At 42.8% G+C, this 113,920-nt stretch carries 117 protein-coding genes, 1 tRNA gene, 1 other RNA gene and 1 pseudogene; 93 read left to right on the top strand and 27 right to left on the bottom strand.

The annotated features are described in order from the left end of the window. Nucleotides 1-66 precede the first annotated feature (66 nt). From ACIQXV_RS19435 to cydS, 9 genes are all read left to right on the top strand, one after another. Complete coding sequence (locus ACIQXV_RS19435; protein ID WP_402961250.1) at nucleotides 67-1,353, top strand: right-handed parallel beta-helix repeat-containing protein; 1,287 nt, start codon at nucleotides 67-69, stop codon at nucleotides 1,351-1,353. Further along, a complete protein-coding gene (locus ACIQXV_RS19440) occupies nucleotides 1,350-1,895 on the top strand; it encodes a nitrous oxide reductase accessory protein NosL (RefSeq protein ID WP_402961252.1) in 546 nt (181 codons plus the stop codon). The genes ACIQXV_RS19435 and ACIQXV_RS19440 overlap by 4 nt, the downstream gene beginning before the upstream one ends. A gap of 69 nt (nucleotides 1,896-1,964) precedes the next feature. Then, nucleotides 1,965-2,777 carry an ABC transporter permease gene (locus ACIQXV_RS19445; protein ID WP_402961254.1) on the top strand — a complete coding sequence of 271 codons (813 nt, stop codon included), beginning with the start codon at nucleotides 1,965-1,967 and terminating at the stop codon, nucleotides 2,775-2,777. Then, a complete protein-coding gene (locus tag ACIQXV_RS19450; RefSeq protein WP_402961469.1) occupies nucleotides 2,768-3,475 on the top strand; it encodes an ABC transporter ATP-binding protein in 708 nt (235 codons plus the stop codon). The genes ACIQXV_RS19445 and ACIQXV_RS19450 overlap by 10 nt, the downstream gene beginning before the upstream one ends. Before the next feature lie 42 nt (nucleotides 3,476-3,517). Beyond that, nucleotides 3,518-4,315, top strand: coding sequence for a sensor histidine kinase (locus tag ACIQXV_RS19455; protein WP_402961256.1), 798 nt, complete (start codon nucleotides 3,518-3,520; stop codon nucleotides 4,313-4,315). Next, a complete protein-coding gene (locus tag ACIQXV_RS19460; protein WP_402961471.1) occupies nucleotides 4,315-4,956 on the top strand; it encodes a response regulator in 642 nt (213 codons plus the stop codon). Before ACIQXV_RS19455 ends, ACIQXV_RS19460 begins: the two co-directional genes overlap by 1 nt. Nucleotides 4,957-5,125: 169 nt before the next feature. After that, complete coding sequence (locus ACIQXV_RS19465; protein WP_402961258.1) at nucleotides 5,126-6,472, top strand: cytochrome ubiquinol oxidase subunit I; 1,347 nt, start codon at nucleotides 5,126-5,128, stop codon at nucleotides 6,470-6,472. Then, the gene (locus ACIQXV_RS19470) at nucleotides 6,469-7,494 is read left to right on the top strand and encodes a cytochrome d ubiquinol oxidase subunit II (protein WP_402961260.1); all 1,026 of its coding nucleotides are present in this window, start codon (nucleotides 6,469-6,471) and stop codon (nucleotides 7,492-7,494) included. The genes ACIQXV_RS19465 and ACIQXV_RS19470 overlap by 4 nt, the downstream gene beginning before the upstream one ends. 17 nt (nucleotides 7,495-7,511) lie before the next feature. Continuing rightward, nucleotides 7,512-7,613: a cytochrome bd oxidase small subunit CydS family protein gene (cydS, locus tag ACIQXV_RS19475; protein ID WP_483874209.1), complete on the top strand. Its 102-nt coding sequence runs from the start codon at nucleotides 7,512-7,514 to the stop codon at nucleotides 7,611-7,613. A gap of 178 nt (nucleotides 7,614-7,791) precedes the next feature. Here the strand turns inward: cydS and nikR are convergent, their stop codons facing one another. Continuing rightward, the gene (gene nikR, locus ACIQXV_RS19480; RefSeq protein WP_402961264.1) at nucleotides 7,792-8,211 is read right to left on the bottom strand and encodes a nickel-responsive transcriptional regulator NikR; all 420 of its coding nucleotides are present in this window, start codon (nucleotides 8,209-8,211) and stop codon (nucleotides 7,792-7,794) included. A 75-nt stretch (nucleotides 8,212-8,286) separates the two neighbouring features. On the opposite strand from nikR, the gene ACIQXV_RS19485 reads away from it, so the two are divergent. The 12 genes from ACIQXV_RS19485 to uvrA all read left to right on the top strand — a co-directional run bounded on the left by ACIQXV_RS19485 (nucleotide 8,287) and on the right by uvrA (nucleotide 21,640). After that, entirely contained in the window at nucleotides 8,287-8,919 is a 633-nt protein-coding gene (locus ACIQXV_RS19485; protein WP_402961266.1) for an energy-coupling factor ABC transporter permease, read from the top strand. Then, on the top strand, nucleotides 8,919-9,194 hold the full coding sequence (locus ACIQXV_RS19490; protein ID WP_402961268.1) for a PDGLE domain-containing protein: 276 nt from the start codon (nucleotides 8,919-8,921) through the stop codon (nucleotides 9,192-9,194). Before ACIQXV_RS19485 ends, ACIQXV_RS19490 begins: the two co-directional genes overlap by 1 nt. Then, complete coding sequence (locus ACIQXV_RS19495; protein WP_402961270.1) at nucleotides 9,191-9,877, top strand: energy-coupling factor transporter transmembrane component T family protein; 687 nt, start codon at nucleotides 9,191-9,193, stop codon at nucleotides 9,875-9,877. The genes ACIQXV_RS19490 and ACIQXV_RS19495 overlap by 4 nt, the downstream gene beginning before the upstream one ends. After that, entirely contained in the window at nucleotides 9,877-10,692 is an 816-nt protein-coding gene (locus ACIQXV_RS19500; protein WP_402961272.1) for an energy-coupling factor ABC transporter ATP-binding protein, read from the top strand. The genes ACIQXV_RS19495 and ACIQXV_RS19500 overlap by 1 nt, the downstream gene beginning before the upstream one ends. Before the next feature lie 119 nt (nucleotides 10,693-10,811). Further along, nucleotides 10,812-10,973 carry a hypothetical protein gene (locus ACIQXV_RS19505; RefSeq protein ID WP_402961274.1) on the top strand — a complete coding sequence of 54 codons (162 nt, stop codon included), beginning with the start codon at nucleotides 10,812-10,814 and terminating at the stop codon, nucleotides 10,971-10,973. A gap of 409 nt (nucleotides 10,974-11,382) precedes the next feature. Beyond that, a complete protein-coding gene (locus tag ACIQXV_RS19510) occupies nucleotides 11,383-12,318 on the top strand; it encodes a cation diffusion facilitator family transporter (RefSeq protein WP_402961276.1) in 936 nt (311 codons plus the stop codon). Nucleotides 12,319-12,523: 205 nt separating this feature from the next. Next, the gene (locus ACIQXV_RS19515; protein WP_402961278.1) at nucleotides 12,524-14,260 is read left to right on the top strand and encodes a polysaccharide deacetylase family protein; all 1,737 of its coding nucleotides are present in this window, start codon (nucleotides 12,524-12,526) and stop codon (nucleotides 14,258-14,260) included. A gap of 254 nt (nucleotides 14,261-14,514) precedes the next feature. Then, a complete protein-coding gene (locus ACIQXV_RS19520) occupies nucleotides 14,515-14,799 on the top strand; it encodes a YhdT family protein (RefSeq protein ID WP_402961279.1) in 285 nt (94 codons plus the stop codon). After that, the gene (panF, locus tag ACIQXV_RS19525; protein WP_402961281.1) at nucleotides 14,796-16,247 is read left to right on the top strand and encodes a sodium/pantothenate symporter; all 1,452 of its coding nucleotides are present in this window, start codon (nucleotides 14,796-14,798) and stop codon (nucleotides 16,245-16,247) included. The genes ACIQXV_RS19520 and panF overlap by 4 nt, the downstream gene beginning before the upstream one ends. 77 nt (nucleotides 16,248-16,324) lie before the next feature. Next, the gene (locus tag ACIQXV_RS19530) at nucleotides 16,325-16,564 is read left to right on the top strand and encodes a CsbA family protein (RefSeq protein ID WP_402961282.1); all 240 of its coding nucleotides are present in this window, start codon (nucleotides 16,325-16,327) and stop codon (nucleotides 16,562-16,564) included. 213 nt (nucleotides 16,565-16,777) lie between these two features. Next, nucleotides 16,778-18,757 carry an excinuclease ABC subunit UvrB gene (uvrB, locus tag ACIQXV_RS19535; RefSeq protein WP_402961284.1) on the top strand — a complete coding sequence of 660 codons (1,980 nt, stop codon included), beginning with the start codon at nucleotides 16,778-16,780 and terminating at the stop codon, nucleotides 18,755-18,757. Nucleotides 18,758-18,766: 9 nt separating this feature from the next. Continuing rightward, nucleotides 18,767-21,640, top strand: coding sequence for an excinuclease ABC subunit UvrA (uvrA, locus tag ACIQXV_RS19540; protein WP_402961286.1), 2,874 nt, complete (start codon nucleotides 18,767-18,769; stop codon nucleotides 21,638-21,640). A 1-nt stretch (nucleotide 21,641) separates the two neighbouring features. Here uvrA and ACIQXV_RS19545 read toward each other — a convergent pair whose 3' ends face one another. Continuing rightward, complete coding sequence (locus tag ACIQXV_RS19545; RefSeq protein WP_402961288.1) at nucleotides 21,642-21,953, bottom strand: hypothetical protein; 312 nt, start codon at nucleotides 21,951-21,953, stop codon at nucleotides 21,642-21,644. 106 nt (nucleotides 21,954-22,059) lie between these two features. Here ACIQXV_RS19545 and ACIQXV_RS19550 point away from each other — a divergent pair, with 106 nt between their 5' ends. The 23 genes from ACIQXV_RS19550 to ACIQXV_RS19660 all read left to right on the top strand — a co-directional run bounded on the left by ACIQXV_RS19550 (nucleotide 22,060) and on the right by ACIQXV_RS19660 (nucleotide 41,876). Next, on the top strand, nucleotides 22,060-22,374 hold the full coding sequence (locus ACIQXV_RS19550; protein ID WP_402961290.1) for a magnetosome magnetite crystal formation protein family: 315 nt from the start codon (nucleotides 22,060-22,062) through the stop codon (nucleotides 22,372-22,374). A gap of 39 nt (nucleotides 22,375-22,413) precedes the next feature. Further along, nucleotides 22,414-23,523 carry a DUF4097 family beta strand repeat-containing protein gene (locus ACIQXV_RS19555; protein WP_402961292.1) on the top strand — a complete coding sequence of 370 codons (1,110 nt, stop codon included), beginning with the start codon at nucleotides 22,414-22,416 and terminating at the stop codon, nucleotides 23,521-23,523. A gap of 16 nt (nucleotides 23,524-23,539) precedes the next feature. Beyond that, nucleotides 23,540-23,905, top strand: coding sequence for a phage holin family protein (locus tag ACIQXV_RS19560; RefSeq protein ID WP_402961294.1), 366 nt, complete (start codon nucleotides 23,540-23,542; stop codon nucleotides 23,903-23,905). Between the two features lie 258 nt (nucleotides 23,906-24,163). Beyond that, nucleotides 24,164-25,099: an HPr(Ser) kinase/phosphatase gene (hprK, locus tag ACIQXV_RS19565; RefSeq protein WP_402961296.1), complete on the top strand. Its 936-nt coding sequence runs from the start codon at nucleotides 24,164-24,166 to the stop codon at nucleotides 25,097-25,099. A gap of 14 nt (nucleotides 25,100-25,113) precedes the next feature. Beyond that, nucleotides 25,114-25,929, top strand: coding sequence for a prolipoprotein diacylglyceryl transferase (gene lgt, locus ACIQXV_RS19570; protein ID WP_402961298.1), 816 nt, complete (start codon nucleotides 25,114-25,116; stop codon nucleotides 25,927-25,929). 16 nt (nucleotides 25,930-25,945) lie between these two features. Then, nucleotides 25,946-26,914 (top strand): nucleoside recognition domain-containing protein, encoded by a 969-nt coding sequence (locus ACIQXV_RS19575; RefSeq protein ID WP_402961300.1) that lies wholly within the window; start codon nucleotides 25,946-25,948, stop codon nucleotides 26,912-26,914. Beyond that, nucleotides 26,883-27,527 carry a pyrophosphatase PpaX gene (gene ppaX, locus ACIQXV_RS19580; RefSeq protein WP_402961302.1) on the top strand — a complete coding sequence of 215 codons (645 nt, stop codon included), beginning with the start codon at nucleotides 26,883-26,885 and terminating at the stop codon, nucleotides 27,525-27,527. Before ACIQXV_RS19575 ends, ppaX begins: the two co-directional genes overlap by 32 nt. A 4-nt stretch (nucleotides 27,528-27,531) precedes the next feature. Continuing rightward, the gene (locus tag ACIQXV_RS19585; RefSeq protein WP_402961304.1) at nucleotides 27,532-28,065 is read left to right on the top strand and encodes an acyltransferase; all 534 of its coding nucleotides are present in this window, start codon (nucleotides 27,532-27,534) and stop codon (nucleotides 28,063-28,065) included. Nucleotides 28,066-28,583: 518 nt separating this feature from the next. Then, nucleotides 28,584-29,756: an ATP phosphoribosyltransferase regulatory subunit gene (locus ACIQXV_RS19590; RefSeq protein WP_402961306.1), complete on the top strand. Its 1,173-nt coding sequence runs from the start codon at nucleotides 28,584-28,586 to the stop codon at nucleotides 29,754-29,756. Next, nucleotides 29,749-30,372, top strand: a complete 624-nt coding sequence (gene hisG, locus ACIQXV_RS19595) for an ATP phosphoribosyltransferase (RefSeq protein WP_402961308.1) — start codon at nucleotides 29,749-29,751, stop codon at nucleotides 30,370-30,372. Before ACIQXV_RS19590 ends, hisG begins: the two co-directional genes overlap by 8 nt. A 15-nt stretch (nucleotides 30,373-30,387) precedes the next feature. After that, nucleotides 30,388-31,662, top strand: a complete 1,275-nt coding sequence (gene hisD, locus ACIQXV_RS19600) for a histidinol dehydrogenase (RefSeq protein ID WP_402961310.1) — start codon at nucleotides 30,388-30,390, stop codon at nucleotides 31,660-31,662. Between the two features lie 12 nt (nucleotides 31,663-31,674). Beyond that, nucleotides 31,675-32,262 (top strand): imidazoleglycerol-phosphate dehydratase HisB, encoded by a 588-nt coding sequence (gene hisB, locus ACIQXV_RS19605; RefSeq protein ID WP_402961312.1) that lies wholly within the window; start codon nucleotides 31,675-31,677, stop codon nucleotides 32,260-32,262. Nucleotides 32,263-32,368: 106 nt separating this feature from the next. Beyond that, complete coding sequence (gene hisH / locus ACIQXV_RS19610) at nucleotides 32,369-32,998, top strand: imidazole glycerol phosphate synthase subunit HisH (RefSeq protein WP_402961314.1); 630 nt, start codon at nucleotides 32,369-32,371, stop codon at nucleotides 32,996-32,998. Then, complete coding sequence (gene hisA / locus ACIQXV_RS19615) at nucleotides 32,995-33,726, top strand: 1-(5-phosphoribosyl)-5-[(5-phosphoribosylamino)methylideneamino]imidazole-4-carboxamide isomerase (RefSeq protein ID WP_402961316.1); 732 nt, start codon at nucleotides 32,995-32,997, stop codon at nucleotides 33,724-33,726. The genes hisH and hisA overlap by 4 nt, the downstream gene beginning before the upstream one ends. Further along, nucleotides 33,723-34,484, top strand: a complete 762-nt coding sequence (gene hisF / locus ACIQXV_RS19620; protein ID WP_402961318.1) for an imidazole glycerol phosphate synthase subunit HisF — start codon at nucleotides 33,723-33,725, stop codon at nucleotides 34,482-34,484. The genes hisA and hisF overlap by 4 nt, the downstream gene beginning before the upstream one ends. Continuing rightward, nucleotides 34,481-35,098: a bifunctional phosphoribosyl-AMP cyclohydrolase/phosphoribosyl-ATP diphosphatase HisIE gene (hisIE, locus tag ACIQXV_RS19625; RefSeq protein WP_402961320.1), complete on the top strand. Its 618-nt coding sequence runs from the start codon at nucleotides 34,481-34,483 to the stop codon at nucleotides 35,096-35,098. Before hisF ends, hisIE begins: the two co-directional genes overlap by 4 nt. A 98-nt stretch (nucleotides 35,099-35,196) precedes the next feature. Further along, the gene (locus tag ACIQXV_RS19630) at nucleotides 35,197-36,690 is read left to right on the top strand and encodes a tetratricopeptide repeat protein (RefSeq protein WP_402961322.1); all 1,494 of its coding nucleotides are present in this window, start codon (nucleotides 35,197-35,199) and stop codon (nucleotides 36,688-36,690) included. A 139-nt stretch (nucleotides 36,691-36,829) separates the two neighbouring features. Then, nucleotides 36,830-37,780 carry a thioredoxin-disulfide reductase gene (gene trxB / locus ACIQXV_RS19635; protein ID WP_402961324.1) on the top strand — a complete coding sequence of 317 codons (951 nt, stop codon included), beginning with the start codon at nucleotides 36,830-36,832 and terminating at the stop codon, nucleotides 37,778-37,780. Between the two features lie 341 nt (nucleotides 37,781-38,121). Beyond that, a complete protein-coding gene (locus ACIQXV_RS19640) occupies nucleotides 38,122-38,580 on the top strand; it encodes an NUDIX hydrolase (protein WP_402961326.1) in 459 nt (152 codons plus the stop codon). Nucleotides 38,581-38,682: 102 nt separating this feature from the next. After that, nucleotides 38,683-39,576, top strand: a complete 894-nt coding sequence (gene rapZ, locus ACIQXV_RS19645) for an RNase adapter RapZ (protein WP_402961328.1) — start codon at nucleotides 38,683-38,685, stop codon at nucleotides 39,574-39,576. Next, complete coding sequence (locus ACIQXV_RS19650; RefSeq protein ID WP_402961330.1) at nucleotides 39,573-40,559, top strand: gluconeogenesis factor YvcK family protein; 987 nt, start codon at nucleotides 39,573-39,575, stop codon at nucleotides 40,557-40,559. The genes rapZ and ACIQXV_RS19650 overlap by 4 nt, the downstream gene beginning before the upstream one ends. 48 nt (nucleotides 40,560-40,607) lie before the next feature. Beyond that, complete coding sequence (gene whiA, locus ACIQXV_RS19655) at nucleotides 40,608-41,567, top strand: DNA-binding protein WhiA (RefSeq protein WP_402961332.1); 960 nt, start codon at nucleotides 40,608-40,610, stop codon at nucleotides 41,565-41,567. Nucleotides 41,568-41,618: 51 nt separating this feature from the next. Then, entirely contained in the window at nucleotides 41,619-41,876 is a 258-nt protein-coding gene (locus tag ACIQXV_RS19660) for an HPr family phosphocarrier protein (protein WP_402961333.1), read from the top strand. A gap of 136 nt (nucleotides 41,877-42,012) precedes the next feature. On the opposite strand, the gene clpP is transcribed toward ACIQXV_RS19660, so the two are convergent. Continuing rightward, nucleotides 42,013-42,618 carry an ATP-dependent Clp endopeptidase proteolytic subunit ClpP gene (clpP, locus tag ACIQXV_RS19665; RefSeq protein ID WP_402961335.1) on the bottom strand — a complete coding sequence of 202 codons (606 nt, stop codon included), beginning with the start codon at nucleotides 42,616-42,618 and terminating at the stop codon, nucleotides 42,013-42,015. A 205-nt stretch (nucleotides 42,619-42,823) separates the two neighbouring features. Between clpP and ACIQXV_RS19670 the strand changes: the two genes are divergently transcribed. The 17 genes from ACIQXV_RS19670 (at nucleotide 42,824) to ssrA (ending at nucleotide 59,970) form a co-directional block, all read left to right on the top strand. After that, nucleotides 42,824-42,895: transfer RNA gene (locus ACIQXV_RS19670), tRNA-Arg, on the top strand. A 148-nt stretch (nucleotides 42,896-43,043) separates the two neighbouring features. Beyond that, the gene (locus ACIQXV_RS19675; protein WP_402961337.1) at nucleotides 43,044-44,075 is read left to right on the top strand and encodes an acyltransferase; all 1,032 of its coding nucleotides are present in this window, start codon (nucleotides 43,044-43,046) and stop codon (nucleotides 44,073-44,075) included. A 218-nt stretch (nucleotides 44,076-44,293) separates the two neighbouring features. Beyond that, nucleotides 44,294-45,616 (top strand): RNA polymerase factor sigma-54, encoded by a 1,323-nt coding sequence (gene rpoN / locus ACIQXV_RS19680; protein WP_402961339.1) that lies wholly within the window; start codon nucleotides 44,294-44,296, stop codon nucleotides 45,614-45,616. A gap of 15 nt (nucleotides 45,617-45,631) precedes the next feature. Continuing rightward, nucleotides 45,632-45,889 carry a glutaredoxin family protein gene (locus ACIQXV_RS19685; protein WP_402961341.1) on the top strand — a complete coding sequence of 86 codons (258 nt, stop codon included), beginning with the start codon at nucleotides 45,632-45,634 and terminating at the stop codon, nucleotides 45,887-45,889. Between the two features lie 133 nt (nucleotides 45,890-46,022). After that, on the top strand, nucleotides 46,023-47,045 hold the full coding sequence (locus ACIQXV_RS19690; protein WP_402961343.1) for a sugar-binding transcriptional regulator: 1,023 nt from the start codon (nucleotides 46,023-46,025) through the stop codon (nucleotides 47,043-47,045). 53 nt (nucleotides 47,046-47,098) lie between these two features. Then, entirely contained in the window at nucleotides 47,099-48,106 is a 1,008-nt protein-coding gene (gene gap, locus ACIQXV_RS19695; RefSeq protein ID WP_402961345.1) for a type I glyceraldehyde-3-phosphate dehydrogenase, read from the top strand. Between the two features lie 127 nt (nucleotides 48,107-48,233). Beyond that, nucleotides 48,234-49,418 (top strand): phosphoglycerate kinase, encoded by a 1,185-nt coding sequence (locus tag ACIQXV_RS19700; RefSeq protein ID WP_402961347.1) that lies wholly within the window; start codon nucleotides 48,234-48,236, stop codon nucleotides 49,416-49,418. A gap of 146 nt (nucleotides 49,419-49,564) precedes the next feature. After that, on the top strand, nucleotides 49,565-50,326 hold the full coding sequence (tpiA, locus tag ACIQXV_RS19705) for a triose-phosphate isomerase (protein ID WP_402961348.1): 762 nt from the start codon (nucleotides 49,565-49,567) through the stop codon (nucleotides 50,324-50,326). Beyond that, nucleotides 50,319-51,851 carry a 2,3-bisphosphoglycerate-independent phosphoglycerate mutase gene (gene gpmI, locus ACIQXV_RS19710; RefSeq protein ID WP_402961350.1) on the top strand — a complete coding sequence of 511 codons (1,533 nt, stop codon included), beginning with the start codon at nucleotides 50,319-50,321 and terminating at the stop codon, nucleotides 51,849-51,851. The genes tpiA and gpmI overlap by 8 nt, the downstream gene beginning before the upstream one ends. A 19-nt stretch (nucleotides 51,852-51,870) precedes the next feature. After that, nucleotides 51,871-53,169 carry a phosphopyruvate hydratase gene (gene eno, locus ACIQXV_RS19715; RefSeq protein ID WP_402961352.1) on the top strand — a complete coding sequence of 433 codons (1,299 nt, stop codon included), beginning with the start codon at nucleotides 51,871-51,873 and terminating at the stop codon, nucleotides 53,167-53,169. A 136-nt stretch (nucleotides 53,170-53,305) separates the two neighbouring features. Further along, entirely contained in the window at nucleotides 53,306-53,851 is a 546-nt protein-coding gene (locus tag ACIQXV_RS19720; RefSeq protein ID WP_402961354.1) for a DUF6241 domain-containing protein, read from the top strand. Nucleotides 53,852-53,865: 14 nt separating this feature from the next. Next, nucleotides 53,866-54,783 (top strand): DUF7916 family protein, encoded by a 918-nt coding sequence (locus ACIQXV_RS19725; protein WP_402961356.1) that lies wholly within the window; start codon nucleotides 53,866-53,868, stop codon nucleotides 54,781-54,783. A gap of 158 nt (nucleotides 54,784-54,941) precedes the next feature. After that, nucleotides 54,942-55,175, top strand: coding sequence for a preprotein translocase subunit SecG (gene secG, locus ACIQXV_RS19730; RefSeq protein ID WP_402961358.1), 234 nt, complete (start codon nucleotides 54,942-54,944; stop codon nucleotides 55,173-55,175). A 607-nt stretch (nucleotides 55,176-55,782) separates the two neighbouring features. After that, the gene (locus tag ACIQXV_RS19735; RefSeq protein ID WP_402961360.1) at nucleotides 55,783-56,529 is read left to right on the top strand and encodes an alpha/beta hydrolase; all 747 of its coding nucleotides are present in this window, start codon (nucleotides 55,783-55,785) and stop codon (nucleotides 56,527-56,529) included. A 26-nt stretch (nucleotides 56,530-56,555) separates the two neighbouring features. After that, the gene (gene rnr, locus ACIQXV_RS19740; RefSeq protein ID WP_402961362.1) at nucleotides 56,556-58,940 is read left to right on the top strand and encodes a ribonuclease R; all 2,385 of its coding nucleotides are present in this window, start codon (nucleotides 56,556-56,558) and stop codon (nucleotides 58,938-58,940) included. Nucleotides 58,941-59,034: 94 nt separating this feature from the next. Then, nucleotides 59,035-59,502: an SsrA-binding protein SmpB gene (gene smpB / locus ACIQXV_RS19745; RefSeq protein ID WP_007088059.1), complete on the top strand. Its 468-nt coding sequence runs from the start codon at nucleotides 59,035-59,037 to the stop codon at nucleotides 59,500-59,502. Nucleotides 59,503-59,635: 133 nt separating this feature from the next. Continuing rightward, nucleotides 59,636-59,970: a transfer-messenger RNA gene (gene ssrA / locus ACIQXV_RS19750) on the top strand. A gap of 530 nt (nucleotides 59,971-60,500) precedes the next feature. On the opposite strand, the gene ACIQXV_RS19755 is transcribed toward ssrA, so the two are convergent. Both ACIQXV_RS19755 and ACIQXV_RS19760 read right to left on the bottom strand, forming a co-directional pair. Then, nucleotides 60,501-60,689 carry a hypothetical protein gene (locus ACIQXV_RS19755; RefSeq protein WP_402961365.1) on the bottom strand — a complete coding sequence of 63 codons (189 nt, stop codon included), beginning with the start codon at nucleotides 60,687-60,689 and terminating at the stop codon, nucleotides 60,501-60,503. A 164-nt stretch (nucleotides 60,690-60,853) separates the two neighbouring features. Next, nucleotides 60,854-61,510, bottom strand: a complete 657-nt coding sequence (locus ACIQXV_RS19760; RefSeq protein WP_402961473.1) for a spore coat protein — start codon at nucleotides 61,508-61,510, stop codon at nucleotides 60,854-60,856. 143 nt (nucleotides 61,511-61,653) lie between these two features. Here ACIQXV_RS19760 and ACIQXV_RS19765 point away from each other — a divergent pair, with 143 nt between their 5' ends. The 3 genes from ACIQXV_RS19765 to ACIQXV_RS19775 all read left to right on the top strand — a co-directional run bounded on the left by ACIQXV_RS19765 (nucleotide 61,654) and on the right by ACIQXV_RS19775 (nucleotide 63,826). Continuing rightward, nucleotides 61,654-62,226: an IMEF encapsulin system ferritin-like cargo protein gene (locus ACIQXV_RS19765; protein WP_402961367.1), complete on the top strand. Its 573-nt coding sequence runs from the start codon at nucleotides 61,654-61,656 to the stop codon at nucleotides 62,224-62,226. A gap of 370 nt (nucleotides 62,227-62,596) precedes the next feature. Beyond that, the gene (locus ACIQXV_RS19770; RefSeq protein WP_402961369.1) at nucleotides 62,597-63,445 is read left to right on the top strand and encodes a family 1 encapsulin nanocompartment shell protein; all 849 of its coding nucleotides are present in this window, start codon (nucleotides 62,597-62,599) and stop codon (nucleotides 63,443-63,445) included. A gap of 3 nt (nucleotides 63,446-63,448) precedes the next feature. Next, nucleotides 63,449-63,826, top strand: a complete 378-nt coding sequence (locus ACIQXV_RS19775) for a 2Fe-2S iron-sulfur cluster-binding protein (RefSeq protein WP_402961371.1) — start codon at nucleotides 63,449-63,451, stop codon at nucleotides 63,824-63,826. On the opposite strand, the gene ACIQXV_RS19780 is transcribed toward ACIQXV_RS19775, so the two are convergent. After that, a complete protein-coding gene (locus ACIQXV_RS19780) occupies nucleotides 63,823-64,290 on the bottom strand; it encodes a hypothetical protein (RefSeq protein ID WP_402961373.1) in 468 nt (155 codons plus the stop codon). The two genes, ACIQXV_RS19775 and ACIQXV_RS19780, sit on opposite strands and share 4 nt — an antisense overlap. A gap of 395 nt (nucleotides 64,291-64,685) precedes the next feature. Between ACIQXV_RS19780 and ACIQXV_RS19785 the strand changes: the two genes are divergently transcribed. Together ACIQXV_RS19785 and ACIQXV_RS19790 are read left to right on the top strand one after the other, a co-directional pair. Continuing rightward, the gene (locus ACIQXV_RS19785) at nucleotides 64,686-65,933 is read left to right on the top strand and encodes an MFS transporter (protein ID WP_402961375.1); all 1,248 of its coding nucleotides are present in this window, start codon (nucleotides 64,686-64,688) and stop codon (nucleotides 65,931-65,933) included. A 290-nt stretch (nucleotides 65,934-66,223) separates the two neighbouring features. Then, on the top strand, nucleotides 66,224-66,835 hold the full coding sequence (locus ACIQXV_RS19790) for an undecaprenyl-diphosphatase (protein ID WP_402961377.1): 612 nt from the start codon (nucleotides 66,224-66,226) through the stop codon (nucleotides 66,833-66,835). Between the two features lie 170 nt (nucleotides 66,836-67,005). On the opposite strand, the gene arcC is transcribed toward ACIQXV_RS19790, so the two are convergent. The 9 genes from arcC to ACIQXV_RS19835 all read right to left on the bottom strand — a co-directional run bounded on the left by arcC (nucleotide 67,006) and on the right by ACIQXV_RS19835 (nucleotide 76,386). Beyond that, complete coding sequence (arcC, locus tag ACIQXV_RS19795; protein ID WP_402961379.1) at nucleotides 67,006-67,968, bottom strand: carbamate kinase; 963 nt, start codon at nucleotides 67,966-67,968, stop codon at nucleotides 67,006-67,008. Nucleotides 67,969-68,057: 89 nt separating this feature from the next. Then, nucleotides 68,058-69,548, bottom strand: coding sequence for a YfcC family protein (locus ACIQXV_RS19800; protein WP_402961381.1), 1,491 nt, complete (start codon nucleotides 69,546-69,548; stop codon nucleotides 68,058-68,060). A gap of 24 nt (nucleotides 69,549-69,572) precedes the next feature. Beyond that, nucleotides 69,573-70,928, bottom strand: a complete 1,356-nt coding sequence (locus tag ACIQXV_RS19805; RefSeq protein WP_402961383.1) for a M20 family metallopeptidase — start codon at nucleotides 70,926-70,928, stop codon at nucleotides 69,573-69,575. 371 nt (nucleotides 70,929-71,299) lie between these two features. Continuing rightward, entirely contained in the window at nucleotides 71,300-72,310 is a 1,011-nt protein-coding gene (argF, locus tag ACIQXV_RS19810; RefSeq protein WP_402961385.1) for an ornithine carbamoyltransferase, read from the bottom strand. A gap of 25 nt (nucleotides 72,311-72,335) precedes the next feature. Next, the gene (gene arcA / locus ACIQXV_RS19815) at nucleotides 72,336-73,622 is read right to left on the bottom strand and encodes an arginine deiminase (protein ID WP_402961387.1); all 1,287 of its coding nucleotides are present in this window, start codon (nucleotides 73,620-73,622) and stop codon (nucleotides 72,336-72,338) included. A gap of 290 nt (nucleotides 73,623-73,912) precedes the next feature. Further along, the gene (locus tag ACIQXV_RS19820; protein WP_402961389.1) at nucleotides 73,913-74,611 is read right to left on the bottom strand and encodes a Crp/Fnr family transcriptional regulator; all 699 of its coding nucleotides are present in this window, start codon (nucleotides 74,609-74,611) and stop codon (nucleotides 73,913-73,915) included. 23 nt (nucleotides 74,612-74,634) lie between these two features. Then, nucleotides 74,635-75,087, bottom strand: coding sequence for an arginine repressor (gene argR / locus ACIQXV_RS19825; RefSeq protein ID WP_402961391.1), 453 nt, complete (start codon nucleotides 75,085-75,087; stop codon nucleotides 74,635-74,637). A 366-nt stretch (nucleotides 75,088-75,453) separates the two neighbouring features. Then, on the bottom strand, nucleotides 75,454-76,089 hold the full coding sequence (locus ACIQXV_RS19830; protein ID WP_402961393.1) for a DUF2085 domain-containing protein: 636 nt from the start codon (nucleotides 76,087-76,089) through the stop codon (nucleotides 75,454-75,456). A 75-nt stretch (nucleotides 76,090-76,164) separates the two neighbouring features. Further along, a complete protein-coding gene (locus ACIQXV_RS19835; protein WP_402961395.1) occupies nucleotides 76,165-76,386 on the bottom strand; it encodes a hypothetical protein in 222 nt (73 codons plus the stop codon). Between the two features lie 330 nt (nucleotides 76,387-76,716). Here ACIQXV_RS19835 and ACIQXV_RS19840 point away from each other — a divergent pair, with 330 nt between their 5' ends. From ACIQXV_RS19840 to ACIQXV_RS19855, 4 genes are all read left to right on the top strand, one after another. Beyond that, on the top strand, nucleotides 76,717-77,727 hold the full coding sequence (locus ACIQXV_RS19840; protein ID WP_402961397.1) for a polysaccharide deacetylase family protein: 1,011 nt from the start codon (nucleotides 76,717-76,719) through the stop codon (nucleotides 77,725-77,727). Between the two features lie 78 nt (nucleotides 77,728-77,805). Continuing rightward, nucleotides 77,806-78,816, top strand: a complete 1,011-nt coding sequence (locus ACIQXV_RS19845) for an AI-2E family transporter (protein WP_402961399.1) — start codon at nucleotides 77,806-77,808, stop codon at nucleotides 78,814-78,816. A 73-nt stretch (nucleotides 78,817-78,889) separates the two neighbouring features. Further along, nucleotides 78,890-79,123, top strand: a complete 234-nt coding sequence (locus ACIQXV_RS19850) for a hypothetical protein (RefSeq protein ID WP_402961401.1) — start codon at nucleotides 78,890-78,892, stop codon at nucleotides 79,121-79,123. Nucleotides 79,124-79,252: 129 nt separating this feature from the next. After that, nucleotides 79,253-80,227, top strand: coding sequence for a cation diffusion facilitator family transporter (locus ACIQXV_RS19855; protein WP_402961403.1), 975 nt, complete (start codon nucleotides 79,253-79,255; stop codon nucleotides 80,225-80,227). Between the two features lie 173 nt (nucleotides 80,228-80,400). Here the strand turns inward: ACIQXV_RS19855 and ACIQXV_RS19860 are convergent, their stop codons facing one another. Further along, nucleotides 80,401-80,913 (bottom strand): acyl-CoA thioesterase, encoded by a 513-nt coding sequence (locus ACIQXV_RS19860; protein WP_402961405.1) that lies wholly within the window; start codon nucleotides 80,911-80,913, stop codon nucleotides 80,401-80,403. 393 nt (nucleotides 80,914-81,306) lie between these two features. Between ACIQXV_RS19860 and ACIQXV_RS19865 the strand changes: the two genes are divergently transcribed. The 10 genes and pseudogenes from ACIQXV_RS19865 to ACIQXV_RS19910 all read left to right on the top strand — a co-directional run bounded on the left by ACIQXV_RS19865 (nucleotide 81,307) and on the right by ACIQXV_RS19910 (nucleotide 92,135). Beyond that, nucleotides 81,307-82,368, top strand: coding sequence for a serine hydrolase domain-containing protein (locus ACIQXV_RS19865; RefSeq protein ID WP_402961407.1), 1,062 nt, complete (start codon nucleotides 81,307-81,309; stop codon nucleotides 82,366-82,368). Between the two features lie 43 nt (nucleotides 82,369-82,411). Continuing rightward, entirely contained in the window at nucleotides 82,412-83,233 is an 822-nt protein-coding gene (gene nadE / locus ACIQXV_RS19870; protein WP_402961409.1) for an ammonia-dependent NAD(+) synthetase, read from the top strand. A 329-nt stretch (nucleotides 83,234-83,562) separates the two neighbouring features. Continuing rightward, nucleotides 83,563-84,986, top strand: a pseudogene (locus ACIQXV_RS19875) (amino acid permease). 154 nt (nucleotides 84,987-85,140) lie between these two features. Continuing rightward, nucleotides 85,141-85,971 (top strand): amino acid ABC transporter substrate-binding protein, encoded by an 831-nt coding sequence (locus ACIQXV_RS19880; protein WP_402961411.1) that lies wholly within the window; start codon nucleotides 85,141-85,143, stop codon nucleotides 85,969-85,971. Further along, nucleotides 85,958-86,656 (top strand): amino acid ABC transporter permease, encoded by a 699-nt coding sequence (locus ACIQXV_RS19885; protein WP_402961413.1) that lies wholly within the window; start codon nucleotides 85,958-85,960, stop codon nucleotides 86,654-86,656. The genes ACIQXV_RS19880 and ACIQXV_RS19885 overlap by 14 nt, the downstream gene beginning before the upstream one ends. Before the next feature lie 15 nt (nucleotides 86,657-86,671). After that, nucleotides 86,672-87,406 (top strand): amino acid ABC transporter ATP-binding protein, encoded by a 735-nt coding sequence (locus ACIQXV_RS19890; RefSeq protein ID WP_402961415.1) that lies wholly within the window; start codon nucleotides 86,672-86,674, stop codon nucleotides 87,404-87,406. Between the two features lie 291 nt (nucleotides 87,407-87,697). Beyond that, nucleotides 87,698-88,243, top strand: a complete 546-nt coding sequence (locus ACIQXV_RS19895; RefSeq protein ID WP_402961417.1) for an NfeD family protein — start codon at nucleotides 87,698-87,700, stop codon at nucleotides 88,241-88,243. A gap of 14 nt (nucleotides 88,244-88,257) precedes the next feature. Further along, nucleotides 88,258-89,778, top strand: coding sequence for a flotillin lipid rafts scaffold protein FloT (locus ACIQXV_RS19900; RefSeq protein ID WP_402961419.1), 1,521 nt, complete (start codon nucleotides 88,258-88,260; stop codon nucleotides 89,776-89,778). A gap of 295 nt (nucleotides 89,779-90,073) precedes the next feature. Then, nucleotides 90,074-90,784, top strand: a complete 711-nt coding sequence (locus ACIQXV_RS19905) for a response regulator transcription factor (protein ID WP_402961421.1) — start codon at nucleotides 90,074-90,076, stop codon at nucleotides 90,782-90,784. Next, entirely contained in the window at nucleotides 90,762-92,135 is a 1,374-nt protein-coding gene (locus ACIQXV_RS19910; RefSeq protein WP_402961423.1) for an ATP-binding protein, read from the top strand. The genes ACIQXV_RS19905 and ACIQXV_RS19910 overlap by 23 nt, the downstream gene beginning before the upstream one ends. A 33-nt stretch (nucleotides 92,136-92,168) precedes the next feature. On the opposite strand, the gene ACIQXV_RS19915 is transcribed toward ACIQXV_RS19910, so the two are convergent. From ACIQXV_RS19915 to ACIQXV_RS19935, 5 genes are all read right to left on the bottom strand, one after another. Beyond that, entirely contained in the window at nucleotides 92,169-92,927 is a 759-nt protein-coding gene (locus ACIQXV_RS19915; RefSeq protein ID WP_402961425.1) for a (S)-benzoin forming benzil reductase, read from the bottom strand. Between the two features lie 100 nt (nucleotides 92,928-93,027). Next, nucleotides 93,028-93,771, bottom strand: a complete 744-nt coding sequence (locus ACIQXV_RS19920) for an ABC transporter ATP-binding protein (RefSeq protein ID WP_402961427.1) — start codon at nucleotides 93,769-93,771, stop codon at nucleotides 93,028-93,030. Further along, on the bottom strand, nucleotides 93,768-94,466 hold the full coding sequence (locus ACIQXV_RS19925) for an ABC transporter permease (protein ID WP_402961429.1): 699 nt from the start codon (nucleotides 94,464-94,466) through the stop codon (nucleotides 93,768-93,770). The genes ACIQXV_RS19920 and ACIQXV_RS19925 overlap by 4 nt, the downstream gene beginning before the upstream one ends. A gap of 32 nt (nucleotides 94,467-94,498) precedes the next feature. Further along, nucleotides 94,499-95,365 carry an ABC transporter substrate-binding protein gene (locus ACIQXV_RS19930; protein ID WP_402961431.1) on the bottom strand — a complete coding sequence of 289 codons (867 nt, stop codon included), beginning with the start codon at nucleotides 95,363-95,365 and terminating at the stop codon, nucleotides 94,499-94,501. Beyond that, complete coding sequence (locus ACIQXV_RS19935) at nucleotides 95,362-96,294, bottom strand: substrate-binding domain-containing protein (RefSeq protein ID WP_402961433.1); 933 nt, start codon at nucleotides 96,292-96,294, stop codon at nucleotides 95,362-95,364. The genes ACIQXV_RS19930 and ACIQXV_RS19935 overlap by 4 nt, the downstream gene beginning before the upstream one ends. Nucleotides 96,295-96,521: 227 nt before the next feature. Between ACIQXV_RS19935 and ACIQXV_RS19940 the strand changes: the two genes are divergently transcribed. Further along, a complete protein-coding gene (locus ACIQXV_RS19940; protein ID WP_402961435.1) occupies nucleotides 96,522-97,184 on the top strand; it encodes an FMN-dependent NADH-azoreductase in 663 nt (220 codons plus the stop codon). Between the two features lie 192 nt (nucleotides 97,185-97,376). On the opposite strand, the gene ACIQXV_RS19945 is transcribed toward ACIQXV_RS19940, so the two are convergent. Continuing rightward, nucleotides 97,377-98,159 carry an undecaprenyl-diphosphate phosphatase gene (locus tag ACIQXV_RS19945; RefSeq protein ID WP_402961437.1) on the bottom strand — a complete coding sequence of 261 codons (783 nt, stop codon included), beginning with the start codon at nucleotides 98,157-98,159 and terminating at the stop codon, nucleotides 97,377-97,379. 183 nt (nucleotides 98,160-98,342) lie between these two features. On the opposite strand from ACIQXV_RS19945, the gene ACIQXV_RS19950 reads away from it, so the two are divergent. Next, nucleotides 98,343-99,101 carry a DUF4931 domain-containing protein gene (locus ACIQXV_RS19950; RefSeq protein ID WP_402961439.1) on the top strand — a complete coding sequence of 253 codons (759 nt, stop codon included), beginning with the start codon at nucleotides 98,343-98,345 and terminating at the stop codon, nucleotides 99,099-99,101. 141 nt (nucleotides 99,102-99,242) lie between these two features. Continuing rightward, nucleotides 99,243-100,412 (top strand): FtsW/RodA/SpoVE family cell cycle protein, encoded by a 1,170-nt coding sequence (locus tag ACIQXV_RS19955; protein ID WP_402961441.1) that lies wholly within the window; start codon nucleotides 99,243-99,245, stop codon nucleotides 100,410-100,412. Between the two features lie 236 nt (nucleotides 100,413-100,648). Here ACIQXV_RS19955 and ACIQXV_RS19960 read toward each other — a convergent pair whose 3' ends face one another. After that, nucleotides 100,649-101,608 (bottom strand): ABC transporter substrate-binding protein, encoded by a 960-nt coding sequence (locus tag ACIQXV_RS19960; RefSeq protein ID WP_402961443.1) that lies wholly within the window; start codon nucleotides 101,606-101,608, stop codon nucleotides 100,649-100,651. Between the two features lie 300 nt (nucleotides 101,609-101,908). Here ACIQXV_RS19960 and ACIQXV_RS19965 point away from each other — a divergent pair, with 300 nt between their 5' ends. From ACIQXV_RS19965 to ACIQXV_RS19985, 5 genes are all read left to right on the top strand, one after another. After that, a complete protein-coding gene (locus ACIQXV_RS19965; RefSeq protein ID WP_402961445.1) occupies nucleotides 101,909-102,913 on the top strand; it encodes a FecCD family ABC transporter permease in 1,005 nt (334 codons plus the stop codon). Further along, on the top strand, nucleotides 102,910-103,965 hold the full coding sequence (locus ACIQXV_RS19970; RefSeq protein ID WP_402961447.1) for a FecCD family ABC transporter permease: 1,056 nt from the start codon (nucleotides 102,910-102,912) through the stop codon (nucleotides 103,963-103,965). The genes ACIQXV_RS19965 and ACIQXV_RS19970 overlap by 4 nt, the downstream gene beginning before the upstream one ends. 104 nt (nucleotides 103,966-104,069) lie before the next feature. Next, on the top strand, nucleotides 104,070-104,888 hold the full coding sequence (locus tag ACIQXV_RS19975) for an ABC transporter ATP-binding protein (protein ID WP_402961475.1): 819 nt from the start codon (nucleotides 104,070-104,072) through the stop codon (nucleotides 104,886-104,888). Further along, a complete protein-coding gene (gene fhuF, locus ACIQXV_RS19980) occupies nucleotides 104,881-105,678 on the top strand; it encodes a siderophore-iron reductase FhuF (protein WP_402961449.1) in 798 nt (265 codons plus the stop codon). Before ACIQXV_RS19975 ends, fhuF begins: the two co-directional genes overlap by 8 nt. Next, nucleotides 105,638-105,889 (top strand): DUF2573 family protein, encoded by a 252-nt coding sequence (locus tag ACIQXV_RS19985; protein ID WP_402961451.1) that lies wholly within the window; start codon nucleotides 105,638-105,640, stop codon nucleotides 105,887-105,889. The genes fhuF and ACIQXV_RS19985 overlap by 41 nt, the downstream gene beginning before the upstream one ends. 36 nt (nucleotides 105,890-105,925) lie before the next feature. On the opposite strand, the gene ACIQXV_RS19990 is transcribed toward ACIQXV_RS19985, so the two are convergent. Genes ACIQXV_RS19990 through ACIQXV_RS20000 form a run of 3 tightly spaced genes read right to left on the bottom strand, consistent with a single transcriptional unit; the run spans nucleotide 105,926 to nucleotide 106,726 of the window. After that, nucleotides 105,926-106,264, bottom strand: a complete 339-nt coding sequence (locus tag ACIQXV_RS19990; RefSeq protein WP_402961453.1) for a spore coat protein — start codon at nucleotides 106,262-106,264, stop codon at nucleotides 105,926-105,928. A gap of 17 nt (nucleotides 106,265-106,281) precedes the next feature. Continuing rightward, nucleotides 106,282-106,575, bottom strand: a complete 294-nt coding sequence (locus ACIQXV_RS19995) for a hypothetical protein (protein ID WP_402961477.1) — start codon at nucleotides 106,573-106,575, stop codon at nucleotides 106,282-106,284. A 19-nt stretch (nucleotides 106,576-106,594) separates the two neighbouring features. After that, complete coding sequence (locus tag ACIQXV_RS20000) at nucleotides 106,595-106,726, bottom strand: YuzL family protein (protein ID WP_149871499.1); 132 nt, start codon at nucleotides 106,724-106,726, stop codon at nucleotides 106,595-106,597. A 208-nt stretch (nucleotides 106,727-106,934) separates the two neighbouring features. Here ACIQXV_RS20000 and ACIQXV_RS20005 point away from each other — a divergent pair, with 208 nt between their 5' ends. From ACIQXV_RS20005 to gcvH, 5 genes are all read left to right on the top strand, one after another. Further along, nucleotides 106,935-109,322, top strand: a complete 2,388-nt coding sequence (locus ACIQXV_RS20005) for a 3-hydroxyacyl-CoA dehydrogenase/enoyl-CoA hydratase family protein (protein ID WP_402961455.1) — start codon at nucleotides 106,935-106,937, stop codon at nucleotides 109,320-109,322. Nucleotides 109,323-109,425: 103 nt separating this feature from the next. Beyond that, a complete protein-coding gene (locus tag ACIQXV_RS20010) occupies nucleotides 109,426-110,601 on the top strand; it encodes an acetyl-CoA C-acetyltransferase (protein WP_402961457.1) in 1,176 nt (391 codons plus the stop codon). 57 nt (nucleotides 110,602-110,658) lie between these two features. Further along, nucleotides 110,659-112,440 carry an acyl-CoA dehydrogenase family protein gene (locus ACIQXV_RS20015; protein WP_402961459.1) on the top strand — a complete coding sequence of 594 codons (1,782 nt, stop codon included), beginning with the start codon at nucleotides 110,659-110,661 and terminating at the stop codon, nucleotides 112,438-112,440. Nucleotides 112,441-112,636: 196 nt separating this feature from the next. Beyond that, on the top strand, nucleotides 112,637-112,993 hold the full coding sequence (locus tag ACIQXV_RS20020; protein WP_402961461.1) for an arsenate reductase family protein: 357 nt from the start codon (nucleotides 112,637-112,639) through the stop codon (nucleotides 112,991-112,993). 75 nt (nucleotides 112,994-113,068) lie between these two features. Continuing rightward, complete coding sequence (gene gcvH, locus ACIQXV_RS20025) at nucleotides 113,069-113,452, top strand: glycine cleavage system protein GcvH (RefSeq protein WP_402961463.1); 384 nt, start codon at nucleotides 113,069-113,071, stop codon at nucleotides 113,450-113,452. A 60-nt stretch (nucleotides 113,453-113,512) separates the two neighbouring features. On the opposite strand, the gene ACIQXV_RS20030 is transcribed toward gcvH, so the two are convergent. Further along, a partial coding sequence (locus ACIQXV_RS20030; protein WP_402961465.1) for an IS3 family transposase occupies nucleotides 113,513-113,920 on the bottom strand: 408 nt, incomplete at its 5' end.

Genomic DNA, 113,920 nt, shown 5'->3' on the forward strand with positions numbered 1-113,920 from the left:
GATTTCAATCCCTTTAAAAAGTTAGCTTGACTATGTAGTAATCTTTAAGGCTCTCAGGAAGGAATTATGAATATGAAAGTTTTACTGAAACTGATTTTATTTGTGGGGATGATTAGTTTAGTTGGAGGAAAGGAGACATCTGCAAATGGGTCGCTTCAAGCACAAATCAATGCTGTACCAGCAGGCGGAACACTAAAAATAGTGGCTGGTACCTATCAGGAACAGATAGTTTTAAATAAGCCGATAGTATTAGAGGCTGAAAATGGGACCGTTCTCAAAGCTTGTACCTCTAAACCAGCCATTACCATCAAGGGGAAAAGTGTGACCGTAAAAGGGATCCAGATTTCAAGCTGTAAAAAAGATAAAAGTACAGCAGTGATTAAAATGAGTGGGAAGAATCATCACCTTGAAGATGTAACCCTGAAAATGTGGAAATCCGGAATAAACCTCGACAAGGTTGAAAAAACAAGTTTTCGAAATCTTAGACTAACAGGAAACGGCAAGGGTAATGGGTTTGATCTGTGGGACTCCCACCATAATACGTTTGAAGGAATCAAGATTGAGCATGTCCAAGACGGATTTTATTTGGAGAACAGCCATAATAACACCTTTACAGGCAACACCATTAGCGATTCACGGTACGGGCTGCACGTGATGTTTTCCGACAATATTACTGCAATCAAGAATGTATCAAAACGGAATTATACCGGTGCGATGGTAATGGGTACCAACCATTCCGTCATTGCTGAAAATCAGCTGCTGGAAAATAACCAAAATGTGAACGCCCAAGGTCTGCTTCTCTACGATGTCCACAATTCAACGGTTCATCACAATCGCATAACCGATAATCGGGTCGGGATGTTTATCGAAGATTCAAGCGGGAATGAAATCACGGACAACGAAATAACCGCTAATTTTGTTGGGGCGCAAATTAATCGGATTGAGAACAATGTGATTACTGGCAATGCCTTTATCAGTAATGTAAACGACTTTCAAGCGACGGATGGAACAGATAATACGATTCAACATAATTATTGGGATGCCGCCATGAAGCTTGATATCGACGGCGATGGAAAAAGTAATTTGCCTCACAGTGCTGATCCGTTTTTTCTTAATCTAGCAAGAGAAACACCGCCATACCAGCTATTCTTTCAACACCCGGGGATGATGTTATTGCAAAAAATGCTAAAAAGCCCCGCGAACATGCTTGTAACCGACCAGGAACCATTAATGAAGAATGAGTTAAACAGCCAGCGACAATCCGAACAGCCGGAGACTATCTTCTGGGGCATCTGTCTGTCAATGATTTTCGTTAGTTTGCTAGTAATCTATTTTGGGAGGAAAAGAACATGAATCAAAAACAAATAAAAACATGCTTGATGGCTATTCTAGCCTTATTCATTATCGTCGGCTGTGGTAAAAAGGAAGTGAAACCAGTAGCCATCAATGAAGAAACGGATAAATGTGAAATCTGCCATATGGCCGTAAAAGATAACGAGTTTGCTACTGAAATTATGCTTGAAAATGGAAAATCAATGGTATTTGATGATATTGGCTGCATGTACAAATGGATGCAGGAAAATTCCGATAAAAAAATCGCCCATTCCTTTGTGAAAGACTATGACACAAAGGAATGGATTGAAGCAGATACCGCTTCATATGTGTATGACAAACCAATCAAAACCCCAATGGCCTATAATGTCATCTCGTTTACTGATAAAAAAGGTGCCCAAAGTTTTATCAATCAACATGGCGGCAGTCTATTAACCTATGAAAAGCTGGAGCACCATTCCTGGGAAAAGAATGAAGAAATGGTCAAAGAAATGAAGGAAAAGATGAAAATGCATGACAGTCAGGATAGCATGGAGATGGAACATTCAGAGGAAAGCCACTAATGGATGAATAACAAAATGAGCAAAAGGACAGTCTGCCATGATTGTCCTTTACATGAAAGGAAATGACGAATGACAAACTTATGGCTTTCTGAATGGAAGACAATGACGAGGCAGCGTTCCTACTATTTATTTCTAATCCTTTGGGTGCTGGTGTTTTCCTTGTTGTTTTTACTGGAACGAAATAATGCCGGGCTTTCCAGCTTTACGAATGTCACGGGAACGATTGTCAATATCTTGCTCTATTTACTCCCGCTATTCATGTTGATTATCGGATCTTTTTCGATTACCAATGAAATGGAAAGCGGGCAGTGGCAGCTACTCTGTACATATCCTGTCAGTATTCCCGCCTACCTTTTTGGGAAATTTGCCGGGCTGATGACGGCACAGTCGGCTGTGTTCACGCTGAGTTTTGGGATAAGCATGGTGGTAGGAAATCTTTCAGGCATCAAGCTCTCACTGCCATGGCTGCTGGGAATCTATCTCTTTTCACTACTCTTGATCTATGTGTTTCTAATACTTGGACTATTTCTTGGAACAGCAGCGAAAACAAGATGGAAGGCATTAATGGCGTCAGTTGCCGCCTGGTTCTTCCTCATTATGATTTGGCCAACCGCTTTGATTGCCATTTTAGGGCTCTTTCCTTACCCAATGATTGATCCGTTAATGAAAGTAGCGATGCTCCTCAATCCTGCTGAGTTTTTGCGTTTCTTTTTAATCATTCAATGGGATAGCGGCGCAATTTTTGGTGCGTCGTATGATGCGGTTGTTCATCTATTCCAATCAGGTGCCGGCTGGATCATTTTGATTGGCTACATGATGGTCTACCTATTGATTTTGTTTTCCCTCTCGATCCTGTTCCTAAAAAGAAGGAGATTTCTATGATTGATATCAAAAATGTTTCCAAGGTTTTTAAACAGAAAACAGCCCTTTACCCATTGTCATTAACAGCAGCAGATGGTGAGTGCATCGTCCTCTGTGGTGGAAATGGCGCCGGGAAAAGCACACTACTGCATATCATTGCCGGAATTTCTGCACCAAACGACGGCACTGTCCTGATCAATCAGGTTGATATCAAACAAAATCGTATGCAATATGTTTCGTTAATCGGTTATATGCCGGATGAATTTTTTGCCCAAGAAACACTGACGGTCAAGGAGTTTTTAACTTTTTATGGAACATTCCGTAAGACTTCGCAATCCCGGGTGGAGGATGTGATCCACCTTCTTGGGTTAGCGGCTAAAAAAGATGTGATGATGAAACACCTATCAAAGGGGATGCGCCAACGGCTGTTATTTGGTCAGGCATGGCTGGCAAACCCCTCGGTGCTAATTCTTGATGAACCGACAAACGGCCTCGATCCGTATTGGATTGATGTATTTATTGGAATGCTGAAAAAAATAAAACAAAGCGGCACGACGATTATTTTTTCGACCCATATGATGGATGTGGCCGCCGAAGTGGCTGACCGGATCATCTTTATGGAAAATGGAAGGATGATTGAAGCAATTCAAAATGATCACAGTAATCCAAAACAATTTATGATGGAACTGCTAGGCCGCTACCGTCAAAAGGAGGAATAATCCGGACCGATATGTTTTAATGAAGTGAAAGAGGTGGTGTGGATGTCGTATCGTACATTAAAATTAATCGCAATTTTAATCCCTCCCCTGCTTATAGGGGGATTTGAACTCATCCGTCATAATACTTTATTACTGCAAAATTTGTCGATGGAGACAGGTAACTACTTGATAATTCTTTTAACATTGGTTGTTTCTTATGGGTTTTCCACTTGGATGTTTAAGATGATTGAGGAAAAAAATCACCGCCTTACAACAGAGCGGGAAATGCGTGCCGTTTATGAAGAAAGAGAACGACTGGCAAAAGAATTACACGATAACATTGCCCAGACTTTATTTTTGTTAAAGGTGAATTTAAAAAAGGGAAAAATAAATGAAGCGAGCGGACTCGTCAATTCCATCGATGCAAATCTCAGGCAAGCGATTTATAATTTGCGCGTGAACCCGCTTGAGATTATTTCCTTTCCGAAACGGGTGGAGAATTGGCTGAATGACTGGAGTACAGTTTCCGGGATTGAAACAAATGCGACCATTCAGATACCGGAAGGCTATTTTAGCCCTGCGGAAGAGGTTCAGCTTTTCGGTATTATCCAGGAGGCATTTACAAATATCAGAAAACACTCCGGGGCACATTCGGCCGTTTTACTACTGCAGCTGATCCCCAATGGTTGGGAAATGAACATTTCAGACGATGGGAACGGGTTTACGAAAAACGAACGGAGTCTGAATCAATATGGTCTCATCATGTTAAAGGAACGAGCTGAAAAAATGGGGGCGGTGCTTGACATCACCTCAGAAAAAAATCACGGGACAAAAATAACGGTAAAAGGGAGCGATACATGATGGTTCCTTATCGAGTTTTGATTGCTGACGATCACCCCCATGCAAGGCAGGCCATTATGGCAATCCTGGAAGAAGAACCGCTGTTTACCATTGTAGGTCAAGCGAGGAATGGCAAGGAAGCGATCGAACTGTGCAGCGAACATCTTCCCGACATTTTATTAATTGATATTGAAATGCCGATTTTAGATGGGTTGGAGGCAACGAAAATCATCAAGGAGAAATATCCGTTTATCAAAGTGATTATCTTAAGTGTCTCCGACAATGTCGGGGATTTATTTACCAGCATTCAGTACGGCGCCCAGGGCTATTTATTAAAAAATATGGACCCCGATGATTGGCTTCAGTATCTTCATTCCATTGTTGACGGGTCAAACGCAACAACAAGGGATATGGCTGGAAAACTGCTCTATCAATTTCGTGAACGCGATTTGCAAAACACGCCGGCAATCAGTTCATTGACCCCGAGGGAAAAGGAAATTCTCCTTCTAGTATCAGAAGGCCGAACCAATAAACAGATTGCCGAACACCTGTTTATTGCTGAAAATACGGTAAAAAATCACATCAAAAATCTGCTCGAAAAGCTTGGTCTTGAAAATAGGGTACAGCTTGCCTCGTATGCAGTTAAATATATTACAAAATAAAATGGGGTATATTACTAGTGGAGTGTTTAGAATTTTAAACATCAGGGGGCGATTTCCATTTATAAAAAACAGGAACGGAAGCTCATTTGGCTGTCCTTTATTGTTGCTTCGATTCTAGGACTAGCGATTATTGGACGGATCGTATCGGGCTAAGGTAGGGAGGCCGCAAATGGGAAATGAAGAAACAGTATTTTTAAGCCGTGTATTAACAGAAATGACCTTATCCTTTCACATCATTTATGCAACCATTGGTGTCGGTATACCACTGATGATCATGATTGCCCAATGGGTTGGGATTCGGAAAAATGACGAGCATTATATTTTACTGGCAAGACGGTGGACACGGGGATTCGTGATTACCGTCGCGGTTGGGGTTGTGACCGGGACAGCAATCGGCCTGCAGCTCTCACTGTTATGGCCGAATTTTATGGAGCTTGCGGGGAACACGATTGCCCTGCCATTATTTATGGAAACCTTCGCCTTCTTTTTTGAGGCAATATTTTTAGGCATCTACCTATATACATGGGATCGATTTGAGAATCAGAGAAAGCATCTGCTGCTGCTGATTCCCGTTGCGTTGGGGGCCTCTTTTTCCGCCGTGTTTATCACAATTGTGAATGCGTTTATGAATGCACCGCAAGGCTTTGACCTCGTTAACGGGCAACTGGTAAATGTTAGCCCGCTCTTGGCAATGTTTAACCCGGCGATGCCGTCAAAAGTGGCCCACGTCGTGATAACAGCTTATATGACTTCGGCTTTTGTACTGGCTTCCATCGGCGCTTTTCGGCTGCTGAAGGGGTCCAACCAGGTGTACCATCAAAAGGCAGTATTTTTAACAATGAAGCTCGGGCTCATTTTTTCGATTGCTACAGCGGTTCTCGGCGATTTTTCCGGAAAGTATTTAGCGGAATATCAGCCGGAAAAATTAGCTGCAGCGGAGTGGCATTTTGAAACAGAAAAAGGAGCACCACTGATTTTGTACGGTGTCCTTGATGACGGAGAAATAAAGTATGCCATTAAAATTCCATTTGGACTGAGCATCTTAGCCCACAGCAGCCCAAATGCCGAAGTCATCGGATTAGACCAATTTAAGGAGGCCGACCAGCCGCCGCTTTATATCCATTATATGTTTGACTTAATGGTGACCATTGGGATGTGGATGGTGCTTTTATCATTGGTGTATGTCGTCGGGACATGGCGTAAATGGCGGTTTATTTTAACAAAATGGTTTAGATGGCTGATGGTGCTCGGCGGTCCCCTGTCGATTATCGCGATTGAAGCGGGTTGGTGGCTCGACGAGGTTGGGCGCCAGCCGTGGGTTTTGCGCGGAATTATGCGGACAAAGGATGCGGCTACCTCAAGCGGACAAGTGGATACGATGCTATGGCTGTTTGCCGGATTATATCTTATCCTCGGCATTGGCAGTGTGTTCGTATTATGGCGGATGTTCCGCAGTAATCCTGTGGAACAGGAATTAGCTGACAGGGCAGCAGATAGGGCTGGTGACATGAAATGACACTTGAAATCCTCGGCATTACCGTATTGGGCATCTTTCTATTTGGGTATATTATTGTCGCCTCGATTGACTTTGGCGCTGGGTTTTTTAATGCCTTCAGTACAATTACAGGCAAAGAGCATATTTTAACGAAGGTGATTCAACGGTATTTATCACCTGTTTGGGAAGTCACGAACGTCTTTCTCGTCTTTTTCTTCGTCGGGATTGTCGGTTTTTTTCCGAAAACCGCATATTATTTTGGCTCAACCTTACTTGTCCCGGCGAGCATCGCGATTATTCTTCTGGCGATTCGCGGTGCCTATTATGCGTTTACCACCTATGGAGGATTGAAGCATAAACGTTACACCATCTTGTACGGTCTGACAGGATTATTTATCCCAGCCTCCTTATCAATTGTTTTGACGATTTCCGAGGGTGGCTTTGTAACCCTGAAGGATTCGGGACCGGTACTCGATTATTGGGCTTTGTTTACGAGTCCATTAACTTGGAGTATTGTTGTTCTCAGTCTGACATCCGTCTTATATATTTCCGCCGCGTTTTTAACATGGTATGCCCAAAAAGCAAAAGACAGGCAGGCGGCGAATCTGCTGCGGAAATATGCGCTTGTGTGGGCGGGACCGGCGATCATCACCGCTGCCGGCATTATTGTGGAAATGAAGAATCATAATCCGGAGCATTATGAACGATTAGTCGATCTTTGGTGGCTTTTTGGATTATCCTTGATTTTCTTCTTGGGAACCGTTTATTTACTTTGGCAGCGGATTGCCTATGGTTTTGCGTTTTGGCTGCTGATCGGACAATTCACGCTCGCCTTTTTAGCTTATGGGATTTCTCATTATCCTTATTTAATGTATCCGTACTTAACGCTTTATGACAGCTTTACGAATCAGGCAATGGCGACCGCGCTGGTGATTGCGTTTATTGCCGGGCTATGCCTGCTCCTGCCGTCGCTGTATTTGTTGCTCAGGCTGTTCTTGTTTAACAAGGCATATGTACAAGGTGATCGAAATGATCATGCGTAAAGGGGGCTAGCAGCGTGTTGGACGAGTTTTTGATGTTTTATGCACCATTTCTAGTGCTGATTGCATCCATCCTAGCCGCGTTTTGGATCGCCCCGAAAGATGATGCAGTGGAAAAATAACATAAATACAGAAATGACGTGTGCCAATTCACACGTCATTTTTAATGTTATTTTTAATACAATTAATCGGGACCTTTTCTACCTTAAAGGTCCTCCTTTTATAATTAAAAAAATTGACACATATAACTTTATCCAATAACATATATTGGTGTTACGATTTAATAGAAAAGTAACACGATTAAGGTGCATCTACAGGGGAAACGGACAGCGAACCATACTTTACCCCTTTTAAACTAAGTAATTTATCACGTAAAGTACGGATATTTTGGGCATTCCCGCGAACGACAATCATCTCGAGGCAATTATGATGATCTAGGTGAAAATGGGTCGTCGCTAGAATAGTATCATGATAGTCATGCTGAATTGTGGTTAGTTCTCCCATAAGATGGCGTTGATGATGGTCGTAAAAGATTAGGAGACATCCTGCAACCTCATGATCATCTTGTTCCCATTTATGTTTGACCAACTTTTCACGGACTAAATCACGAACAGCCTCGGAGCGGGTTTTATATCCTTTTTCCTCGATTAATTGATCGAAGCTTTCGAGTAGGCCCTCTTCCATGGATACGCCAAACCGGCTTAAATTATTTGAAGTCAAAGTAGCGTGCCTCCTTCCTAATAAAGTAACCATATCATAAATATTTTTATAGAAAAAGTGAAAAGGAGAATCATTATGCACATTCCTGATGGAATATTAAGTCCAACTATTTTAGCGGCAGGTGCAGCTGTGTCGGTTGTCGTCCTTGCCAAGAGTGTTCAAAAATCGAAAAAAAATCTTGAGCAAACGGCTGTTCCGATTATGGGAGTGATGGCTGCCTTTATCTTTGCGGCACAAATGGTAAATTTCCCGCTATTAGGTGCGGCAGCATCCGGCCATTTGATTGGGGGGGCGCTGGCTGCCTATCTGTTTGGATTCTGGCCGACGACGCTCATTATGACAACGGTGGTTACGATCCAAGCGGTTGTGTTCCAGGATGGTGGAATCAGCGTGCTGGGTGTCAATATCCTAAATATGGCAATCCTTGCGCCGCTAGCCGCTTCGCTTGTTTATAAACTTTTACGAAAAAGTAAAGTACCTGTCTCGGTAATGGTCTTTATCGCCGGCTGGGTGTCGGTTGTCGTTACATCCGCTTTTGCCGCCCTTCAGCTCGGTGCGTCACACGTTGTTTCCTATCAATTGGCATTGCAAACACTTATTTTGTGGCATGCGATAATTGGGATAGGGGAAGGCTTGATTACAGCAGCGGTCGTTCCATTTGCCCGACGGTCGTCCTTTTTCCTTAGAAGCAGAGAGGAGCATTCATAATGAAGAAACGAATCTATCTGTGGATCGCGGTATCGCTAGTAATTGCCGGTGCTGTATCTTTACTTGCATCCGAGCATCCGGATGGCTATGAAAAAGCAGGTGAACAGTTGGGGTTTATTGACAGGGCAACATCGATTCTCCATTCTCCGCTACCTGATTACACTATTCCAGGTGTACATTCATGGTTGTCGTCAAGTCTTGCCGGACTCATAGGCGTTGCAATTACATTTTTCATCTTTTTGTTGCTTGGAAAAATGGCTGGAAAACGCAGATGATTGTACTGCCAAAGCCAAGAGTAAAAGTGGTGATGTCCCTTTTCCTGATCATTCTAGGTGTTTTACCGAAGGATCTGGTGATGATTGGGGGAAATCTCGTCATCGGTACACTGCTTCTGCTTATTTATCGTATTCCGCTTCGGGCGTTTGTCAAACAGCTAAAGCCCATCGCCTTCTTTATGCTGTTTACGTTTCTATTTTTTCCAATCTATGAAGGCGGCCATGGCTGGATAAAAGCACTCCAATACAGCGGCCGCTTGCTGTTTGTCGCCCAGGTGCTCACCTTTTTGTTTTATCGCATGGGGATCATCCCTTTTTTACAAGTGTTAGCTGAACTCCGGCTTCCATCGATTTTTATAGAGCTCATCATGTTTACATTGCGATTTATGGACGTGTTTCGCGGAGAGGTGCGGCAAATGCTATTAAGCCTGCGGAGCAGAGGCTTTTATACAGGAAATTGGTTTCAGGTTAAGAAGTACCGGGTGTTAGGCGGACTGTTGGGAAGCTTGCTGCTTCGCTCCTTTCAACGCTCGGAACGGATTTATTTAGGGATGTTAAGCAAGGGCTATAAAGGAGAACGCAAGCCATTGAAAACAGAAATTGTGCCTAAATATGAATGGCTGCATTGTGCAGTGTGGGTCGTCGGCGTTCTTTGCTTGTTTTTTGTAGGAGGTAAGCGATAGTGGATATATTTCGATTTAATAGTGTGTCGTATGGCTATACGAAGGACAAGCCGATATTACGCGATATCTCTTTCTCGATTCTTGAAGGGAGGAAGACAGCGATTGTCGGCGCAAATGGAGCGGGAAAGTCGACGATTTTGTTTCATTTGAATGGGCTGTATACCCAGCAGCAAGGGGATATTTTTTTCCGCGATCAGAAGCTTGATAAGAAGGTACGGAAAGAATTATTTAGGCATGTTGGCATCGTTTTTCAAGACCCTGACGACCAGCTTATTTCGTTAACGGTGTCCGATGATATTGCGTTTGGACCTTTGCAAATGGATGTAACGGCTGAAGAGACCCAGGAAAGAGTGGAAAAATATATCAAGCTATTAGGAATTGAGCATTTACTGACGGACAATCCATCCGAACTAAGCTATGGGCAAAAAAAGCATGTCACCGTTGCCGGGGTGCTGGCGATGGAGTCAGATGTGTTTATTTTAGATGAGCCGATGGCGTTTCTTGATCCCTATGGAAAAGAACGGATGGCATCGATTTTACAATTGCTGCAGGATCAAGGCAAAACGGTGATTGTGACCACACATGATATGCAATTTGTTGCGGAGTGGGCGGACGATGTGATTGTCATTCATCAGGGTCAGTGCCTAGGGACATTTCAAGCAAGAGAGCTTTTCGGGCGCCATGATATTATGAAACAGGCGAATTTGACGCTGCCGCCGATTGTCGAATTAATGACCGCCATTTGGAATGGCAATAAAGAAGATATGCCGATTCGAGTCGAAGAGGCAAAGAACTGGTTAACTAAGAAAATATAATGTAAGTATGGGGGGACTAATGTTGTCGCCCTTTTTTTTTGTAAAAAAACATTGACATTCAAACCATCATTTGAATATTATGTAATCAAATGAACATTTGAATGAAGGATGTGACCCATATGAAAGAGCGTGATGTTTACGAGATTACATGTGTGGATAGCGAAAAAACGATCCGAGTGCAGCAGCATCTTGAAAAAGGCAGCCATATCCTTGAAGTGTCAAAGCTTTTTAAAGCATTGTTGCCGGTGCCATTTTCAAAAAAGCAGCATACCTTAACATAGACATCCGGGTTGAGGAATTTGCGGGTAAAAGAATATCGGTTAGTTTGTTAAATCGCTGATCAATCATGAATTTTCGCTGATAAATTAGGTGAATTCTCAGATAAAACGTAATTTTTCGCCGATAAATGGGCTGTTATGATGTTCGTTAAAATCAATCTTATTTGCGAAAGTGGTGAGTTTATTTGCGAAAAGCACCTGTTTATTTGCGAAAGTGGCTACTTTATTTGCGAAACTAGTCCATTTATTTGCGAATTGAATTTTCAGATAGAAATGTTTAGATCCTCCGTATTATTCCGAGGACTGAATCGAATTTAATTTTTTGGAAAAAACTACCCTTATTCGTAACAATTTCGTTTTAGAAAGAGATAAATATATGAGCCGCCACCATGGAGCTCTTGGGGGGATAAACATGGGTCATCACCACCATCACGGTCATTCGCATGGACACAGCCACGGACACGGCCATTCACATACTAGCAACAAAAAAGCTTTATTAAGTTCCTTTATTCTGATTGCTGTGTTTATGGTTGTCGAAGTAATCGGCGGGATACTTACAAACAGTTTGGCGCTATTGTCAGATGCGGGCCACATGCTCAGTGACGCCGCGGCATTGGGCCTGAGTTTCTTCGCAATTAAGCTTGGTGAAAAGCAGGTTTCGCAGGAAAAAACCTATGGATATAAACGATTTGAAATCATTGCGGCAGCACTGAACGGCTTAACGCTGATTGTCATTTCTTTGTTTATTTTCTATGAAGCTATCCAGCGCTTTTTTACACCACCGGAAGTGCAAAGCACGGGGATGCTGGTCATTTCGATAACGGGATTGGTTGTAAACATCATTGCTTTCTTGATTTTAATGCAAGGTGACAAGGAAGAAAATTTGAATGTTAGAAGTGCTTTCTTGCATGTGATTGGTGATATGCTCGGTTCAGTCGGGGCAATTATTGCGGCACTCCTCATTATGTTTTTCGGCTGGGGCATTGCCGACCCGATTGCCAGCGTCATAGTTGCTGCGCTGATCCTAGTCAGCGGATTTCGTGTAACAAAGGACTCTTTCCATATTTTAATGGAGGGTGCCCCAACGCAAATAGATATAATTCAAGTGAAAAAGGCGCTCAGGCGGATCCCGCTCGTGAAGGAAGTCCATGATTTGCATATTTGGACGATTACATCCGGATTTCCGGTCTTAAGCTGTCATATTACCATTTCTGATGAAGGAGTTCACGATGAAATCCTATCGCAGTCACAGCGAATCCTTCATGACGATTTCCACATCGAACATAGCACCATTCAGGTCGAAAAAGAAGCAAATGGCTGTCCAAGTCCGCATGGGACCTGTAACTGAAGTCATATAAAAATAAATAAAAACTCCGAAAAGACATCTAATTTTCTAGATGTCTTTTTGCTGTCTGTAGAGGTGACGCTCTTGATCGCTTAATATTAAAATAGATACTGCTGAAAACATTTATTGAAATAGTAGTAATTTCATATTATAATACCAATTATTACCTATATAATATATATTAAGACTGATTTTGCGAGGTTATAGAATGAGAGAAAAAAAACTATTGATAATTTTTGCCATTTTATTATGTAGTACCTTATTTTTTGGAATTAATACTGTACCTGCAAAAGCGAGTGGAAATCAAGATGGAATACCGATCCTTATGTACCACCATATTTTAAAAAAGAGTGAGAATGGTCAACCCCAAAATGCTAGTATTCTTAATCTTGAAGCTTTTGAAGAGCAAATGAAGTATTTAAGCGAGCAAGGCTATTATACTGCCACATTATCTGAGTTCGCCGCTTATATGAACGGCCAGATTAGTCTTCCAAATAGGACGGTTGTCATCACTTTCGATGATGGATATAAATCAAATTATTTATATGCCTATCCTGTTTTGAAAAAATACGGATTAAAAGCCGGTCTCTTCCTGGTGACGAGCTGGATTTCAGATAAGCCGGTTACGTTTAATCCTACAGGTCTTCAGTTTTTAAGCTGGCCGGAGTTAAATGAGATGAGAGGCGTGTTCGAATACGGAGGTCATACGAATGCTCTTCATTATACAAACAAAGGGGTCCCAGCATTATTAACTGAATCAGAACAAGTTATTTTAAAAGACTTCGAGACTAGCAGAAAAATAGTAAACACTCCATTCTTTGCATACCCCTATGGAGGACATAATAAGCGAACGACTGAACTAGTCAATATGTCAGGTTATAAATTTGCGTTTACCACCACACCAGCAAATGCGAAAAGTGGAAATAACTCATATGAAATTGGCAGAAAAGCGGTAGGGCCTTCTACAACTATGGCGGCCTTCAAAGAAATGGTGAAAAGCGGCTCCTCTATTGAGGGGTGGACAAGGTCAGGAACTAAATGGTATTACTTGGATGCGAATGGTGCCAAACAGACCGGCTGGTTAAAATGGGGCAGATACTGGTTCTATTTGGATCAAAGCGGTGCAATGAAGACTGGTTGGGTCAAATCAGGCAGCTCCTGGTACTTTTTTGAGAACAGCGGCATAATGTTAACAGGCTGGAATAAGCAGGGGGCTAATTGGTACTATTTTGACCAAAGCGGAGCGATGAGAACTGGCTGGGTGAAATCGGATGGAACCTGGTACCTCTTAGAACAAAGCGGAGCGATGAGAACGGGCTGGGTGAAATCAGATGGGAACTGGTATTACTTAGGGTCAAACGGGGCGATGAAAACCGGCTGGGTGAAATCAGATGGAACCTGGTATTACTTGGAGCCAAGCGGGGCCATGAAAACCGGCTGGGTGAAATCAGATGGAACCTGGTATTACTTGGAGCCAAGCGGAGCGATGAAAACCGGTTGGGTTAAATCGGATGGATATTGGTACTTCTTAGAGCCAAGCGGAGCGATGAAAACTGGCTGGTTGAAATCAGATGGAACCTGGTATTACTTGGAGCCAAGCGGAGCGATGAAAACTGGCTGGCTGCAATCTGCAGGGGATACTTACTACCTTGATGGCGGCGGTTCCATGAGAACGGGCTGGGCAGCTGTTAGTGGAAAGTGGTATTACTTTGAAAATAATGGAGTCAGAAAAACCGGCTGGTTAGAAACATCCGAAGGCAAATACTTCCTCAACAATGATGGAACAATGGCCACCGGCTGGATTCAAACTAAAGAGAAATGGTATTACCTTTACAGCACAGGACTAATGGCCGTAAACACTGAAATCGATGGCTATCAAATCGGTTCAGACGGCACGAGGGTAGAGGTGCCTGTAGAGGTACCTGACACCCAAACCACCCCTTGAAACTTAAATAAAGTGGGGAAGCAGTTAATGGTGCCTGTCACCCAAACTACCCTTTGAAATTTAAATATAGTGGAAAGCAGCTAATGGTGGCTGTCACGGCCTTCATTTAAACCTTATTTGGATGTACAGTGTGAACGCACGTACTCACCCAAATAAGGTTTTTTATGCATTTTTCTTTATCTCTCGAGTTTATTTGGTAAAATGTTCTTTGTTCGTTAAGAATATAATGACCACAAATTTGAGGGGGGATACTGTTGAAAAAAACAGTCAATCCGCTGGACAAGCGTTTCAAAATCGCCCACAGGGAAGCTCTAATCGGAGTTGTCCTCGTGATCATCAATTTTATCTGGTGGTATGGGTTTGCTTACGGACTCGGTTCCACCAAGGTTGAAAAGTATACATACATTTTTGGTTTACCGGCATGGTTCTTTTACAGCTGTATTGCCGGATTTATCGTCATGGTCATACTCGTGATTTTGACGGTGAAATTTTTATTTAAAGAAGTTCCCTTCGATGAAGAAGAGGGGGACCTGAAATGAATTGGGCTGTCATCACACCGTTACTTATTTTCCTTCTGATCATCTTTGCTGTAGGGTTTTGGTCAAACAAATTTGTCCTGAAATCCAATTCGTTCCTAGAAGAATACTTTCTAGGTGAACGGCAAATGGGCGGCTTCATCCTCGCAATGACGATGGTGGCAACCTATGGCAGTGCAAGCAGCTTTATTGGCGGCCCAGGTATCGCCTATACCCAAGGGCTAGGCTGGGTGCTGCTGGCCATGGCCCAGCTGGCAACCGGTTATTTTACGTTAATGGTTTTAGGAAAGAAATTTGCCATCGTGTCGCGGCAATACAAGGCGATCACCCTCATCGACTTTCTTAAAGAACGGTATAAAAGTAAAACCGTTGTCATCGTATCAGCGGCAAGTATCATTATCTTTCTTTTTTCATCGATGACCGCCCAATGGATTGGCGGGGCGCGGCTTGTTGAATCGCTAACAGGCTTACCGTATACAACGGCTTTATTGATCTTTGCCTTTTCCGTTCTCGTCTTTGTCATAGTGGGCGGATTTCGCGCAGTGGCCCTTACAGATGCCGTTCAGGGTGTCGTAATGTTTATGGGAACACTTATTCTTCTGATAGCCACCATTAAAGCAGGCGGAGGAATCCCGAAGATTATCTCTGATTTAGCAGCAGAAAATCCAAATTTAATCACTCCCTTTGGTGCTGAGCGAAATCTCACTCCCGCCTATGTTTCTTCTTTTTGGATATTAGTAGGGATTGGTGTGGTCGGGCTGCCGCAAATAACGGTAAGAGCAATGTCCTATAAAAACTCTAAAGCCATGCACAGCGCCATCATTATTGGAACCATTGTTGTCGGCTTCATCATGCTCGGCATGCATCTTATCGGCGTTTTCGCAAGACCGGTCCTTCCGGGGGTAAAAATCGGTGATACCGTCATGCCAATGCTATCCATGAAGGTCCTGCCGCCGTTTGTGGCCGGAATTGTCCTCGCTGCCCCAATGGCGGCCATCATGTCGACAGTCGATGCCCTGCTGATTTTGGTGAGCTCCGCATTAGTTAAGGATGTTTATTTAAATTACATCAAGCCCGATGCCGGGGACGATCAAGTGAAAAAGGTCAGCTTTAGTGTAACAGCGATCATTGGCATCTTGGTCATTCTTCTGGCATTGAGTCCGCCTGATTTAATTGTGTGGTTGAATTTATTCTCTTTTGGCGGTCTCGAGTCCGTCTTTATCTGGCCCGTTATTTTAGGACTGTATTGGAGTAAAGGAAATAAATACGGGGCCATCACCTCGATGATTTTAGGGATGGGTTCTTATATTCTACTAGATCGATTTTATCCGAATGCATTCGGGCTCCATACGGTTGTCATGCCAATCGTGCTTTCATTGCTTGGATTTGTGGCAGTCAGCCTCGTTTCCAATCAAAAGGGTGATGTTAGACATGTCGAGCTCGAAAAGTAGTTCAACTTTTTGTTGCAATTTTGTTAATAAATTTCTAGAATGAATAAACAGAAATCTTTAAATAAGGTGGGAGCCCATTGATAAGCGTTATTCAATTTTTATCGGCAATTATTTTGCCAGGGTTACTAGTCTTACTTTTTACAAGGGTCACTTACAATCGTCTCATCGGCCTTGTCTTAACCATTGCACTCATCGCTGCGTCTGCCTATAAAGGTTATACCACCAACTTTCTGCTCATCGTGATTGATGCCTTCTCGTTAACAGCCGGCTTCTGGCTGGCGGCAAAAATGAAACCGCGAGCAGTGAAAAGGAGTTAGTTTCCTTAACAAGTCTGTCCATATCGGCAGGCTTTTTTGCTTTTTAAAAAATAAAAACGAATACTAGTTCGCATATTATTGGTTTGTTTTTGGGTGAATGTGGTAGAATGTTAATATGCAAATTTAGAGAATACACTTTCCAGCGCTATCCCGGTCGCTAAAACAAGTTTTTCAAGCTGTAAAGTGACTTTTTTAAAACGGGAGGAAACTTTAATGAAGGACCAATTTGAATTAGTGTCAAAATACTCGCCACAAGGAGATCAGCCAGCGGCCATCCGCGAGTTAGTGGAAGGCATTAAGCAAAATAAACGCCATCAAACACTCCTTGGCGCCACCGGTACGGGGAAGACATTTACCGTTTCAAACGTAATTAAAGAGGTAAACAAACCAACCCTTGTCATTGCCCACAACAAAACACTGGCCGGTCAGCTTTACAGCGAGTTCAAGGAATTTTTCCCAAACAATGCTGTTGAGTATTTTGTCAGTTACTATGATTACTATCAGCCGGAAGCCTACGTTCCACAGACAGATACATTCATTGAAAAAGATGCCAGCATCAACGATGAGATTGATAAACTGCGCCACTCGGCGACCTCATCCTTATTTGAGCGGAAGGACGTCATTATCATTGCCAGTGTCTCTTGTATATACGGCTTAGGTTCGCCGGAAGAATACAGCGAGATGGTGCTGTCACTTAGAACCGGTATGGAGATTGAGCGCAATCAACTGCTGCACCGGCTCATTGATATCCAATATGAACGGAATGATATTGATTTTAAGCGCGGGACGTTCCGTGTCCGCGGTGACGTCGTCGAGATTTTCCCGGTTTCCCGTGATGAACATTGCATGCGTGTCGAATTTTTCGGTGATGAAATCGAACGCATTCGCGAGGTCGATGCCCTTACCGGTGAAATAATCGGCGAACGCGAGCACGTGGCCATTTTCCCGGCATCCCACTTCGTAACAAGAGAAGAGAAAATGCGAGTAGCAATCGAGAATATTGAAAAAGAACTGGAGGAACGGCTTGCCGTCCTTCGAGCTGACGATAAATTGCTTGAAGCACAGCGGATTGAACAGCGTACCCGTTATGACCTGGAAATGATGCGGGAAATGGGCTTTTGCTCGGGAATCGAAAATTACTCGCGCCATTTAACATTAAGGCCTGCCGGTTCCACACCGTATACCTTGCTCGATTATTTTCCGGAAGATTTCCTGATGATTATCGATGAGTCGCATGTTACCCTGCCGCAAGTCAGAGGGATGTTCAATGGTGACAAAGCACGGAAACAGGTGCTTGTGGACCATGGCTTCCGTCTGCCGTCAGCACTTGATAACCGGCCTCTCACCTTTGATGAATTTGAGAAGCATGTACACAATGCTATTTTTGTTTCAGCCACCCCTGGGCCGTATGAGCTGGAGCATACCCCGGAAATGATTCAACAAATCATTCGCCCGACCGGACTGCTTGACCCTACACTTGAAGTTCGTCCAATTGAAGGGCAAATTGATGACTTGATTGGTGAAATTCAGGATCGAGTGAAGAAAAATGAACGGGTGCTTGTGACGACTTTGACGAAAAAAATGTCAGAGGATTTAACGGATTACTTAAAAGAAATCGGCATTAAAGTTCAATACTTGCATTCGGAGGTCAAGACACTTGAGCGGATTGAAATTATTCGTGAACTGCGCCTCGGAAAATACGATGTTTTGATCGGAATCAACCTGCTTCGAGAAGGCTTGGACATACCAGAGGTTTCGCTCATTACCATTCTCGATGCGGACAAAGAAGGCTTCCTCCGTTCCGAGCGTTCCTTAATCCAAACAATCGGCCGTGCCGCTCGGAATGCAAATGGGCACGTCATTATGTATGCGGACCGAATAACGGATTCGATGGAGAAGGCGATCAGTGAGACGAAACGGCGCCGTGAGATCCAAGAGGCATATAATAAGAAACATGGCGTCACACCTCAGACGATTCAAAAGGAAATCCGTGATGTCATACGCGCCACGCATGCGGCTGAGGAACAGGAAAAGTATAAACCAGCTGCATCGTTTAGCAAGATGAGCAAGAAGGAAAGAGATAAACTGATTGCAACAATGGAAAAAGAAATGAAGACCGAAGCCAAAGCGCTTAATTTTGAACGAGCGGCCGAGCTTCGTGATTTACTATTAGAGTTGAAAGCGGAAGGATGACGTATAGAAATGGCAATGGAAAAACTGATCGTGAAAGGCGCCAGAGCCCACAATTTGAAAAATATTGATGTCACCATTCCGAGAGATAAGCTTGTTGTCGTGACGGGACTTTCCGGTTCAGGAAAGTCTTCGCTCGCATTTGATACAATTTATGCTGAAGGACAGCGGCGGTATGTCGAATCACTTTCGGCCTATGCCCGGCAATTTCTTGGCCAAATGGATAAGCCAGACGTTGACGCGATTGAGGGCCTATCCCCGGCCATTTCGATCGATCAAAAAACAACAAGCCGGAACCCGCGCTCAACAGTCGGGACGGTGACCGAAATCTATGATTATTTACGATTATTATATGCAAGAGTTGGGCATCCAACTTGCCCGATTCATCATATTGAAATTTCTTCACAAACGATTGAGCAGATGGTCGACCGGATTCTCGAATATTCGGAACGGACGAAAATGCAAATCCTCGCCCCGGTTGTTTCCGGGAGGAAAGGAACGCATGTGAAGGTCTTCGAAGATGTGAAGAAGCAAGGCTTTGTTCGGGTCCGCGTTGACGGAGAAATGGTGGATATCGGCGATGAGATTGAACTTGAAAAAAATAAAAAGCACTCGATCGAAGTGGTCATCGACCGAATCGTCGTCAAGGATGGCATTGCTGCAAGGGTGGCTGACTCGCTTGAAACGGCGTTGAAACTAGGCGAAGGAAAGGTAATTGTCGACGTCATCGGTGAAGAAGAGCTATTATTCAGTGAAAACCATGCTTGTCCGCTCTGTGGTTTTTCCATCGGAGAGCTCGAGCCGCGAATGTTTTCCTTCAACAGCCCATTCGGTGCCTGCCCTGAATGCGACGGGCTCGGCTCCAAGCTCGAAGTCGATGTCGATCTCGTTATTCCCAATAAGGATCTAACGCTCAAACAGCATGCAATTGCCCCATGGGAGCCGACGAGTTCACAGTATTACCCTCAGCTCCTGGAGGCCGTCTGTAATCATTTCGGGGTGGATATGACGATTCCAGTTAAGGACATTCCTGAACACCTATTGGAAAAAGTACTTTACGGCTCTGGTCGTGAAAAAATTTACTTTCGCTATGAGAACGATTTTGGCCAAATCCGTGAGGGGCATATCGAATTTGAAGGTGTCATCCGTAACGTGGAACGCCGCTTTAAGGAGACAAGCTCTGATTATATCCGTGAACAAATGGAAAAATACATGGGTCAGCAGCCATGTCCCACTTGTAAAGGCTACCGTTTGAAAAAAGAAACCTTAGCGGTATTGATAAACGGTCGTCATATTGCCAAAGTGACAGACCTTTCGATTGAGGAAGCCTATCAATTTTTCTCTGAATTACAGCTTTCGGAAAAAGAAATGCAAATTGCCAAGCTGATTTTTCGTGAAATCAAGGAACGCCTTGGCTTCTTAATTAATGTCGGCCTAGATTATTTAACGTTGAGCCGAATGGCTGGTACGTTGTCCGGCGGTGAGGCCCAGCGGATTCGCTTGGCAACGCAAATTGGTTCGCGTTTAACCGGTGTGTTATACATTTTGGATGAGCCGTCCATCGGTCTTCATCAGCGTGACAATGACCGATTAATCGGCACACTGCAAAGCATGCGCGATATCGGCAACACCTTGATTGTCGTCGAGCACGATGAAGACACGATGCTCGCCGCCGATTATTTGATTGATATCGGCCCGGGTGCTGGTATCCATGGCGGTGAAATTGTCTCGGCCGGAACACCTGCCGAAGTAATGGCGGATCCGAACTCGTTGACGGGCCAATATTTGTCCGGAAAGAAATTTATTCCGCTGCCATTGGAACGCCGAAAGCCAGATGGCCGCTATATTGAAATCAAGGGCGCGTCCGAAAACAATTTAAAAAATGTCAATGCGAAGATTCCACTTGGGCTGTTTATCGCTGTTACCGGTGTGTCGGGGTCAGGAAAAAGTACGCTGATTAATGAAATCCTTCATAAATCGCTGGCACAAAAGCTTCACCATGCAAAAACCAAGCCCGGTGAACATAAGAGCATCAAAGGGATTGATTATTTAGAAAAAGTTGTTGATGTGGATCAGTCGCCAATCGGACGGACACCGCGCTCCAACCCGGCCACCTATACCGGTGTATTTGATGATGTTCGCGATGTGTTTGCGACCACGAATGAAGCAAAGGTCCGCGGTTACAAAAAAGGACGCTTCAGTTTTAATGTGAAGGGCGGCCGCTGTGAGGCCTGCCGCGGCGACGGGATTATCAAAATTGAAATGCACTTTTTGCCTGATGTTTATGTTCCTTGTGAAGTATGCCACGGGAAGCGCTATAATCGTGAAACGCTGGAAGTGAAATACAAAGGGAAAAACATTTCCGATATTCTTGATATGACCGTTGAAGCTGCAGTTGAATTTTTCGAAAACATTCCAAAAATCAGCCGCAAGCTGCAGACGATTTTGGATGTCGGACTTGGATATGTTAAACTCGGCCAGCCGGCGACAACGCTGTCCGGAGGTGAGGCCCAGCGTGTGAAGCTTGCCTCAGAGCTGCACCGTCGTTCAAATGGTAAATCGTTCTACATTTTGGATGAACCGACGACCGGACTGCATGTTGACGACATTTCACGTTTGCTTGTTGTGTTACAGCGCTTGGTCGAAAATGGCGATACCGTATTGGTAATCGAGCACAATCTTGACGTCATCAAGGCCGCCGATTACCTAATCGACCTCGGTCCTGAAGGTGGCGACAAGGGCGGAACGATTATCGCCACCGGAACACCAGAAAAGATTGCAGAAACCCCCGCGTCATATACCGGAAAATACTTAAAGCCAATCCTTGAGCGGGATCGGCTGCGAATGAAACAGCAAATTGATGATAAAAGTGCTGTAAAGGCATAAATTATGAAGAAGAGTCGATGAATTCGACTCTTTTTTTGCTTTTTAAGGAGTTGAACTCTTGGTTTTTATGAGTTTGGAGGAATTCCATCGAAGTTTGGCGGAATTCCGCGCCAGATTGGTGAAAATGCTCCCCTCTGTCCGGCAATTCACCCCCGAAATAATGTGTTTCGCGGAATAAATGGTAAAGTCCGCGGAATTCTCGCAAAAGTTCGCGGAAATAACTCAAAAGTTCGCGGAATAAACCTGAAAGTCCGCGGAATAACCACAAAAGTCCGCGGAATCCCACGCCAATCAGGGAGACTCGTCCCGCCAAAACCCCCTGCAAAACTTTTTTAAAAAAAATACCGGACATTTCGGCCAGATTTATAGAAACTTTTTACTTTCCCATGCGTACATAAAAGATAGGGGTGATGAACGAAATGGAAACAAGAAAAGTACTTTCAAGTTTGTGTTATTTCAGTATATTTTTCGCCGGATTTATTTTTCCACTTGCTGTCTATATTGCGACTGGAGATGATGCGACGAAAAGGCATGCCAAGAAGTCATTATTATCGCATTTAATTCCGCTTATTCCGACACCGCTTATCATATTTGCTGCGTTTTATGATTTTACCAATATTCGAGATACTGTTCCTGCTTTTACGATCATTAGCGTCGTGGTGCTGGTCATCATTTGGATTGTTGTTGTGATTTGGAACATTGTCAAAGGCGTAAAGGTGCTCCTGGCTGAATAAGTTAGTAGTGGAAAAAATTATATATCTGAGGTGGGAAAGATGAAAGAGGAAAAAAAACGAATTCTGCAAATGGTCGAAGAAGGAAAGCTGAAGGTGGACGAAGCGTTATCGCTGCTCGATGAACTGGAAAAGGCAAAGCAAACGATGGAGCAGAAGCAGGAACAAATGGTGAACGAGCTTTCGACGGCAGTACAATTTGAAGAAGCAAAAAAAGAGGACCCTTTCCATGCGAAATCCCAATCAACAAAGGATAAGATTTTTGAATTTGTCGATTCAGCATTGAAAAAAATTAAAGATTTTGATTTTGATCTAAACTTCGGCCAATCCGTTGATATCTCTCATATTTTCCATCATGGCGAAGTAGATTTAAAAGATATGGACATCGATGTCGCCAATGGTTCCGTGAGGCTCGCCCCCTGGGAGCAGCCGGACGTTAGGATTGAATGCCAGGCAAAGGTATACCGGGTGGACAATCAGGATCAGGCCCGGCAGAACTTTCTCCGCGATGTGCTTTTTACCGTTGAACACCAAAAATTGCGGTTTAGCACGCAGCAAAAATGGATGAAGGTTGAGGCAATCATTTATGTGCCCAAAGCGCAATATGAACGAGTAAGGATTCGCATGTTTAATGGCGGGGTTACCGGTGAAGAAATGAATGTCCATGACCTTCGGGTAAAAACCGCAAATGGAAAAATAAACCTCCATCACATAAACGGAAAAAAGGCAGAGGTGGAAACGGCAAACGGGAAAATCGCGGTTACCGGCAGCCAAATTAATGAAGTGGAAACAGAGACCATTAACGGTGCGATTCAACTTGATGGCGATTTTAGAAAGGTAGCTGCAGAGGCGTTCAACGGAAATATCAGCGTAAACCTGCTGGGGAATCGCTCCGAATGGATTCAAACAAAAACGACCACTGGAGGCATTGACCTTTTTGTCCCAGAGGGAGTGCCGGTGAATGGCGAACTCAAGACAAATCTTGGCGGATTTAATGTGAAGCTTATAGGTGTTCAGGTGCTCGAGGAAAAAAGCGAAATGATTCAAAAATCGCTTCGCTTTCAATCGGTTAACCATCCTGATAAAATGATGAGAATCTATGCCGATACGAAAACAGGCTCGATTACGATTCACAAATCACTAGAAGAATAAACAGGGGACGTTGAAGATGAGATGGCTGATTGGATGTTTGATTAATGCAGTTATATTTATAGCACTTGCAGGCTATTTTCACGAAAGCTTTCAACTAAATGGTTTTTGGGCTGCACTTCAGGCGAGCATTTTATTATCCATCTTAAATGTGCTGGTGCGTCCGCTCCTAATTTTATTTACACTACCGGTGACGGTTTTAACGATGGGCCTGTTTTTATTTGTTATCAACGGGATTACGCTGGAACTGACCGATTATTTAATGGGCGATGCCTTTGAAATCCACGGCTTCACGATGGCCCTGTTTTTTGCGGTGCTGATGTCGCTTGTTAACATCATTATTCAAAAAACCATTCTGGAGCCATCACGAAAAGCGAAAAATTAATGGCAAAAGGTGCACACCATTTTCGACCGGTCTGCACCTTTTCCTTTTCTTCAGGTTTTTTGAACAACTTCATTTGGTTCTTATTCAAAGAATGGTAAAATAAGAGGAAATGATTTTTCTCATATTTTTAAAATTCGATTACTGTCTAGCTCTAGAAGTCATCGGCTCGGATCATATGCCAATCCGTTATGAAGGTGAAATGACGGATGATCACCGATAAGCTGGCGCCTAAAGCTTTTCAAATAAGGAGGAAGCTTCTTGCCTAAAGTACGCACCAAAGATATAATGGAAAAATTTCAACTTGAATTGGTCAGTGGTGAAGAAGGGATTAACCGCCCCATTCCCACAAGTGATATTTCCCGGCCGGGAATTGAAATAGCCGGCTATTTCGAATTTTATCCAGCGGAACGAATCCAGCTGCTAGGAAAAACAGAATTATCATTTTTTGAAGAGCTGCCTGAAGGGGAACGCATTTCCAGAATGGAACGGTTATGTACCGATATCACGCCGGCAATCATCGTCACAAGGGATATTGAGGTACCGGTGGAGTTAGTAGAGGCAGCAGAGCGGGAATCTGTTCCTGTTTTAAGGACAAGCATGAAGACCACTCGTTTTTCTAGCCGTCTAACCAATTTTTTAGAGAGCAAGCTGGCACCGACAACAGCAGTCCACGGCGTATTGGTGGACGTTTATGGAATTGGTGTGTTAATTACCGGAAAAAGTGGTGTGGGTAAAAGTGAAACGGCGCTGGAGCTCGTTAAGCGCGGCCATCGCCTTGTTGCCGATGATTGCGTGGAAATCCGTCAGGAAGATCAGGATACGTTAGTCGGCACATCACCGGATTTAATCGAGCATTTATTAGAAATCCGCGGCCTCGGGATTATCAACGTGATGACACTTTTCGGTGCCGGTGCGGTCCGCAGCAATAAACGCATCACGCTGATCATGGATTTAGAAATCTGGGATTCCAAAAAGCAATACGACCGCCTTGGTCTCGATGAGGAGAAAATGAAGATTATTGACACAGAAGTCACGAAGCTGACCGTTCCAGTTCGCCCTGGACGGAACCTGGCTGTCATTATTGAAGTAGCAGCGATGAATTTCCGTCTTAAACGAATGGGTGTGAATGCTGCGCAGCAATTTACCGAGCGGCTTTCAGATGTGATTGAAGATGGGGAACATGAAGATATGTAAGGGGAGAAGAGAGTATGAATGAAACGTTTCAGCCGCTTAACCCAATTGCCTTTTCGCTTGGCCCGATTGACGTGCACTGGTATGGGATTATTATTGGCTCCGGCCTGGCGCTTGCGCTGTTTCTGGCCATTAGAGAAGGAAACCGCCGCGGCCTTCCAAAAGACACGTTTGCCGATTTGATGCTGTGGGCAATTCCGATAGCGATTATTTCGGCACGGATCTATTATGTGATTTTTGAATGGAAGTATTATGTCAATCACCCGGCAGAGATCCCGCAAATTTGGAACGGCGGGATTGCGATTCACGGAGCATTAATTGGTTCCGTCCTAACGACGTTAGTTTTCGCCAAAAAACGAGGCATTTCCTTTTGGAAAATTACCGACATTGCGGCGCCAAGTATTATTCTCGGACAGGCAATTGGCCGCTGGGGGAACTTCATGAATCAGGAAGCCCATGGCGGTGAAGTGACCAGGTCATTCCTTGAGAACCTGCATTTACCGGATTTTATTATCAATCAAATGTATATTAATGGCACGTACTATCACCCAACCTTTTTATATGAATCCATCTGGGACTTTGCCGGCTTTTTCCTATTAATCTTGCTTCGCCGTGTGAATTTTCGCCGCGGAGAGCTTTTCCTTTCTTATGTCATTTGGTATTCGATTGGCCGCTTTTTCGTGGAAGGATTGCGGACGGATAGCTTAATGCTCGGCAGCCTGCGGATGGCGCAAACGATTTCGATTGCCCTGATTGTTGTGGCCGTGGCGATTATTCTTTATCGCCGGACAAAGAAGCAGTCGGAAACACGCTACTTAGATCAAACTAATTAAGAGGGAGAACGGGGAAATGCTATTCAGCTCATTAAAAAAGGGGTTCCTGGTTGGTTTAAAGACAACATGGACATTAGGGAAAATTATTTTTCCGGTTACCCTTATTGTGGCATTGCTGCAGTATACACCAGTTTTGCCATGGGTTATAAAAATGGTTTCACCGCTGATGAAACTGCTTGGGTTGTCAGGGGATGCTGCGATTCCACTTGTACTCGGGAATTTCCTCAACCTTTATGCCGCGATCGGTGCGATTCTCACGCTGGATTTTTCGGTAAAAGAAGTGTTTATCTTAGCGGTAATGCTGTCCTTTTCCCATAATTTATTCATCGAATCCAGCGTGGCGATGAAAGCCGGCGTAAAGCTGTGGGTCGTTCTGGTCACAAGGCCGGGGCTTGCCCTCCTTTCTGGCGTCGTCATTAATCTAGTTTGGCGTGGCGGTGGGGAGACCGCGAAGTATGGTTTAATTCAGCCGAGCACGTCACCGCCAGATGGTGTTGTGGAGATTTTGACAGAGGCGATTCAAAAAGCAGGGCTGGGGATTTTTCAGCTAGCGATGATTGTCATCCCGCTTATGGTGGTAATTCAAATTTTAAAAGATTTACAATGGTTAAATAAATTTTCCAAAACAATGTCTCCAATCACGAAAACGCTTGGCATGAAGGAAAATACCTCAACAACGATGGCCGCCGGTTTATTATTCGGCCTAGCATATGGTGCAGGGGTGATGATCCAAGCTGTGAAAGAGGATGGAGTCAGCAAAAAGGATATTACCCTGGCGTTTATTTTTCTAATGGCCTGCCATGCGGTTGTTGAAGATACCTTAATCTTTGTTCCGCTCGGCATCCCGGTGCTGCCGCTGTTTTTAATCCGGCTTGGTGTGGCGGTTGTGTTAACCTTAGTGGTCGGTACGATTTGGAAACGCTCGGGGCTAGTAAAAGGAAAGGATGCAACATATGAACAACAAAATTACGACAATTCTCTTTGATTTAGATGGGACATTAATTGATACGAATGAATTAATTATTACCACCTATTTGCATACGCTTGAAAAATATTATCCTAGCAAGTATAGCCGCGAGGATGTTTTGCCGTTTATGGGTCCGACTCTCCACGAAGCATTTAGTACGATTGATCCGGAACGTGTGGAGGAGATGATCGTGGAATACCGGACATTTAATCTCGCAAATCATGATGCGCTTGTGAAAGAATTTGAAGGGGTATTTGACACCGTTCAAACATTATTCGAAAAAGGCTACAAACTCGGAATTGTCACAACGAAACGTCATGACACCGCTTTGAAGGGTTTGCGTCTGACAAACCTTGATCAATTTTTTGAAGTAGTTGTTGCACTCGATCATGTGAAAAAAGTAAAGCCTGATCCCGAACCTATTTTTACTGCGCTAGAGCAGATAGAGGCTGTACCGGAAGAAACTCTCATGGTCGGCGACAATTTTCATGATATTTTAGCAGGGAAAAATGCCGGCACTTTGACTGCAGGTGTCGCCTGGTCAATTAAAGGCAGAGATTACATTGCAAAATACGAACCGGATTACATCCTAGACCACATGCATGACCTATTAAACATCCTCGGAGAGTGAGAATATGAGGAATACGACCCGCTACCCGGTCACAGGAGCCAACTCCCTATGGCACGTCTACAAGACCGTGCCATTTTGGAAGGTTGTTAAAAATTTTATCGTGATTCAGCTGGCCCGTTACACGCCATTTTTAGGGATGAAGAATTGGCTTTACCGCGTGTTTTTAGGGCTAAAGGTGGGCGAGCAAACTTCCTTCGCCTTGATGGTAATGCTGGACGTTATGTTTCCGGAAAAAATAAGCGTCGGCCGCAATACGGTCATCGGCTACAACACAACCATCCTTGCCCATGAGTATTTGATTAAGGAATACCGGCTCGGAGCCGTTGCGATTGGCAGCGAGGTCATGATTGGCGCGAACTCCACGATTCTCCCCGGGGTGACAATTGGCGATGGTGCCATTGTCTCTGCCGGGACGCTCGTGCATAAGGACGTTCCCGCAGGTTCGTTCGTCGGCGGCAACCCAATGCACGTAATTTATACGAAAGAAGAAATGGCTGCGCGTTGGGCGGATGATCCGATTTATGGTAGGGAAAAATAGTTTGAAAAGAGCTCGGTTTACATGCAACCGGGTTCTTTTTTGTATGGAAAAAGCTAAGTTGGCGGAATAACCAGGTTAATTGGCGGAATTCTGTCCTAGTTTGGCAGAAATCCAGCCGAGTTTGGCGGAAAAAACCCGAATTTTGGCGGAATTCCAGCTCAAGTTGGCGGAATCCCGAGGCAAGGTGATACAAAAAAGGATAACCCGGCTTGGAATCACTATAAAAAGTAACTTAAAAGGGGTTTGACGGTATTCTTGCTCAGTTTGGCGGAATAAAACCAAAAGTTGGCGGAATTCTAGTCAAAACCCGCGGAATTAATCGCAAAGTCCGCGGAATAAATACGAATTCCCGCGGAATAAATCCAAAAGTCCGCGGAATTCACCTTCAGCAACAATCCTAAATACCGAAGATTTTTTCATTGACGAAACGAAAACCAAAGGGTAAACTACTAATTATTAACTTTAATTCACTACCAATTTAGCAGACTAAAGCAAACGAAAAGAAAAGGGTGAACACATTGAGCCGCTTGTTTATGTTTGAAAAGCCTTTAGGGATGCGGGATACGCTGCCGGAGTTATATGAAAAGAAGCATCGCGTTCGGTCTAGTATGGCGGAAACGATGAAACTTTGGGGCTACCAATTTATCGAAACCCCGGCACTTGAATACTACGAAACCGTTGGAGCGGCATCAGCGATTGCTGATCAGCAGCTTTTTAAATTGCTTGATAAAGAAGGTCATACACTGGTGCTCAGGCCTGACATGACTGCACCAATCGCCCGCGTGGCAGCGTCAAAGCTTTTAGACGAGGATCTTCCCGTGAGGTTAGCCTACTCCGCCACTGTTTTCCGTGCTCAGCAGCGTGAAGGCGGCCGGCCGGCAGAGTTTGAGCAAATTGGTATCGAATGCTTGAATGAAGATACCGTTTCATGCGATGGCGAGGTCGTTGCCTTGCTGATTTCTTCCTTAAAAAAAGCGGGCCTCACCGATTTCCAAGTTTCGATTGGTCATGTTGGCTTTGCCCAGGAACTGTTCGTGCAAATTCTGGGAACGAATGGACGGGCCAATACATTGCGCAAATTTTTATATGAAAAAAATTATGTCGGCTACCGTGAACATGTGAACTCATTGCAGCTATCATCGATTGATAAGCAACGACTTTTACAACTCCTTCAATTAAGAGGCAGGGAAGAAGCAATCGGCCAGGCCCTCGATATTACTGAAAATGATAAAGGCAAGCAAGCAATCCTTGAGTTGAAAGAGCTTTGGGATGTCATTAAGGATTACGGTGTTGAAGAATTTGTGAAATTTGATTTTACGATTGTCAGCCATATGAGCTACTATTCCGGCATTTTATTTGAAGCCTATGCCGGGAATGTCGGTTTTCCAATCGGAAACGGCGGACGTTATAGTTTAATTGAAAAGTTTGGAAAAACCGCCAGTGCCACCGGATTCGCCGTTCGGATTGACATGCTGCTTGAGGCACTGGGGAGCGCTCAGCTTGAAAATACTATGCACTGCATTTTTTTCAGCCAGGAGCGGCGGAAAGAAGCCTTTCAACTTTCAAAAAATATGCACAAACAGGGGAAAAAGGCCGTTCTCCAGGACATTACCGGTGTCAAAAATCTTGATGCTTTTACAAAAAGATTTGCCGAGACTACCTATTTAATTGGAGGGAGCGCCGATGAGTAACATCCTAACGATTGCGATGCCAAAGGGGCGAATTTTTGAAGAAGCCGTTGAATTGCTACGAAAAGCGGACTATAAACTGCCACCGGAATTTGATGATTCGCGAAAATTGATTATAGACGTGGCCGAAGAGGGCTTGCGGTTTATTTTAGCAAAGCCGATGGACGTCGCTACATATGTAGAGCATGGTGTGGCCGACGTCGGAATTGCCGGGAAGGACGTTTTGCTTGAGGAGGAGCGCGATGTGTATGAACTCCTGGATCTTAAAATCAGTCATTGTTACTTGGCGGTTGCCGGACTTCTGGATACAAAAATGAACGAAGTGGCCCCAAGAGTTGCAACAAAATATCCGAATGTGGCCGAGGCCTATTTTCGCGAGCAAGGAGAACAGGTTGAAATTATCAAATTAAACGGTTCGATCGAGCTTGCCCCGATAATCGGCTTATCGGACCGGATAGTTGATATTGTGTCAACCGGCCGGACCTTAAAGGAAAACGGCCTGAGTGAATATGAAAGAATTATTGACGTAACATCGCGGTTCATCGTGAACCCCGTCAGTTATCGCATGAAAGATAAACAGATAGATGAAATGGTTACGCGTCTCAGTGAAGTAGTTTAATGGAGGTTTTTTAAGATGAAAATACTAAAAGTAAATGAGCTTGTTTCAATTAAACGCTCGATTGAAGCGGGCACCTCCGAGCAGCAGTCTGTTGTAAAAAATATTATTTCGGACATTCGGGACCGCGGTGATGAGGCATTACGGGAATATACAGAAAAATTCGATCGCGTCCATCTTTCTTCTTTTTCCGTTACTGAAAAAGAAATCGCGGACGCTTATGGCGAAGTAGACCAGGGGCTGATCACAATCATTCGTGAGGCTGCAGAAAATATCCGCTCTTTTCATGAAAAGCAGCTCCGGCCATCGTGGATGACGACTGAAGAAAATGGCACGATTCTTGGTCAAAAAATAACCCCGCTAGATTCGGTTGGGGTGTATGTACCTGGTGGAACGGCGGCCTACCCGTCATCAGTGTTGATGAACGTGATTCCTGCGAAAGTGGCCGGGGTAAAAAGAATCGTGATGGTGTCGCCTCCCGGAAATGATGGAAAATTGCCGGCAGCCGTGCTCGTTGCAGCCAAAGAAGCCGGCGTTGAAGAAATTTATAAAATTGGGGGTGCCCAGGCGATTGCAGCGCTTGCGTACGGAACTGAGTCCATTGCCGCTGTTGATAAAATAACCGGACCTGGAAATATCTATGTTGCTTTGGCGAAACGGGAGGTATTCGGCGATGTCGATATTGATATGATTGCCGGGCCGAGCGAAATTGCCGTTTTAGCAGATGAAACAGCAAGGGCAGACGAGGTTGCGGCCGATCTGCTATCACAGGCGGAGCACGATCCGCGTGCCTGCAGTGTTTTGGTTACACCATCGTTGGAGTTGGCCGAAAAAGTGTCAGCGGAAGTTGAAAAGCAGCTGGCGTTGCTGCCGAGGCAGGACATTGCAGCACGTTCGATTGCGGATTTCGGGGCTATTTATGTCACTACTGATCTTGACGAAGCGGTTGAAACGGTGAACCAGCTAGCACCGGAACATCTCGAAATCATCACGGAAAACGCGATGGAGCTTCTTGGGAAAATTCGTCACGCCGGAGCGATATTTGTTGGCCGTTATAGCACGGAGCCCGTTGGCGATTATTTTGCCGGCCCGAACCATGTACTGCCAACAAACGGAACAGCGCGGTTCTCCAGCCCGCTAAATGTGGATGATTTTCAGAAGAAATCTAGCGTAATCGTTTACAGCAAGAGGGCGTTAAAGGAGAATGGCGCAAAAATCGCCGCCTTTGCCCGGAAGGAAGGGCTTGAAGCACACGCCCGGGCGGTGGAAATACGGCTTAATAATGATAAATAGGAGGCCCCTTTCATGGAAAGAACGGCAAGTATTGAACGGAATACAAACGAGACAAAAATTCAATTATCGTTAGCAATTGACGGAGAGGGCCAGTCTAACCTCGAAACGGGTGTACCTTTCATGAGTCATATGCTTGATTTATTCACGAAACATGGTCAATTCAACCTGACTGTTGACGCCCAAGGCGATATTGAAGTCGATGATCACCACACAACCGAAGATATCGGTATTTGTTTGGGACACGCGCTCCGTGAAGCATTAGGCGACAAGAAAGGTATTAAACGATATGGGAATGCCTTTGTTCCCATGGACGAGGCACTGGCACAGGTCGTAGTCGACCTCAGCAACCGGCCGCATCTCGAAATGCGTGCGGCATTCCCGAGCCAGAAGGTAGGAACCTTCGATACCGAACTAGTTCACGAATTTCTCTGGAAACTCGCCCTTGAGGCGCGGATGAACCTCCATGTAATCGTACATTATGGAAACAACACACACCATATGATTGAAGCCGTCTTTAAAGCACTAGGCCGGGCGCTCGACGAAGCCACAACAATCGACCCCCGCATCAAAGGCGTACCTTCCACTAAGGGGATGTTGTAAATGGTGCCTGACACCATTTCTACGTCTGGCACCATGAAAAGGATTTTATGTATTCGACAAATACCGGGTGGTGTCTGTCACTGCCAAATGAAAGGGGGCTGGCAAGATGATTGGTATCGTTGACTATGGTATGGGAAATCTTTTTAGCGTGAGTAAGGCGCTTGAACGTTTAAACGCCGACTATTTCATTTCCGCTGATAGAAATAAATTACTTAAAGCTGATGCCTTGATTCTCCCGGGAGTCGGGTCATTCCGTGATGCAATGGAGCGGTTGCCGGCAGAAACGATAAAGGAATTTGCGGCAACAGGGAAACCCTTGCTTGGTATCTGCCTCGGCATGCAGCTGCTGTTTGAACAAAGTGAGGAAAACGGCCCAACCGCAGGCTTAGGCCTATTACCTGGAAGCGTCCGTCGTTTCCAAGGCCGATCACAGCAAGGCCAACCCTACAAGGTTCCGCACATGGGCTGGAACAAGCTTGAATTTGTCAAAGAGTCGCCACTTTTGAAAAATCTCACCGAAGATTACGTCTATTTCGTCCACTCCTATTTTGTAGACGCGGAACACTCTGAAGAGGTACTGCTGGCGAAAGCTGATTACCATGAGCAGGTTTCAGCGGTAGTTGGTAAAAACAATGTCCTAGGGATGCAATTTCACCCTGAAAAAAGCAGTAGGCTTGGAATGGCCCTGCTATATAATTTCTTACAAATGGTAGAGGAAAGGAAGGCGGTACAATGAGCTTCACAATTTATCCGGCGATCGATATGCGCGGCGGCAATTGCGTTCGCCTTCTCAAAGGGGATTATGATCAAGAAACAATCTATGGGGATTCGCCATTCGATATGGCCCAAAGTTTTGCCGCGTCAGGCACCGAGTGGATTCACATGGTTGACCTTGACGGAGCAAAAGATGGCATGAGAGTCAATGACCGTTTTGTGATCACAGCGGCTCAAAAACTCAACAACGTAAACATCCAAATTGGCGGCGGGATTCGCTCCGAAGAAGATATTCTTCACTACCTAGAAAATGGCGTCAATCGTGTAATTATAGGCAGTATTGCCGTTTCCAAGCCTGATTTTGCCATCGAAATGATTAAGAAATACCGTGAAAAAATTGCCATTGGGATTGATGCGAAAGACGGATATGTCGCGACGCACGGCTGGATTGAAACATCCGCACTTAAAGCGGTTGAACTGGGGAAACGGTTTGCGGATGCGGGAGCAGAGACGTTTATTTTTACCGATATTGCGACAGATGGTACGCTTGCAGGCCCTAATATTACAGCCGTTTGTGAAATGGCCGAAGTGACTGGAAAAAATATCATCGCCTCCGGAGGAGTAAGCAGTCTGGCTGATTTAAGAGCATTATCGACGGCTAAGGGTGTAAGCGGAGCGATTGTTGGAAAAGCCCTGTACGAAAATCGTTTTACCTTAAAGGAAGCGTTGGAAGAGGTGAAACGCAAATGACATTAACAAAGCGAATTATTCCCTGCCTTGATGTCAAAGACGGCCGGGTAGTGAAAGGCATTCAATTTGTCCAGCTTCGGGATGCCGGAGATCCCGTTGAACTCGCTCGTTTTTACGATGAGCAGGGTGCAGATGAACTGGTGTTTCTTGATATCTCTGCTTCCGTGGAGGGCAGAAAGACGATGATTGAAGTCGTCAAGGCTGTCGCCTCTGAACTTGCGATTCCCTTTACCGTTGGCGGCGGCATCAATTCCCTGGAGGACATGAAAAAAATCCTTCGGGCCGGTGCGGATAAGGTGTCATTGAATACCGCTGCCGTTTTGAATCCAGAATTGATTCGTGAAGGCGCTAGCTACTTTGGCTCCCAGTGCATTGTTGTCGCGATGGATGCCAAATTTGACCCTGAGCTTGGAACGTGGCGAGTGTTTACCCACGGCGGCCGCAAACCTACGGAAAAAAAGGCTATTGAATGGGCGATGGAAGCAGCCAAGCTTGGCGCCGGTGAAATTTTATTAACCAGCATGGACTGCGACGGTGAGAAAAATGGCTTTGATCTAAACTTGACGAGGGCGATTAGCGAATCAGTCTCGATTCCGGTGATAGCATCAGGCGGAGCCGGGAATGCCGGGCATTTTGAAGAGGCATTTTTGGCAGGAAAAGCCGATGCTGCCCTCGCTGCCTCTATTTTTCATTACAAAGAAACATCAGTTCATGAAGTAAAAAGCTATTTGCTGGAAAAAGGAGTGAGCATACGATGAACGTTCGATTTGATGAAAAAGGTCTAGTCCCTGCCATTATACAGGATGCCGGAACAAAGGAAGTGTTAACACTTGCCTATATGAACGAGGAATCACTGGCGAAAACAATTGAAACAGGGGAGACATGGTTTTACAGCCGCTCACGTCAGGAATTATGGCATAAAGGAGCGACAAGCGGCAACACACAAACGGTCGTCAGCATGAACTATGATTGTGACCAGGATGCGTTATTGGTGCTTGTTTATCCAAAAGGACCTGCCTGTCATACCGGAGCGGTAAGCTGTTTTTCAGAACGGGTCTTCGAAAATAGCTCCAGCCTTGAGGACTATAAAATTTTGCAAAAGCTTGAAAAAGTGATAACTGAGCGTGAGCAGGAGCGGCCAGAGGGAGCTTATACGACGTATCTTTTTGAAAAAGGCGTTGATAAGATTTTGAAAAAAGTCGGCGAAGAAGCCGCCGAGGTGATTATCGCAGCCAAGAACCGCGATCATGAGGAACTAAGGTGGGAAGCGGCGGATTTACTTTATCACTTGCAAGTGCTGTTGGTCGAACAAGGACTTCCATTTAAAGAAGTATTAAAAACACTAGAAGAAAGACACAAAGACCGGTCCTAATTAGGGCCTTTTTTTATTTCCGCCGGTCCAAAACCTTCTCGAACAACTCCTAAATATGATATACTACATAAGTTATGTTGAAAAATGTGGAGGACTTCATGGGAAAAGACTCGAAGGCTAGAATTCAAAAGGGAAAAATTTTATCATTTGTTCCTACGGGGGAATATTATTTCACGAAGGGTTTAAAGGCATACCATCGACGTGATTTTGTAAAGGCAAAAAAATATCTTGGGCGGGCGATGCAGCTTGAGCCGGGTGAACCGATGATTACATGCCAGTTGGCGATTGTGTCAACAGAACTTGGCGAGTTTGAAAATTCCAACCGACTCTTGCATCTGATCCTTGAAGAGCTTGACCCAGAAATGGCCGAATGCCACTACTTATTAGCAAATAATTATGCCCATATGGGATTTTTTAAAGATGCATATCACCACAGCAAACTCTATTTACAGCTAGATCCTGATGGTGATTTTTCGGAAGACACAGAGGATTTGTTGGATTTGCTCACCATGGAATCAGAGGATTTTGAGGATGAGTTGTATCAAGAGGATGATCTCATCATCAAACAAGAACAGGCTCGTGAACTGTTAGAGTCAGGCTACTTTCCAAAGGCCGTTGAGCTGTTAAAAGATGTCGTCAAGGAATATCCGGAATACTGGTCTGCTTACAACAATTTAGCGCTCGCATACTTTTATTTAGGAAAAGTGGAAAAAGCGGAAGCCATCTTAGAAGATGTGCTCGAGCGAAATCCCGGGAATCTTCATGCATTATGTAACAGGCTTGTATTTGCCCATTATCAAGGGCAGTCACAAAATGCATCACAATTGCTGGAATCATTGAAAAAAATCCAGCCCATGCTTAGTGAGTATCAATTTAAACTGGGTGCTACCTTTGCGTTAGTCGGGGAATATGAACTTGCCTATTTCTGGTTGAAAAAGTTATATAAGCATGGTTTCAATGGGGATGGCCCATTTTATTATTGGCTCTCCCATTCAGCCTATTACATGGGCTATGAAAATTTTGCAAAAAGCATGTGGAAAAAGGCTCTCGAATTAAGTCCTGACAAGGAAGGTAATGAACCTTGGAACGAGAAAAATGAGCGAACAAACGGGTTTGAGGACATCCAAGGATCTATTTTTCAAAAGCTCGAAAGTGACTACGTGGAGGAAAGATTATTTGCACTTTTCCTGACAACTGTTTCAAGTAAAAAAGAGGAAATCATCACCTCACAGCGGCTTTTTCAGAATCAGAAATTTACCAAATTGGAAAAAGAGTATATTTCGTTAATCAGGTCGGGAAAACCATCGATGACCGCGGATGCACAGGAAATTGCTGAGCTTTTTTATGAAACTTTCCAGCCAATTGGCACGGTTGAGTCCGGATTGTACTTGATGTGGTTCTCGGTGTTCGTCGAAGTATTCAATGCAAATGTCAGTTTGAAAAATAAACATGCCTGGGCTGGAGCAGTAGAATACGTATGGCACAAGCTGCGCAACGAAAAGGTTTCCCAGCAGGAGGTTGCCGATCGCTACGGACTATCATCAGCAACCATTGGCAAATATGTAAAATTAGTGAACAACTATTTAAACTAAGCAGAAAAATGGACTATAATCCAATTGTTTTATACGATTAAGTAGGGAAAGCTAATACTTAATCGTATTTTTTTATATTATGACAGCGGGTGTCTAGAAAAGGCGCTACCGCTTTTAAAATAAGGAGTGACAACCAACCATGTCTGAAGAAAAAATTTATGACGTAATTATTGCTGGGGCTGGCCCTGCGGGGATGACAGCCGCTGTTTATACATCACGTGCAAACCTTTCAACACTCATGATTGAGCGCGGGATGCCGGGCGGACAAATGGCCAACACCGAGGATGTGGAGAACTACCCGGGCTTTGAAAGTATTTTAGGACCGGATTTATCAACAAAAATGTTTGAGCATGCCAAAAAGTTTGGTGCCGAATATGCCTATGGTGATATTAAGGAAATCGTTGATCACGTTGATTACAAAATCGTGACTGCGGGTGCAAAGCAATATAAAGCATACTCTGTTATTATCTCAACAGGTGCTGAGTACAAGAAAATCGGCGTACCTGGTGAAAAAGAGCTGGGCGGCCGCGGTGTTTCCTATTGCGCTGTTTGTGATGGGGCATTTTTTAAAGGAAAAGAACTTTATGTCATTGGCGGCGGTGACTCTGCCGTTGAGGAAGGCGTGTACTTAACCCGTTTTGCTTCCAAAGTTACCATTGTGCACAGACGCGATCAGCTGCGGGCACAAAAGATTCTCCAAGACCGTGCTTTTGCGAACGAAAAAGTGGATTTTATCTGGAATCACACGATTAAATCGATTAATAATAAAGACGGCAAGGTTGGCAGTGTGACACTTGCTTCGACCCAAACGGGTGAAGAGCAAACCTTACCGGCGGATGGTGTTTTCATTTATATCGGGATGTTGCCGCTGTCGAAACCATTTGAAAGCATTGGCATTACAAACGAAAATGGCTATATTGAGACGAATGAGCTCATGGAAACGAAGGTACCTGGGATTCTCGCTGCGGGAGATATTCGTGAAAAGACACTTCGTCAGATTGTGACGGCAACCGGTGACGGCAGTATTGCAGCCCAAAGTGCACAGCATTATGTGGAAGAGCTTAAGGAAGAAATGAAATTAAATAAATAGCATGTATATTTGCAAAGGGAAAGTGATTGTTAAGAAAGTGCCCACACAATTCACAAAAAAGTAATTCTCCTGTAACAGTGGTGAAATATAGATAGGGTATGATAATAGAAATTGACCCCCTTTAAAATATATACCTTTCCTGCACAAGCCCAGCAGCTTGTGCAATTTTTTTTTGCCACCTTTTTTGTCTAAAATATTTAACACAATATCAATTTTGTATTCATTGTGACTGTAATCTAAAAATAGTATAATGAAAAGAATATATCGCAGGATAATTGCATTCACATTCTAACTCGAGCCCTGTTCAAGGGGCTTGTGAATGATTAAGAGGTGTATAAACAATGCAGCGGGTCACTAATTGTGTATTGATAAGAAACAATCAAATTTTGTTGCTGCAGAAACCGCGCCGCGGCTGGTGGGTTGCTCCAGGCGGGAAAATGGAGCCGGGCGAGTCGGTTCGAGACTCTTGCATCAGGGAATACCGTGAAGAAACGGGGATTTATTTAAAAAACCCACAATTAAAAGGGATCTTTACGATGATTATGAAGGAAAGCGACGAACTGCTTTCCGAATGGATGATGTTTACCTTTGTGGCAACCGATTCAGATGGTATTGATTTAGAAGAATCGGAAGAAGGTAAGCTGGCATGGCAGCCGATTGACCAGATAAAAGGTTTGCCAATGGCTGCGGGTGACCTACATATCATTGATTATATGGTTCATGGAAAAGGAATTATTTACGGTACTTTTACTTATACAAAAGATTTTCAACTGATTAGTTATCGATTAGATCCAAGCTAATGAAAACGTATCGTCTGGCGAGCTCCTAAAGGCGGTTCATGAGACGAAAGTTGAATTAGTATTTTTATCAATGTGATGAGCGAAATTATAGGGGGAATTGCCATGAGTACCGGTTCGTCAAGCGAAACTCAGATGGTCATTATTACCGGAATGTCTGGGGCTGGAAAAACTGTCGCCATTCAAAGCTTTGAAGATTTAGGATTCTTCTGTGTTGATAATCTGCCTCCCACACTGCTCCCAAAATTCCTTGAACTTATGAAGGAATCAGGGAATAAGATGAATAAAGTTGCCCTAGTCATGGACCTAAGAGGAAGAGAATTCTTTGATCACCTCTTTAAAGGACTCGATGAGCTCGCTGAAACATCATGGGTAACACCGCAGATTTTATTTTTAGATGCGGATGATTCTACATTAGTACGCAGGTATAAGGAAACAAGGCGGTCGCATCCGCTTGCTCATTCAGGGCTTCCACTTGAAGGCATCACGCTTGAGCGTGAACTACTTGAGGAATTAAAAGGCCGGGCACAGTTGATTTACAATACTTCCCAGATGAAACCTCGTGAATTACGTGAGAAAATATTAACGGAGTTTACGGCGAATAAACAATTAATCTTTACTGTCAATGTCATGTCATTTGGCTTTAAACATGGGATTCCCATCGATGCAGATCTAGTTTTTGATGTGCGCTTTTTGCCAAATCCTTTTTATATCGAACACATGCGGCCAAAAACAGGCTTGGATGAAGAAGTCTCAAGCTATGTATTAAAATGGAATGAAACAAATAAGTTTTTGGAAAAAGTGACCGACTTGCTCAGTTTCATGCTTCCTCATTATAAAAGAGAGGGGAAGGCACAGCTGGTGATTGCGATTGGCTGTACCGGCGGGCAGCATCGATCTGTAACCTTAGCAGAGTATCTGGGCCGATTTTTCCAAAATGATTATAAGACATGCGTCACCCACCGTGACATTGAGAGGAGAAAGGAAAAAACAACATGAGAGAGTTAGGACAGCCTCGTATTGTCGTCATTGGCGGGGGAACAGGATTACCGGTTTTATTGCGAGGATTAAAACAGTATCCTGTGGATATTACCGCCATTGTGACTGTCGCGGATGATGGCGGCAGCTCGGGACGCTTGCGCGAGGATCTGCATATTCCTCCACCCGGTGACATTCGCAATGTGTTAGCATCACTGTCAGATGTAGAACCGCTCGTTGAAGAGATGTTCCAGCATCGTTTTAAAACGTCGAATGAACTTTCCGGACATTCGCTTGGTAATTTAATCTTGGCGGCGATGACCTCGATTACCGGAAATTTTGTTCATGCGATTCAAGAAATGAGCAAAATCTTAAATGTCCACGGCAAAGTGCTTCCAGCTGCAAACCAAAGCGTGGTTTTGCATGCGGAGATGGAGGACGGCGCGATTGTTTCCGGGGAATCGAAAATTCCTTATTCAGGGAAAAAAATTAAACGAGTTTATTTAACATCCAAAAGTACGATTCGTCCCTTGCCGGAGACAATTCAAGCCATTCGGCAGGCAGACTTAATTATTATTGGCCCTGGGAGCTTGTATACGAGCATCCTGCCCAATCTGCTCGTACCAAGGTTAGGGGATGAGGTGTGCCGTTCCCGTGCAAAAAAGGTGTATATCTGCAACCTCATGACGCAGGCAGGGGAAACCCATGGCTATACCGCGAGCGACCATGTGAAGGCGATTTATGAGCATATGAGCTGTGCCTTTGTGAATACAATCCTCGTGAATAACGAAGAAATTCCGCAGCACATTCAGCTTCGCTATAATGAGGAACTGGCAGACCCGGTTCTATACGATTTGCCGCAGCTTTTTGAGCTAGGGCTCGAAGTGGTGCATGCGGATATTGCCTATCAGGAAAACGGCGCACTAAGGCACGATCCGAAAAAGGTGGCAAAAATTTTATATAATTTGCTAATAGATGAAACCAAAAAGCGGTATGAAGCGTAGATAGTATTGCAACGTTAAAATAGTGCTTTTTATAAAGGAGTGAGGGAGATGTCTTTCGCTTCGGAGACGAAAAAGGAATTAACGAACTTGGAAGTGAAAACATGCTGCATTCAATCTGAGCTTTCCGCGTTGATTCGCATGAACGGTTCCCTTTCCTTTTCTAATCGTAAGTTAGTGGTTGATATTCAAACCGAAAATGCTGCGATTGCCAGAAGAATTTATACATTGTTAAAAAAGAGCTATCAAGTACAAGTTGAACTCTTAGTTCGAAAAAAAATGCGCCTGAAGAAAAACAACGTCTATATCGTTCGTTTATCCCAGCAGGCAAAGGAAATTCTTGAGGATACAAAAATTTTGGGTGAGGGATTTACCATTATTCATGATATTTCACCTGGCCTGATAAAGAAGAAGTGTTGTAAGCGTTCTTATTTACGCGGCGCCTTTCTTGCCGGGGGCTCTGTAAATAACCCGGAAACATCTTCCTATCATTTGGAAATTTCTTCGCTTTATAAAGAACATAATGACTCTTTATGCGAATTGATGAATACATTTGATCTTAACAGTAAAACACTAGAGCGTAAAAAAGGCTTTATTACTTATTTAAAGGAAGCTGAGAAAATTACCGAGTTTCTCAATATTGTCGGTGCCCATAATGCCCTGCTCCGCTTTGAGGACGTCCGGATTGTTAGGGATATGCGAAACTCCGTTAACCGGCTGGTTAATTGTGAAACCGCCAATCTCAATAAAACGATAGGTGCTTCCATCAGGCAGGTAGAAAACATCCGCTTCATCGATGCAACCGTGGGCTTGCAGATTTTGCCCGATAAGCTAAGGGAAATTGCCGAACTCCGTGTCCAATACCCTGATGTTACCCTTAAAGAATTAGGAGAAATGGTCTCCGGAGGAACCATCAGCAAGTCAGGAATTAATCATCGTTTACGAAAAATTGATGAGATCGCCGAGAAACTGCGTGCCGGAGAAATGGCATCAAAACATGGAAGTTTGTGAAATAGTGAATTAGTTATATGCATATAGATTAACATGAGGAGGAATTGTATAATGTTGGCGAAACAAGTAGAAGTAAAATTGAAAACGGGTCTTCAAGCACGACCAGCAGCACTTTTTGTACAGGAAGCAAACCGTTTTTCGGCTGATATTTTTCTAGAGAAAGATGGCAAAAAAGTCAATGCCAAAAGCATCATGGGATTAATGAGCCTTGCAGTTGGCTCGGGAGTCGTGATTAATATTATCGCTGACGGCGACGATGAAGACAGAGCCATCAATGCGTTAACAGATTTTATTGAAAAAGAACATTAATTTAAGGAGGGTTCAGCTTGCATTTTGAGGCTGAACCCTTTTATTGTGCCTGCGGATGGGAAAATAGAGTTGCTTGGGTCACAAAAAAAAATCCTAAAGAAAAAAGCAACCGGCCGGAAGCCGATTGCTCATGAAATTACTTTTTATCTTTTGTTTCAATAGGGTTGCGAGTAATGATGCTGTCAATTAGACCGTATTCCTTTGCTCGTTCAGCAGTCATGAAGTTGTCGCGGTCTGTATCGCGTTGAATCACTTCAAGCGGCTGGCCAGTGCGTTCTGATAGGATGCCATTTAATTTTTCACGAAGGAAAAGAATACGCTTTGCTGCAATCTCGATTTCCGTTGCTTGTCCTTGTGCACCGCCTAGTGGCTGGTGGATCATAACTTCCGCATTTGGCAATGCATAACGCTTGCCTTTTTCCCCTGCAGCAAGTAAGAAAGCGCCCATGGAAGCAGCCATACCGATACAAACAGTTGAAACATTTGATTTAATAAATTGCATTGTATCGTAAATTGCCATCCCGGCTGTGATGCTTCCGCCTGGACTATTGATGTAAATCGTAATATCTTTTTCAGGATTTTCCGCCTCTAAAAATAATAATTGTGCTACAATGCTATTGGCAACATTGTCATCAATGGCGCTGCCAAGCATAATAATCCGGTCTTTTAACAGACGAGAATAAATGTCATAGGCACGTTCGCCGCGGTTTGTTTGTTCAATAACTGTAGGAATCAAATTCATTTTTCTTCCTCCTTTGAATGGAAAAGGTAATAACTTATGTAATGTAATCATACACTGATGGTCAATAAAGGTCAAACAATTTGACTTTAAAATTCCTCGACAACTTCTCCCTAATCCATCATAACCATTTCACTTGATTTTAAACCTACAATTCACTTGCAAAGTTTACGAATCTGGCATATAATATATAAGTCGCAACAATTTAGCGCTCGTGGTGCAACGGATAGCACGTAAGATTCCGGTTCTTAAAATGGGGGTTCGATTCCCTCCGAGCGCGTCCCAATTATAGTGCCTTATGCTTTTTTTAAAAGCGTAAGGTATTTTTAATGATTTATTACTTTTGAAACCTAGTATATAGGTTTACAAGTTACTGCAAATTTCTCTACTAAAGATGAATCAGGATAAAAATGTTAGGGGGATAATTCTTGAAACGATTGGTGTACTTAGACTGGCTACGTGTCCTAGCAACTATCGCAGTTGTTACGATTCACGTGACAGCAGGTTCTGTAAGCAAAATACAGCCAGGTCAACACATAAGCTGGTTAGAGGCGAACTTGTTTGAGACTTTATCACGTTGGTCCGTTCCTGGTTTTGTAATGATTAGTGGTGCTTTACTGTTGCAAGACCAAAGAATGTTAACATTGACAGAGTTTCTAAAAAAACGTGCCAGTAAGGTGGTAATCCCCTTTATTGTCTGGAGTATATTTTTTTATATATACGGAGCATATATAGGATATTTCCCTGCTTCAATTAAAAGTGGTATTAAACTATTTATTACCAATGGTATTAGTTATCATCTATGGTTCTTGTATATGATTGTAGGAATCTATCTTATTACACCGCTTTTACAGATTTTTGTAAGGCAAGCTAGTAAGCAGCATATTCAATACTTTTTACTACTTTGGCTTTACGCATCCGTAGCAACAAGGTTGTCTGACTTTTTGATTGGAGTTCGCTTTTCTATTGAATTGTTTTTTGTAACAGACTATGTAGGTTATTTTCTATTAGGCTATTTTTTATCACATTTTGAAGTTCCAAAACGATGGAGAGTCATTTCTTACATTGGTGCATGTTTAGGATTTATCGGTACGTTTTGGGGTACGTATTATTACACCCTAAAAGGAAATGGTATACTCAACGAAAATTGGTACTCTTACTTTTCGCCGACCGTACTTCTTTTTACTATAGGAATATTCGTATGGTTTAGATATCATTTTCAAGAAAGTGTACAGCCACTTCCACTCTTGCTTCGTGGGATCAACCAAGCTAGTTTAGGGATTTATATTTTCCACTTTTGGTTAATGAACAACTTTTTATGGAAAGTATATCCTCAAGTTGGTGCACACTTTCATCCTATTATTGCGCTTCCCATTAATCTCCTGATTACAGTTATCTTGAGTACCGTTTTGACTTTAATTCTAAAAAAAATCCCGCTTGTAAAAAAATTAGTTCCGTAATGAATGTGAAAAATATAGGAATAATTTGAAATATAAAGTTTTAGAATACGAAATTGGTGCAACGGATAGCACGTAAGATTCCGGTTCTTAAAATGGGGGTTCGCTTCCCTCCGAGCGCGTCACAAATGCCTCCTGTTTCCTGCAAACAGGGGGTTTTTATTTTTTTCCATACCCCATTTATCCTTCTTCGTGTAAAATAGAAAAAAGGGGGGATACTGATGAACTTAAAGGCAGGTTTATGGCAGCAGCAGACGTTAAAATTAACGATGACACAGGAATTGTCGCAGGCCATTGCTTTATTGCAATACTCGGCCCAGGAGCTGGCTGCTTTTTTAGAAGATAAGGCGCTGGAAAATCCCCTAATGCAGATTGAAAATTCCAATGTTAAGCCGATGAATCCCCTTATTGACCGCAGTCGGCGGAAACATCAAAAAGCGGAAAAGGACTGGATTGAACAAATCGCTGACAAACCATTTTCCCTTGAGGACCATTTAATTTCACAATTAAAAGTAACAAATTTATCGGCGGAGCAGTTACGAGTGATCCGTCATCTTATACAAAATCTTGATGAAAACGGTTACTTTCTTGGGGACCTTGGTGAAATCACCGAAAACCTGCGGGTAACCGAAGAATTAGTGGATGATTGTTTAGCGGTGATTCAAACGCTTGAACCGGCTGGAATCGGCGCAAGGAACCTTCAGGAGTGCCTTTTGATGCAAATGTATTATGAAAATCCAAATAATGAACTGGCACAGAATATTCTCTCCAACTTTTTTGTCCCGTTTGCCGAAAAGAAATGGAAGCAAATTGCCAAGGAATTAAAGGTATCCTTAAAGGACATTCAAGATGTGTTTGACCAAATTCTATTGCTTAATCCAAAGCCAGGGGCCATGTTAGGTAGAGAAACCACAACGTATATTATTCCAGATGCGATCGTGGAGCACTCAACAGATGGCCTGACAGTCCGGATGTTTGATGATTCCTTGCCAAGGATCAGCTTTAATGAGCAATATTTTAAAAAATTCAAAGACCAGGACCAGCAAGTCAGTCGCTTTTTGCAGGATAAGGTTCAGGACTATCAATGGATTCTAAAAAGTATTGAACAGAGAAAAGAGACACTTACAAGGGTCGTTGCTAAAATCGTTGAAAAGCAACCGGCATTTTTTCAAAAAGGGACGCAATATTTAGTACCAATGACGATGAAGGAAGTCGCTGCTGAACTTGATATTCATGAATCAACTGTCAGCCGGGCAGTCCGCGAAAAATATGTGCAAACGCCCACAGGGACCTTTGCCTTAAAAACGTTTTTCACGAGTACGATTCAGACTACTTCGGCTGATGAAAATACCTCTTCTACTCAAGTGAAAAATGTGATTAGTAAATTAATAGAACAAGAAAACAAGGAAAAGCCATTATCAGATCAGGAAATAGTGGAACAATTAAAGATGACGGAGGGTATAGTTGTCTCAAGGCGGACAATTGCTAAGTACCGCGATCAGCTGGGAATCCCGTCTTCATCCAAACGAAAAAGGTTTAACTAAGAAAGGAATAGAACGATGACACAAACAACAATCACATTATATACACGGAATCGCTGCCCATTATGTGATAAAGCAAAAGCCGCCCTCGAAGAGCTGAAACAGGAATGGAATTTCGGGCTCGAAGAAATTGATATCGAAACAAGCGATGACTTAACCGAACGCTATGGATTGATGATTCCGGTTGTCCATTTTGACGGGGAAGAAGTCGGATTTGGCTTTATTGACAAATTTGCCATAAGTAACCGTTTGCAAGAAAAAAACCGAATCAAATGAGTTGAAATAGATTTACACTCCTGATACAATAAAAAATGTACAAGGGGTGATTTTTTTTAGTGTAGGTGGGACATAATTTGTCTATGGTGGACATTTTAAGACCAACTACATAGAATAAAGGAGCATGCAATCCATGCAGTCATTTATCGATATTCAAAAAAGATTATTACCCGATCTCCTTCAGGTCCTGCAAAAACGATATACCATCCTAAGATATATAGGATTTATGCAGCCGGTAGGCAGAAGGAGTCTGGCCGTGAGCCTTGGCTTCACCGAAAGAATCCTTCGTAGTGAAGTAGACTTCCTCAAAGAGCAAAATCTTATTTACGCAAACAATGTGGGAATGAGTTTAACCTTGGAAGGGAAAAATTTACTCGAAGATTTGGAAGGTTTAATGCGTGAATTAAAGGGTATTGATGTGATGGAGCTGGAATTAAAGCACCGGCTTGGCATTAAGAAAGTAATCATTGTACCCGGAGATAGTGATGAATCACCATTGGTCAAAGGTGAGTTAGGCAGGGCTTGTGCGAATTGCATGAAAAAGCTTTTAGTCGGAAAAAATATTATCGCTGTTACTGGTGGTTCAACCATGGCTGCAGTTGCAGAAAGATTATCACCCAATCATCACAATAATGAGTTACTTTTTGTTCCGGCACGCGGCGGGGTTGGTGAGGATGTCACCAATCAAGCGAATACAATTTGCTCGAATATGGCAAAAAATACGGATTCTAAATATCGCGTTTTCTACGTGCCCGATCAGGTCAGTTCAGAAATTTACGAATCCTTGATTAAAGAGCCTGAGATCCATGAGGTTTTAGAGCTGATTAAATCAGCTAGCATGGTTATCCACGGAATTGGGGATGCTATCACAATGGCTAAGCGGCGGAAATCCAACCCAGAAACGAAGCAAAGGCTAGAGAATGGGAAGGCTGTCGGCGAAGCTTTTGGCTATTATTTTTCCGAAGAGGGCGAGATTGTCCATAAGGTATCAACCATTGGACTTCAGCTCGAAGACCTTGCCAATATCCCAAATGTCATTGCGGTGGCAGGCGGGGCATCAAAGGCAAAGGCAATCAAGGCATACTTTAAACAAGCACCGGCATCGACGATTTTAATAACGGATGAAGGTGTGGCAAAACGGTTATTGAAAGGGTAAATCCTTTTTAAAAAAAATTTATATCTTTACCTATTAAAAGGAGGAATTTTATCATGGCAGTAAAAGTTGGTATTAACGGATTTGGACGTATTGGTCGTAACGTATTTCGTGCGGCTTTAAACAATAGCAATGTGGAAATCGTAGCAATTAATGACTTAACTGATGCAAACATGCTTGCACACCTTTTAAAATATGATACTGTTCACGGAACTCTTGCAGAAGACGTAACAGTTGACGGCGAATATCTAGTTGTTGGCGGACACAAAGTAAAGGTTATCGCTGAACGCGATCCTGCACAACTTGGCTGGGGCGACCTAGGTGTTGACGTGGTTGTTGAATCAACTGGCCGTTTCACAAAGCGCGAAGATGCAGCGAAACACCTTGAAGCAGGTGCAAAAAAGGTTATTATCTCTGCACCGGCAAACAACGAAGATATCACAATCGTTATGGGTGTTAACGAAGACAAATATGATGCAAACAACCACCACGTACTTTCAAACGCTTCTTGTACAACAAACTGCTTAGCGCCGTTTGCAAAAGTATTAAACGATACATTCGGAATCAAACGCGGTATGATGACAACTGTTCACTCATATACAAATGACCAACAAATCCTTGACTTGCCACACAAGGACTACCGTCGTGCACGTGCAGCAGCAGAAAACATGATCCCAACTTCAACTGGTGCAGCAAAAGCAGTTTCTTTAGTTCTACCTGAACTTAAAGGTAAATTAAATGGTATGGCAATGCGTGTTCCAACTCCAAACGTTTCAATTGTTGACCTAGTTGCTGAATTGGAAAAAGACGTAACAGCTGAAGAAATTAATGCAGCATTAAAAGCAGCTGCTGAAGGCCCATTAAAAGGCATTTTAGCATACAGCGAACTTCCATTAGTTTCAAGTGACTACAACGGTGCAACAGTTTCTTCTACAATTGATGCATTATCAACAATGGTTCTTGAAGGCAACATGGTAAAAGTACTTTCTTGGTACGATAACGAAGTTGGTTACTCTAACCGTGTAGTTGACCTTGTTGATTACATCGCTTCAAAAGGACTATAAGATTGGATTGAATTTCCAATAAGAAAACATATATAATTGTTAATGGTATTCCAAAGGGGAGCGGGGAGGATTCCCCCTCCTTTTTTACTGTAATTTTCATCAGCCAATACTTGAGGAGGTCCTTTACATGAACAAGAAAACACTGAAGGATATCGATGTGAAAGGGAAACGCGTATTTTGCCGAGTGGATTTTAACGTTCCAATGCAAGATGGAAAAATTACGGATGAAACGCGAATTCGAGCAGCATTGCCAACCATTCAATATTTAATGGATCAAGGTGCAAAGGTTATTTTGGCAAGCCATTTCGGCCGTCCAAAAGGAAAAGTAGTCGAAGAAATGCGTTTAACTCCTGTTGGCGTAAGACTTGCTGAGCTTCTTGGAAAAGACGTGAAAAAGGTTGACGAAGCATACGGCGATTCGGTTAAAGCTGTGATTAGCACGATGAGTGAAGGCGATGTGCTTTTACTTGAAAATGTCCGCTTCTATCCTGGTGAAGAAAAGAATGATCCTGAACTCGCAAAAGCATTCGCTGAGCTTGCAGATGTGTATGTGAATGATGCATTTGGTGCAGCACACCGTGCCCATGCGTCAACAGAAGGAATTGCCAACAATCTTCCGGCTGTATCCGGCTTTTTAATGGAAAAAGAACTCGACGTACTTGGGAAAGCATTATCCAATCCAGAGCGTCCTTTTACAGCGATCATCGGTGGTGCGAAGGTAAAGGATAAGATTGGTGTTATAGAAAATCTGTTAGAATTAGTCGATAACTTGATTATTGGCGGTGGACTTGCTTATACCTTTGTTAAAGCTCAAGGACATGAAGTCGGTAAATCCTTGCTTGAAGCAGACAAGATTGACCTTGCGAATTCCTTCATTGAAAAAGCAAAGGCAAAGGGCGTTAATTTCTACATGCCAGTGGATGTAATTGTTGCGGATGATTTCTCAGCAGATGCAAACTCTAAAGTAGTGGCAATCGAAGAAATTCCAGCTGATTGGGAAGCACTCGATATCGGACCAAAAACAGCGGAAATTTACCGTGATGTCATTCAAAAATCAAAATTGGTTATTTGGAATGGACCAATGGGCGTGTTCGAAATTGATAAATTTGCCGGCGGTACAAAAGCCGTTGCTGAAGCACTTGCCGAAGCAGAAGGTACATATTCAGTTATTGGCGGCGGCGACTCAGCAGCAGCAGTTGAAAAGTTTGGCTTGGCCGAAAAAATGAGTCACATTTCCACAGGCGGCGGCGCTTCCCTTGAGTTTATGGAAGGCAAAGCACTGCCAGGCGTCGTAGCATTGAACGATAAATAATTTTATAGACAAATTTTTACTCAATATGAACAAATTTTTCAATATATGAACAAACTTCTGTAGGATATGAACAATTTTTAAAAAATATGAACAAAATTCACCAAGATATAAACAAATTACTTTTTCCAAGAAAGGATGTGCCACCCATGCGTAAACCGATCATTGCAGGTAACTGGAAAATGAACAAAACATTAGCGGAAGCAAAAAGCTTTGCGGAAGAAGTAAAAGGACTTGTACCTGCCTCTGACACAATGGAATCTGTCATTTGCGCACCAGCTTTATTTTTACAAAGTCTTGTAGAAACAGCACAAGGAACCGAAGTGAAAATTGGTGCTCAAAACATGCACTTTGAAGAATCAGGAGCGTTTACAGGGGAAATTAGCCCGAAAGCACTCGCTGACCTTGGAGTTCAATATGTCATTATTGGACACTCCGAACGCCGTGAAATGTTCAATGAAACAGATGAATCTGTCAACCAAAAGACGCTTGCAGCGTTTAAATATAATATTACTCCAATCGTTTGCTGCGGTGAAACACTAGAGCAGCGTGAAAATGGTGAAACCAATCAATTAGTTGGTGACCAGATTGCTAAAGCACTTGCAGGATTAACAGACGATCAAGTAAAACAAACGGTTATTGCCTATGAGCCAATTTGGGCCATTGGAACAGGCAAATCGTCAACATCTCAAGATGCTAATGACGTTTGTGCTCACATCCGTCAAGTTGTGGCACAGCAATTCTCGCAAGATGTAGCGGAGGCCGTAAGAATTCAGTACGGCGGCAGCGTGAAACCGGAAAACATTAAAGAATACATGGCACAACCGGATATTGATGGTGCATTAGTAGGCGGAGCAAGCCTTGAAGCACAATCATTTTTAAAGCTACTGGAGGCAGGTCAGTATGAGTAAATCTCCAGTTGCCCTCATCATCCTCGATGGTTTCGGATGCAGGGGCGAGACAAAAGGGAATGCGGTCGCACAATCGAAAAAGCCAAACTTCGACCGTTTCTGGAGCACCTTTCCTCACTCCCATTTAACAGCTTCCGGTGAGGCAGTCGGTCTTCCTGAAGGCCAAATGGGTAACTCAGAAGTTGGACACTTGAACATCGGTGCCGGCCGGATTGTTTACCAAAGCTTAACCCGAGTGAACATCGCCATCCGTGAAGGTGAATTTGAAAAAAATGAAACCTTCACAGGGGCAATGGAGCATGTGAAAAAACAAGGCACTGCTCTTCACTTATTCGGCTTACTGTCAGACGGTGGCGTTCACAGTCATATTCAACACATGTTTGCGCTTCTAAAGCTGGCAAAAGAAGAAGGCGTGGAAAAGGTATATGTGCATGCGTTTCTTGATGGCCGTGATGTCGGTCCGAAAACAGCAGCTAAATATATTCAACAGACACTGGATAAAATGAAGGAGATTGGTGTTGGCGAATTCGCCACGATCTCTGGACGTTATTATTCGATGGACCGCGATAAGCGCTGGGAGCGTGTCGAAAAATCATACCGCTCCATGGTTTATGGCGAAGGTCCTTCGTACAATAATCCATTAGAGGTTGTCGAGGATTCCTATCAACATGGAATTTTTGACGAATTCGTTATCCCATCTGTCATTACAAAAGAAGATGGCCAGCCGGTCGCAACGATAAAAGATAATGATGCCGTTATTTTTTACAACTTCCGTCCGGATCGTGCCATTCAGATTTCCAATACGTTCACGAACGAAGATTTCCGTGCTTTTGACCGTGGACCAAAGCATCCAAAGGATCTATTCTTTGTCTGCTTAACACACTTCAGTGAATCAGTGAACGGGTATGTGGCCTTTAAGCCAACGAACCTTGATAACACCCTTGGTGAAGTATTGTCACAAAATAATCTTAAGCAACTGCGAATTGCCGAAACCGAGAAATATCCGCATGTTACCTTCTTTATGAGCGGCGGCCGTGAAGAAAAGTTCCCTGGGGAAGAGCGGATTTTAATCAACTCGCCAAAGGTTGCAACCTATGACCTTCAACCTGAAATGAGCGCTTATGAAGTAACGGATGCCTTGATCAATGAAATTCAAAACGATAAAGTCGATGCGATTATCTTAAATTTCGCTAATCCTGATATGGTTGGGCACTCTGGAATGCTTGAGCCAACGATTAAGGCCATCGAAACAGTGGACGAATGTTTAGGGAAAATTGTTGATTTAATCCTTGAAAAAGGCGGAGCAGCCATCATTACCGCTGACCACGGAAATGCCGATGAAGTGATAACACTTGAGGGTGAACCAATGACCGCACATACTACGAATCCAGTGCCAGTTATTATCACAAAACAGGGCGTGGAATTACGTGAAGGCGGAATTCTTGGTGATTTAGCCCCAACTATGCTAGATTTATTAAAGCTTCAGCAACCAGCTGAAATGACTGGAAAAACATTAATTAAATAATTTCTAAGGAGAGATTTACATGCCATTTATTGCAGACGTATACGCTCGTGAAGTATTAGATTCCCGTGGTAATCCAACAGTTGAGGTTGAAGTTTTTACAGAATCAGGTGCGTTTGGACGCGCGTTAGTTCCAAGTGGTGCTTCAACTGGTGAATATGAAGCAGTAGAGCTTCGCGACGGCGACAAAGAACGCTACCTTGGAAAAGGTGTTCTTAAAGCGGTTGACAACGTAAACGAAATTATTGCTCCACATCTTGTTGGCGAAGAATACAGCGTTCTTGATCAAGTGGCTGTTGACCAAGCGTTAATCGAACTTGACGGAACGGACAACAAAGGCAAATTAGGCGCTAACGCAATCCTTGGTGTGTCTATGGCGGTTGCTCATGCTGCAGCTAACTACTTAGATATTCCTTTGTATCAATACCTTGGCGGCTTCAATTCTAAACAGCTTCCAGTGCCAATGATGAACATCGTGAACGGCGGCGAGCATGCTGACAACAACGTTGATATTCAAGAATTCATGATTATGCCTGTAGGTGCACCAAGCTTTAAAGAAGCTCTTCGTATGGGCGCAGAAATTTTCCACACGTTAAAAACAGTTCTTAAAGGCAAAGGTCTTAACACAGCTGTTGGTGACGAAGGCGGTTTTGCTCCAAACCTAGGATCAAACGAAGAAGCACTTCAAACAATTGTAGAAGCAATCGAAAAAGCTGGCTACAAACCGGGCGAAGAAGTTATGCTTGCGATGGACGCTGCATCTTCTGAGTTCTACAACAAAGAAGACGGAAAATACCATCTTGCTGGCGAAGGCGTTGTGAAGACTTCTGCAGAAATGGTTGATTGGTATGAACAGCTTGCTAATAAATACCCTATCATCTCTATTGAAGACGGCTTAGACGAAAACGACTGGGAAGGCCACAAGCTTTTAACAGAGCGTCTTGGTAAAAAAGTTCAATTAGTTGGTGACGATTTATTTGTTACGAATACGAAAAAACTTGCTGAAGGTATTGAAAAAGGAATTGGCAACTCTATCCTAATCAAGGTTAACCAAATCGGTACCCTTACTGAAACATTTGACGCAATTGAAATGGCAAAACGCGCTGGCTACACTGCAGTTATCTCCCACCGTTCAGGTGAAACAGAAGATAACACAATTGCTGACATCGCGGTTGCAACAAACGCAGGTCAAATTAAGACTGGTGCACCATCACGTACAGACCGTGTAGCGAAATACAACCAATTGCTTCGTATCGAAGACCAATTAGGTGATACATCTCAATACAACGGGCTTAAATCTTTCTATAACTTAAGTAAATAATTTTTTTAAAATTGTAACCCCCGTCCATATTGGACGGGGGTTTTTGTTTTTTTAAAAGAAGGAATTTACAAAGTTGTGTATAATTACTTTATAGTAATCATCTTTACGAATCCTGATAAAATGGGGAAAAGAAAGTATGAAAAAATTGATAAAAAACCTTTCATGGACAAAAGGCGTGATTATTGTCCTACTTGCAGTCATTGTTTTGGGCTCCTATTATTATTTTTCCAAAGGCTCTCTACCTTTTCAAAAGGATGCGGTAACCGTTAAAGTTGAAAAAACAAAAGAGGGTGAAACAGTTGTTAAGATGGAAGATACCAACAGCAGCAAAATTGAACGAGAGTTTCCTACGGATATGTCTGAAGATGAGGTAATGGATGCCATTCATAAAATGTCTCATCAAAAAGTAAGAGCCGACAAAAAGTGGGGGGCTATTCCGCTCACGCCTGAACGCGTAAACCGATTAATGCAAGTAGTCCGCGATAATTATGCGCAATATAAAGGCTCAAATGTATACATAGATATTTTAACTCGCTGGTCCAATGGTGATTTCTCACGTGTAGACCATGATCATAATCAAGTGTGGGAGCTGCAAGGAGGCACGATTGGGGCCGCGGAGGGCATTGCTTCTGTTGAAGAAGAGCAAGAATTTATCGAAGAACATTTTAATGTTGTTCAATAAAGGGGGAAATTTTTATGAAGCGTTTATTAGATTGCACAGCAGCTGATTTTGAAAAAATGACCGGTCGGGAGTTGAAACAATCCATCCTTGCATCTGAAGGGAGAACGATTGTGGCAGAGGTAATTGGTGCTGTAAGCCCGTATTATCCAGCCGTAACCAATGCCGAAATGGCCGCCGCCTTTGGAGCCGACCTCATCCTACTTAACTTTTTCGACGTGTTTAACCCTAGCATGGCGGGATTAACTGAAATGGTGCCTGACACCATCGTGCGAAACTTGAAAAAGCTTGTTGGACGCCCAATTGGTCTCAATTTGGAACCGGTGGATGTTGATGCGAAACGGGTAGAGACGCTGATTGAGCTGCCGGAGGGAAGGCTCGCAACGGAAAAGTCGCTGCAAAAGGCAAAGGAACTAGGATTTGATTTTGTTTGCTTAACAGGAAATCCGAAAACAGGTGTTTCCAACGCAGAAATAACAAAAGCCATTAAGACAGCCCGCAGTGTGTTCGGTGAAGACGGCTTAATTATTGCCGGAAAAATGCATAGCGCTGGTGTCGCCGGTGAGGTGGGAGGCAGTCTCATGTCGACGGAAACATTACACGGCTTTATTGAAGCGGGAGCGGACATTATCCTCATTCCGTCACCGGGAACGGTCCCAGGCTTTACTGTAGAAAAAACGGCAAAGTTAGTAGACATCGTTCATGAAAAAGGAGCCATGGCGATTTTGACAACAGGAACAAGCCAAGAAGGTTCCGACGAAGCGACCATTAAACAAATTGCCCTAAACAGCAAGATGGCCGGAGCCGATTTATTCCATATTGGCGATGCGGGTGCAGCGGGAATGGCAATCCCTGAAAATATTACCGCCTACTCGATTGTCGTAAGAGGGAAAAGGCATACATATGTAAGGATGGCCTCGTCCATCTTAAGATAAGTAGCAGGTGCTAATAGGTATTTAATTGGGCAATAGGCCATACTCTAGCATTCCCATGATTCTCCTTTTAGCTTTCACAATAACTACTATTGTTAAAAGGCAGATAATATGGTAAATTTAATATACTGTGAATGGACGTCTAACAGGAGGTGGCTTACATGCATGCATTGGTCGTAACATTATTAGTTATCGTAAGTATCGGTCTTATTGTGGTTGTATTACTTCAATCGGGTAAGAGCGCTGGTTTATCCGGTGCCATTTCTGGTGGTGCTGAAACCCTATTCGGTAAGCAAAAAGCACGGGGAATTGACTTGATTCTACACCGTATCACGGTTGTATTGTCAGTATTGTTCTTCATTCTTGCTCTTGCAGTTACTTACTTTAAAATCTAATCTTACACACTCAAACCTGGCCTCGAGCGCCAGGTTTTTTTGTTGGTTTTGGTTGAAGATGGGGAGGAAAAATGTGGTTTGCTAGATTAAACGAGTTGTTGGCGGAATCTTGGCCAGGAGTCATATAAAAAAAGGTAATTTATAGGGTTTGGCGGAATAAATCGAAACGTTGGCGGAATTATTAAGAAAGTTGGCGGAATAAATCGGAAGTTTTTCGGAATAAATCGGAAAACCCGCGGAATTCCGGCCAAGTTGGCGGAATCGACTTGGGGTGGGATCCAGCTGGGACAAAAAGAGAGGAATTCCGGTCAGGAGTCATATAAAAAAAGGTAATTTAAAGGGTTTGGCGAAATAAATCGAAAAGTTGGCGGAATTAATCGGAAAACCCGCGGAATAAATCGGAAAACCCGCGGAATTCCGGCCGAAGTTGGCGGAATCGACTTGGGGTGGGATCCAGCTGGGACAAAAAGAGAGAAATCCCAGCCCGATCCCCCGGAACCCAATCAATTTCAACCAAGCTCACCCTGCCACAAGCCTTTTTTCTAGCATGTTCATCACCACATTGCTTAAACTAATAGAAGCTGATCGAAACAAAGGAGTTTTTTACATGAAAGTTACAATACCAAAGCCATTTACCTTTGAAGGGGGAAAGCGAGCCGTGCTCTTGCTTCACGGTTTCACCGGAAATTCGGCGGATGTACGGATGCTCGGACGATTCCTCGAAAAAAGAGGCTATACCTGCCATGCGCCTCACTACAAAGGCCACGGAGTACCGCCGGAAGAACTTGTCCATACTGGACCTGAGGACTGGTGGCAGGATGTCATAAATGGGTATAATTTTTTAAAAAATAAAGGTCACGAAGAAATTGCTGTAGCCGGACTGTCCCTTGGCGGCGTATTTTCTTTGAAATTGGGTTACACTGTACCTATAAAAGCGATTGTACCAATGTGTGCACCGATGCATATAAAAAGTGAAGAAGTGATGTATGAAGGAATTCTTGAATACGCTCGTGAATTTAAAAAAAGAGAAGGAAAAACCGACGAGCAAATCGAAATGGAAATGAATGAGTTTAAAAAAACACCGATGAAAACATTAAAGGAACTCCAGCAATTAATCGCGGATGTGCGTGAAAATGTTGATATGATCTATGCCCCAACATTTGTGGTCCAGGCCCGCCACGACAAAATGATTAATACGGAAAGTGCTAACATTATTTACGAAAGTATCGAGTCAGTCGAAAAGAAAATCAAATGGTATGAAGAATCCGGACACGTGATTACGCTGGATAAAGAACGAGACCAGCTTCACGAGGACGTTTATGCCTTTTTAGAAAAACTGGACTGGCACGAATAATAGAACACCCCTAAGGAGGGATTAGTTTGGAAGAAAACATTCAAAAGCACATTGATAAGCTTTTGCAATATATGAGAGACGAGGCTTACAAACCATTGACGGTCCAGGAACTGGAAGAGGCATTTGGCATCCAGGACTCCAGCGATTTTAAAGAGTTTGTTAAAGCACTCGTCCAAATGGAAGAAAAGGGTCTTGTGGTTCGCACCCGCAGCAACCGTTACGGTCTGCCGCAAAAAATGAACCTAATTCGCGGAAAGCTAATCGGTCATGCGAAAGGCTTTGCGTTTGTCGTGCCGGATGAGCCGGGAATGGATGATATTTTTATCCCGCCAAATGAAACAAACACGGCGATGCATGGGGATACCGTTTTAGCCCGCGTTTCATCGGAAACATCCGGACAGCGCCAGGAAGGCACAATTATCCGCATCATCGAACGCGGTGTTCAGCAAGTTGTTGGAACATACGTCGAAAGCAAAAGCTTTGGCTTCGTCATTCCGGATGATAAAAAATTTGCCAGCGATGTTTTTATACCGAAATCGGCTTCTAAAGGAGCAGTTGAGGGACATAAGGTTGTCGTTAAGCTTGTCACATACCCTGAGGGCCGCAAAAGTGCTGAAGGCGAAGTGGTCACGATTCTTGGGCACAAAAACGACCCGGGCGTGGACATTCTCTCCGTCATACATAAGCATGGACTGCCGATGTCTTTCCCTGATGAAGTATTACAGCAAGCAAATGACACTCCCGACACCATTGATGAAAGTGAACTAGCCAACCGCCGGGACTTACGGAACGAAACGATTGTCACTATTGACGGCGCTGACGCGAAAGACCTTGATGACGCCGTAACTGTTACAAAGCTTGAAAACGGCAACTATAAGCTTGGCGTTCATATCGCAGATGTCAGTTATTATGTAAAAGAAGGAACGCCAATTGACCTCGAAGCAGAGGAGCGGGCAACAAGTGTTTATTTAGTAGACCGAGTGATTCCGATGATTCCGCACCGTCTTTCAAACGGGATTTGTTCCTTAAATCCAAAGGTTGACCGGCTCGTTTTATCGTGCGAAATGGAAATTTCATCAGAAGGAACTGTTGTCTCCCATGAAATTTTTCAAAGTGTAATCAAAACAACCGAACGAATGACCTATCACGATGTGAATCGGATCTTGATTGATAAGGATGAAGAAACACGGGCACGATACGAGCCCATCGTACCGATGTTTGAATTGATGGAAGAACTCGCTGAGATTCTCCGCAACAAACGAATGAAGCGCGGTGCTATCGATTTCGACTTTAAAGAATCAAAGGTTCTCGTTGACGATGAAGGCAAGCCAACAGATGTTGTTATCCGTGAGCGTTCTGTTGCGGAAAAATTAATTGAAGAGTTCATGCTTGCCGCGAATGAAACGGTCGCTGAGCATTTCCACTGGATGGAAGTTCCGTTTATTTACCGGATTCATGAGGATCCGAAGGAAGATAAATTACGGAGATTTTTCGAGTTTATCACCAACTTCGGCTACATTGTGAAGGGTACCGCCAATGATGTGCATCCAAAAGCCCTTCAGGAAATCATTGAAGAGGTTCAAGGCAAGCCTGAGGAAATGGTGGTCTCGAAGGTGATGCTCCGCTCGATGCAGCAGGCTAAATATGATCCGGAGAGCCTTGGTCATTTCGGGTTATCGACGGAATTCTATACCCATTTCACCTCGCCGATTCGCCGCTATCCTGATACGATTGTCCATCGCCTAATCCGCACGTATCTGATTGAAGGAAAGCTGGATGAGTCAACAAGGGAGAAATGGAATGCCCGCCTCCCGGAAATTGCCCAGCATTCTTCGAAAATGGAGCGCCGTTCCGTTGATGCCGAACGCGAAACCGACGAATTGAAGAAAGCGGAGTACATGGAGGACAAGATTGGCGTTGAGTATGACGGCATTGTCAGCTCTGTGACAAACTTTGGAATGTTTATAGAGCTACCGAATACAATTGAAGGCCTTGTCCATGTCAGCTATATGACCGATGATTATTATCGTTATGATGAGCGCCATCTGGCGATGATTGGTGAGCGGACCGGCAATGTGTTCCGGATTGGTGATGAAATCACCGTTCGTGTGGTAAAAGTAAATAAAGACGAGCGCTCGATTGATTTTGAAATCGTCGGTATGAAGGGAACACCTCGCAGGGAACGTTCCGACACGCCGAAGGTATTTAAAACAGGCAGTGATACCCATAAACCGCGCCGAAGTAAACAGCAGGGTGACAGTGGTCAGGGTCGAAATAAAAACCGCAAATCTAGCCAAGAAGGTAATCAAAAATCCGAAGCTGGCGGCGGTCAGGGCAATAAAAAGAAAAAGAAACGTAAATTTTACGATAACGTTCCGAAATCCAAAAGTACAAAACGAAAAAATAAATAATTGTCTAGAGGGAGCCTTACATCTAAGGCTCTCTTTCAATTGTAGCCGCTCGTTTTTTTTGCTAAAATAATAACTATAGATTGAGGTGAAAAATATGCCAAAAGGTGTAGGGAAAGTAGTCGCGCAAAACAAAAAGGCGTACCACGATTATTTTATCGAAGAAACGTACGAAGCCGGGATCGTCTTGCAGGGGACGGAAATCAAGTCGATACGTGCAGGTAAAGTGAATCTCAAAGATGCCTATGCGAGGATTCAGAATGGCGAGGCGATTCTGTTTGGGATGCACGTGAGCCCGTATGAACAGGGAAATATTTTTAATCATGACCCATTACGAACACGTAAGTTATTACTTCATAAGCGTGAGATCAGTAAGTTGCTTGGAGAAACAAAAGAGGCTGGATATGCCCTTGTTCCATTAAAGCTTTATTTGAAAAATGGCTTTTGCAAGGTTTTAATTGGATTAGCAAAGGGTAAGAAAAACTATGATAAGCGTGAATCCTTGAAGCAAAAAGAAGCGAAGCGTGAAATCGAACGAGCTTTCCGCGATCGTCAAAAGATGTAACTTACAAATAATTACAATTGAAATTTGCTGTGAGTATGTTATAATAAGTTTGTCGCTAAGTTAGCGGCAGAAACTTTTGCTCAAAACAGTGTTGAGCATCCTAACGTCTAGCTTCATTTTTATATGGGGACGCTACGGATTCGACAGGGGTAGTTTGAGCTTAGGTTGCGAGTCGAGGGGATCGGCCTCGTTAAAACGTCAAAGCCATAACTGGCAAAACTAACAACAACCTCGCTTTCGCAGCTTAATACTGCATAGCGGTTCCTCCCTCCATTGCCCATGTGGTAGGGTAAGGGACTCACTCTAAGTGGGCTACGCCGGATTCCACCGCCTGAGGATGAAGGAAGAGAACAACCAGGCTAGCTGACCGGACGCCGGTCGATAGGCAAAAGGCTCAGCGAAACACCAATATATCGACTACACTCGTAGATGCTTAAGTGGCGATATCTTTGGACGCGGGTTCGATTAAGTATTAGTCGCCTTATGTGGTAACACATAAGTGAAAATCTGGCTTTATCGGTGAAACCTAAGTCACTTTTAGTAGTGATAAGGCAATGCCGAGCGGTATGTGGAGCAATCCAACAGCCGTGTATCGACTTATAGGCTGCCATTCTGAAATGGTAGTACTAGGATGCGAAATCTCACCATTTGGTGAAAATTATGTTTCGCATAAGACGCCAGGGGACCTGTTCTAGGGCAGGTTCAAGATATAGTCAGTGCCATGACGAAAGCATGGAAACGCACGTCCCGCCGTCTCCACCATACATAGGTGGATAACAAGATCAGCAGATAAGATGCTGGTCTTTTTTATATTTTAAAAAAGGAATCTTCAAATGCGATTTTCTTGTGAAGTAATACTGAGTTATATTTTCCGTTTCTTGGTGTAACCTTTTCGTAATTTTTGAGTATCCAAAGGGCACGATTTCTTTTTTTATCAACTCTTAAATAGGGAGTAACATGTTTTAATAAGTCCAAAACAGTTTCTTTTTTCTTTATATTTAATGTAAAGGAATCTTTATGTCGATCTGGATTGTAGTTCTTTTTATTGTTGATACCAAAAGTTCTTTGTCTGTAGAGGCGATAGTAATACAAGGGCGGCGATGTTCATTTTCATGCATTCTGGTTAAAGTAATTGAGCCTTCTCCATCAATAATTCCTGCGACATAAGCAGCTTCCCAGCTTTCCAATAAAAATCCCTCCCTTTATTTATAAAAAGGAACATTTGTTTCATTTTTATTTTACTTTTTCTTATCCCCTTTTTCAAATAATAACCAAAAAAAAGCTACCCTTTTGTTTAATCACAATGATTAAAAAAGGGTAGCTTTTTCAGTTTACATAGGTGTTTGAGAAATTAATGTGGCATATTCATGTTAGTGTTCATATTCATATTGTTTGTTTGCGGCATTCCTTGAGCAGGTGCATAGGCATTAAGAAGCTGCGTCATATCCTGCTGGGCTAACTGCGGCACTTGATAGTAATGATGTTTATTTTGATAAATGGAAAGCTCATAAGCCATTTCAATGCAATTTGGAACAGAATCCGCAAGTACGCGGCGCACCACCGGGTTCGTTACCTCACATGCTGCCATTGTTTTCATCGATGCTCCTGATTTCACAGCACCTAGCATGATTCCCGAAATGGAGGCATCTGTAAGCTCTGTTGGAGATTGCACCGGTTTTTTTGGCTGAGAAGGTTGCAGCCCATAAATGAAGTCATTCCCTTGCTTCATTTCATACCTCTCTGTCCGCTGTGAAGGATCTTGTCCGGATTTGAAACACTCTACCGTGATGTTGTATTCTTCCTGCATAAATTGATATTGACGATCCAAAATATCAAGCAGTTCTGGGTCTTTTACGTGTTGGCGTAATAACAAATACTGGTCCATTGTGCCAATCGCCCCCGATAGCACTTCATGAACATCAAATACTTCATGGCCGCCATGGTTCATTTGCGGCGGCACAGCCCCAGTATGCATATTTTGGTGCATTTGCCCTTGTTGGTTTTGCATCATCACAAATCTCCTCCTTCTCGTTTTGAACAAACATAGTTATTATGTTTCGAGAAAACGGGAGTTATTCGGTTTTCTGCTGTTTTAAAAATTAATACCATGTCAATAATGAAATGTAGTTGAATTTTGGGGGTGCAGTGTAAGTGAAAGAGGAATTGAGAATTTTCCATCAGATTTTTACGACAACCTATGATGCGATTGAAAAATTTATGAATTTGCTTGACCCGGTGATTCAAAATGCTGTGGATGACCATGAACGGCTGTATTATCATCATATTTTTGAAGAAGAAGAACAGCGGCTTTCGCGCCTAGTGGAGCTGATTCCACTTATTAATAAGTTTGAAAAAGAAAAGCCTGACGCCGATTTTGCTCCAACAAACAATGAATTTAACCGGCTCCTCCAAGAGTTGAATCTTGAAAAATTTGGCTTACATAACTTCGTTGAACATCTCGATTTAGCTCTATTTCGCTTTACCGATGAGGAACGCAGCACGATGTTAAATCAACTGCGAGAAGTATCTTACCAGGATTATCAGCAGGTAAAGACGATGTTAAATGAAATCAACATGCGTTTTGATAGTGTCTACATAGACCCTCATGCCCATCACGATGAGCACCATGATCATTTAGATCGCTCGGGTACTGTTTCACCATCCGCGGCCTCGATTAAACAAAAAAAAGGATTCACAGTCGGGAGTTTGAGGTATTTTTTTTAAAAGGGTATCTTAAAAATTGCTGTTTGGCGGAATAAAGTGTCAATTTGGCGGAATTAATTAGAAAGTTGGCGGAATTAATCTCGAGTTTGGCGGAATAAATCATTAGTTAGGCGGAATTCCAGCACAAGTTGGCGGAATCCTCGAGGAAAGAGAGCTCTTTTTTAGAAAAAGGCCTCGGAATTAACATATAAAAGGTAATAGAAAAGGGTTTGGCGGAATAAATCCAAAAGTTGGCGGAATAAACGCGAAAACTCGCGGAATTAATGCGAAAACCCGCGGAATAAATCCAAAAGTCCGCGGAATTCTACCCTTAGTCCGCGGAATAACTCATAAGGAGTCAAGCCGAACCAAAGAAAGAGAGGAAAAAACCATGAACAAATCGCAATTATTTCCGGATTCACCTTTATCGGATCCAGAATTCGGCCAATTAGATAATACTGTCATTGAAACGGCACGCAGGCAGTTGGTTGGCCGCCGTTTTATCGAATTATACGGCCCGCTTGGGCGAGGCATGCAAAGCATTGCCAATGACATTTTTACCGAAACAATCGAAGCCAAAATGGACATCCAGGGCTCGTTTGATACTACCTTTGAATCAAGTAAACGCGTCAATCACACGATTCCGCTTCTATATAAGGATTTCATCTTGTTTTGGCGTGATTTGGAACAGGCAAAAGTATTGAATATCCCGGTTGATTTTTCACCAGCAGCGAATGCCGCCCGCGATGTGGCTAATTTAGAGGACCAAATGATTTTTCACGGGGCAAAGGAATTTGACATCCCGGGCCTAATGAACGTGCAGGGGCGCCTTACCCATCTGATTGGCGAATGGTATGAATCAGGAACAGCCTTCCAGGATATTGTCGAGGCAAGAAGCAAGCTGCTGGAAATGAACCATAATGGCCCGTTTGCCCTTGTGCTGTCACCGGAACTTTATTCACTTATCCACCGTGTACATAGGGATACAAATGTTTTAGAAATTGAACATATTCGCGAGCTGGTAACGGATGGGGTGTTCCAATCACCTGTGTTAAAAGGGCGAGCGGGGGTCATCCTAAATACAGGGCGCAACAATTTAGACCTGGCTGTTTCCGAGGATTTCGATACCGCGTACATGGGGCAGGAAGGCATGAACCACCCATTCCGTGTTTATGAAACGGTTGTTTTACGGATTAAACGGCCTTCGGCAATCTGCACATTGGAATTCATAGGAGAATAACGGGTGGGGCAGCGAGTTTTTACCGTAGGATCGCTAATTCCTGGAAAAATGGTAACTGTCGTTAAGGCTTTAGAAAGACCCGCAGAAACCAAGCTTGTAAACATAATCGTTCAACAGGGCGGAAATCAATTTGAGATTTCACCGGAAAAAGGGAAACTTCTGGATGCAGCTCTGAATCAGGGAAAGCCGCTCCAGTTTAAATGCCGAAAAGGAACTTGCGGCCAGTGCACAGTAAAGGTTATCCAAGGATCGGGGCTATCAAAGCCAAATGAACAAGAAGATAAAAAGCTAAATAAGGAAATCGCCAACGGGTATCGCTTAGCCTGCCAGGCGGAGATTCTTTTTAAAAAAAACAGGGCCCATCAATCGGACCTCGTTTAGGCATGCAAACGAACTAATTTATCTTCAACAGGAAACGGCAGTGAAATATTGTGGCTGTTCAGCTCTTTCACGCTAATATCGTGAACAAGCTTCAATGCTTCTTTTTTAAAAGTAGGTGTAATGAAGCCTGCATTGACTTCACATAATCTTTGTAAGTACTGCAATGTATCGCGGACCATGATTTCTTTTATAAAAGTGTTATTGAGCTGGCAGATTAATTTGTGCTGCAAGCCTTTAATGACGGCAATTTGATCGACATGGGCAATGATGTTAGCACCATCCTCATCAATAAAGCCGACGGAAACATATTGTCCTTTTGAGATATCAACATTTGTAAACACTGGGTTTAGGTAGGTTTCACCAGATGATAAGCGAATCGAATCTGCTTCAGCTGCACCGCCGATTTTTCGTTGATTTGCAAGAACTGTGTGAATATCCTTCAACCCAAATAGCATGTTAAACATGTTGTATCCCCCTCCGATGTAATGTCTATACTCGTCATTTTATAGATAATGAGAATCATTGTCAATGGGAATCACAAATCAATAATGACGGTTATTTGAACATTATCAATGTAAGGATATATAAAACCTAAAAAATCCCTAAAATGAAAATACTTGCTTTCATGCTCAAAATCCATTACAATAAATCTTACAAAAAACGGAAGGGTGACCTTGGAACGATGATCTTATAATCCTATTATTTATGAAAAAAAATACAATCTTTTTTTCTGAATAGGATTAGTCTGTACTTTTATACAAGTCGATAAGATCATAGTGTCCCCTCTATCAGGGATATTTTGCCGCTTTGAAATTGTATTGTGCCGCCTCCTGTTCAGAAAAATGCAGGAGGTTTTTATATGGAAAATAATATAACACAAGCAGCACCAACAGGAAGTTTATTTCGCAACCGGGTCTTTCTCGCTATCATCATGTCAGGATTATTTTTACAAGTAGGTATTTGGGTGCGGAACTTTGCCGTACTGCTGTTTGTAATGGAGCAGACAAACGGTGATGCGTTTGCAGTCTCAATGATCTCAGTGGCAGAGTTTGCCCCAATCTTTATCTTTTCCTTTATCGGCGGGACCTTTGCGGATCGCTGGGCACCGAAAAAGACAATGGTCTGGTGCGATATTTTGAGCGCGGTATCGATATTTGTCGTGCTGATCACCCTTATTTTCGGAACGTGGAAGGTAGTATTTTTCGCGACGTTAATCTCGGCGATCCTTTCACAATTCTCCCAGCCATCAGGGATGAAATTATTTAAAATGCATTTGTTACCAGATCAAGTGCAGGCAGCGATGTCTGTCTATCAAACGGTCTTTGCTTTATTTATGGTCTTAGGGCCTATGATTGGAACGTTCGTTTTTCAATCGTTTGGCATTGATGTCTCGATTGCTATTACAGGCCTTGCCTTCTTACTTTCAGCCGCAGCACTTGGATTCTTGCCAAAGGACCGCCCGCTAGAAGAAGTGGGTGACTCGACATTATTGCAGGAAATGAAAAGCGGTATTAAATATGTTCTTGGAAAAAGGGAGTTGAGCTTATTAGGCCTATGTTTCATGGCTGCAGGGCTGGGAATTGGCTTCATTAACCCACTATCCATTTTCCTTGTCACCGAACAATTAGACCTGCCAAAGGAAAACCTTCAGTGGTTATTTATGGTCAATGGGGTCGGGATGATCATCGGCGGGGCGGCAGCGATGATTTTTGCAAAAAATGTGGCGCCACAAAGGCTGCTTGTTTTTGGAATGCTTGTCAATGGAATCGGCATAGCTGTTATGGGCTGGTCGACAAACCTATGGATTACATTGATCGCAGAGTTTGCCAATGGTCTGATGATGCCGTGTATTCAAATTGGAATCAATACATTGATTTTGAAAAAGACAGAAGAGGCCTTTATCGGCAGGGTAAACGGGATCTTAAGCCCGCTGTTCGCCGGATCAATGGTCATAACGATGAGTATCGCCGGTATTTTAAAAGAGCAATTTTCATTGGTCACAACCTTTGAAACATCGGCCGTCTTTTTCATCATCGGTTTACTCTTCATCTTACCGTTATACAATCAAAAACAGCAAACCAAGCCTGAAATCCTCAGTTCAAAATAGCAATAGCAGAGCAGAGAAATTGATATCTCTGCTCTTTATAGTAGTAATGGTGCCTGTCACCAATATTACTATTGTCACCAAAACTACTACTCCCACTATTATTACTACGGTTTTGTACTTATTCGAAATATCCCCAAGTTTAATTTTTTGTATTTTTCCATTTGATAGAGTTGTTTAATTGTGATTTAAGACAAATTTAAGAAATGGTTAAGGACAAATTAATCCAGATTACCCGATAATAATACGGTGCACTTGAAAAAAAGTTATGAGTCAGGAGTGAAAAATCAAATATGTCTATTTCACAAGTAAATATAGATGCCTTTCGAGCGATCAATGATATAGGAATAAAAAACGTTTCCCTAGATCCAATTGCCATTTTTATGGCCGATTACATGATCTTTGTTTTAGCATTAGGTATGTTAGTATATTGGTTTACACGAACCAATAAAAATAGAATGATGGTGATCCAAGGTGGAGTTGCTTTTGTGATTGCCGAAGTCCTTGGAAAAATCGCCGGAACCATGTATTACCACAACCAGCCATTTGCCGAGCTGCCACATGTAAACCAACTTATTGCCCATGCGGTCGACAATGCCTTTCCGAGTGACCACTCCATCCTGTTTTTCTCCATCTGTTTTTCATTTTGGTTAGTACGCAAAAAAGAGGGATGGATCTGGCTGATCGTTGCTGTTATAGTTGGTATCTCCCGGATCATGGTTGGGGTTCACTATCCGGGCGATGTTCTTACCGGCGCTCTAATTGGAATTTGTGCAGCTGTCTTTTCTTATTGGCTTGTTCCAAGGCTCAGCTTTGTTACAACTATCCTTACGAAATATGAAAAAGTGGAGCAATCCTTACTGCCGATAAAAGCGAAGACTGAAGATCAGTCCAATCATTATTAAAGGAAAAGATTGATGCTTTTTTAGATTCGCCGATAGAATGGTCGAATTCGCCGATAGACGAGTCACTTAGTAAAATCAGCAGCTATTTAAGTGTAATTTTAAACCAGAAATTCAGCTTTTTTTAAAAAAGAAACCTCTTTGAACCCAGATTCAAAGAGGTTTTTTCCTGTTTATGCAAGAACTCCAGCACCATGTAAACTGACAATCGTTCCCGCTTTTCCCTCCATTGCATGAAAGGCCTGGTCCAATGAGGTAATAATTGTTTTTCGTTCAGGACTTGTTTCGGCAAACGATATCGCGGCCTCAACTTTAGGAAGCATACTACCCGCTGCAAACTGCCCGCCCGAAATATATGTCTGCAGCTCCTCAATACTTATATCTTCTAATTTCTTCTGCGTTGGTTTATTAAAATCAATATACACATTGTCGACGGCGGTGAGGATAATGAGAGCATCGGCATCAACTAGCTCTGCCAGTTTTTGTGAAGCAAAATCTTTATCAATCACCGCCTCGATTCCGAGTAATCCATTATCTGTCTCTATGACTGGAATCCCGCCGCCGCCGACAGAAATGACGATGTTCCCTTGCTCTACGAGGGAATTGATCACCGAATGCTCGCGAATGCTTACAGGCTTCGGTGAAGGCACAACCCGCCGCCAGCCGCGTCCGGCATCTTCTTTAAAACAGGTATTTGTTTCTTCCATGATTCTCCGCGCCTCTTCTTCGTTGTAGAAAGGACCAATCGGCTTAGAAGGATTTAAAAATGCAGGGTCATTTTGATCGACCACTACTCGAGTCACAACCGTCACGACATTTTTCAAAATACCGCGTTCCTTTAAAACCTTATCCATGGCGTTTTGCATCCAGTAGCCAATCATCCCCTGACTCATCGCCCCGCATGTATCAAGCGGCATCGCTGGATTTTTTACAGAATCGGCGGCAGCCTGCTGCAGCAATATATTCCCAACCTGCGGCCCATTTCCATGGGAAATAATAATATCAATTCCTTTTTCGATAAAATCTACAAGCTGACGTGCTGTTTTTTCAAGTGCCAGCTGCTGAGCTTCAGCCGTTGCGTCACCAGATTGAATGGCATTTCCGCCTAAGGCGATGACCACTTTTTGTCTTTTCATATCGATGTCTCCTCTTCGTTTAGTATGAAAAGGGGCGGTGTAACAACGAATTCCTCACACCGCCTCTATCATCTTCCTACATGTGAGTCTTAACTCATCAAGGCAGCCGCACTCATAATCACCATGACGATGATAGATAACACTAAAACCAGTTTCCAAACGTGTTTAAGGTAGGTGCTATATGGAATGCGTGCAATGGCGAGTGCGCCCATGATTACTGCACTTGTTGGCGTAAGTAAGTTCACAATCCCTGAAGCACTTTGGTAGGAGGTGATCACCAAATCCCTGCCGATTCCGGCAAAGTCCGCCAGTGGCGCCATAATCGGCATCGAAAGAGTCGCAAGTCCTGATGTCGATGGCACTAGGAACGATAATGGCAAGTAAAATAAGAATGATAGATTCGTAAACAGGATGGAACCCATATTATCTAGCACCCCTTCGCCCCAATGAAGCACGGTTGCGGTCATTCCGCCGGCATCCATGACAACGGTGATGCCTCGGGAGATCCCGATGATAATGGCAACACCTAATAAATCGCGCGCACCGTTGATAAATGTACTGGTGAAATTCTCTTCACCCATTTTAAAAATAAAGGCAATGATGATGGAGGAGGTTAAGAATAACATCGTTAATTCCCCGAACCACCATTCACCGAGCGGGATCATACCACCAAGTAATTTACCGATAAATGGTATCTTTCCTATTGCTTTGACCAAATCTTCGAAAATAGTAATATTAAATTTATAGGCCCATGGGATAACCCCTAAAATCATCACGACAAAGGTTAACCCGAATACCCAAAGTACAGCTTTACGGCGGCCGGTGAATTCAATATCCTCAGTTTTCTGTGTTAAAAAATGCTTCTCATTTTCCGTCTTCATATTGGCAATCAGTGATTTGGACGGGTCGTCTTTCACTTTTTTTGCATAGCGCATTACAAACAGAATCGTAACGATTAAGGTAACAACTAGGATAATTAGGCGAAGCCCCATCCCGTCACCAATGGAAACTCCGGCAAATCCGGAGGCAATCCCTGTTGCAAATGGGTTAACGGTCGAACCTAAGCAGCCGATACCGGCACCAAGAGCGATAATCGATACCGCTGTTAGCGCGTCATATCCTGCTGCAATCAACACTGGGATCAAGATCGGATAGAAGGCAATGGTTTCTTCGGCCATCCCGTAAGTCGAACCGCCGATTGCAAAAAGAACCATCAGGATCGGGATCAGCCATTGCTCTCGGCCCTTCAATTTTCGGATGACCCGGGAGATCCCGGCATCAATCGCACCTGTTTTCATCACCACTCCAAGGAAGCCGCCGATGACGAGCACGAACAGGGCGATATCTTTAGCATCAAAAAATCCGTTAATCGGCGCATTTAATACTTCCCATACACCTTGAGGGGTTTGCTCTTTACCTGGCAGCTGATTATACGTTCCAGCTACCGGGATTTCTTGTTGTGTCGCTTTATCCACTTTTGTATCGTATTTTCCTCCGGGGATGGCCCAGGTTAATGCAGCAATGACGACAATAATCAAAAATAATAACGTATAGGCAGTAGGCATCTTTAATTTTTTCATCGGAAATTCCCCCATAAAATTGTTCTAGCGGGATAGATGGTAGATTGCTTTGGCATATATGTGCATGGCCTTAAACATTTCTGCAAGTTCGATGTGTTCGTTCGGCTGATGCTCGGTTTTCGTTTGCTGTGGAAAAATCGCTCCAAAGGCAACAAAGTTATCCATCGCTCTGGCGTAAGTGGCGCCGCCTGATGAAATCGGCTCTGAAACAAAATCACCTGTTACCTCTTGATACACCTTCATTAGTGTCTGAATTAAAAAATGATCCTTCGGTACATAAATCGATTTTAAGTAGTCGAATTCTTTGTAGTCCAAGCCGTATTCCTTGGCGATTTGGGTAAGTGTATCCACAATCACTTGTTTATCGGCTGTCACCGGGATGCGGATATCAATTGATAATCTTTCGACTTCCTCGTTTAACTCAATTTTTCCGACATTGAATTTCAATTTTCCTGACGCTTCATCTTCACAGTCGCCAAAAATTTTCACCGCGTAAGGATCTTCCATGACCAATTCATTGACGAGCTCGATGGTTTTAGAGCTATAACCAATCTGTTTTAAGCCGATTAGGAGGCGATTAATGGCATTAATGCCTTTTTCCGCTACCTGGGCATGGACCACTTTTCCTAAAAGAACTACCTTATTACCAGTTGTTTCATATGAAAAACCTAACTTATCCAATGCATCCATTAATTCAGCTTGCTTTTCACCGGTGTATGTTGCGGTGTCAGGCACCGCATTAAAGGCATTGCCAGCCTGCAGCAGGAGCTTTGTTTCGTTTTTCCCTTCTAAATGCAGCTGGAGCAGGCCTTTTTCGGCGTAAACGAGCGGGAAGACGGAGTCAGGTGCAAACCCCATGCTCGGTATTTCTTCGAGTTCACAGTAGCGGTTCATGCAGCGCCACAGCGTTTCTTCGTCCGTCCCGAAAATAAATCGAACTCTTTTATTAAAAGTAACCCCAAGTTTCATCAACGCTTTCGTGGCAAATAGGGCGGCAAGTGTCGGACCCTTGTCATCCTGTGTGCCACGGCCGTACATTTTTCCATCTTTGATCGTGGCCTGGAAGGGTGGAGTTACCCATTCATCCTGGCTTCCTGCGGGAACAACGTCAAGATGCCCAAGGACACCAATCATTTCTTCACCAGCACCGATTTCGGCATAGCCGTAATAACCTTTCGGGTCGTAATACGTGCGGAAACCAAGCTCCTCGCAAATTTCTAGAGTCTTTCTTAGGGCCCAGTCAATATTTTTACCAAAAGGGGTATCTCTATCGATTTCATTTATTACACTCGGGATTGCAATGAGCTCTATTAACGCTTGATGAAAATCTTTTTCGATCTTTCGCAGCTCAGGAATGAATGCTTCGGAGATATTGTCCATACGTTTCCTCCATTACACATTTATTAAGATGATTTTTATATGTTCGGTCGTGGTTTAAACGACCGAACAGAGTAATTTTTTATGAGAACGGTCGATTAGAAGAGCTCTAAACGCCCGAACAAGGTAATTTTTCAAGAGAACGGTCGCTTAGAAGAGCTCTAAACGCCCGAACAAGGTACTTTTTCATGAGAACAGTCGCTTAGAAGAGCTCTAAACGCCCGAACAGAGTAATATTTCATGAAAAGGGTCGCTTAGAACTGCTCTAAAAGCCCAAACAAGGTCATATTTTTCAATTACGGTCGATTAGAACCGATCTAAGCGACCGCCAAGGGCAATTTTTCCCGATTACGGTCGCTTAGAACACATCAGAGTTATTCCAAATGCCCAAGTGTAGCGGCCATGACGGCTTTAATCGTATGCATCCTGTTTTCTGCTTGATCAAATACCTTTGAATGCTCGCTGCGGAAGACTTCGTCGGTTACTTCCATTTCCGCAAGGAAGTGTTTTTCAAAAATGTCCTTACCGTAGCTTGTTTCTTGATCATGGAAGGCAGGGAGGCAGTGTAGGAAAATCATATTGTCATTGCCTGTCATTTTCACCATGTCCATTGTGACTTGGTATGGAGAGAGCATGGCAATCCTTTCAGCAAACTTCGCCTCTTCCCCCATAGACACCCAAACATCAGTGTAAATCACATCCGCTCCAGCAACACCTTCCTCAACATCCGCAGTAACTGTTACGCGGCCGCCAGATTGCCCAGCTAACTCACGAGCCAGCTCCACAATTTCCGGAGCAGGGAACAACGATTCAGGTGCACAAATCCGAACGTCCATGCCGACAAGGGCGCCGCCAACAAGCAGGCTGTTGGCCACATTATTTCTACCATCGCCCACATAGACAAATTTAATTCCTTCAAGGCGGCCGAAGTTTTCTTTAACTGTTAAGAAGTCAGCGAGTGTTTGCGTTGGGTGCCATAAATCGGTCAAGCCGTTCCAAACCGGTACACCTGAATGCTCCGCCAACATTTCCACCTTTTTATGCTCGAAGCCGCGGAATTCGATGCCGTCAAACATGCGGCCCAATACTTTAGCCGTATCTTCAATCGATTCTTTTTTACCAAGCTGGATATCATCTTTTCCTAAATATTCAGGGTGTGCGCCTAGGTCGGTACATGCAACAGTGAAAGCGCAGCGAGTGCGAGTTGATGGTTTTTCAAAAAGCAACGCGATATTTTTTCCTTCCAAATGGCGGTGTGAAATTCCATGCTTTTTCTCATCCTTCAATTGCATCGCTAAATCGATTAAATAAACAAACTCTTCTTTTGAAAAATCTTTTTCGCAAAGAAAGCTTTTTCCATAAAATTGAGGTGCAGTGATTAACATAGTCATCTTTCTCCTTTTTAAAAATTTATTTGTGTAAATCTTCTCGAACAATCGGCATGCTCATGCAGCGAGGGCCGCCACGGCCGCGGGACAATTCCGAGCTTAATATTTCAATTACCTCAATACCATGCTGACGTAATAAACCATTGGAGATGTAGTTGCGGTCATAGGTGACAACGACGCCTGGGGCAATCGCCAATGTATTGGAGCCATCATTCCATTGCTCGCGGGAAGCCGCGATTTCATCTCCGCCGCCGCATGGGATTAAAATAAGCTCGTCTAGATGTAAAACTTCCTTCAATGCTTCCTGAAGGTTGGTGCGGTGGGTGATGTTGACGTGTTCATCATCCACACCTTTTTCGAGAATATAAACATTCATATTGCCTTGTGGACCTTGGATTTCCGGGTGAATCGTAAATTTATCGTAATCTACCATCGTAAACACGGTGTCAAGATGCATAAAAGCACGACATTTTGGAATCTCCACGGCGACAACTTTTTTAATCGAATCTTGCTTTTTAATGAGATTAAGGGCTAATTTTTCAATCGCTCTAGCAGAAGTTCGGGCGGAAACACCAATGGCCACTACTTTCTCATTAAGAACAAGCTCATCGCCGCCTTCAATCGAGAAGCCGAAGTCACGGTCTAACCAGACTGGAACATCATGACCGGCAAAGCGTGGATGATGTTTGATGATGTATTGCATGAACAACGATTCACGCCTTCGTGCCGGTTCCCGCATCCGGTTGATCGATAAGCCGTTTCCGATGCTTGCTGCCGGATCACGGGTGAAATAGAGGTTCGGCATCGGGTCCAAATAGAATGGATAGTGATCCTCCATGAATTCGTAAAGGTGAGATTTCTTCTCTGGTTCTATCTCTTTTTTCAAAATCCCACTCATCACTTTGTCCACCATGTCAGCCGTCGAAAAAGAAAGAAGATATTCCTTTAACACGTTGGCAGCGCCGTTGACATTTGCCTTGCTTTCTCGTAATATATCATCAACAAATTGTTTTTTTATCTCTGGATTACTTAATGTTTCAACCACCAATTTTTCGAGGTATAGGACTTCTATGCCTCGATTTTTTAATGTCTCGGCAAAATAATCATGCTCTCTCTGGATAATCGGTAAATAAGGAATATCATCGAATAAAAGCCGCTGCAGGTATTCAGGCGTTAGATTTTCGACTTCCTTACCTGGCCGTTTCAGTAAAACAGTTCGTAAAGTACCGATTTCCGAGGTAACATGGATCGGATGCTTTAATTTATTTTGGGTGTCCCGCTGAGAAGTTAGTTCTACAATACTGCTCATCATTCTTCCTCCTTTATTTAATCTTTCCTTGCTACACCTTCATTCTAAGTGATGTAAACCCTTTCTTTTGTAAGCACCCTTACATACAAAATGTAATAATCCTAACGTTTTTTTGTCAGTCGCATAAATAGACTTGTATAAATATGTATTTTTCAATAAGAATCAGTCTTTTCAAAAGTAATACCCTGAATAATGGCTGAATGACATAATAAGTTCACAGATAAAGTTCTAAAATTAAGAAAATTACGGAAGCAAAACAAAAGGCTGACTCGGAATGGAGTCAGCCTCATTTATAGTTCTTTAAAATAATCCGGTTGATGGATTCTCATTTTTTTGGATGTAACCGAGATAATCTTTTCTCTTTTTAACTGGTTAATTAGCAGACTTACCGTTTCCCTGGTTGTTCCGGATACCTTAGAGATGTGAGAGGCTGTAAGAGGGCAGGGGATGACAACCTCACTACCGTCCTTCACCCCGAGATCCTCCATTAAAAACTGAATCGAATGCAACACGCGCTCTTGCGCATGTGGAATGAGAATTCGCTGCACACGTTTCTGATGAAGGTTTAGGATATCTGATAGTTTCGAAATAATATAGAGTAATTGCTTTGGATTGGTTTTGAGTATCTCCTCTAAGATATGGGTTTGGACGAAGTACAAATGAACATCGGTAACGGCAATGGCCGTGTCGTGGTAAACCTGGTCCTGAAACATCCCGCCTGTCGGAAACATTTGATTTTTTTTAATAAAGTCTAAATAAAGCATGCTGCCTTCTTCACTGGCCCGTTCAAACATCACATACCCATCGAGCAAAAAAAAGATTTTGTCGCGCGGGTCACCTTGCATAAACAGACATTGGTTCTTCTTGTAGCTGCGAAAATAAAAATAGGGCAGATATTTTTTTAATGTTTTGGCAGACAGGCAGGAAAAAACCTCAAATTGCTGTAAATCAGCAAGCACATCCATATTGATCACAGGTGAGTTGAGCATACTAATCTCTCCTTTTCGTGTGACTACTCTTGAAATAAATCGATTTGCTGCTTGATCCCGACAGCCTCTTCAGGGGAACGGCAAATAATTAAGCACGTATCATTGCCGCAAATCGTTCCCGCTTTTCCATCAATCTCCATCGAATCTAGCAAGGCCCCAAACGCATGGGCATGGCCGGGCAGTGTTTTTATTATCACAAAATAGTTAATGACCTCCATCCCAACAAGCGCATCCCGCAATTTATGGCGTAGCTTCTCAGAAATCAGATGATCCTGATCCATTTTAAAACTATACTTCAAATTGCCATCCTTAGAAGGGACCTTAATCAGCTTCAATTCGCGAATGTCTCTGGAGATGGTCGCCTGCGTCACCGGCAAACCACTATCATAAAGCCATTGCCCCAGCTCTTCCTGCGTCTTTATCTCATGCTCAGAGATAAGCCTTGAAATCGTTTGCAATCTCATCTCTTTATTCATCGGCAATACTCGCTTTCTATAGAATTCCTTACTTACATCATATTGCCAATTTCTATAAATTGGTATGTATAAATCGTGAACATATTTTTACAATAATATTTCCGTTTCCTCAATAAAAAGGGCTGATCGCAAAGGAATCCTCAGGAAGATTTACCTTTGAAGTGGAAGATTTAGTTAAAAATAAAAAAACGGAAGAGAAACATTCCGTTAAGAGCATTTTAAAAGTGGAAATTGAATTGACTGAGGATCAATTAAGCCCTCAGAAATTAAAACAAATAAAAGAATTAATAGATCTCATAAACACAGATTAATAAATTTTTTAAGAGATCAGTTTTCCTAGAGGAAATTGTTCTTTTTTTTGGCACCTTATGAAATTACCAAGCTATGTAACAAGGATAGTATCGAAAGAAATGCAGCCCCACAAATGATGGATAAGACAGACTGTAACCGTATGTTCTGAATCCTAGAAAACAAAAACGACCCACACAAGCTAAACCAAACAATAACGGTCAAAATAATAAAGCTATCTAGAATGATATAGGTGATCTTCCCCCAATATACAAGCCCCCCAATTCCGCAACATAGAACCACAGGAACAAAAAAATCCTTCCAATCGGCAATAACCGGCTGACTCCCATTCTCAAGAGCCTTTGCCGACAGCAACGGATAAAGAAAATAAGGCAATACAAAACCGAAGCTGGTGCCTGACACCAATCTCCTTAGATTATTACTTTCAAATAAATGTAAATATGAGCCTGTGCCGTCGACCGCGATGGGCGCCATTAATAATAGAAGAAAGAAGCTCATTTTTATCGAGGGAATCGTAATTTTCACCTTCCGTTTAACCAGATGCAAGTAAGCCAGTGTTGAAAAGATCCCGATATAGATCCCGGCGTCGCGGGCGCAGACGGATAGTGTTTTTCCGGAAGTGTGAAGTGATCGTTCTTCTAATTGGTGGCAGATTGCTCTTCCGAAGAAGTGCAGCACGTCTTGAATCAACACAAATCACCTCGATGACAATGAACCCAATCCATTCTAAGTGAATTGGGTTTTTGCTTTCAATTTTTGCGATCTTTTTTAATATCCCGTCATAAACGCAGGGGCAATCGAGAGGGCAGAGAGAGCAAACCAGCAGATGCAGCTTAGAACGGTTACGGCAATGGCAATGATTAAACAGTTTTTGCCGACGGTTTTCTTTTCGGGGTCTTGATCATTCATCCAAATAATTCCTAAAATGATTCCGACAATTGGAATAAGGATTGATAAGATGTAGTAAAGTGCTTTTTGCCCACCTGACACAAATCTCACCTCCATGACAAAGAAATCTTCTTCAATGATATGTATGTAACTCGCCCCAAGAATTTGCCTGTACCTATTTTTGAAATTTCTGATTTATTTTTCCTGACCTCCCCCTTTTTCCATTTTTTCTTGTTATAATGGATTGGTAAAAAGTTGCAAATCACTCGTGAATATGGAAAATAGGGGTTTTTGTCAAAAATCGTAGTCGAATTAACTAGTAATATCCATTTTATTTAATAGAATTGTAATATTTTTAATAGATTAGAAACAAATTTGGCAGAAATTCGTCTATAATGGAGGAAGGAAAAATCAACGAAGAGGGAATGAACGATGCGGAAACGAAAAAGAGGATGGTCAAGAGGGACAATAATCGTCATTATTGCGATTGGGTTCTTGTTTGCAGGGGTCTTTGTGAGCAATTATTTTCAGGCGAATGCTGCAGGCAAACCTAGTAATCACGGAAAAAATGAATCTATTAAGCGGGCTATGGCAAAAGGACCAACAACAGAATCGATTGTCAGGAACACAAAAGACTTAATGATTGAAAAAGAATGGATGCACAAGCAGCAAGATAAAGCGATATCTTGGAGAAATCAACAAAACCAAGTGCCCGAAACCAATACTACTGAAACGGCCGCAGCACAACCTGCCACAGAAGAAACAGCAACTCCTCAGCCACCGGAAAAGGAATCGAATGCAGCCCAGCCAGAACAAAATAATACACAGCCACAGGGGAATAATAAGACGGTTTATTTAACATTTGATGATGGTCCGGCACCTTTTTCGGGTGACATCATTGCTGCTTTGGAACAGTATCAGTTCAAAGCGACATTTTTTATGATTGACGGGAATATCCGCAGATATCCTGATGCAGTAAAATTGATGGTTCAGAATGGGGAAACAGTAGGCCTTCACAGCGTATCCCACAACCAGAAAGTTTTTTATGCCTCAGCGGATTCGATCATCTCGGAACTAACACAGAACCGGAACACACTAAAAGAAATATCCGGCGTCGATTCGTATATCATGAGAACCCCGTATGGAAGTGTTCCTTATATGACACCGGAATACCGACAAGCGGTTACGGATAACGGATATTTAATGTGGGATTGGAATATTGACAGTAAGGACTGGTATTATAAGGATGCCCGCTATGTTGACAGTGTTATAGAGCAATTAAATAAATTGGCAGACCATAATGGGCCAATTGTGATTCTTTTACACGAGAGACAGGAAACGCTTGCCCATCTGCCGGCGCTGCTTGATTATTTAAGTAAACAAGGCTATGAAGGCAAGGCAATCGACAGTTCCATGACACCTGTTCAATTTAGTGCAAGATAGCATGTTAAAAAGGACAGAATACCTATATATTTGATATAATAAAAATGCACGAATAGTAAAAATAATGGGGTTCGATAATTGCTTATGATAAATAAACTTTTGCAGAGCAGCGGATTTAAAAGAATATCCATCTTTGTTTTAATTGCGATCATTTTATATGCAATGAGGTCAATGATTAATTTAATATTACTCACGTTCATTTTTACTTTTTTAATGGATCGGCTGGTTCAATTCATTGAGAGGAAAGTTCCGCTTAATCGCAGGTTGCTCGTGATCATATCCTATGCCTGTATTGTCGGTCTGTTTTCGTATGGTTTGGTCATGTATCTGCCGATGATTGCCGGTGAAATTACCCAATTAATCAAGCAATTAACGGCATTTTACACTTCGAACCATGATAATATCGTCTTGAATTATGTGGTAAGCCAAATGGAAGAAAATAAAATTTCCAGTTACTTGGAGCAGGGCTTTACCTTCTTAATTAAGTATTTTACTGATATTAGTAAAATTACCTTGCAAGTTTTATTGGCCTTGTTGTTGAGTTTATTCTGCCTTTTAGAAAAACCGCGCTTAATTGAATTTACAAAGAAATTCAGAACGAGCAAAATTTCATTTATTTATGTAGAAATTGAATTTTTTGCCCGTAAATTTGTTGGAACGTTCGGTAAAGTAATTGAAGCACAATTAATCATTGCCTTAGTGAACTGCATCTTAACAACCATTTTCTTATGGTTGCTTAAGTTCCCGCAGCTTGGCGGATTATCGATTATGATTTTCGTTTTGGGCTTAATCCCGGTTGCTGGTGTGATTATTTCGTTAATCCCGCTTGTGATTATCGCCTATAGTATTGGCGGTATGATCAAGGTTCTCTATGTCGGGATTGCGATTGCGGTCATTCACGGCATTGAAGCCTATATTTTAAATCCAAATTTAATGAGTTCAAAAACAAATCTACCTGTTTTCTATACATTCATTGTGTTAATTTTCTCCGAGCACTTTTTTGGTGTCTGGGGACTGATTATTGGAATACCAGTGTTTGTGTTCCTTTTGGATGTATTAGAAGTGACGGAGCCGAAAAAGGTTAAGTAAAAAAGTCCAGTCATTGGGCTTTTTTTTCATTTCTGTTATTCTAGATGTAATAAAAGTTAAGGAGGATTGCCGGATGAGCGAATGCAAGTTAGATCACTCGCAGGAAGATGTAAAAAGTAAATATGAATCCCAAGCCGCATTTTTACCTGAGGACATGAAGCCGTTATTCAATCAGTTTTTTGAAAAAGAACATACACAAGATTTGTTAAATGAGGTCTTTCATCTTTTGAAAAAATATGATTTAGCATCAGCGGAAGAACAGAATGAACGGAATAACCGTTTATATTTGGTCGTAAAGAACGTTTAATAAAAAATGGGCCCCGCACACATGGCATGGGGCCCGATTTTTCTTTAACACATACATATTAATGAAATATGGTATTTTAGAAAATATTAAAGGTAGCCAATTTATTTTTATAAAAGGAAAGAGGATTCGATGGGAGAATTAGTAAAGCTTTTGAAACGCGGAAATAAGTCAGCAATGCTTGCCGCCATTATTAATACGATTATTTCGATTATTAAAGGTGTGGCCTTTATGTTTACAGGCAATGTCGCGATGTTTGCCGAAACGATGCATAGTCTTGGGGATGCCGCTAATCAGTTTTTTGTGTTTATCGGGTCTGCCTTAAGTAAAAAGGCACCGACGGAAAAATACCCTAATGGTTTTGGCCGCCTCGTCAACCTTGTCCTTTTGGGGGCAGTGTTGATTGTCGGCATTATGGCCTTTGAAACGATCAAAGAAGGCTGGCACCATGTTGTCCATCCAACAAAATCCGGCGGTTTCATCATCAATATCCTAGTTTTAGCCGTGTCAACGATTCTTGAGACCTTTGTCTTGTTTAAGGCAATGAAGGAAATTTTACATGATATTGGTGTGGAAGCAAGCGGCCCGAGTGTGTTTGCAAAAAGTTTTGCCAATTTGGGCAGAGCGAAACCGGCGACAAAGCTTGTTTTCATGGAGGATCTCGTCGCAACCTTGGGTGGCTTGTTAGCGATTATCGCTGTGGTCATTGCCCATTTCACTGATTTCCATCGGTTAGAAGGTATTGCCTCCATGCTGATTGGAGCGATGATGTTCTTTGTGGTGGGGAAGGTATTTTTAGACAATGCTGCAGGGGTTATTGGGCAGGCCGATGAGGAAATGGAAAACAAAATCGGAGCACTAGTCATGGAAGACCCTGATGTCAAGGATATTCAAGACATTACCGTCATTAAAGAGGGTGAGGACCTGCACGTTGAATTGGAAATTGAAGTGGATCCGAAATTAACGGTTGCCGCGGCCGACGATATTAAAGACCGTTTAGAGGAAAAAATTATGGCGGAAAAAGGGGTCGTCGATGTCACGATTGAGTTTGATGAAGAGGACGGCGTGATGACATGGCAAAAACGTAATGAATCGCCGGCAGAATAGAAAATGGATTCAAAAATTAAATGTGAAATTAAAATAGGTTCGCGCATGAAGTGCGCGAACCTTTATTGCGTGAAAAGTGTCCAGCTCCAGCGCCCAGTGTACTTCGCCCTTTTCCCTAAGATAAGTCAAATTGCTCTAGGCTATACGTCGCTAAACGGGCGCTTCCGCTTTTCCTATTCCCACGGTTTATGAGTGGTAAACACACTTGCCAGTTCTTTACTGCTTTTTCGATGCTCTTTCCGCTTTGCAGCTCGTTCCTTTCCTGTTTCATGAAGCTTTTTCTCTTCTTCGGTTTCAGGGATGATGCCTGGAACCTTTGTCGGTTTTCCACTATCATCTAACGCGACAAATGTTAAAAAGGCGGTAGCGGCAATTTTTCGGTCACCGGACATAAGGTTTTCCGCAATGACTTTGACGAAAATCTCCATTGAAGAATTACCCGTTGATGTGACAAAGGTTTCAATGCAAACAGAGTCCTTTGGTGTGATGGGACTCAAGAAATCGACAGAATCAATCGAGGCAGTCACACATTCAGCCCTGGAATGCCTTACTGCCGAAATAGAGGCAATCATATCAATATCGCTGATTAACTTCCCGCCAAACAATGTATTATGGTTATTGACATCATTCGGAAAAATCCTGCTCGTTCTTACTACTCTTGACTCATTACATGTTTTTGCTTCCATTTTATATACCTCCAATAGTTCATAAAGTCTTTTTATTTTGCTCGTTTCTAAACGATTGATGCTTTTTATGATTCGCCGATATAATTCAAAATTCGCCGATATACTAATTGGATTCGCCGATATAATTGAAAATCCGCTGATATACTTAGGAAATTCGCCGATATCTAAGATTAGTCCGCAAAAAAGATGTAAAATTACACTGTATTACTAATGTTCAGAAGCGAAAATATTGCTAGTAACAACATTATTTACCAAAACAGCTTTTTTTTGCCCAAAACTACATCTATAAACGAAAAACCTTTCTAAAAACACCAAAAATGGAGTAAGGCATTGTTTAATCATACATAATAAGCACATGAATAGACAACTCACAAGTGGAAGATGTGGTATGACATGGGAGGCAAAATTTTTCAAAGGTTATTATTAGTTGTTCCTTCTATTTTCATCGTGATTTCAGGCTGCCAACTCATACCGAATTTTAACGTTTCCGCACACTATGAAAATAAGACAGAAAACGGAATTCAACAAGCAATAAGAGACTATTTAATTTTTCATCATGTAAATGGCAGCATCGCTGTTGTAAAGCAAAATAAAATTCTTTTTCAAGAGGGAGTGGGGTTTGCCAATAGGAAAAGGCAAATTGCAAACAAACCAACGACAGCCCACCCGATTGCTTCCATTACGAAGCTGATGGTGGCGACGGGGATTATGCAGCTCCAGGATCAAGGGAAATTAACCATCCAAGATGCTGTGTCAAGCTATATTCCGGACTTTCCAAATGGGAAGAACATCAAACTCATCCATTTATTAAATCACACCTCTGGCATCCAAGCGCCTCGTTGGTCTTCAGGAAAAAAGAAGCCAGCGGACATGGTGAAAAGGATCACTCGAACATCGATTAGCTTTCCTGCCGGTACACAATGGGATTATAATGATATCAATTATCTAGCCCTCGGGCTTATTGTGGAAAAAGTGTCCGGCGAACCGCTCCATGACTACATACAGAAAAATATATTCAATAAGGCTTCGATGGGACATTCAGGTTTTATTACGGACGAGCAGACGGTTTTTTCGACAGGCTATTTAAAGCTTGGGAACCAATTGATCCCTGCTAAGCCATTGAACACTAATATGCTTTTTGGTTACGGTGATATTTATTCCACTGTCCTGGATTTATGTTTATTTGATGAAGCATTACTGAGCGGAAAGCTTGTTTCTAAACAAAGTTTAAAGGAAATGCTGACTCCGGGACCGAAATCAAACTATGGTTTAGGACTTTATGTTACAGATTCTAAGGTTTATAGCCGGGGTGTCATAGGCGGGTGGGAGTCGCTTCATGTTTATTTTAAAAATAAAACCTCCATCGCAATCCTCTTAAATGTGCGTGACAAAAGGATTGACATCCATCAGGTTGCCAAGGATATTTATATGATGATGAATGAAAGACATTTATGATAAAGTACATATATCAATTGAATTTAGCTAGGGGGCTCAAGGGATGAGTTTACAAGCACAGATTATGAGGGAGTTAAATGTCTCCCCGACCATTCAACCAAAAGAGGAGATTCGCAAGCGGATTGATTTTTTAAAAAATTATCTGGTAAAAACGAAGGCAAAAGGCTATGTTTTAGGGATCAGCGGCGGCCAGGATTCGAGTCTTGCCGGACGCCTTGCTCAGCTGGCTGTTGAGGAATTGCGCAGTGAGGGAACGGATGCTTTGTTTATTGCGGGCCGTCTTCCGTACGGTGTTCAGCAGGATGAGGATGATGCCAAGCTGTCTTTAGATTTTATTCGCGCAGATCGTGAAACAAGTTTTAACATCAAGACGCCTGTTGATGAAGTGCAAAGGGAATATGACCAGAGTTACGAAGGCGGTCCGCTCAGTGATTATCAAAAAGGCAACGTCAAGGCGCGGATGAGAATGATTGCTCAATATGCCATCGGCGGCATGGAGGGGCTGCTTGTCATCGGTACCGATCATGCGGCGGAAGCGGTAACGGGTTTCTATACAAAGTATGGGGATGGCGGTGCTGATGTCTTGCCGTTGACAGGCCTAACGAAACGTCAGGGTAAAGCATTGCTGAAAGAGTTGGGGGCGGATGAGCGCTTGTATTTAAAGGTTCCCACTGCTGACTTGCTCGATCAAAAACCCGGCCAGGCAGATGAAACAGAATTAGGCATCACCTATGATGAACTCGATGATTACCTCGAAGGGAAACCTGTTTCTAAAGAGGTTGCGGAAAAGGTTGAAAAGCGCTACATCCTCACAGAACATAAGCGGAGACTTCCTGCGAGTATGTTTGATGAATGGTGGAAATAAGAAAAGTGGAAGCGTCCGTTTAGCGGCGTATAGACTGGAGCGCTTCGACTGAGATAAAGGAAACACGGAGAGCGTTAGCGATCCGATGTTGACTTATCGTAGGGAGAAGAGCGAAGTCTACTAGACGCTGGGCGCTGGAGCTGGACAGTTATCAAAGCGAGATTGGCCACACTGGTCAGTCCCTTTTTTTTATTAAATATTTCAACTCTCTAATGCTTTATCACGATAAAATTTTCTATTGACATAGGGTTGGCCCAAGCGTATCCTAGTACCATAATTATTATTCGGAAATCATAAAAGAGAGAGTTGCACCGAGAGGGAGTCTCACAATGGGGAAATCTAATAAATTAGGGTTTTGGGTATTAACGGCACTTGTCGTTGGAAATATGGTAGGTTCAGGAATTTTCATGCTGCCACGATCATTATCAGAGGCATCTAGTCCGGCGGGGGTCATCATGGCCTGGCTGCTAACGGGCTTCGGTGTTTTGATGATCGCGCTTGTGTTTGGGAATTTAGCCACTCGCAAGCCAAACCTGACAGGCGGCCCGCAAATTTATGCCAAGGAGCTGTTTAAATCAGGCTCACAGGCATCAACGCTATCAGGATTTATGTCGTCTTGGGGATACTGGATTGGGAATGTTGCCGGAATTATTGCGGTTATTACAACCTTCGCAGGCTACTTATCCACTTTCTTTCCGATTTTAACAAGTAAAACCCCGTGGTTTACTATCGGCGGATTCACGGTCATGGTCGGAAATGGATTAACATTTATCGTTTGTACCGTCATGTTATGGGGAATTCACTTGATCATTTTGCGCGGAATGGAAAGTGCCGGCAAATTAAACTTTGTTGCCACAGCAGCAAAAGTCATCGGCTTTTTCTTATTTATCATCATCGGGTTGTTTGCTTTTCAAAAAAGCAATATCCTTCCGTTCGCTGCAATGAGGGCAGATGAGGCAGGACATGCCCTGGGGATGATGTCCCAAGTCAACAATGCAGCAGTTAACACATTATGGGCCTTTATCGGCATCGAGTCAGCGGTTGTATTTGCCGGCCGTGCGAAGAAACAAACAGATGTAAAAAGGGCAACCATTCTTGGTTTATTTATTGCCCTCGCGATTTACATGGGGATCAGCACGCTTGTGATGGGAATGATAGACCAAAACACGCTCATCCACTCTGACAAACCAATGATTGATGCGATTCAATCTGTTTTAGGACCGCTTAGCGGCAAGGTGCTTGCCGGAATTGGCCTAATCAGCTTATTTGGATCAACGATTGGCTGGGTGATGCTGAGTGCGGAAGTACCGTATCAGGCAGCAAAGCAGGGAGTATTTCTTCCGGCATTCTTAAAAGAAAATAAAAAGGGCTTACCATCGTTTTCCCTGCTTCTAACAAATGGAATTGGCCAGTTATTTATTTTTTCAACGGTTTCGAAGTCGATATCAGGGGCATTTGATTTTATTATCGTGATTGCCACGCTAGCTTATTTGGTGCCATACTTTATTTCATCCATTTACCAGCTTAAATTGGTGATGATTGGAGAAACGTATAAAGATAATCGTTCCAGAATCACAGATGGTGTGATTGCGCTTCTTTCCACGGTTTATTCTACTTGATAATTATCGCTGGAACAGCAGACCTAAAAACCTTTACGTATGGCATTATCTTAATCGCAAGCGGTATTCTTTTTTACAGACCACTTTTGAAAAAGTATCCTAGAGTCAAGAAAAAAGAAGTTTTATCTGCATAACCTATCAGAAATTTCCTGATAGGTTTTTATTTTTTATAAAAGGGTAAAATAAACTTATTCTTTTTGAAATATTTCTTTTGACAGGATGTAATCGATATAATATGATTATTAAATCCTAGAAAAACAATCAGAATTAGGGGGTTAATAGTACGATATGAAAAAACTAACGGTTATTTTTGCTTTATTATTAAGCTTTATGTTTGTTCTGTCAGCATGCGGTACGAAGGATAATAATGCCGATAAAAATAAATCTGACAACAAGACGGCTGATAAGGCTGGTCAGGATTTGTTGAAAAAGGTGAAAGATGAAGGAAAGCTTGTTATTGGTACTGAAGGTACATATGCTCCTTTTACGTTCCATGATGCAAGCGGCAAGCTAACAGGATTTGATGTTGAGGTTGCAGAAGAGGTAGCCAAGCGTTTAGGTGTGAAGGCAGAGTTTAAGGAAACCCAATGGGACTCCTTGTTTGCCGGTCTTGATGCCAAGCGTTTTGATATGATAGCTAACCAAGTAGGAATTCGTCCTGATCGTCAGGAAAAATACGATTTCTCTGATCCCTATATTACGTCTTCTGCTGTGGTAATAGCCGCAAAAGACAATGATAAAGTAAAATCGTTTGAAGACATGAAGGGATTAAATGCCGCCCAATCGTTGACAAGTAACTATACCGATATAGCGAAAAAGAACGGTGCTAATATTGTCGGTGTAGAAGGCTTTCAACAAGCGGTGGAATTGCTTGCTCAAAAACGTGTCGACGTGACAGTCAATGATAAAATTGCCTTCTTAGATTATACAAAGCAAAAGCCTGATGCACCAATCAAAATTGTGGCAACTGCCGATGATGCTTCATCAAGCGCATTTATGTTCAGAAAGAAAAATGACTCACTTGTAGATGAAGTAAATAAGGCATTGAAAGATATGGTCGATGATGGCACGTACAAAAAAATCTCTGAGAAATGGTTTGGTGTAGATGTACTTAAATAGTATTTTTGCTGACCCCGAACGAACAGCAAGATTAATCGATATTGCCAAAACCTCCCTCCAGCCGCTGCTGGAGGGTGCAATTATGAACACCATCCCGTTAACGATTATTTCGTTTATTGTGGGGTTGATTTTGGCTGTTCTGACTGCCCTTGCCCGGATTTCTCATGTGAAGGTTTTTCAAATCATTGCAAGGGTCTATGTTTCTGCTATTCGGGGAACACCATTATTGGTGCAATTATTTATCATTTTTTATGGGCTTCCAAATATCGGGGTTACACTTGATCCCTTTATTTCTGCGGTTATTGGCTTTTCTCTAAGCGTTGGCGCGTACTCATCAGAAGTGATTCGAGCTGCGATTCTTTCGATCCCAAAAGGTCAGTGGGAAGCCGGCTTTTCAATTGGTATGACCTATACACAAGCATTAAAAAGAATTATTTTGCCCCAGGCTGCAAAGGTATCGATTCCGCCCTTATCAAATTCATTTATTAGTCTTGTAAAAGATACCTCACTTGCTTCACTCGTGCTTGTAACAGAGATGTTTCGCCGGGCCCAAGAAATCGCTGCAACCAATTATGAGTTTTTGTTGGTCTATTGTGAAGCGGCACTCTTTTATTGGGTGATTTGCTTTTTCCTATCCGTGATCCAAGGAATGTTGGAAAAGAGACTGGACCGTTACGCATCATAGTAAGGGAGTTTTATGATGATTTCAATTAAAGGTTTATATAAGCAATTTGGTCAATTAGAGGTTTTAAAGGGTATTGACCTCGAGGTGGAAAAAGGGAAAGTGGTGGTTGTTATCGGCCCGTCCGGTTCAGGGAAGACCACCATGCTCCGCTGCTTGAATGTGTTAGAAATCCCAACTAAAGGTGCGATCTCCATCGATGGCCAAAGTTTGGATTTTTCAAAGGACGTGCCGAAAAAAAAGGTCACTTCGTTCCGCCGCTTAACAGGTATGGTTTTTCAAGGCTACAATCTTTTTCCCCATAAAACTGCCCTTGAGAACGTCATGGAAGGACCGGTGGTGGTAAAAGGGGAGAGTAAAGCGGCTGCCCGCAAAAAAGCCTCGGCCCTGTTAGAAAAGGTTGGTCTTGGTGAAAAGCAGGATTATTATCCCGCTCAGCTTTCAGGCGGCCAGCAGCAGCGTGTCGGGATTGCCCGTGCGCTCGCGATGGAACCGGAAGTCATGCTGTTTGATGAACCAACCTCGGCATTAGATCCTGAACTGGTCGGTGAGGTATTAAAAGTAATGAAGGATCTCGCCGCGGAAGGGATGACAATGATTGTGGTCACCCATGAAATGCGCTTTGCCCGCGATGCTGCCGACGAGGTTATTTTTATGGATAACGGTGTTATAGTCGAACGAAACAAGCCGGCAGAGATTTTTACCAATCCAAAAGAAGAACGAACAAAGAAGTTTTTGAATATGATTCAGTAAGGTGCTGTAGCCTCAAGTGGCTACGGCATTTTTTTGTGTGTAAACCTTTCTTGCGGTTACCTCCCCGACAACTTTCTAAAAATTGTCGAAGATTGTTATGTTTTTAATTGGCAAAAAATGATAAAATTGTCTTAAGTGTGAAACCTTTTTCATGTTCATCCGTATTACCTACCATACATAACTCGAAGGAAGGGAAGGATGCACCATGCTTGAGTTTGTTTGAATTCCTAAGCCTAACCGTACACTTTCCTTTGTTATTTTTACCACAATAAAAAATAAGGATTGATGCACATGGAACCTTTCAGCATACCCTTAGAAACGATTTATTTGTATGGATTAATCATTTCGGGTGTATTAACGATTTTATTTGTTTTATTTGCAGACGTATTTCATTTTCACGGAGCCGGGGACGGCGGGATGCACTTCCTTAACCCTGTCTTACTATTTGCCTTCGTGACCATTCTGTCGGCAAGCGGCTACTTGTTAGAAAGGCTATCATCAGTACATTATTTACTCATTTTGGCGATTTCGGCAGTCATTGCTTTAATTGTTGTTACCTTACTCAACGTCTTTGTTCTCGTACCGTTGTCTTCTGCGGAGGAATCACTCGTCTTTAAAGAATCTGATTTGCAAGGCCGGGTTGGGACTGTCATTACGACGATTCCTGCTGACGGTTACGGCGAAGTGATGATCGACAGTACGAGTGGCAGAATTGCAAAACCAGCTTCAAGCTTTGATGGTGACGAAATTCCAAATGGCACGAATGTCCTCGTCGTCCAAGTGAAAAATGGGGTATTGGAAGTATCGGTTCATCATAAATTAGAGAATTTTCTATAAGGGGGTTTTAAAAAATGGAATTTAGCATTATTTGGATTATTATTGGGATTGTCGCACTTATTTTAATTGCATTACTTGGTGTCTTTGTCACCAAGTACAGAACTGCCGGGCCGGACGAGGCATTAATCGTAACGGGAAGTTATCTCGGAAACGGGAATGTCCACGTGGACGAAGCTGGTAATAAAATTAAAATTATCCGCGGCGGCGGTAGCTTTATTTTACCAGTATTCCAGCAGGCAAAACCGCTTAGCTTGCTATCTAGTAAACTAGAAGTTACTACACCAGAGGTTTACACCGAACAGGGTGTGCCGGTAATGGCTGATGGCGTCGCGATTATTAAAATCGGCGGCTCAATTAGTGAAATTGCTACTGCTGCTGAACAGTTCCTTGGAAAGCCAAAGGAAGACCGCGAAAACGAAGCAAGAGAAGTTCTTGAGGGCCACCTAAGATCAATTCTCGGCTCGATGACTGTTGAAGAAATCTATAAAAACCGCGATAAATTTTCTCAAGAGGTTCAGAGAGTTGCCTCACAGGATCTTGCAAAAATGGGACTCGTCATTGTTTCGTTCACGATTAAAGATGTCCGTGATAAAAACGGCTACTTGGATTCCCTCGGTAAACCGCGAATCGCTCAAGTGCGGAGGGATGCCGATATCGCTACAGCTGAGGCGGAAAAAGAAACCCGTATCAAAAAAGCCGAAGCCTCTAAAGAAGCCAAACGTAATGAATTAGAGCGGGCAACAGAAATTGCTGAAGCGGAAAAAATTAATCAACTGAAAATTGCGGAGTTCCGCCGCGAGCAGGATATTGCAAAAGCAAAGGCCGACCAAGCGTATGACCTTGAAACGGCTCGATCAAAGCAGGACGTAATGGAACAAGAAATGCAAATCAAAATTATCGAGCGTCAAAAGCAAATTGAATTAGAAGAAAAAGAAATCCAACGCCGTGAGCGTCAATATGATTCAGAAGTAAAGAAAAAGGCCGATGCCGACCGTTATTCTGTTGAGCAATCCGCAGCCGCCAACAAGGCAAGAGAAATCGCGGAAGCTGAAGCAAACAAATACCGTATCGAAGCGATGGCAAAGGCGGAAGCAGAGCGGATTCGCCTCGATGGTCTTGCCAAAGCAGAAGCTCAAAAGGCGCAAGGGTCATCAGAAGCAGAAATTATCCGCCTAAAAGGTTTGGCAGAAGCCGAAGCGAAGGAGAAAATCGCCGAAGCATTCGAGCAATTCGGTCAAGCAGCCATTCTCGACATGGTCATCAAAATGCTTCCGGAATATGCGAAGCAAGTGGCAGCCCCATTATCTAATATTGATAAAATTACCGTTGTCGATACTGGCGGCGGTTCAGGAGAAAATGGCGGTGCCAATAAAATTACCAGCTATGCGACCAACTTAATGGCGAGCCTGCAAGAGTCATTAAAGGCATCAAGCGGGATCGATGTAAAAGAGCTGATCGAAAACTACTCCGGTAAAGGCAATGTTCGAAAAAGCATTGAAGAGCTGACAGAACAGGTTAAACAGAAAGACGAATAAATAGGAATTCCACAAGAATCAAAAAAGAGGGTGTCCCGATATGCGGGGCACCCTTTGTTATATTAAGAGAGAGGTTAAATTTGGGATGGAGTAAGATGGTCACTAACCATGTACTGCATCAAAGAGGTGATCACTCAAAGTTTTGGGGGTCCTTTAGGTTATCGCCTCTTCCTAACTACAATTACATCTTAACGGGAAAAATTGAAGATGTTATGAAGAAGTTGTGGTAAATTTGTGAAGTTACAAAAATCACAGACCTGAGATGCTATAGTAATGGTATGGGGAGTGGTGATTCATGAAGATTTTATTAGTTGACGATGAACGTAGAATCATAGAAGTTCTCGAAGCTTACCTAGAGAGAGAAGGCTATGAAATTCATAGCGCAGATAATGGAATTGATGCCTTGAAAAAGGCTAAAACAATAAACCCTGACCTAATCATTTTAGACTTAATGCTGCCTGATATTTCCGGGGAAGAGGTATGCCGCTTAGTGCGAAAAGAATCGGACGTACCCATCCTGATGCTTACCGCCAAATCTGCAGAGGATGACCGCATCAACGGCATTGTCATGGGAGCAGACGACTATTTAACCAAGCCATTCAGTCCTAGGGAAGTGGTTGTCCGTGTCCAAGCCATTTTAAGGCGCGTGAAAAAGACGGAAAAAGTCGAACGCCTTGAATTCAACGGAAAAAAACTAGCCATCGATTTAATTAAAAAAGGAGTAACAGTAAACGGTGGGGATGTTACCTTAACTCCGATTGAATATAAGCTGCTAACGAATATGGCGGTCAACCCCGGGCGCGTATACAGCAGAATGGATTTACTGGAAAAGATTCAAGATGAAGGGGTCTATTATGAAGGCTATGAACGGAGTGTTGATACCCATATCAAAAACCTCCGCAAAAAAATCGAACTAGACTCAAGGCAGCCGGATTTCATCGTGACCGTTTTTGGGATGGGCTATAAATTTGGAGGGGTACTTGATGCTGCAAACGCTCCGGTCTAAGATCCTGTTCTATTTAGTCCTAATCTCAATGATCGGGATTTTAATTGTCAGCTTTTTTATCCAATATGGCTTTGAAGAGAGTTTTAATAGTTATTTAGACCGTAATCGCGAAAAAAAGATTGATAGAATTATCACAGAAATTGAGAAGGATTACCGAAAAAATGGCCATTTTACGAGTGACCCGGTGTTTGGACTACTGCACGAGCATGCGATGACCGACCAGCTTTATTTTCAATTGTTTGATCGCTTTGGGCAGGTCCAGATGGATTCGTCCAATATTCGCGGTATGTTGAATAGTTTTGGCTTAACTGAACCAGAGCCGAATGGGGAAGAGTGGCACTCCAAAACCTATACACTAAAAGTCGACAATGCCATTATTGGCAAGCTGGTTGCCATCTACCCGGAAGGCTTAATTGACGATGAATACACGTTTATCCAAACCATCCAATTGTATATTTTGGCAGCCGTGTGCCTGACGATTCTGTTAGCGATAGTCTTTAGTATGATATTTTCGAAAAAACTAACCTCCGGATTGAAGAAGCTGTCGTTTGCAGCGGGTGAGCTGCAGCAGCATAACCTTGATATTCGCATTCCATTATCAGGCTTGCCTACTGAGGTAAAGCAAATTGCGATATCCTTCAATAATCTTGCCGAATCACTGGCAAAGGAAGAAATACTGCGGAAGCAATTTACCGGTGACCTGGCTCATGAGCTGCGGACACCGCTGGCAACATTAAGAAGTCAAATTGAAGCCTTTCAGGACGGAATTTGGGACCCAACTCCGCAGCGGCTGGTGGTAAGTCACGAGGAACTTATGCGCCTTGTAAGACTTGTGAATGAATTAGAAAAACTGCTTGCCGCCGAGAACCCGCAAATCCGGCTTGAAAAAATGGAACTGGAAGCTGGAAGCGTCTTAGCGGCGTTATGGGAAATTTTTTTGCCGATTTTTAAAGAAAAGGGTGTTGGACTTCAAATTGAAGAACCTGCCCAGGAGGAAATGTTTGCAGCGGACAAGGATCGCTTGATGCAAATCCTTTCCAATGTCCTCAATAATGCCTTGAAATATACACCGGAAGGAAAGAATGTCACGATATCGGTGGTTACGGAAAAGGAAGGTTATGTCGGCTTTAAGATTCAAGATGAAGGCTCAGGCATGAAAGAGGATGATATTCCGCATATTTTCGAGCGCTTCTACCGCGGTGACAAATCCCGCGACCGCAAAACAGGCGGCGTCGGCATCGGCCTTTCGATTGTAAAGGCGTTAATGGATGCCCATAAAGGAGTCATAAAGGTAAAAAGCAAAATGAATAAAGGAACCAGCATAACCTTGTGGTTTCCGCAGGAAGATTAAAAGGCCGCTCCTATTCGAAGCGGCCTTTTTGCCTTATTTTAATAGTTCCTTAATATTATACACTTTTCCACTTTCAACACTATCGCTTAGAACGAGATCCACTAAAGCATTCGCCACTAAATCTGCCGCTAGAAGCATGTTCTTTTCCTTAAATTCCTTGAATTGTTCCAGGTCTTTAAACGCTTCCTTGCTGGACGACCGGATGGTTTCCTGCATGTTCGTATCCATCACCCCAGGACTGAAGGCGATAATCTTATTGTTGGTTTGCATTTCTGCTTGCTCGATTGCGGCGGTTTGCGTGAACATATTTATCCCAGCCTTGGAACTGCAATAAACACTCCAGCCTTCAATCGAACGAACCGCTGCACCAGAAGAAACATTTATCACCGTTACCTTCGTGTTGGTTAACTGTGCCTTATTGAAAAATAAATTAGTAATAAGCATGGGTGCGATTAAATTGACTTGGATGTTCCGAATAACAGGAGTTTGATCTAAATTACCAACTGTCTGGATGGGCTCAATCACACCGGCATTATTAAATAAAAGAATTTCCTTCGGATCCTTTTGAAAAATACAATGGGCAATCTCCATAAAGACTTCTTGTACTTCTTTTTCTAATGAAAGGTTACAGGAAACGTGTTTATAGTCTATTCCTTGTTCGATTGCAAGACTTTTGATTTCCTTATTTTCTGTCCGAGAAACAGAAACAACGGCGATTTGTTCCTGAATGAGCCGCTTGGCAATCGCCTCGCCCAACCCTTTTGATGCCCCAGTAATGATTGCATATTTCATGATAAAACTCCCCCTTAAAACCCAACTGCATTTGTATCTCCATTTTATGCTTCACGGATTTTTAAAGCAATAAAAAAAGCAGCTCCAAATGGAACTGCCATCAACGTGCAAGGGGATAAAATTTCTTCCACTCATTTAGGAAGGATTGAGTGGAAGAGTTAGGATGTTCTAGGACCCGAGGGGTGGGTCCTGATTGCTTCACTTCACCATTTACGATAATCGCCAGCCGGTTCGTAAGATAGTTAATTTCCATTAAATCATGACTGACAAACACAGCGGTTGTTTGGGCATCTTCCATAATGCCCTTGAAATCTTCCATTAACCTAATTTTGGTCGGAAAGTCCAAAGCGGAAAATGGTTCATCTAGAAAAAGAATCTCCGGTTCCACAATCATCGCCCGTGCCAAGTTGACCCGTTGCGCCTCACCGCCGGATAAATAAAGCGCATTTTTTTTCGCTAAGTGGCTGATGCCAAACAGCTCCATCCAATGGGTCACTTTTTCCTTAATGATGTTTTTGGGAACCTTTCTTAAGGTTAAGCCAATCGCAATATTGCGAAAAACAGTTCCATCCAAAAGTAATGATTGCTGCAGGGCAATCGAAAAATTCCTTCGTAAGTCAAGCGGGGCATTTCTCTTGGGAATTATCTCACCTCGGTAAAGGATATCGCCGCTCGTTTGCTGATCAAGGAAAGCTAACAGCTTTAACAGGGTGCTTTTTCCGGCACCGTTTGGCCCCATAATCCCAAGAAATTCACCATCGTAAATCTGAAATTCAGGAATATCAAGAATCGTCTTATGAAAGGCATTAAAAGTGATGTTTTTCAACTCAATTAACGGGTTCATGATATTCGCTTCCTTTGCTGTAAAAATGTTAATACTGCCGTAATTAGCAGGGCAACCGACAATAAAATAAATGAAAGGGCTAAGGCAATATCAAAATTACCTTTGGAAACCTCCATCACAATCGTGGTCGTTAAGATCCGTGTGTCTCCCTGAATATTTCCGCCGACCATCATCGCGGCGCCAACTTCGGCAATAACGCGGCCAAAGCCAGCCATGATCGCTGCTAGAATCGCAATTTTTAATTGCTTAATGAGAATCATCAATGTTTGCAGCCTTGTTGCGCCAAGTGCTTTAATTTGCAGCAGCATTTTATCGCTGATTTGCTGGAATGCCGTGCACGTCAGGCTCGTGACGATTGGCAGGCTGACTAGAATTTGCGCCATCACAATCGCTGTCGGCGAATAGAGCAAGGTTAGATCACCTAACGGACCAGAGCGCCATAACAGCATCGTAATCCAGAGTCCTGCAACAACAGGGGGCAGACCCATCCCAATATTAATCAATAAAAGCAGCAGCCTGCGCCCTTTGAATCTAGTTAATCCAAGGAAAATTCCAAGCGGCAATCCGATGAGAGTACTAATCAGAATGGAAATAAGACAGACCATCAGTGTCAGCCAGGTAATCGCAAAAACTTCAGCATCACCGGAAAAGATCATTTCTAGTGCTTTTTTTAGTCCATCTAGTAGTAATTCCATAAACGTAATGCCTCCAGGATTTCCTTGAAAAATTACTCGGTATATTTAAAGAATAAGGATTGTCCGTATTCTTTCTTACCGAAGTCCTCAATAATGTCTTGAGTTTTCGAATCTACCATAAATTCTACAAATTTTTCGGCGTCTTTGCTATTAATCTTTTCATGTTTTTCAGGATTTACTTGCATGACGTGATAGATATTCATCAAATCATTTCCGCCTTCAACGACAATCTTAAGTGTATCCAAATTCTTTTCTTGGGCTAACCATGTCGCACGATCTGCTAACACATAACCTTTTTTCTCTGCTGCAACCTGCAAGGTTTGTCCCATCCCTTGACCGGTGGATACATACCAATCGCCAGCCGGTTGAATGCCATCAGCAGTCCAAATGCCTAATTCCTTCTTATGCGTACCGGAGTCGTCCCCGCGTGAAACGAAAATAGATTTCGTATCAGCCAATGTTTTGAAAGCCGCTTTGATGTCATCACCGCTTACTCCTGCCGGATTGTCCTTCGGTCCGACTAAAATAAAGTCGTTATACATGACACGCTTGTAGTTAATCGCGTCACCTGCGTCCACCACTGCTTTTTCAGCTGCCGGAGCATGAACAAGGAGGGCATCCGCTTCACCCTTCGTACCCATTTCTAATGCCTGGCCAGTCCCTACTGCAATCGGTTTTACTTTTACATTATATTCTTTTTCAAACATTGGAAGTAGAACATCAAGTAAGCCGCTGTCCTGTGTACTTGTTGTCGTTGCTAGAATCATTTCCGTTGGTGCCGGTTTCGGTGCCGGCTTTTTCTCTTTTGCGGCTGCATCTTTTGTGTCCGAGTTTCCACAGGCTGATAAAACAAGAAGCATTAATGCAAATAGTGCGATTAAAAAGCGATTTTTCTTCATACGAGTTCCTCCGTTTGATAAATGATTTTTCCTAAATCTTCAATGGAATAGCCTTCTAAATCATGTAGGCTATCTTTGAAGCTGGCAGACTGTAAGTATTGAATTAACTCCGTTAAACTATGTTTGTTTTCAGCGGTAAAGCGGAAAACAAGATCAAACTGTTCCTTCGCTACCGGCACGAAATCAAGCCCTAAATGGCTGGCAGCAGAATGAATGCCAAAGGTCACATCGGCGATCCCTCTGCTAATGTAAGAAGCCGCTGACAAATGGTTCCATTCTTCATTGCCGTACCCGTTAATTTTACTAGGATTAATCCCATAGCCAGAAAGCTTGGAATCTAGTAAAAAGCGAGTACCCGCACCTTTTTGGCGGTTAATAAATTGAATGTCTTTTCTAGTGAGGTCAGTAAAATCAAGAATACTTTTCGGATTGCCTTTTGCAACAATAAAACCTTGCTCTCTTACAGCCAATCTAATTACTAAAATAGATTCGTAGACAAACAGCTGATGGATAAATGGCAGATTATATTCTTGCGATGCCGGGTCTAAAAGATGAACAGCTGCAATGTCAGATTGTCCGCGGTAAAGCATCATTAAACCTTCTAAACTGCCGATGAAGGAAGGCTGAATTTGCAGGTTTAAATCCCTTGCCGCTTGTTTGGCAAAATGTTCGACAAGAAAATCATGGCTGCCGGAAAGCCGAATCGGTATGATAGTATTGCTTCTAGGGCTTGATTGTTCCGCTGGCTGTTTTTTGGCCGGAGCCTTCATATTCTCTTTAAATCTTTCCAGCTCGGCATTCTCAATTCTCATTTTATTGCCGATTTTAAAGGCTTGCAGCTCGCCTCTTTTTATCAGCTCATAAACGGTATGTTTTGAGATTTGAAAAATTTGCGCAACCTCATCGGGAGTATACGCCTTTTCGTCCATTTGTCACCCTCCTTTTTCCAATTTTATTTTATAAAAAGAATATCATAATAAGTGTGACTTTTGTTAAGTTTTGTTAAGTTCCGTTTAGTTTTGTATAGAATTGTCACGAATTGTTCAAAGAGTTCTGGCAGAATTCACAATTTTTTCATATTGTTCAATGGTGAGCAAGAAAGTTTGGTGTAGTATAGAAATAGATGAAAAATTGTTGCTAAAGGGAAGGGATGTACATGTCAAAGCTTTTGTATATTACGGCGAATCCAAAGAATGACATTAAACTATCAAAAGGAATGCAAATCGGGGAAGTATTTTTAGAAGAGTTTAAAGCAGCACAGCCAGATGTAGAAATTGAGCGCTGGCACCTATATGATATGGATATCCCTGAGATCGATATGGATCTATTGTACGCCCGGGCAAAATTATCGTTTATGGGTTATACGAAAGAACAGCTATCGGAAGCAGAGCGGACAAAGCTCGAAAAAATGCATTCACTTGCCGACCGTTTTATTGCTGCCGATTATTATGTGTTTGTCACACCGATTTGGAATCTCGGCGCCCCATCGATTTTGAAAAAATTTATTGATAACTTATTTATAGTAGAAAAAACATTTACCAATACAGAAGCAGGACCAAAAGGATTACTCACCGGCAGAAAGGCCATCCACATTCAAACCCGCGGCGGCATTTATTCCAGCGGTCCAATGGTTGAATTTGAAATGGGCGATCGTTATTTACAAAAGGTATTTAAATTCCTCGGATTCGAGAGCTTGGATACAGTGGTTGCCGAAGGAATGGATCATTTTCCAAAACAAGTACCGGAAATTATGGCAAAAGCAAAAGAACAAGCAGCAGAAGCAGCAAGAGAAATGGCAAAACAGACAGTTACACAATAAAAAAAGAGCGACTCGAGTGCATCGAGTCGCTTTTTTTGCGCGAACAGATCCTCTATTTTTGTAATCAAGGAGTTTATTTGCGAAACTCGGGCATTTGTTTGCGAAACTAACGGGTTTATTTGCGAAGCGAGTGCATTTATTTGCGAAACTACCCCGTTTATTTGCGAAACCACCCTCCCTGAGCAAAACCTGTTAAAAATGACCTGTAAATTGAAAAAACAACACGAGTATTCCCAATGCCCATACATAAATCGCAAACGGTTTTAACGAATGATTTTTCAAATACCCAATCATCCATTTAACGGCGACATAACCGAAGACGGCAGAGGCGATGATGCCGACAAGCAAGGCAGATAAAGAGATTTCTTCACCGGCACCACCTAATAAATCCTTCGTTTGCAGGACAATCGCTCCGGCAATTGCCGGTGTCGACAGTAGGAATGAAAAGTAAGCAGCCGTTTCGCGGTCTAATTTTCGCCAGAGCGCGGCAACAATCGTCATCCCAGAGCGAGAAATCGCCGGCATAATCGCAACCGCTTGGAATGTTCCGATGATAAACGCATCCTTATAGCTAATGTCATCCATTTTCTTATAGCCATTTTTCGCTGAATCAGCGAGCCACAGGAATAGCCCCGTGAGTAAAAACTCCCAGCCAATCGTAACCCCCGTCTTCGAGATTTCATCAATATAATCTTTAAACGCAAGTCCAAAAATGACGGCAGGAATCGTCCCGACAATTAATAAGAAGGTTAATTTGCTAAAAGGATTTTTGATGATTTTAATAAATTCATCTTTATAAAAAACAAACACAGCCAAGAGTGTACCGACATGAAGCATTGTATCGAGCAACAGCCCCGCTTCCTGAAGACCAAATAAATTTCTTCCTAAATAAAGATGCCCCGTACTGCTAATCGGCAAAAATTCCGTTAAACCTTGGATAATCCCGAGGATCAATGCTTCTAGTTTTGTTAACATAAACTCCCTCGCATTCTCAAATAATGATAAGCCTGTACAATTTAAAGATATGCAAACGCCCGCTATTTAATGAAAATCTACTTCATTTTAGGATTTAAGTAAGTTATTAAGTCAAAAATAGTGCAAACGAATCGAATTCTCCCATAAAATAGAAATATAGCCTTTTTGAGAGGAGATACACGTTTGGAAAATAAACATTTGCACTTTAATACATCCATCGGTGTCAAAAAGCCGGAAAATATTCGAAACAAAGAGCAGGCCTGCCCATTTTGCGAAAGGGACCAGCTTACAGACCTCATCGCGGTGGAAGGCTCCATAATTCTTTTGAAAAATAAATATCCTGTATTGGAAAATGCTTATCAAACTGTGTTAATTGAAACAGACGATTGCCATGCCGATTTATCAACCTATTCAAGCGACCATCTACATAGATTGATTAGGTTCGGAATGCAGCATTGGTTAGAGATGGAGGAAACCAACAGTTATCGATCAGTTATTTTTTTCAAAAATCATGGGCCACTATCTGGCGGAACACTTGCCCATCCACATATGCAGATCGTGGGCTTACATGATATTGACTATAAAGAAAAGGTAACCCATGAAATGTTCCAGGGAATCGTTATTGCGGAAGCGGATGGTGTTCGGTTTACACTGTCGACAAAGCCGCGCGTTGGGTTTTATGAATTTAATGTAGAAATGCAGGATTCCGGCTATCAGGAAAAATTTTCGGAGTACATGCAAATGGCCGTCCACTATATCCTGAACCATTTCCCATTCAAGGCGACAAGCTATAACGTGTTTTTTCATCATATAGACGATAAAATCTATGCCAAAATTGTTTCCCGTTTTGTCACCACCCCGCTTTATATCGGATATGGCATTCCGCAGGTGCCGAATAATTTAGAGTGGATGGCAGGTGAAGTGCGGCGAATCTATACTTAAGGGAAAATGGCGCAGAAATTCTACTCTGCTCGGGGCGTCTTTTTTATGTAAATAAAACCATTGGCAGGTTAGAAGTTGAGATTTGTTGTTTTTAAAAATATAATGAAGGAATGTACAAGTTCTTAGTAAGGTGGAACGGAAATGACTTCAAATAATAATACAACTTCTAAACTCGATTATAGCCTTGTTTTTATATTGATCTTACTTTTCTTAGCAAGCTGTTTAGCGATTTATAGTGCGCAGGCAAGCGGGCAGTATAAGGAGAACTTTTTAATCAAGCAAATTGTTTGGTACGGCGTCGGCGGCGGGATTATTGCAGCCGTGATGACCCTTGATTCGGATCAATTACGAAAGCTTACTTGGTATGCGTATGGATTTGGTATCTTCCTGCTATGCTTTTTAATCGTTGCACCGTCCAGTATCGCTCCGGTCATCAATGGAGCGAAAAACTGGTTTAAGATTCCTGGGATTGGTACGATACAGCCATCCGAGTTTGTTAAAATCTTTCTTATTCTGGGGCTTGCACGGGTCATCGACCAACATCATCTCAAAAATCAGGTCAAGACCATGCAAACTGATTTCTGGCTGTTAATCAAGATGGGGATTGTCACGATGGTCCCATTAGGGCTAATCATCAAGCAGGACTTAGGGACAGCGCTCGTTTTCATAGCTATTTTAGTAGGAATGATCTTTATCTCTGGTATTTCGTGGAAATTACTTGTCCCGATGTTTTCTGCCGGGTTGGTATTAATCGGGACAATCTTTTACTTCGTCCTTTGGAAACCTGATTTTTTGGCAAAGTATTTAGGGGTCGGCGAATATCAACTCCGTCGTATTTATTCATGGCTCGATCCCTATAGTTACCAAGGCACCGATGCTTATCAGTTGACGAAATCCCTGCTCGCAATTGGCTCAGGTCAAACAGGCGGCAAGGGGTTTGGCAACCGTGAAGTCTATTTACCTGAAAGTCAAACCGATTTTATTTTTAGTGTTGTCGGTGAGGAATATGGCTTTATTGGTGCAAGTATTCTAATCAGTTTATTTTTCTTATTGGTCTACCATATTACCAAGGTCGGCATGGAAACGAAGAATAATTTTTATACGTATATTTGCGTCGGAGTCATCAGCATGATTACTTTCCACGTTTTCCAAAATATCGGTATGACGATTGGCGTCCTGCCCATCACCGGTATTCCGCTGCCATTTATCAGCTACGGCGGGAGCGCGTTAATGGGAAACATGCTCGGGCTCGGGTTAATCTTTTCGATTCGCTACCATTATAAAAAATACATGTTTTCCACAACCGCATAATGCTGTGTTCAAAGAGCGAGTTCAGTTTCGCTCTTTTTTTGTTGCTGGGGGACGGGTTTGGCGGAATTATTGTGAGAGTTGGCGGGAATATCGTAAAAGTTGGCGGAATAAATCTAATTTTCCGCGGAATTATGCTCCAAACTCGCGGAATAAATCCAAAAATCAGCGGAATTATCCCCCAATCCCGCGGAATAAAAAACAAGAACCACCCAAATTGGCGGTCCTTGTTTTGATTCTTATTTTTTCAAAAAGATCTTTTCAATATCATCAAGCATCAGGTTGGCAGCAAGGACGCCTCCGGCAGTATTCCAAATCGTATCGTTCACCTTGTGAACCTCACCATTCTTAGCTACCTCAAGGTTCTTGAACAGTGGATCATTAATCCATTCTTTTTCCAATTCAGATCCTTTACCGTCACCAGTATCATAAGTAAAGTAGAAAAGGATGTCTCCGTCCATTGCCGGAATACGCTCTTTTGTCACATTTCTTTCTGCAAAATCATCGACATTTTGACTTTCCGGGCGGGCAAAGCCAAGGTCATTTAAAATAACACCTGAGAAGGTATCCTTATGATAAATACGAACCTCGCCGGCCATAAAGCGGACCATCGAGACTTTCATATTCTTTTTGTCGCCTAACTTTTCTTTGATGTCAGTAATGCGGGCATCATATTTTTGAATGACTTCATTACCTTTATCCACTTTATTAAGTGATTTTGCATATAGATTGAAGTTTTCCTTCCAATCGCCGCGTAGTGTTTCCGCAAATACAGTTGGTGCAATGGCTTTTAACTGGTCGTAAATTTTTTCCTGACGCATTTTATTCCCAATAATTAAATCCGGTTTCAAGGCAGCAATTGCTTCCACGTTTACTTCACTTTCCACTCCAACAACTTTAACGTCTTTCATTTTATCGGCAATGTGCTCATACCAAGGGTCACCGGTAAAAGATTTCACCGCACCGACAGGAGTAACGCCCATCGCTAAAAGTGCTTCCGTTCCTTCGTTTGTAAGAATTACGACTCTTTTTGGGGTACCCTTAATAGTAGTAGATCCCATCGCATGTTCAACAGTATATGTTTTTTCTTCCGTTGTTTTTTTCTTTTCCGTTGTTTTCTCCTCGGTACCGCCGCAGGCAGCTAATAACAGAAGTGCCATAATGGAGAAAAGAGAGAGTAGAGTTTTAATTGCTTTCATTTTTGTATGTATCCTCCTTAATAGTTGTAAATGATAATCATTTTCAATGACATCCTTATCATAAAATGAACAGAAGGAGGCTGTCAATATTTAATTGAAAATGATTTTCAAAATCATTTACCAATTCGTGAACAACAACAATATAAGCAGACATCACCGCCGAAACTATTCATTTACAACAATTTTGTGAATAATAATCGATATAGTTGAAAATGATTCTCAAATTCATTGACAATAGTTATCAATTAGAGATAGACTAAATTTAATGAACGAATAAGAAGTTAGAAGGGTTTCAAGTAAATGTTATTAAAAAATATACCTTTAAAATGGCTCGGATTGATAAGCGCTGTAATCATCATGCTAATGTTAATGTGCGCCAGTGTCATTTTTGGCTATACAGATACAAGCTGGCGGACAGCAATCGATTCCTTTACGAATTATAATGGCTCAAACGAACATATTATTATTCAAACTGTTAGACTTCCCCGAGCGTTAATCGCATCAGCAGTTGGTGCAAGCCTAGCGATTGCCGGGGTTCTGATGCAGACATTGACGAAAAATCCGCTCGCTTCACCGGGAATCTTCGGGATCAATGCCGGCGCAGGATTTGCAGTGGTAGCTGCCGTTACCTTATTTTCAGTTAATGATTTACAAGCCTTCAACGGTCTTGCCTTCTTCGGTGCCGCAGTCGCTGCCATCAGCGTCTATGGAATTGGTTCTTTTGGAAGAGAAGGGTTAACACCGATGAAACTCACATTAGCCGGAGCAGCAATAGCAGCGATGTTTTCATCATTCACCCAAGGCTTGCTGGTTGTGGATGAAGCCGCACTCGAACAGGTTTTATTTTGGCTCGCTGGCTCTGTCCAAGGGCGAAAGCTTGAGACACTTGTATCTGTTTTACCCTTTATCGGGATTGGCTGGATAGGTGCCGTTCTGATTGCCGGAAAAATGAATATCCTGTCCATGGGTGAAGATGTTGCCAAGGGACTCGGTTTAAACACCGGACTTTTAAAAATTGCCATTGGTGTCATTGTCATTTTATTAGCAGGCGGTTCCGTAGCAGTGGCAGGGCCGATTGGCTTTGTTGGGATTGTCGTTCCCCATATTACAAGGTCGATCATTGGCATTGATCATCGCTGGGTTATTCCGTTATCGGGTGTTCTCGGAGCCATCCTGTTACTTGCCGCGGACATTGGCGCAAGATATATTTTAATGCCGTCAGAAGTGCCTGTCGGGGTCATGACGGCCATCATTGGAACTCCATTCTTTATCTACATTGCAAGAAGGGGGTTCAATGGCCGATGAGCAATTATAAAAATTTCCGTCCCTTTAGAGGGAAATTGTCCTTTTTAATCGACCGAAAAGCTGCATTTATTTTTACCATCCTGCTCCTCGTCACCTTTATGGTATTTGTTATTAGTACTGGCATAGGAGATATGAAAATTAACCCGTTTACCGTAGTAAAAGTATTATTTGGCGGCGGCCCGGAGATGGAAAAGCTGATTATTACCTCCTTCCGTTTGCCAAGAATTATCGTTGCCTTAATGGTGGGTATTTCTTTAGCTGTAGCAGGCGGGATTTTACAAGGGATGATTCGCAACCCGCTCGCCTCACCGGATGTTCTTGGGATTACCGGAGGTGCGGCTGTGGCAGTTGTTGGTTTTTTAGCCTTCTTTAGTGATAAAAATAATGCCCTAACCGTCAGCATTGCCTGGTTACCCTTAGCCGCTTTTTTAGGCGCAGGGGTTGTCGCTTTCCTAGTTTACTTCCTTGCCTGGAAAAATGGTGTTTCACCGATTCGACTAGTGTTAATTGGGATCGGCATTTCCACATTAATGCAGGCATTAACGACTCTTATGATGATCATGGGGCCGATTTATCAGGCAAGCCAGGCGAATATTTGGATAACTGGCACCGTGTACGGTTCTAATTGGAAAAACGTAGCAACGCTCGTTCCTTGGACTGTTCTTTTTCTCATCATTGCCATGGTGGCAGCGAGAACCATTAATATTCAAGAACTTGGCGATGAGGTCGCCACCGGTTTAGGCGGCAAGGTGCAAAAACAGCGGTTTCTGCTATTAATGATCAGCACAGCCTTGATTGGCAGTTCGGTCGCTTTTGCCGGGGGCATTGGTTTTGTCGGGTTAATGGCACCGCATATGGCAAGAAGGTTAGTAGGATCGTCCTTTGGAGCACTGCTTCCAACCTCCGCATTGCTGGGCGGAATTCTGGTGATGGTCGCAGATTTAATCGGCCGGACGATGTTTTCACCGTTAGAAGTACCCGCCGGCGTGTTTACCGCCGGGATCGGTGCACCGTACTTTATATACTTACTTTTTAAAACAAGAAATGCATAGAAAAGCGGAAGCGCCTGGCTCAAGGGCGTGAGTCTTGACGGATTGGCTTATGACCCCTAGCCCCTAGGCGCTGGAATTGGACAAATAAAGGAGCTGGTAAGATGATGAATGCGATTGAAACGAAAAATTTATCCCTTTCCTATGGAGAGACACTCATTATTGATGAGTTGGATTTGAAAATCCCAAAGGGTGAAATTACAGTTTTTATTGGCGGGAATGGCTGTGGAAAATCCACTCTCCTTCGTTCAATCGCCCGTCTCCTTAAGCCGAAGTCCGGGGGCGTCGTGCTGGAAGGCAAGGCGATTGCCAAGCTTTCCACAAAGGAAATCGCTAAAAAGATGGCGATTCTGCCCCAGTCACCAGCTGCACCGGAGGGCTTAACCGTGCTTCAGCTCGTCAAACAAGGGCGTTATCCGCATCAATCGTGGTTAAAGCAATGGTCGAAGGAAGATGAGAAAAAGGTCAATGATGCCCTCAAAGCAACTCGTTTGGAGGAGCTAAAGGAAAGAACGGTTGATTCTCTTTCCGGCGGACAAAGACAGCGTGCCTGGATCGCGATGACTTTGGCTCAGGATACGGATATTATCCTTTTAGACGAACCGACGACATACTTGGATATGACCCATCAAATTGAGATTCTCGATTTGCTTTTTGAATTAAATGAAATGAAAAATAGAACCGTTGTCATGGTGCTTCACGACCTCAATCTTGCCTGCCGCTATGCCCATAATGTGGTAGCGATTAAGGACAAGAAGGTATATGCCCAAGGGAAACCGGAGTATGTGATTAATCGCGGCCTTGTCAAAAATGTTTTTGGCATGGACTGCGAGGTGACAATGGATCCGCTATTTGGGACACCCCTTTGCATCCCATATGGCAAGGGAAGATGCATTCTTGATAAGGCGGTGGCAATGAATGGCTAAGATGTTGTCGGAGCCGGAACGTATTCAATTGGAAAAATACAGGTACAAGTCTGGCTTAGAACAATCTTTCCCAGTTGCCGAGCTCTTAGATGAATCGTTCCTTAAGGACTTTTTGAAAAGTTTATCCGATACACTGGGTGCCCCAAATGAAAAAATCACCGCCTCGATTTTTATCAAACGGTATGCCTTTTTAGCGGTCATGTCCCTTTATGCAATGACTGCTTGGAATAAACAGCTTGATGTGTCATTGGATAATGTATTAATGGAAAAAGCCGAATCGGGAGAGAACTGGCTGCCAGCCTTTTCATTAAAAGATGCCACAGTAAAGGATTTGGACCCTAATGAAAATCGCTCGGAATGGCGCAAGCTTGTGTTAAAGGATCTTTTTGCAAATCATATTTATCCGATTATCGCTAAACTGGAAAAATCATTCGGAATTTCGAAGCTGATTCTGTGGGAGAATATTGCTGTATACTTATTTTGGCTGTATGAAAGTGAACTTAAAGATAGCGAGAATGATAACGTTACAGACGACTTCCGCTTTTTACTTTTTGAAGCAGAAGGACAATTGTTTGGCGCCAACAACCTTAACCCGCTGCAAAAGTATTTTTCCGAAAAGATGTATCTGCCGGAACGGGATGAAGAGGTAAGAATAAGAAAGACCTGCTGCTTTTCCTATCAGCTGCCGGCAGGGAAGCGCTGCAAAACGTGTCCATGTACTCATTTAGCGAAGGATGGAGTGTGTCACGATGGAGAAAATATTTGCTCAGAAGTTCGACGCTTTGCTTGAAAAATATTGTGAACTATTGGTTGGTGAATCTGATGATCTGACAAAGGAAAAGGTGAAGGCTTGGGCAATGTACTCCCATATCGCCAAGTCCATGCCGGCCTTAATCAATCATTGGAGTGCCATGTACCCTGATGCAAGGGGAGAAATGAAGCAAATCATTCAGGAAATTAAACAGTTGAACGAGCAGCATCGGAAATCTACGCAGAAATAAGAAACCGGGGGACTTAGGATCCTCCGGTTTCTTATTTTATTGAAGGGTCCCGCCACTAGGAAACTGGTTGGTATATCCCTGAAATTGCTGGTACGATTGCTGCAGTTTTTGCTGGTCAGCGGCCTCGATGGCATACCAGCCCTTTTTGAACATCAAATCGTAAAGGTCGCGCTGGCATTGTTCGGTTTCCGTGAAAATCTGCATAATGTCCTGATATAGACCTTGATGGCTTGCCTCGTGTAGCGCCATGCTGTATGAAGTGGTCATGTATTTTTCCGTTGTCAGTAAATCGTTTATGAAATCACGCTCGTTCATTTGCGGCGTCTTCGGTACTTGTGCTTCTGGTTTTTGAATCTTTTGCTGGTTCTGATTCATTGTTAACATTCCTCCATCTACTGCATGTTATTTAGTGGCTGCTGCTGGCTGGCGTGCTGTCCTAAGTGCTGCAGAAGCTGCTGGTAATGGCGTTGGTGCATCTGGCCGCATTTTTCTGCTTCTGCCTTCATTTCAGGATCCTGAAACTGTTGGGCAAAGAAGTGCGCTTTCTTCGCAGACAGTAAATTCCATGACATCATATCGGTTAAATAAAGTGAATCCTTTGTTGAAATCACTCCCGGCGGCTGCTGCATCTTCATTTGTTGATTCTGCATGTTCATGTTCGGCATATTTATATTTTGCTGCTGCATCATGTCACCCTCCTATTTCTTATCGTTTATATTGGTTATTCTGGCTGTTTTTTTTGTCCAAGTGAGCCTCTTCGTTGCCAGGCCCGCCGTTGCCCTTCACACTGGCTGCACTTACGCCCGCTTTAGAAGGATTCTTTTTCATCTTCGCCATCGTTATCACCTCAGGAAATAGCATGCCCAAACAAGAAGATTTATTTTGCTAAAAATAAAAGTTCAAAAAAGTTTCAATTTTCCGCGTTTATTGATTGCACAAATTTTCAAAATATTTTATAGTAAGTAGTAGCAGAACTCATTCAAAAGTGAATTTTTTTTGACAAAAAAATGAATGAGCATTCATTCAAAGCTTAAAGGGGGAGACAATGTTGAACCAATTGATAAAAAAAGCAGCTGTCCTAGGATCTGGAGTAATGGGCTCAGGAATTGCTGCCCACCTAGCAAATATCGGTATTCCAACATTATTATTGGATATTGTGCCACGTGAATTAACCAAGGAAGAAGAAGCAAAAGGGCTGTCATTAACGGACAAACAAGTACGTAATCGGATCAGTGCAGCAAATATCCAAAAATTATTGAAGCAAAAGCCGGCACCCTTGGCAGTGAAAAAGAACCTTTCCCTTATTGAAGCAGGCAATCTGGAAGACGATTTAGTCAAACTGAAAGATGTTGACTGGGTCATCGAAGTAGTGGTCGAAAACCTCAATGTCAAAAAGCAGGTTTTTGAAAAAGTCGATCAATACCGGAAAGCTGGCAGTATTATCAGCTCCAATACCTCAGGAATTTCCGTGGAAGCGATGGTGGAAGGCCGTTCTGACGATTTTAAAAGGCATTTCCTTGGAACCCATTTCTTTAACCCGCCGCGCTACCTAAAATTATTAGAAGTGATTCCAACACAACACACTGACCCGGAAGTTCTCTCCTTCATGAAAACCTTTGGTGAAGACGTGTTAGGAAAAGGCGTTGTCGTCGCTAAGGATACACCAAACTTTATTGCTAACCGGATTGGGACGTATGGCCTTCTTGTCACAGTGCAAGAAATGCTAAAAGCCGGTTTAAGTGTTGGCGAAGTCGATTCCATCACTGGACCATTGATTGGTCGCGCAAAAAGTGCCACCTTCCGTACCCTCGATGTGGTGGGATTGGATACCTTCTATCATGTTGCCGGAAATGTGTACGAACAAGTGGAAGGCAAAGAGAAGGAAGTTTTTGCAGTTCCAGCTTTCTTAAAAGCGATGGTTGAAAAAGGCTGGCTTGGAAGTAAGTCCGGACAAGGGTTCTTTTTGAAAAAAGGAAAAGAAATTCTTGAGCTGGATCCAGCTACATTAGAATACGGCCCGCGGAAAAAGCTATCCACGCCTGCAGTCGAGTTAGCCAAGCAGGAAAAAGGTACGGAGAATAAATTGAAAGCGCTTGTTTACACAAGTGACAAGGCTGGACAATTTTTATGGAATACCTTCACAGCGTCTTTTGTCTATTCCGCACAGCTATTAGGTAAAATTGCCGACGATATCGTTTCAATTGACCGCGCGATGAAGTGGGGCTTTGGCTGGGAAATGGGTCCTTTCGAAGCATGGGATGCCATCGGTGTAGAAAAATCGGTTCAAAAAATGAAGGAAGCCGGTGTGGAAGTTCCAGTATGGGTTACTGAAATGCTGGAAAAAGGAAATTCTTCTTTCTATATAGAGGAAAATGGCGAGCTGTTCTTCTATCATGACGGCCAATATAGACTTGTGGAATATAATCCAAAGGCCATCGACCTTAAAAAAATCAAGAAACAAAAAGGTGTTATTAAAAAGAACAGCGGAGCGAGTTTAATTGATCTTGGTGATGGTGTCGCCCTGTTAGAATTCCATTCACCAAACAATGCAATTGGTCTCGATATCGTGCAAATGATTAATTTTGCTGTGGATGAAGTGGAGAAAAATTATAAAGGTCTTGTCATCGGAAACCAAGGAAAGAACTTCTGTGTCGGTGCGAACCTGGCAATGATGTTAATGGAAGTACAGGATGACAATATTTATGAGCTTGATCTGATTGTCCGCCACCTTCACAGTGCATTGCTGAAGGTGAAATACAGCTCTAAGCCGGTTATCGCTGCACCATTTGGGATGACACTTGGCGGCGGTGCAGAGGTTTGCCTGCCGGCAGCACACATTCAGGCGTCAGCCGAAACGTATATGGGCCTTGTCGAAGTCGGTGTTGGCTTACTTCCAGGCGGAGGTGGTAACAAAGAGCTTTACATGAAGCACCTAGAAAACCTTCCAAACGGTGTTCCATTTGATTTGCAAAATGTGGCCAACAAAGTATTTGAAACGATCGCCATGGCCAAGGTTTCTACATCTGCTGAAGAAGCAAGGGAAAATAATTTCCTTGATTCATCTGATGGAATCAGCTCCAATAGCGACCATCAGATCTATGATGCGAAACAAGCCGTCCTTGCCTTATCAGAACAAGGGTATAAACCAAAAGTGCGCAGAAAAGTTCCGGTGGTTGGGGAAACTGGCTATGCTACCTTGTTGCTTGGTGCTGAAGCAATGCGCTTATCCGGCTTTATTTCTGAGCATGATTTAAAAATTGCCAAGAAAATTGCCTATGTCATTGCCGGCGGTAAGGTCCCGTTTGGAACAGAAGTAGATGAGCAATATTTATTAGACCTGGAAAGAGAGGCTTTCCTAAGCCTGATTGCAGAGCCAAAATCACAGCAGCGGATGCAGCATATGCTTGTGAAGGGCAAACCGTTAAGAAACTAACAATAGTATAGGGTCGAACCATCTGACAAAAACAATGGGTCCGACCCTTTTGAAAAAAATAGATTCGTATTTTTCAAATATGAGAGAAAGCGAGGGAACTTGCATGAGAGAAGCGGTAATCGTTGCCGGAGCTCGTACCCCGGTTGGTAAGGCAAAGAAAGGAACGCTTGCCCATGTTCGTCCTGATGACTTGGGAGCTTTGGTTGTTAAAGAAACATTAAAACGTGCTGGAAATTATGAAGGAAATATTGATGATTTAATTATCGGCTGTGCGATGCCGGAAGCTGAACAAGGAAATAATATGGCCCGAAATATTGGGGCATTGGCAGGACTTCCATATACTGTCCCTGCGATCACCATAAATCGTTTCTGTTCATCTGGTTTACAGGCCATCGCCTATGCAGCCCAAGGGATTATGCTTGGACATACAGATACAGCAATTGCCGGCGGTGCGGAATCGATGAGTTTGATTCCAATGATGGGCCATGTCGTTCGTCCGAATATTAAACTAGCCGAAACAGCACCGCAATATTATATGGGAATGGGACATACAGCGGAGCAAGTTGCGCAGAAATACGGCATTTCCCGAGAGGATCAGGATGCTTTTGCAGTCAGGAGCCATCAGCGTGCTGCCAAAGCGATTGCAGAAGGCAAATTTGTTGATGAAATTGTGCCAGTTGATGTAACGATTCGTACTGTTGGTAATGACAATAAACTTGTTGAAAAAACAATTCAATTTTCACAAGACGAAGGAGTTCGTCCGGATACAAACTTACAGACTCTCGCGAAACTTCGCCCAGCCTTCTCGGTAACCGGTTCGGTAACGGCAGGTAATGCCTCGCAAACAAGTGACGGGGCTGCAGCTGTGATGGTGATGGACCGTGAAAAGGCAGAAGCACTTGGCTTAAAACCATTAGCAAAATTCAGATCGTTTGCAGTTGGCGGCGTACCGCCTGAAATTATGGGTGTCGGCCCAGTTGTCGCCATTCCAAAAGCAATTAAGCTTGCTGGCTTAGAGCTTTCTGATATTAATTTGTTCGAATTGAATGAAGCGTTTGCCTCACAATCCCTTCAAGTCATTCGTGAATTAGGTCTTAATGAAGAAATCGTTAACGTCAACGGAGGAGCGATTGCTCTAGGTCACCCGCTTGGATGTACAGGTGCAAAATTAACTTTAAGCCTCATCCATGAGTTAAAGCGCCGAAATGAACAATTTGGTGTCGTCACGATGTGTATCGGCGGCGGTATGGGTGCTGCCGGAGTATTTGAACTGCTATAAAACAAGCATGGGGCTTTCGTTTCCGGCCCCATGAAAAAAGATTAGGAGGAATTTTTCATGACTGAAACTAAAAAAATCGTAATAGGCGGAAGCTTTTTAATCGAGGATTTATCATATGAGGATATTTTTACACCGGAAGATTTTTCTGAAGAGCATTTAATGATTGCCCAGACAGCGGCAGACTTTGTTGAAAAGGAAGTTGCCCCACAGCTGGAAAATTTAGAAAACCATGAATTTGATCGTACGGTTAAGCTTTTAAAGAAAATGGGTGAACTTGGATTATTAGCCGTGGACGTTCCGGAAGAGTTTGACGGTTTAGGCTTAGATAAGGTGACCTCATCGGTTATTACAGAGAAAATGTCCGGGGCCGGCGGTTTTTCTCTATCATATGGAGCCCACGTTGGAATTGGGTCGCTGCCAATCGTTTTATTCGGAAATGATGAGCAAAAGAAAAACTATTTACCTGCCCTTGCCTCAGGTGAAAAGATTGCTGCCTATGCCCTAACAGAGCCAGGTTCCGGTTCAGATGCCCTTGGTGCGAGAACAACGGCAAAATTAAATGTAGCAGGCACTCACTATATTTTAAACGGTGAAAAGCAATGGATCACAAATGCAGGCTTTGCTGATGTATTTGTTGTGTATGCAAAGATTGACGGCGAACACTTTACAGCATTTATTGTGGAACGAGATTATCCAGGTGTTTCCACTGGTGCAGAAGAGAAGAAAATGGGAATTAAGAGTTCCTCCACACGTACGCTTATTTTAGAGGATGTAGCCGTACCTGTTGAAAACTTATTGGGTGAATATGGCAAAGGTCATGTTATCGCCTTTAACATTTTAAACATTGGGCGCTACAAATTAGCAGTTGGCGGTGTCGGCGGCTCTAAAAAGGCATTTGAAATGACAGTAAAATATGCTAACGGCCGCAAACAATTCAAAACACCGATTTCGTCGTTCAATTTAACAAAAGAAAAATTTGGTACCATGGCATCGAAAATTTATGCGGCAGAAAGCTCTGTCTATCGGACAATTGGTTTGTATGAAGACAACCAAGGCAAGCTCTCTACCGAAGATGCGAAGGATCTTAAGAAGGTTGCGGGCTCCATTGCAGAGTATGCCATTGAATGCTCGGTTAATAAATTCTTCGCAAGTGAAGTATTATCATACGTTGTGGACGAAGGTGTACAAATTCATGGCGGCTATGGCTTCATGCAAGAATATCCAATTGAAAGAGCGTATCGCGATGCACGGATTAACCGCATTTTCGAAGGCACAAACGAAATTAACCGCCTTCTTGTTCCTGGAACCCTTGTGAAAAAGGCGATTAAAGGTGAGTTGCCATTATTCCAAAAAGCCATGGCGCTTCAAGAGGAACTGATGATGCTCATGCCTGAAGAGCCTGGTGACGAGCCGCTTGCACAAGAAAAATACCTTGTAAAAAATGCGAAAAAGATTGCTTTACTGTCAGCTGGCTTAGCGGCACAAAAATTTGGCAAGGCCCTTGAAAGAGAGCAAGAAGTGTTAGCCAATATTGCTGACATTGTCTCAGCTGTTTACGCAATGGAATCTGTTGTTTTACGTACAGAAAAGTCCATCGCCAAAGACGGATTAGAAAAGAGCAAGCAAAAACTTCTTTATACACAAATTTTCTGTCAGGAAGCATTCAATGAAATTGAAGCTACTGCGAAAGAAACTCTCGTTGCAGTGGAACAGGGTGACACACTTCGTATGATGCTGTCTTCACTTCGCAAATTTACGCGTCATACCCCAATCAACGTGATTGCGAAAAAACGTGAAGCAGCAGATGTAGTAATCGAAGCTGAACGCTATACTGTTTAATTAACTAGGGCTCCCTTCCAATTTGAAGGGGGTCTATTTTTTTTGAAAAATAATTATCGCAATATGGAAGGATTTTTACGAAATTAGTCGAATTTTTGATATGGAGAACTTTTTAGGCCTACTGTTAGGATTTTAAAAAACGTTATGGTAATATTTTATTGACGCGATTACATTTTAGTAAAAGGCGGTGAAACAAGTGTCTCTGACTTTTTACTGGTATCCGAAATGCGGGACATGCCGGAACGCAAAGAAATGGCTGGATGCCCATCAGCTTTCCTATGAAGAAATACATATTGTTGAACAGCCTCCAACACGCGAACAATTGCAGGCATTTTATCAAAAAAGCGGCTTGGAGTTAAAGAAATTTTTTAATACAAGCGGTTTAAAATATCGGGAATTAGGGATAAAGGATAAAATGAAGTCTGCAACTGAAGATGAACTGCTTGAACTGCTTGCATCTGACGGAATGTTGATCAAACGGCCGATTTTAACGGATGGAGAACGTGTTACAGTTGGCTTTAAAGAAGAAGAGTATGAGAAAATGTGGCTTTAAGCATGCTCTTTACTAATGGAAATCGATATATTTCGATGATAGATTTTAGAAAAAACAATGGAGGGATTTGAGCTAATGAGCACACCAAAAGAATTACGTTATTCAGAGGAACACGAATGGGTAAAGGTTGAAGGGGAAAGAGTGCGCGTTGGGATTACCGATTTTGCACAGCATGAATTAGGAGATATCGTTTTCGTTGAGCTTCCAGAAGTCGGCGATGAAGTATCCGCAGACGAGCCATTTGGCAGTGTTGAATCTGTTAAAACTGTTTCTGAGCTTTACGCACCAGTCAGCGGTAAAATTGTGGAAGTAAACGAAGATTTAAGCGACAGCCCTGAATTCGTAAATGAATCACCATACGAAAAAGCATGGATGATTGTTGTAGAGCTTTCTGATTCAAGCGAATTAGACAAGCTGATGACTGCTGAACAATACGAAGAAATGACAAAGGAAGACTAATCATATATGAAAAAGCACCTTGTATGAAGTGACCCCTAAAAGTTAGACACGGTTATTTCATCAGGCAGCTTGCTCAAAATGGGTTCGGTATTGCACCGGACTCATTTTGAGTTTTGCCTTTATCCGTTTCGTATTATAGTATTCAATATATTTTTCTAGTTCAATTTTAAAATGATCAACACTTTCAAACTCGTTAAAATAGAGAAACTCTGACTTCATAATGCCAAAGAAGTTTTCCATTATGGAGTTGTCATAACAGTTTCCTTTACGAGACATACTTTGTCTAATTCCTCTTGAATGAAGTGCATAGCAGTATTGTTTCATTTGGTAGTGCCAACCTTGATCGGAATGCATCAAAAGCTGATGGTCTTCTGGCAAGCGGTCTAATGCCTTCATTAACATCTCTGAGACAAGTGAGTAGGTTGGTCTAGAACCAATCGTATACGTAATGATTTCCCCATTAAATAA

The organism is Neobacillus sp. NPDC097160, from assembly GCF_044762155.1.
GTDB lineage: Bacteria > Bacillota > Bacilli > Bacillales > Cytobacillaceae > Neobacillus.

Bases quoted from the DNA above. Each gene is read 5' to 3' on its own strand.
- ACIQXV_RS19435 (WP_402961250.1), top strand. From the start codon at position 67: ATGAATATGAAAGTTTTACTGAAACTGATTTTATTTGTGGGGATGATT.
- ACIQXV_RS19440 (WP_402961252.1), top strand. From the start codon at position 1,350: ATGAATCAAAAACAAATAAAAACATGCTTGATGGCTATTCTAGCCTTA.
- ACIQXV_RS19445 (WP_402961254.1), top strand. From the start codon at position 1,965: ATGACAAACTTATGGCTTTCTGAATGGAAGACAATGACGAGGCAGCGT.
- ACIQXV_RS19455 (WP_402961256.1), top strand. From the start codon at position 3,518: ATGTCGTATCGTACATTAAAATTAATCGCAATTTTAATCCCTCCCCTG.
- ACIQXV_RS19460 (WP_402961471.1), top strand. From the start codon at position 4,315: ATGGTTCCTTATCGAGTTTTGATTGCTGACGATCACCCCCATGCAAGG.
- ACIQXV_RS19465 (WP_402961258.1), top strand. From the start codon at position 5,126: ATGGGAAATGAAGAAACAGTATTTTTAAGCCGTGTATTAACAGAAATG.
- ACIQXV_RS19470 (WP_402961260.1), top strand. From the start codon at position 6,469: ATGACACTTGAAATCCTCGGCATTACCGTATTGGGCATCTTTCTATTT.
- ACIQXV_RS19485 (WP_402961266.1), top strand. From the start codon at position 8,287: ATGCACATTCCTGATGGAATATTAAGTCCAACTATTTTAGCGGCAGGT.
- ACIQXV_RS19490 (WP_402961268.1), top strand. From the start codon at position 8,919: ATGAAGAAACGAATCTATCTGTGGATCGCGGTATCGCTAGTAATTGCC.
- ACIQXV_RS19495 (WP_402961270.1), top strand. From the start codon at position 9,191: ATGATTGTACTGCCAAAGCCAAGAGTAAAAGTGGTGATGTCCCTTTTC.
- ACIQXV_RS19505 (WP_402961274.1), top strand. From the start codon at position 10,812: ATGAAAGAGCGTGATGTTTACGAGATTACATGTGTGGATAGCGAAAAA.
- ACIQXV_RS19510 (WP_402961276.1), top strand. From the start codon at position 11,383: ATGGGTCATCACCACCATCACGGTCATTCGCATGGACACAGCCACGGA.
- ACIQXV_RS19515 (WP_402961278.1), top strand. From the start codon at position 12,524: ATGAGAGAAAAAAAACTATTGATAATTTTTGCCATTTTATTATGTAGT.
- panF (WP_402961281.1), top strand. From the start codon at position 14,796: ATGAATTGGGCTGTCATCACACCGTTACTTATTTTCCTTCTGATCATC.
- uvrB (WP_402961284.1), top strand. From the start codon at position 16,778: ATGAAGGACCAATTTGAATTAGTGTCAAAATACTCGCCACAAGGAGAT.
- uvrA (WP_402961286.1), top strand. From the start codon at position 18,767: ATGGCAATGGAAAAACTGATCGTGAAAGGCGCCAGAGCCCACAATTTG.
- ACIQXV_RS19550 (WP_402961290.1), top strand. From the start codon at position 22,060: ATGGAAACAAGAAAAGTACTTTCAAGTTTGTGTTATTTCAGTATATTT.
- ACIQXV_RS19555 (WP_402961292.1), top strand. From the start codon at position 22,414: ATGAAAGAGGAAAAAAAACGAATTCTGCAAATGGTCGAAGAAGGAAAG.
- ACIQXV_RS19560 (WP_402961294.1), top strand. From the start codon at position 23,540: ATGAGATGGCTGATTGGATGTTTGATTAATGCAGTTATATTTATAGCA.
- lgt (WP_402961298.1), top strand. From the start codon at position 25,114: ATGAATGAAACGTTTCAGCCGCTTAACCCAATTGCCTTTTCGCTTGGC.
- ACIQXV_RS19575 (WP_402961300.1), top strand. From the start codon at position 25,946: ATGCTATTCAGCTCATTAAAAAAGGGGTTCCTGGTTGGTTTAAAGACA.
- ppaX (WP_402961302.1), top strand. From the start codon at position 26,883: ATGAACAACAAAATTACGACAATTCTCTTTGATTTAGATGGGACATTA.
- ACIQXV_RS19585 (WP_402961304.1), top strand. From the start codon at position 27,532: ATGAGGAATACGACCCGCTACCCGGTCACAGGAGCCAACTCCCTATGG.
- hisG (WP_402961308.1), top strand. From the start codon at position 29,749: ATGAGTAACATCCTAACGATTGCGATGCCAAAGGGGCGAATTTTTGAA.
- hisD (WP_402961310.1), top strand. From the start codon at position 30,388: ATGAAAATACTAAAAGTAAATGAGCTTGTTTCAATTAAACGCTCGATT.
- hisB (WP_402961312.1), top strand. From the start codon at position 31,675: ATGGAAAGAACGGCAAGTATTGAACGGAATACAAACGAGACAAAAATT.
- hisH (WP_402961314.1), top strand. From the start codon at position 32,369: ATGATTGGTATCGTTGACTATGGTATGGGAAATCTTTTTAGCGTGAGT.
- hisA (WP_402961316.1), top strand. From the start codon at position 32,995: ATGAGCTTCACAATTTATCCGGCGATCGATATGCGCGGCGGCAATTGC.
- hisF (WP_402961318.1), top strand. From the start codon at position 33,723: ATGACATTAACAAAGCGAATTATTCCCTGCCTTGATGTCAAAGACGGC.
- hisIE (WP_402961320.1), top strand. From the start codon at position 34,481: ATGAACGTTCGATTTGATGAAAAAGGTCTAGTCCCTGCCATTATACAG.
- ACIQXV_RS19630 (WP_402961322.1), top strand. From the start codon at position 35,197: ATGGGAAAAGACTCGAAGGCTAGAATTCAAAAGGGAAAAATTTTATCA.
- trxB (WP_402961324.1), top strand. From the start codon at position 36,830: ATGTCTGAAGAAAAAATTTATGACGTAATTATTGCTGGGGCTGGCCCT.
- ACIQXV_RS19640 (WP_402961326.1), top strand. From the start codon at position 38,122: ATGCAGCGGGTCACTAATTGTGTATTGATAAGAAACAATCAAATTTTG.
- rapZ (WP_402961328.1), top strand. From the start codon at position 38,683: ATGAGTACCGGTTCGTCAAGCGAAACTCAGATGGTCATTATTACCGGA.
- ACIQXV_RS19650 (WP_402961330.1), top strand. From the start codon at position 39,573: ATGAGAGAGTTAGGACAGCCTCGTATTGTCGTCATTGGCGGGGGAACA.
- whiA (WP_402961332.1), top strand. From the start codon at position 40,608: ATGTCTTTCGCTTCGGAGACGAAAAAGGAATTAACGAACTTGGAAGTG.
- ACIQXV_RS19660 (WP_402961333.1), top strand. From the start codon at position 41,619: ATGTTGGCGAAACAAGTAGAAGTAAAATTGAAAACGGGTCTTCAAGCA.
- clpP (WP_402961335.1), bottom strand. From the start codon at position 42,618: ATGAATTTGATTCCTACAGTTATTGAACAAACAAACCGCGGCGAACGT.
- rpoN (WP_402961339.1), top strand. From the start codon at position 44,294: ATGAACTTAAAGGCAGGTTTATGGCAGCAGCAGACGTTAAAATTAACG.
- ACIQXV_RS19685 (WP_402961341.1), top strand. From the start codon at position 45,632: ATGACACAAACAACAATCACATTATATACACGGAATCGCTGCCCATTA.
- ACIQXV_RS19690 (WP_402961343.1), top strand. From the start codon at position 46,023: ATGCAGTCATTTATCGATATTCAAAAAAGATTATTACCCGATCTCCTT.
- gap (WP_402961345.1), top strand. From the start codon at position 47,099: ATGGCAGTAAAAGTTGGTATTAACGGATTTGGACGTATTGGTCGTAAC.
- ACIQXV_RS19700 (WP_402961347.1), top strand. From the start codon at position 48,234: ATGAACAAGAAAACACTGAAGGATATCGATGTGAAAGGGAAACGCGTA.
- tpiA (WP_402961348.1), top strand. From the start codon at position 49,565: ATGCGTAAACCGATCATTGCAGGTAACTGGAAAATGAACAAAACATTA.
- gpmI (WP_402961350.1), top strand. From the start codon at position 50,319: ATGAGTAAATCTCCAGTTGCCCTCATCATCCTCGATGGTTTCGGATGC.
- eno (WP_402961352.1), top strand. From the start codon at position 51,871: ATGCCATTTATTGCAGACGTATACGCTCGTGAAGTATTAGATTCCCGT.
- ACIQXV_RS19720 (WP_402961354.1), top strand. From the start codon at position 53,306: ATGAAAAAATTGATAAAAAACCTTTCATGGACAAAAGGCGTGATTATT.
- ACIQXV_RS19725 (WP_402961356.1), top strand. From the start codon at position 53,866: ATGAAGCGTTTATTAGATTGCACAGCAGCTGATTTTGAAAAAATGACC.
- secG (WP_402961358.1), top strand. From the start codon at position 54,942: ATGCATGCATTGGTCGTAACATTATTAGTTATCGTAAGTATCGGTCTT.
- ACIQXV_RS19735 (WP_402961360.1), top strand. From the start codon at position 55,783: ATGAAAGTTACAATACCAAAGCCATTTACCTTTGAAGGGGGAAAGCGA.
- smpB (WP_007088059.1), top strand. From the start codon at position 59,035: ATGCCAAAAGGTGTAGGGAAAGTAGTCGCGCAAAACAAAAAGGCGTAC.
- ACIQXV_RS19760 (WP_402961473.1), bottom strand. From the start codon at position 61,510: ATGCAAAACCAACAAGGGCAAATGCACCAAAATATGCATACTGGGGCT.
- ACIQXV_RS19770 (WP_402961369.1), top strand. From the start codon at position 62,597: ATGAACAAATCGCAATTATTTCCGGATTCACCTTTATCGGATCCAGAA.
- ACIQXV_RS19780 (WP_402961373.1), bottom strand. From the start codon at position 64,290: ATGTTTAACATGCTATTTGGGTTGAAGGATATTCACACAGTTCTTGCA.
- ACIQXV_RS19785 (WP_402961375.1), top strand. From the start codon at position 64,686: ATGGAAAATAATATAACACAAGCAGCACCAACAGGAAGTTTATTTCGC.
- ACIQXV_RS19790 (WP_402961377.1), top strand. From the start codon at position 66,224: ATGTCTATTTCACAAGTAAATATAGATGCCTTTCGAGCGATCAATGAT.
- arcC (WP_402961379.1), bottom strand. From the start codon at position 67,968: ATGAAAAGACAAAAAGTGGTCATCGCCTTAGGCGGAAATGCCATTCAA.
- ACIQXV_RS19800 (WP_402961381.1), bottom strand. From the start codon at position 69,548: ATGAAAAAATTAAAGATGCCTACTGCCTATACGTTATTATTTTTGATT.
- ACIQXV_RS19805 (WP_402961383.1), bottom strand. From the start codon at position 70,928: ATGGACAATATCTCCGAAGCATTCATTCCTGAGCTGCGAAAGATCGAA.
- argF (WP_402961385.1), bottom strand. From the start codon at position 72,310: ATGTTAATCACTGCACCTCAATTTTATGGAAAAAGCTTTCTTTGCGAA.
- arcA (WP_402961387.1), bottom strand. From the start codon at position 73,622: ATGAGCAGTATTGTAGAACTAACTTCTCAGCGGGACACCCAAAATAAA.
- ACIQXV_RS19820 (WP_402961389.1), bottom strand. From the start codon at position 74,611: ATGCTCAACTCACCTGTGATCAATATGGATGTGCTTGCTGATTTACAG.
- argR (WP_402961391.1), bottom strand. From the start codon at position 75,087: ATGAATAAAGAGATGAGATTGCAAACGATTTCAAGGCTTATCTCTGAG.
- ACIQXV_RS19840 (WP_402961397.1), top strand. From the start codon at position 76,717: ATGCGGAAACGAAAAAGAGGATGGTCAAGAGGGACAATAATCGTCATT.
- ACIQXV_RS19850 (WP_402961401.1), top strand. From the start codon at position 78,890: ATGAGCGAATGCAAGTTAGATCACTCGCAGGAAGATGTAAAAAGTAAA.
- ACIQXV_RS19855 (WP_402961403.1), top strand. From the start codon at position 79,253: ATGGGAGAATTAGTAAAGCTTTTGAAACGCGGAAATAAGTCAGCAATG.
- ACIQXV_RS19860 (WP_402961405.1), bottom strand. From the start codon at position 80,913: ATGGAAGCAAAAACATGTAATGAGTCAAGAGTAGTAAGAACGAGCAGG.
- ACIQXV_RS19865 (WP_402961407.1), top strand. From the start codon at position 81,307: ATGGGAGGCAAAATTTTTCAAAGGTTATTATTAGTTGTTCCTTCTATT.
- nadE (WP_402961409.1), top strand. From the start codon at position 82,412: ATGAGTTTACAAGCACAGATTATGAGGGAGTTAAATGTCTCCCCGACC.
- ACIQXV_RS19880 (WP_402961411.1), top strand. From the start codon at position 85,141: ATGAAAAAACTAACGGTTATTTTTGCTTTATTATTAAGCTTTATGTTT.
- ACIQXV_RS19885 (WP_402961413.1), top strand. From the start codon at position 85,958: ATGTACTTAAATAGTATTTTTGCTGACCCCGAACGAACAGCAAGATTA.
- ACIQXV_RS19890 (WP_402961415.1), top strand. From the start codon at position 86,672: ATGATTTCAATTAAAGGTTTATATAAGCAATTTGGTCAATTAGAGGTT.
- ACIQXV_RS19895 (WP_402961417.1), top strand. From the start codon at position 87,698: ATGGAACCTTTCAGCATACCCTTAGAAACGATTTATTTGTATGGATTA.
- ACIQXV_RS19900 (WP_402961419.1), top strand. From the start codon at position 88,258: ATGGAATTTAGCATTATTTGGATTATTATTGGGATTGTCGCACTTATT.
- ACIQXV_RS19905 (WP_402961421.1), top strand. From the start codon at position 90,074: ATGAAGATTTTATTAGTTGACGATGAACGTAGAATCATAGAAGTTCTC.
- ACIQXV_RS19910 (WP_402961423.1), top strand. From the start codon at position 90,762: ATGCTGCAAACGCTCCGGTCTAAGATCCTGTTCTATTTAGTCCTAATC.
- ACIQXV_RS19915 (WP_402961425.1), bottom strand. From the start codon at position 92,927: ATGAAATATGCAATCATTACTGGGGCATCAAAAGGGTTGGGCGAGGCG.
- ACIQXV_RS19920 (WP_402961427.1), bottom strand. From the start codon at position 93,771: ATGAACCCGTTAATTGAGTTGAAAAACATCACTTTTAATGCCTTTCAT.
- ACIQXV_RS19925 (WP_402961429.1), bottom strand. From the start codon at position 94,466: ATGGAATTACTACTAGATGGACTAAAAAAAGCACTAGAAATGATCTTT.
- ACIQXV_RS19930 (WP_402961431.1), bottom strand. From the start codon at position 95,365: ATGAAGAAAAATCGCTTTTTAATCGCACTATTTGCATTAATGCTTCTT.
- ACIQXV_RS19935 (WP_402961433.1), bottom strand. From the start codon at position 96,294: ATGGACGAAAAGGCGTATACTCCCGATGAGGTTGCGCAAATTTTTCAA.
- ACIQXV_RS19940 (WP_402961435.1), top strand. From the start codon at position 96,522: ATGTCAAAGCTTTTGTATATTACGGCGAATCCAAAGAATGACATTAAA.
- ACIQXV_RS19945 (WP_402961437.1), bottom strand. From the start codon at position 98,159: ATGTTAACAAAACTAGAAGCATTGATCCTCGGGATTATCCAAGGTTTA.
- ACIQXV_RS19955 (WP_402961441.1), top strand. From the start codon at position 99,243: ATGACTTCAAATAATAATACAACTTCTAAACTCGATTATAGCCTTGTT.
- ACIQXV_RS19960 (WP_402961443.1), bottom strand. From the start codon at position 101,608: ATGAAAGCAATTAAAACTCTACTCTCTCTTTTCTCCATTATGGCACTT.
- ACIQXV_RS19965 (WP_402961445.1), top strand. From the start codon at position 101,909: ATGTTATTAAAAAATATACCTTTAAAATGGCTCGGATTGATAAGCGCT.
- ACIQXV_RS19970 (WP_402961447.1), top strand. From the start codon at position 102,910: ATGAGCAATTATAAAAATTTCCGTCCCTTTAGAGGGAAATTGTCCTTT.
- ACIQXV_RS19975 (WP_402961475.1), top strand. From the start codon at position 104,070: ATGAATGCGATTGAAACGAAAAATTTATCCCTTTCCTATGGAGAGACA.
- fhuF (WP_402961449.1), top strand. From the start codon at position 104,881: ATGGCTAAGATGTTGTCGGAGCCGGAACGTATTCAATTGGAAAAATAC.
- ACIQXV_RS19985 (WP_402961451.1), top strand. From the start codon at position 105,638: ATGGAGAAAATATTTGCTCAGAAGTTCGACGCTTTGCTTGAAAAATAT.
- ACIQXV_RS19990 (WP_402961453.1), bottom strand. From the start codon at position 106,264: ATGAATCAGAACCAGCAAAAGATTCAAAAACCAGAAGCACAAGTACCG.
- ACIQXV_RS19995 (WP_402961477.1), bottom strand. From the start codon at position 106,575: ATGCAGCAGCAAAATATAAATATGCCGAACATGAACATGCAGAATCAA.
- ACIQXV_RS20000 (WP_149871499.1), bottom strand. From the start codon at position 106,726: ATGGCGAAGATGAAAAAGAATCCTTCTAAAGCGGGCGTAAGTGCAGCC.
- ACIQXV_RS20005 (WP_402961455.1), top strand. From the start codon at position 106,935: ATGTTGAACCAATTGATAAAAAAAGCAGCTGTCCTAGGATCTGGAGTA.
- ACIQXV_RS20010 (WP_402961457.1), top strand. From the start codon at position 109,426: ATGAGAGAAGCGGTAATCGTTGCCGGAGCTCGTACCCCGGTTGGTAAG.
- ACIQXV_RS20015 (WP_402961459.1), top strand. From the start codon at position 110,659: ATGACTGAAACTAAAAAAATCGTAATAGGCGGAAGCTTTTTAATCGAG.
- gcvH (WP_402961463.1), top strand. From the start codon at position 113,069: ATGAGCACACCAAAAGAATTACGTTATTCAGAGGAACACGAATGGGTA.